This window comes from Pararobbsia silviterrae, from assembly GCF_003628125.1.
Classification (GTDB): Bacteria; Pseudomonadota; Gammaproteobacteria; order Burkholderiales; family Burkholderiaceae; genus Pararobbsia; species Pararobbsia silviterrae.
The window spans coordinates 173,015-280,970 of sequence record NZ_RBZU01000009.1 but is presented as its reverse complement, the minus strand read 5'-3'; the positions used below and the strand labels follow the sequence as shown (position 1 = coordinate 280,970).

Here is a 107,956-nt window from a genome sequence, read left to right as displayed (position 1 = left end):
GCCGCCGGTGCGGGCGCAGCGGCCGGTGCCGCCGCGGGTGCCGCGGCAGCCGGCGCCTTCGCGGCCGGCGCAGCCGCGCCGCCTGCTTCGAGCAGCAGGATGAACGACCCTTCCGAGACGGTATCGCCGACCTTGATCTTGATGTCCTTGACCGTGCCCGCGGCGGGGCTCGGCACATCCATCGTGGCCTTGTCCGACTCGAGCGTGACAAGCGACTGCTCGGCTTCGACGGTATCGCCGGGTGCGACGAGCACCTCGATGACGGGGATGTCCTTGTAGTCGCCGATGTCCGGGACCTTGACTTCGATCGTTTGACTCATTGTTGGTGTCTCCAGCGTCGCGCGCACTGACGCGCCGCGAGCCCCGTTCGGGGTCTCGCGGCGCTCATGTCCCTGCACGCAGCATTCTTCGGAAGGGGCTTAGACGGACATCGGATTCGGCTTAGCCGGATCGAGGTTGTACTTCTTGAGCGCGTCGGCAACCTTCGAGCGCTCGATCGTACCTTCGTCGGCGAGCGCCTTCAGCGCGGCGACCGTGACCCAGTAGCGATCGACTTCGAAGAAGTGACGCAGCGCTTCACGCGTATCCGAGCGGCCGAAACCGTCGGTGCCGAGCGTCACGTAGCGGCGCGGCACGTAGGTACGGATCTGATCGGCGAACGCGCGGACATAGTCGGTCGACGCGATGATCGGCCCTTGCGTGTCCTTGAGCAGCGTCTCGACGTGCGACACCTTCGGCTCGGCGAGCGGGTTCAGCAGGTTTTGACGGTCGACTTCCTGACCGTCGCGCGCGAGTTCCGTGAAGCTCGGGCAGCCCCAGAGATCCGACTCGACACCCCAGTCGTCCTTGAGCAGCTTGGCGGCCGCGATGACTTCGTTGAAGATCGTGCCCGAGCCGAGCAACTGGACACGCGGTCCCTTCGACGCCGCGCCCTTGCGGAACGCGTACATGCCCTTGACGATGTCGCCCTCCGCGCCTTCCGGCATGGCCGGATGCTCGTAGTTCTCGTTCATCACCGTCAGGTAGTAATAGACGTCTTCCTGCTCCTGGACCATGCGGCGCAGACCGTCCTGGATCACGACGGCAAGCTCATAGCCGAACGTCGGGTCGTAGCTCACGCAGTTCGGCACGAACGCCGAGAACATGTGCGAGTGACCGTCTTCGTGCTGAAGACCTTCGCCGTTGAGCGTCGTACGACCCGCCGTCCCGCCGAGCAGGAAGCCGCGCGCACGCATGTCGCCGGCCGCCCACGCGAGATCGCCGATACGCTGGAAGCCGAACATCGAGTAGTAGATGTAGAACGGCACCATGATTTCGCCGTGCGTCGAATACGACGTCGCGGCCGCGATCCAGTCGCACATGCCGCCGGCTTCGTTGATGCCTTCCTGCAGAATCTGCCCGGTCGTCGATTCCTTGTAGAACATCAGCTGGTCGGAATCCTCGGGCACATACTTCTGGCCGTCCTGATTCCAGATCCCGATCTGACGGAACAGACCTTCCATACCGAACGTACGCGACTCGTCGGGCACGATCGGCACGATGCGTTTGCCGAGCGCCTTGTCCTTGAGCAGGATGTTCAGGACCCGCACGAACGCCATCGTCGTCGAAATTTCGCGACCCTCGCCCGTGCCCTTCGTCAGCGGCTCGAATGCCGACAACGCCGGCGCCGGCAAGGACTGCGCGGCCTTCGTACGGCGCGCGGGCAGATAGCCGCCGAGCTCCATGCGGCGCGCGCGCATGTACTCGAGCTCCTTCGAGCCTTCTTCGAACGTCAGATACGGCACGTCGCCGATCTGCTCGTCGGAAATCGGCAGACGGAATTGATCGCGGAACTTCTTGAGCGTCTCGATCGGTAGCTTCTTCTGCTGGTGCGTGATGTTCATGGCCTGGCCATGCTCACCCATGCCGTAGCCCTTGATCGTCTTCGCGAGAATCAGCGTCGGCGCGCCCTTCGCGTTCTGCGCCTGGTGATATGCGGCGTAGATCTTGTGCGGATCGTGCCCGCCGCGATTCAGATTCCAGATGTCTTCGTCGGACCAGTCGGCGACGAGCGCCTTGAGTTCGGGCGTATTGAAGAAATGCTCGCGCACGAACGCGCCCGACTCGGACTTGTACGTCTGGTACTCGCCGTCGACGACTTCCATCATGCGGCGCATCAGCGCGCCCGACTTGTCGCGCGCAAACAGCGCATCCCAGCGGCTGCCCCAGACGACCTTGATGACGTTCCAGCCCGCGCCGCGGAATTCCGACTCGAGTTCCTGGATGATCTTGCCGTTGCCGCGCACCGGACCGTCGAGGCGCTGCAGATTACAGTTGATCACGAACACGAGGTTGTCGAGCCGCTCGCGGCCGGCCATGCCGATCGCGCCGAGCGATTCGGGTTCGTCCGTCTCGCCGTCGCCGAGGAATGCCCAGACCTTGCGGCCCTCGGTGTTCGCGATGCCGCGCGCCTGCACATACTTCATGAAGCGCGCCTGGTAAATCGCCATGATCGGGCCCAGGCCCATCGACACGGTCGGGAATTGCCAGAAATCCGGCATCAGCCAGGGGTGCGGATACGACGAGATGCCGTTGCCGCCGACTTCCTGACGGAAGTTGTTGAGTTGCGCCTCGCTCAAACGCCCGAGCAGGAACGCGCGCGAGTAGATCCCCGGCGACGAGTGGCCTTGCGCGAACACGAGGTCGCCGCCGTGGTTGTCCGACGGCGCATGCCAGAAGTGGTTGAAGCCGACGTCATAGAGCGTCGCGGCCGACGCGAACGATGCGATATGGCCGCCGACATTCGTGTCCTTGCCCGCGCGCAGCACCATCGCAATGGCGTTCCAGCGCGTGTACGAGCGGATCGTGTGTTCGATGTCCTGGTCGCCGGGCAGCTTGGCCTGCTGGCTGACGGGGATCGTGTTGATGTAGGGGGTGTTCGCGGAGAACGGCAGATGCTCGCCATGCACGCGCGCGAATTCGATCTGCTTTTCGATCAGGTAGTGCGCGCGGTCCGGGCCGACATTCGACAACACGCCATCCAGCGCCTCGAGCCATTCGGCGGTTTCCTGGGGATCGTCGTCCTTGGTGCTTCCGGCGACGTATTTGAGCACTTCCTCGGGTACGGCGGACATCATCGTCTCCTGGTATGAGCCCGGCGACCATCGTGTGGCACACCGGCAACTCCGTTGTTTCGGATCTATCGCGCACGCCCCCAAGCCTGCGCGACTACAGCGAACGGAAGCGATTCTAAAGAGCGGACAATTGGGAGAGCAAGCACTATTTTCAAATTGCGATATTGCATATCACAATGCGAAAAACTATTGCGGCGCAATACGAAAATCCGCAAACACGACAATGGGCAAAATGCCGGAATCCCTTTAATTGCGGGCTTGGGCGGGCCGTAAGCTACAATGGCCCTCATGTTTATCAAACGGATTCTCGCGCGGACCCGCCGGTCCGTCGCACCGCCCCGTCGCACCCCCGGTTCAAGACCCGGCGGGCTGCAATCCCGTTGGCATTACGGTCCGTGGTGGCTCAATTCTTACCTGCTGACGCCGGTCGTTTCGATCGTGGTTTTCCTGATCGTGATGAGCCTGATTCTCTGGAGCCTGAATCGCCGCGAGCAGCAACAGCAGGAAGACACGCTCTACCGGAACGTCGCGTGGGCGCAGCAGCAGATCCGCTTGTCGCTGACGAGCGCGCAGGAACACGCGGCGGCGCTCGCGCGCGACATCGGCGCCGGACGCCGCGATGCGCCGTACTTCGACCAGATGGCCAATGAAGTGCTGCAGGCGCACCCGGAGATCATCGCGCTCACCTGGCTCGATCCCGATCGTCAAATTCGTTATAGCAGCCCGGCGGCGGCCGCGCTCGGTTCTCAGCTCAATACGCTGAGCGAAGTCCAGTTATTCGACGCGCAGCGCGCCGCCTTCGCCGATGCGCGCAACGCGCGCCGGCAAGTCTATTCGCCGCTGATCTACGACGATCTCGGCGGCGGCTACGTGACGCTGCAGACGCCGATCTACCGCGATCGCGAGTTCCTCGGCACGATCGCCGCCGTGTTCTCGGTCGAGGGCATCCTCGCGCACGAACTGCCGACCGAGCTGTCGGCGAAGTACAAGATCTCGATCACCGACCCGAGCGGCCGCGAACTCGCGACGTCGTCGACACGCCCGCGCCTGCCGCGCGATTCGTTCTACGACCTGCCGCTCGAACCGCCGGGCCACGGCGTATCCGTGCGCGTCTACGCGTACCCGCAGGCGACGAATTTCACGAACAACACGCTCGTCTGGCTTGTCGCGGGACTCTCCTGCTTCGTGCTCTGGTCGCTCTGGAGCCTCTGGAAACATACGCGGCAGCGCTTCGAGGCCCAGCAGGCGCTCTATGCCGAGGCGTTCTTCCGGCGCGCGATGGAGAATTCCGTGCTGATCGGCATGCGCGTGCTCGATATGCAGGGCCGTATCACGCACGTGAACCCCGCTTTTTGCCGGATGACCGGCTGGGACGAATCGGATCTCGTCGGCAAGACCGCGCCGTTTCCGTACTGGCCGCGCGACGCGTATCCGGAAATGCAGCGCCAGCTCGACATGACGCTGCGCGGCAAGGCGCCTTCGTCGGGGTTCGAACTTCGCGTGCGGCGCAAGGACGGCTCGCTGTTCCACGCGCGCCTCTATGTGTCGCCGCTGATCGACAGCGGCGGCCGGCAGACCGGCTGGATGTCGTCGATGACCGACATCACCGAGCCCAAGCGCGCGCGCGAGGAGCTCGCGGCGGCGCACGAACGGTTCACGACCGTGCTCGAAAGCCTCGACGCGGCCGTCTCGGTCCTCGCGGCCGACGAAACCGAGCTGCTGTTCGCGAACCGCTATTACCGGCATCTGTTCGGGATCCGCTCGGACGGCCACCTCGAACTCGCGGGCGCGAGCTTCGACCGCGCGCAGGTCTCGAACGACTCGATCGACATGATCGACACGTACGCGGGCCTGCCGGCGGCCGCGCTGACCGAAAGCACGGCCGATGCGCGCGAAGTCTACGTGCCGCAGATCCAGAAATGGTTCGAAGTGCGCCGTCAGTACATCCAGTGGGTCGACGGCCATCTTGCGCAAATGCAGATTGCGACCGATATTACGCAGCGCAAGCAAGCGCAGGAACTCGCGCGCCAGCAGGACGAGAAGCTTCAGTTCACGAGCCGCCTGATGACGATGGGCGAGATGGCGTCGTCGCTCGCGCATGAGCTGAACCAGCCGCTGGCGGCGATCAACAATTATTGTTCGGGAACGACGGCGCTCGTACGCGCCGGCAAGACGACGCCTGATATTCTGCTGCCGGCGCTCGAAAAAACGTCGCAGCAAGCGATCCGCGCGGGAATGATCATCAAGCGGATCCGGGAATTCGTGAAAAGAAGCGAGCCCAAGCGTCAGCGCGCGAAGATCAACGATATCGTCGCGGACGCCGTGGGACTGGCCGAGTTGGAGACACGCAAACGGCGTATCCGGATCGTGACCGACATGCGCGCGCGCCTGCCGATCATTTATGTGGATCCGGTGCTGATCGAGCAAGTCCTGGTGAATTTGCTCAAGAACGCCGCCGAGGCGATGCATGAAAACAAGCCCGACGCGATCGATGCGGTGATTCGCGTGCTGGTCCGGATCGATGTCGACACGGTCGTGATCAGTGTCGTCGACCAGGGCCCGGGTGTCGACGAGGCGACTGCGGAGCGGCTGTTCGAGCCGTTCTACAGCACGAAATCGGACGGGATGGGCATGGGACTCAATATTTGCCGATCGATCATCGAGTCGCACCGGGGTCGGCTCTGGGTCGAAAACAACATCGCCGCCGACGGAAGCATTCTTGGTTGTACGTTTCATTTCTGCCTGCCGCTCACGGTCGACTCCGAAGCCATATCGGGCGACGGCGCGCAGGCCCCGACCCTCACCACCGCAACGGGAGAACTATGAGCAGTCCAGTGACCACCACCGCCGAAACCGTCTTCGTCGTTGACGATGACGAAGCCGTCCGTGATTCGTTACGCTGGCTCCTCGAAGCCAATGGCTACCGCGTGCAGACGTATGCGAGCGCCGAGCAGTTTCTCGACGCCTATCCGTCCGCCGCGGCCGGCGTCGGCTGCCTGATCCTCGACGTGCGCATGCAGGGGATGAGCGGCCTCGAATTGCAGGAGCGCCTCATCGCGGACAACGTCTCGCTGCCGATCATCTTCGTGACGGGTCACGGCGACGTGCCGATGGCCGTCTCGACGATGAAGAAAGGCGCGATGGACTTTATCGAGAAGCCGTTCGACGAAGCCGAGCTGCGCAAGCTCGTCGAGCGGATGCTCGACAAGGCCCGGGCCGAGAGCGGCGAGCAGCAGATCCAGAAGGCGGCGGCCGAACGCCTCGGCAAGCTGACCGCGCGCGAGCACCAGGTGCTCGAACGCATCATCGCCGGCCGTCTGAACAAGCAGATCGCCGACGATCTCGGCATCAGCATCAAGACGGTCGAGGCGCACCGCGCGAACATCATGGAAAAGCTCAACGTCAACACGGTCGCCGACCTGCTGCGACTCGCGCTGTCGAAAAAGTAAGCGCTTTCGGCCGGGCCCGCCTCGAGCGCCCGCGCGTGCGTCTCGCGGGTCCGCATCGCTATAATGTCGGACTCCGTGCCGTTGCGGCGGCACGGGAATTGCGCACTCGTCCGAGACTCCGAGCGGCGCGTCTCGCCTCGCGGGGAGCGGTCCCCGCGCCGTGCGCGGACCGCCGACGACGCACCGAGCGTCTCATCGAGACGGATCCGCGATCCGACTTCCGCCCTCTTTCCAGACTTTCCTCGCGCCCATGACAGCCAAGCTCATCGACGGCATCGCCCTTTCCAAACATATCCGAACCGAAGTCGCGCAGCGCGCGGCGGCGCTCACCGAGCGCGGCCACCAGCCCGGCCTCGCGGTCGTGCTCGTCGGCGAGAACCCCGCGAGCCAGGTCTATGTCCGCAACAAGATCAAGGCGTGCGAGGACAACGGCTTTTATTCGGTCTGCGACCGTCTGCCCGCCGATCTGTCCGAGGCCGCGCTGCTCGAACGGATCGATGCGCTCAATCGTGACCCGAGGATCCACGGCATCCTCGTCCAACTGCCGCTGCCGCCCCATATCGACGCGCACAAGATCATCGAGTCGATCGCACCCGAGAAGGACGTCGACGGGTTCCATATTTCGAATGCGGGCGCCCTGATGACCGGGCAGCCGCTGTTCCGGCCCTGCACGCCGTACGGCGTCATGAAGATGTTCGAGGCGTACGGCGTCCCGACGTCGGGCGCGCACGCGGTCGTGATCGGACGTTCGAACATCGTCGGCAAGCCGATGGCGATGCTGCTCGTCAACGCGGGCGCCACGGTCACGATCTGCAACAGCAAGACGCGCGACATGGGCGCGATCACGCGCACCGCCGACATCGTGATCGCGGCGACGGGCCAACGCGATCTCGTGAAGGCCGACATGATCAAGCCGGGCGCAACCGTGATCGACGTCGGCATGAACCGCAACGACGAAGGCAAGCTTTGCGGCGACGTCGACTTCGAGCGCGTCAAGGACGTCGCGGGCCTCATTACGCCGGTTCCCGGCGGTGTCGGGCCGATGACGATCACGATGCTGCTCGTCAACACGATCGAATCGGCCGAGCGCGCCGCCTCGACCGCTGCGTGAACCGTGTTGCGCGCGCACAATCGATCCGTTCAAAAAAATCGATTGGCCGCGCAACGATGTTTGCGCCGACGATAGGCCTGATTGACGACAGGCCCCATCATTCCGCACTGGACCGACCATGAACGCAGCCAATCCGCTTCTCGACTTTTCCGACCTGCCGCGCTTTGCTCAAGTCCGCCCCGAACACGTGACGCCCGCCATCGACACGCTGCTTGCCGACGCGCAAGTCGCGGTCGATGCGGTCTCCGCGCCCGACACGCCCGCGACGTGGGACGACGTGGTCGTCGCGCTCGAACGCACGACAGAACCGTTCGCGCGCGCCTGGGGCGTCGTCGGCCATCTGAACGGGGTCGCCGACACGCCCGAGCTGCGCGAAGTCTATGGCGAGAACCTGCCGCGCGTGACCGAGTTCTGGTCGAGCGTCGGCCAGAATCTCGCGCTCTACGAGAAGTACAAGGGCATCGCGGCGAGCCCGGCCTTCGCGACGCTGTCCGCGGCACGGCGCAAGGTCATCGACGACGCACTGCGCGATTTCCGCTTGTCGGGCGCGGAACTGCCCGAAGACCGCAAGCCGCGCTTCGCGCAGATCCAGGAACGTCAGGCCGAACTGGGCAAGGCGTTCTCCGACCACGTGCTCGATGCGACGAACGCCTACGCCTACTGGGTCACCAACGAAGCCGAACTCGTCGGATTGCCCGACGACGTGCGCGCCGCGGCGCATGAAGCGGCCGCGCGCGACGCCGATCCGAAGCGTCAGGCCGGCTGGAAGTTCACGCTGCACTTCCCGTCGTATTTTCCGGTTCAGCAGTACGCCGAACACCGGCCGCTGCGCGAGGCGATGTACCGTGCCTACGTGACGCGCGCCTCGGAACTCGGCGCGCAATACGGTGACGGCAATCCCGAGTGGGATAACACGGACATCGTGCGCGAGCAGCTCGCGCTGCGCCGCGAAGAGGCGCAGATGCTCGGCTACCGGAACTTCGCGGAAGTGTCGCTCGCGCCGAAGATGGCCGAGTCGCCCGCGCAAGTCGTGGACTTCCTCGAGGACCTCGCGCATCGCGCACGTGCGCATGCGGACAAGGACTGGCTCGAACTTCGCGCGTTCGCCGCCACCGAGATCGGCATCGCCGAACTCGAGCCGTGGGACGTCGCCTATGCGTCCGAAAAGCTGCGCCAGAAGCGATATGCGTTCTCCGAACAGGAGGTCAAGCAATACTTCCCCGAACAAGCCGTGCTCCAGGGCCTGTTCAACGTCGCGCAGTCGCTGTTCGGCGTGACGATCCGGCCTGATCAGGCCGAAACCTGGCACCCGGACGTGCGCTTTTTCCGCATCGAGAACCCTGACGGCAAGCTCGTCGCGCAGTTCTACCTCGATCTCTATGCGCGCGAAGGCAAGCGCGGCGGCGCGTGGATGGACGACGCGCGCTCGCGGCGCAAGCTGCCCGGCGGCCGCCTTCAAACGCCCGTGGCCTATCTGAACTGCAACTTCTCGGCGCCGATCGGCGGCAAGCCGGCGCTGTTCACGCATGACGAAGTGATCACGCTGTTCCACGAGTTCGGACACGGGATCCACCATATGCTGACGGCCGTCGACGAGCTTGCGGTGTCGGGCATCAACGGCGTCGAGTGGGATGCGGTCGAACTGCCGTCGCAGTTCATGGAGAACTTCTGCTGGGAATGGGACGTGCTCGAATCGATGACCGCGCACGTGGACACGCAGGCGCCGCTTCCGCGCGCGCTCTACGACAAGATGGTGGCCGCGAAGAACTATCAGAGCGGACTCCAGACGCTGCGTCAGATCGTGTTCGCGATGTTCGACATCCGCGTCCATACACAGGATCCGGAGACGGTCGCCGCGCAAGCCGATACGACCGGCGCATCGGCTAGGGCAGGCGGCGCGAGCGCGCCCGGGAAGACCATCACGGACTTCGCGCGCGAGGTCAACGAGCAGTATCACGTGATTCCGCAGTCTCCGATCTCGCGCTGGCCGAACACGTTCAGCCATATCTTCGCGGGCGGTTACGCGGCGGGCTATTACAGCTACAAGTGGGCCGAAGTCCTGTCGGCGGACGCCTATGCGGCGTTCGAGGAAGCCGCGCGCGCGACGCAGGCGAGCGTGCTCGATGCGGATACGGGTGCGCGCTATCGCGCCGAGATTCTCGAAGTCGGCGGCAGCCGTCCGGCGATGGAATCGTTCAAGGCGTTCCGCGGCCGCGAGCCGAGCATCGACGCCCTGCTTCGCCACAACGGCATGACCGAGGACGTGCACTGAACGAGGCACGGCACGGGCGATCCTCCGCACGCTGCGGGGTCGCTCGTGCCTATCGTGTGCATGCTAGCGTGCGTGCCAGTTGAGCGCGCGTCGTGTTGTGCCGGTGTGTTGTGCCGGAGTGTTGTGTTAGGCCGGCGCCGTGTTCCCGATGCGGCGCCGACCGTGTCCGATGACCCGTTCGCGGTCAGTGGCGCTTCGGCAGCCGGAAATCGACTGTCGACGGTCGGCCTTCAAGCGACAGTGTCGAACGATTCGCGGGCGCCTCGCTGATCACGCGTCCGCGGCGCATGACGAGCGTGCGCGCCGCGCGAAGTCGAATGGCCTCGATCGGATCGCGCGCGTCGAGCACGACGAGATCCGCATGACATCCGGGCGCGATGCCGTACCCTTCGAGCCCGAGGATCTTCGCGGGTGTATCCGTCACGGCGCGAAAGCACGCCTTGCTCGCTTCGACGCCCGTCATTTGCGCGACATGCAAGCCCATGTGCGCGACTTCGAGCATGTCGCCCGAGCCGAAGCTGTACCACGGATCCATTGCGCAATCCTGGCCGAACGCGACGTCGATGCCGGCCGCGAGCATCTCTGGCACGCGCGTCATGCCGCGCCGTTTCGGATACGTGTCGGAGCGGCCCTGCAGCGTGATGTTGATCAACGGATTCGCGATCGCCGCGACGCCCGCCTCGCGCATCAGCGGCAGCAGCTTGCTCACGTAGTAGTTGTCCATCGAATGCATCGAGGTGAGGTGCGAGCCGGTGACGCGGCCCTGCATGCCGAGCCGGTAAGTCTGTGCGGCGAGCGTTTCGATATGGCGCGAGAGCGGATCGTCCGATTCGTCGCAATGCATGTCGACACGCAAGCCGCGCTCGGCCGCGTACTCGCAGAGCAGACGCACGGACTCCGCGCCGTCGGCCGTCGTGCGTTCGAAATGGGGAATCCCGCCGACCACGTCGACGCCGCGCTCGATCGCGCGCTTGAGGTTGTCGAACGCCCCCGGACTGCGCAATACGCCATCTTGCGGAAACGCGACGAGCTGCAAATCGAGGTAAGGCGCGACGCGACGCTTGACCTCGAGCAGCGCGTCGACCGCAAGCAGGCGCGGGTCGCAGACATCGACATGAGACCGCACGGCCAACAGACCGCGTGCGACGGCCCAATCGCAGTACTGCAACGCGCGCGCGACGAGCGCATCCTGCGTCAGCGTCGGTTTGAGTTCGCCCCAGAGCGCGATCCCTTCGAGCAGCGTGCCCGATCGATTGACGCGCGGCAGGCCGTACGAGAGCGTCGCATCCATATGGAAGTGCGCATCGACGAACGGCGCCGTGACCAGCGCCCCCGCGACATCCACCTCTCGGCGGGCAGACGCCGCCAGACGCGGTTCGACGGCGCAAATGCGGCCGTTCTCAATGCCGATATCGATCTCTTCGCGACCGTCCGCGAGCGTCGCATGCCGTATCAGACAGTCCATTCGTGTCTCCGTATCAAGCGTCGGGTTCCGTGATTGCCACCGGGTCATCTGCATTGTACGAGGCATCGATACGCGCCAAAATCCAACCCGACCTACAGTCGAATCGATATCACAACCACTCCTATCCGACCATTCCGAATCCAATGCAGTCTCGCCTTGCAGAAAGCGGGATTCTTGATGCGCTTTGCCTGGGTACGAATACAGCGTCATACCGTTCGCAAGTCAGAGCTTTCGCAAAGCAGAGGCTGCCGACGAACGTCGGAGGTATGGGTCGGGTCCAACGCGACAACCGTCCTCACAATGTCGTCGCGATTCCATCATGCATGACATGCGAGGTTCAAGAACGACATCGGGACGTATCGGCATCCGCCCTCGTCCCCCAGCCGAACAGAACAATCGCCGATGCAGTACATGGACCCGTCCGGTCATGACGAGACACCGCCCAATCCCTGCGCGCCTGCTTTTCAATTCGAATTCCAACGTCTTCGCCTGCGTAATGTGCAAACCCGCCGCGAATGCGCACTGACGAGAAACGAGGGACTCTTGCTCGAGGCCTTGCTCGCGGGCGTCTGTTCGAAATCGGATCTGATCGACGAAGTCTGGACGCGGCACGGCACCGTCGTCACCGAAAACAGCTATTACCAACTCGTCTCGCTGCTACGTAAAAGCTTTGCCTCGATCGATCTCGCGGGAACCGTCGTCACGGTTCCACGCAAGGGCCTGGCGCTGTCGGCCCAGTCGGGGTCGATCGACGCCTATGTCGCGGGCGGCCCGCGATCCGACGCGCTCGATGCCCATCTTGAGCGTGCGTGGCAGGAACCGGTCGACGTGATTCAACCGATCGAAGTCGGCATGGCGGAAGACGCCGATTGCGCGCCTCCGCTCCGCAACGGTATCGGTGCCTCTGCGTATCGCCTGAGTCGTGCGCGCCGAACGGGTCCCTATCCGAGCTGGAAAGATGTGGTCCGCGCCTCGAATGCCATCCCGTCGCGACCGCGCGAGCCCGCGCCACGGACGGTCGTCATGTACGTATCGGCATTGATCACCGTCACCCTCGCGGCGGTCCTCGTCACCGTCGAATCGCAGCGCGCGATGTCCGCGGCATCGCTTGGGTTCACCCATGAGGGACAGACACACTACGTGACCAGCGGCGACGACCGGATTCGATACGCATCCATGCCGCCCGAGACGGCCTTGCAGGTCTGGCGCGACATTCAAGCCCGCGTGACCATTCCGCCCGAGCAGCATGCGTACGTGTTTGTGAACCAACATCGGAATCGCTACGCCGTGCTGGCGTGCAGCGGCCGTCCCGACCTTCCCTCGACACGATGCTCAACCGTTACCGAATCGCTTTAATGGTGTGCGGCGTGCTGTCGGTTCAGGCCGTCGGCATGAGTGCCCTATGGCACGTCAATCAGGATCTTCCGAAGTCGGCCTGCATGTCGCGCCTGACAGCGATCGACAACCCGAGATTCGATCGCGTCGGCTCGCACGTGCGTTTCGACGGCACCCTGCTTTTTCGTCCTCGAAGCCTGTATGTCGAGGGTGCCGTCGATGTCGCCGACAAGAGCTATCGCGTGCATCGCATGATCGAATGGGAGACACGATGGTTGTCGCCGCGCATGCGCGAACGCACCGCGACACGCATCTACTACGGCGACACATTGCCCACGGCCCTCGCGGATCAACTTCCGTTGATCGGAGAGCATGCGATCGAAATCGAATTTATTCAGATCGATTCGTGGCTGTTCGCGGTCGTCTCGAATGATGTGTTCGTCACCTATTGCCGACGACTTCCGTCGATCGTCGTCGATCCGAATGCCGTCGAGACGCTCGACAATGCGCATCCGGCATCGCGCCCGTCAGCGGCATCGCAAGCGAAATTTTAACGATATGAAACTGCGCCGATGACGTATCGGCGCATCGACGCACCGGCGCATCCTGCGCGCGATGTTCCGCGCGCCATGAAAATCGGCGCGCATCGAGCGATGTCGATGCGCGCCGCGCTTCAGAGCCCGGCCGCGAACTGTCGATTGCACTCATAAAGCGTCTGAATCATGCTGACAAGGACCTTGATGAGATTATTGGATAGCGCCATACCGTTGCGCGCGAGCTCCGAGAGCAGATTGCATTCGTTTTCGACCTGTTGCCGTTGCTCGCTGACCGAGGTACTCCACGCCTGGTGCTGCCCCATGAGCCAATCCACACGACCGTTGCTATCCTGATTGGGATCCGACGTCGCCTTGATCATGGCGTCGAGCGGCGCGGTATGAACGCGAATGATCGCCGTGCCATCGGGCATTTCGCTGAACGGCAAACGCCACTGCTTCGACAGCCGATGCACAAGCTCGTACGAAGCGGGACCAAAAGCGATCTCCTGACTCCATTTGGCCTTGAGCCGCTGAAGCTCGGCAGAGAGCTTGCCGACCGCGACCGTGATGTGTTGCGCATCCGAGCCCTTCGAGATGTTCGATCGAATCAGCGCCGTGAACTCGGCAACGTCCGAGAGGTACTTGACGTATTTCGCAAGCGCCTCCTTGATCGGTGTCACGCACTCGGCCTCGCTCGCCGTCATCGCGTCACGAATCGTATCGATGAGCTGAGGGACGAAGTAAGACACGGGCTTTGTCGCGAGATGCGTCACCGAACCGCGCTTCATATCGGGACGCAGACGGCCGACGTCGGCTTCCCCCCCGGGTTCGATCGGCGGCCTAGGCATCGCGAGTCCGTCGAGCCGACCGAAGCGCCAAGTCGAAAGATCCGAGAGCGCCGCGATGCCCTTCGCCATCTGCTCGTCCGCGGATTCGGCGAGCGATCGATCGGGCGCGGCGGCGTCACGCGAAATCGGAGCGGACGTCGGCGCCGAGCGCCCTAAGGCGTTCGCCGATCGATAGCCTGAGAACGACACACCATCCACATTCAGCATCGCGCGCCCTCAGAACTTGAACGACGCCGCATGCGCGGTCGCGTCCTCGGTCGACGACAACAGGCCATGCAGCGCACCCATCATTCGCGCGGCCCCGTCCTGCGTCACGCTGGCCTCATGGGTCAGCGCCGCTTTCGTCGATTCGGCATTCGAGGCCGCGGCGTGCAACAGATCTGTGTTGATTCGGGACTCCACGGAGACGGAGTTGGTAATCGCGCTCATCATATGTCCGGCAGTCGTCATCGAATTCAATGCCGTATTGCCGGCAAGCTTGAGGCGCTCGTTCGCGTAACGCTGCTTGGCTTGGGCCTCGAGGCGCTCTTGCAAGTCGGACGTACGCGTCGCACTCCCTGATGCCTCGGGTGCCCGTGACGCATCGGAATCCGCGTCGACGGCGCGCGCGGTCGACACGCGTTCATCGGAGGCGCGCTCGTTGCGCGGCACGGTATGCGTTCCGGGTGTCGACTCGGACGTCGACCCGGTCGCCGACTCGGTGGCCAACTCACCCTCGCCGCGTCGATCCGATGCGCGAGCCTGCCGGACATCGCCGTGGTTGCGCTGCATCGACATGCGGCGCGCCGCGGCGCCTTCGGCCTGCGCGGCCGGCGTGTGCGTCAACGGGACGATCTCGGCCGGCGAGTCCGGACACGCCTCGCGGCAAGCGTCTGCGCGACGCGATCCAAGCCTCGATTGGAGATCGCCCTCACGCGTCGCCAGCTTGAGTTCGAAACGCGTTGCCTTCAGCACCGCGCCCATCGCGCATGCAGCACCCGCGAACAAGATCAGACCTTGACCGATCGCGCCGCCCAACGCGCTCGCGGCCTCGTTGCGTTGTTGAATCGCGCGAGCGGCGTAGGCTTGCTGAGCGATGTTTGCGGTCTGCGCAAGCTGCGCATTCGCTGCCGCGCGCAATTTGACGCACAATTCGAACGCGGACGCCATGAGCACGATAAACGCAGTCAGTCGATCATCGCGCGCCTGCAGCGCCGACTCCGGCAACGCACTCGAGATCGCCGGCTCAGGCGTAAGCGTCCCGCCTTCCGTCTCGACCGGCCCCGCGACAGCGCCGATCGATTCGACGTCTCTCGCGTTGATGCCGGCTTCCGCGAAGGTCAATGCAATCGCATGCCGGAGGGGCTCGATATCGTCGTCCGAGACATCGGGCGACAAGGGTACGGACGCGCCGTCACGCGACATCGCATCCGTCTCCTGCATCCTCGCCAAGCTCGCCGTGCTCGCCCGCCCGAGACTCGCACCGTGCGCATACCGAGTCGATGCCAGGTCAAATCCCGCGCTCGGCGCGGCCGCCATGTGGATACTCGTCATTCGACACTCCTTACGTCAAAAAACAGTGCGCGCGCGTGCCGCCGTACCCATGCACGGACGCCCGCTCGTCGTCTAGCCGGCTTCGATCTAGACGGCTCGATAGAATCCCTTCGCAATGTGCAGCCCCGTGACACGCTCTTGCGTGAGCGCGTCGATCGCAATGCCCATCGTCTCGCGCTGCATCGCGAGCGCGTTCGCCGATTCCTCGAAAATCTGCGCGATCGTTTCGGACAGAATGCGACCCGACGCTTCGAGTTGATCGAACGCGGCTTGCGCCAGCAGGACATCGTTGGAAAGGACCGTCGCCGCGACATTGCCCGCACCGACGAAGGTCACCTCGGCGGCCGTCCCAACGGTCACCGCCTGTTGCACACGGACGCCCATGCGCGGCACATGACGCGTGCAGTCCGCGAGCGCCCGCGCCAGTCCTCTTCCAAGATTGCGGCATATCGGCTCCAGCAATTTCGTCGCGGCACGCGCGCCGACGACCGCCACGACGACGATGATCACGCATGCGACGATCGTCCCGATAATGTTGGCCACGAGTCGGGCCGTCTCCGGATTCACGCCGGCCGATTCGAGCATCGCGCTCAAGACCTCGGCGATCGCACCGACGAGCGGCTTGAGTACCGCATCGAGCGCGGTCGCTATCGGAGACGTACCGGTCGTCGACTGGACGATCTGGTCGACGACCGTCGCCGTGGCGAGCGTCACCGCGAGCAGCAGCGAAGCCCCGCCCGTGAACACCGCCGAAACCACGCTGACCGCCATCAAGACCCACGCGAGGATGCGACCGATCCATCCGACGACCGTCGCGGCCAGTTGCGCACGCTGCAACTGGTCGGCGACCTGTTTGGCTTCCGCCGTCGCGGCCTCGCGTCGCGCTTCGGCCACCGCGCTCAAGAACACGCGGACTTGCGCCAAATGCGTCTGCACGAATTCGTCGATCAGCACCTGCAGGCGCGAAGTCAGGACATTCAACTGAACGGCGGGACTTTCGATCGTGCCGTATGCGGGTCGCGGATCGATGTCGAAGATGCCGTTCGGATGCGAATCGACCGGCGCCGACACAGCCGGCTCTGGCGCGCGTTGCGCTTCGGCCTCGCGCGCGAGAGCGCCAAAGGCGGGTCGCGACACGATCGCAGGCAAACGCAGCGGCGTGGAGAGCGCTGTCCACTCACTCATCGATAGACTCCATGTGATCGATCCGCTCGACGTCATCGACACATCCGGCTTCATGGCGATCGAAGCAATCGGCGTCGGGGAGGCCGCCGATCGAGGCGAGATAGTTCGATGCACGCATCGCGAGCGACGCGTCGCGACTCTCGTGCGCCGCATAGGCAAAGCATTCGCGAGCGTCATCGATCTCGCCGAGTTTGAGGAAACACTGACCCGCGTGAAAAACGGCGCCGACACCGAGAATACCCAGTCGCAGCGCAACGCCGTACAAGTCGACGGCCTGGCGATGACGTCCTTGAAATTGAAACACCGCCGCCAAGCCCATCGCATAGTCGGCGTTGTGAAAATCGTAGAGACACAGAAATCGAAAGAACGCTTCCGCCTCGGCCAGTCGACCCTGTTGATAGAACGTGTGCGCGTAGGCATGAATATCGTTGACGACGCGTTCCGGAAGCGCGTCGATTGGATGGGGTGCGCCGTCGAGATCGAAGATTTGCGCCTGCGCGAGACGGCGAACGACCGCTTCGGTGGCGTCCGCATCCGGCGCATCGTATGGCACGACATCCGCGATGCGGCTCGCATGGGCGCTCATGGGGCACGCGCGATCCTCGACAGGCGTCACGGCGACCGCATTCCGGTCACATTCAGCTGAGTCTCGATATCGAACGTGTTGATCCGATCCGTGCTTTTTAAAGTCCATCGTCATCGATGACACTCCTCATGAAATCCGATTCGTGTGCGACTGCATCCGACACGCCGCCGTCAGCGCACCGCCACTCTAGGCGGTGCCCAATTCCTCATCTTGCACAAACGATGCGCCGCTTCGCGCGCACTCGACATCCTTGAGCCACGCGACGACGTGCAGAATGCGCTCGACAAAGCGGCGGTCGACGAATCCATACCGGCGCGTCGAGCCGAAAACCGCGCGAGTCAAGCGCTTGTCGCGAATGACGGGGATGCCGATCGACTCCGCGTAGGCGATCACCGCGAGCGCGCGTCGGTTCTTCTCGCGTATCGAGACGAACGGCCACTCGACGATCGTGTCGTCGACGTAGATCCCGACCGCAAGATGCGTCGGGTTCGCGAGCACGAAGTTCGAGCTTCCGATGTCGTGCTTCGATTGCGCATCGAGCATCTCGAGAAAAAGGTCGCGTCGTCGTGTCTTGACCTCGGGCCGACCTTCGTGGTCGCGCCTTTCACGCTGTACCTCGTGCTTTTCCATCAGCAAATCGTGGGTGTGCGCACTGCGCTCGCCCCACGCTTGCACGAGGCACACCGGCAGCATGCACGCCAGCATCAGCCATGCCGGCCGCGCAAGCAGATACCGCCATGCGACCGAGCCGTTCGACGGCGCGAGCCAGATCGATGCGAATCCGTCTCGCCCGCACACGTACGACGCGATCCAGACTGCCGCCGCGGCCGCGAAGCAATAGGCCAGCGCGCACACCGTGCCGACCGCCGTGCGTCTCGAGAACACGCGCTTGACACCCTCGATCGGATTCAGTCGATTGAAGTCCGGAACAAGCGCCTCGGTCGCGAGTTCGAAACGGCTTGCCGCCAGCGTCAACAATGACGGCAGCACGATCACGACGGCGCATAGCGGCACAACGACGCGCGCCGCGCGGTCGAACATGGCCCGGACGAAGACGTCGAGCGGCATGGAGAACCCCGACACGATGACATCGCGCAGCGGGACAAGCAATGAAGACAGATCGCTGCGATACGTGAGCCAGGCGATCCCGACGCACAGCGTAAGCCATGTGCAGAGGTCGCTCGGATGAAAGACCTGTCCCTTGCGCGCGGCCTCGCGCTTCTTCTGTTCGGTGGGTTTCTCGGTTTTCTCGCTCATGGCGCGATCATCGGAATATGCGCGAAACGGCCCCAGTCGTTCAACAGCGGCATCCATGCAGTGCCGAAATACAGATAGAACACGGTGAAAGCGACGAAGCTCTTGATCGAAAACGCGAGCGAGAAAACGCCCATCTGCGTTGCAAAACCCGACAGCACGCCAAGCAACACTTCGCTCGCGAACAACGCGACGACGACCGGAGCGCTCAAGCGCATGGCTTCACGCGAAACGACGTCGAGCAGACGGCCATAGGCGGCCCAGTCGATGCGCGCGAGGCCACTCGAATCGAGCTCGACATAGCTGAGCCGCAGCGCTTCGATCACCACGCGCATCCCGTCGTTACAGACAAACGCCGCGCTCGCGAACACGGACATCCACGCCGACATCGTCGACACCTCCACGCCGTGCGCAGGGTCCATCACGTCGCTGATCGTCGCACCGCGTTGATTGTCGATCCATTCGCCGACGCCCATGCAGATCCAGAACGGCATCGAGAGCATCGTGCCGAGCGCGAGACCGATCGCCGCTTCGGAACAGGCGATCCAGAACCACGACGTCGCGGCCGCATACGCGGCGCGCGCCGATGCGTCGATCGACGGCCAAAGCGAGAGCGCGATCAGCACGATCAAAGTCTGCCGCATCATCGCGCCCGCGAGCATGCGCGGGCTGAGCAAGGGCAACATCAGACACATCGGCGCGATTCGCGCATACGCGAAGACCAGCGTCCTCAGGATCGGTGCGATCGCATCCCAGAGCGCAAACCCGAACGCCGCGGCATCCGTTCCCCCCGCGAGCGCGCTCATATCGATGCCCGCGCCAGCGCATGACGCATCAACTCGACCGACCACGCCACGAGTTTCGACCCGGCCCAGCCCGATCCGATATAGAGGCACAGCCCGATCCCGATCAGCTTGACGCCGAACGGCAAGGTCTGCTCCTGAAGCTGCACGATGGTCTGAAACGCGCCCACGATGAGCCCGATCAGCGTCGCGACGGCGACAGGCCACGCCGAAAGCGCCATGACAAGCCAGATCGCCTGCTGTCCCGCCTGGACGATATCGTTCATGTCTATCCTTGCTCTCCCGCGCCCGGCTCACGGCCCGACGAGATATTGATCGATCAGTCCTCGCGACAGCAGCGTCCAGCCGTCCATTGCGATGAACAGGATCAGCTTGATCGGAATCGAGATCGACAACGGACTCATCATCATCATGCCCAGCGCAAGCAAGATGCTCGACACGACAAGATCGATCACGACGAAGGGCAAGTAGAGATAGAAACCGATTCGAAACGCATCCTCGAGTTCGGACAGCGCATAGGCCGGCAACAGCGCGAACAGCGAAACGGACTCGGGGGTGAGACGATCGTCCGCCGTTGGAATCGATGAGGCCACGGACGGCGCCTCGACATCGTCCGCGGCAGCCGTGCCATCCGCGCCGTGCGATGCACGCAGCCGTGCCCCGACGTCGCGCTCGGGCGTCCGACGAATGCCGTCGAAATACGCCACGAGCGCCGGACGCGCGTGATTGAACAAATAGGTCCGATAACTCGATAGCCCTTGCGTCGAGAACCGCTCGAGATCGTCGCGATCCGTGACGTCGATCCGGTGCTCGATCCAATACGCATGCACATCTTGCGCGATCGGCAACATGACGAACATCGACAGCAACAGCGCGACGCCGTTGAGCGTGATATTCGACGGCGAGTTCTGCAGCCCGATCGCATTGCGCACGAGCACAAGCACGACCGACATCTTGATGAAGCATGTGCCGACGGCGATGATGAACGGCGCCATCGCCGCCACGGACAACAGCGCGATCAGTTCGAATCCGTTTGGCATGCGCCGAGTTCCCCTGACACGTTGACCATGCGGGTCACCTGAACGGCAAGCGTCTCACCCAGTGCGACCAGTTCTCCCTCGCCGATGACCTGCCCATTCACGCAAAGCTGCACGCAATATCGACGTGCGTCGCATCCATGTGTATCGTCGGGCGCATCGCGCCACGACACGCCCGGCGTCAACGCAAACGTCGCGCCCGCCTCAACCGTGCGAAGGTCTCCGATCGTCATGCGCCTGCGATCGAGCACGAACTCGAACTCCACGCGAATCGCGTCCAGGCAATTCACGCCAATGCCCGCGCCGACGCTTGCTCCGATGCTTGCGCCGTCCGGCGCGCGCGAGTCACGCGCCCCGTGCGACTCGCCGAACCCGGTTTGAGCCGGACCTGCGGATTCGCGAACCTCGTCAAACGGATACATCATCCAAGTCCCCTCGTTGATTTCAAACTCGCCCCACGCGTGCCCGACGGCGACGACGCACGACTCGACCGACTGAATGAGCAGCACGTCGCCGCGCGCGATCCGAGCACAGGTCGCATAGGTCATCGCACTGCGTCCGATCCTCAACGCGACATCGACGGCGATCCCGTCGACGCGCGCATCCGAGGACACCGAACCCTGTATGCCGCACCATTCGACGACTTCGTGCGTCGGTCCCATCCACGCCAGCGCGAGGCCGTCAGACGTCTGAAGCACGACACGCGAACGCGTGCGCGGCACGGACTCGATCGCCTTCGCGCGCCACGCGCGCAAGCCGAAGCGCCCGAGCATGGTCGGTCGCGCATTCATATGCCGCTCGAACGTCGCGAGAAGATAGGACGCGTGCATCGCATCGAAGGCGAGACGTTCACCGCCTTCGAGACACCACGCGCACCAGTGCGATGCTTCGACGCCGACCTCGATCCGCAACGTATCCAGCGTGACGGTCGCGACAATCGATCGCCGTACCGCGTCGGTACGCTCTTCCACGGCATCGATACCAGCTAGACGAAGCCGCTTCACGAGATACGCGGATCGCAGCGCGAGCGGATCGCGCGCGGGCACGCACATGAGCACCCGCCGGATACCCGATACCGGGCTGTCGTCCAATGAGTCGAGCGCGCTCACGATTCAAGTCCCGTAACGAATCGAACATTCCGCAGCGAAATCGGCGGGCTCCAACGCAATCCGATGGCCGGCGGCTTGCGACGGGTTCGCCCCGACAAGCGCCGCGTAGACGTCGGGGTCGTCGGTCGTGATGCGTGCTCTCGACCTGCCGCGCTCGCGATTGAGCGAAACGACCGCGGCCGGACGGCCAGGCCAGCTCTCGAAGCGGAAGATCAGGCGCGTGGCCGCCTCGTCACGCCCCTCCTGCCGCTGCATTGAAACCCACGTATCGCGCGCGCTCGATGCGATATCCGCCGCGCAGGATTCCGCGCCGTTCCGTGTCTGGGCCGCCTCGATTCGCGAGCCCGGCATCGAAGTCGCACCGCTGTCTCGACATGCAGGGAACGCGTCAAGGTCGGTATCGCACGCGTTCCGGTCCATGCCGATTTCACGTCCGGGAACGGTCACGTCGACATCCGCGAGACGACCGGAGTCAGACTGCGAGATCGCGTCAGCGACCGATGCGCGAACCGGCTCGCTCGCGATATGCGGACCAAGCGCCGAATCGGCCGACACGTCACGGGGCACGAGCCCATCCCCGGGCATCGCCCCGGACATGCGCGGGCCCGCGTGACCCCGAACTGACGTGCGCGCGACCTCGCGGTCTCGCGACATCGACGGCGTCGTCTCGATCCTCGCCGCGTGCGGCCCGCGCGCGTGCGCCGCATGCCATCCATGCCGTGCCGAAACAAGGTCTTCGTCACGCGTCGGGTCATCGTTGTCCATACGATGCACGCCTTCGTGCGCGTCCTCGGCCGGAGGCGCGGCCATATGCGGTCCCTCGCCGTCGATGCGTTCGATCCCGGCCGCGGACGCCGCCGGCCTCGCACCCGCATCCGAGGCCGGCGTCGGGATCGTGTCGCTTTTCGAGGAACGAGACGTCTTCAGGGCCTCGCGCGCACGATGCGCGAGCGATAGCGACCGTTCGCGCGCCGCGTGCGAATGGATCGCCTGCGTCGCGGCGGAATTTACTTGAGCACTCTTTTCCATGCGTGGTCCTCGATCTCATCGTGTTCTCGACGCAGCGCACGGTTCGTCACGCTGCGACGTGTTGCCCGAAGCCGGCGTTCGAGCCCATCGATCCGTCTGCGTGCGGACGCGAAGCGCGCCGCGTGGTCTTCGGCTTCGGCCTGCGCGCGCAGAATGTCGGCGTCGAGCGACGTGGCGCGAGCCAGCGTCTCGCGCCAGACGAGACGCAGCCGCGCGGCCTCGTGCAGCACGTCGAACAGTCGCGTCCGGTCGACGACACCGCGCGCGCGATAGACGCTGTCGAGCCGCTCGCGACATCGTTGCGCGTCGTCGAGCAATCGTGCGCGCTCCATCTCGCCGGCCCGTTCGCGTGCACGCGCCGCGCGAACGGTCGCGCACAATCCCTGCGCGCGAGACTCGACGCGCTCGATCACCTGCGCGAGACGCGCCACGTCAGACCAATGCTTCATCGATCAATCTCCGCGTCTCCGCGATCGATGCATCGTGGCCCGCACCTTGTGCGAACACATGTCGCAGCCGTTGCGCGACATCCAGCGCGCGATCGTCGTCCTCGATCATCCCCGCGCGGTACTCCCCCATCTCTACAAGCGTCGCGAGCTGCGCCGCGCGCGCGAATACCCGGCGCACCGAATACGCACGCTGTACGTCGTCGGAGGATCCGACACGCGCCGCCACCCGACTCACGCTGCGCAAGACGTCGATCGCGGGGAACAGCCCCTCGCGCGCCATCGCACTCGACAGCACGACATGTCCGTCGAGAATCGAAATCACCTCGTGTGCGATCGGATCGAGCTCGTCCTCGTGATCGACGAGCACCGAAAAGAACGCCGTGATCGCCCCCTCGCCCGTATTCCCCGCGCGTTCGAGCAGACGCGGCAACCGTTCGAAGACCGAGGCGGGGAAGCCGTGGCGTGCCGGAAGTTCGCCCGCGGCGAGCGCGATTTCGCGCAGCGCACGCGCATAACGCGTCAACGAATCGAAGACCAACAGCACATGCAAACCGCAATCGCGGAAATACTCGGCGATCGTCATCGCACTCGCGGCGGCCGCGGCGCGCTCGACGGCCGGCGCATCCGATGTCGCGCGCACGACCACGCAGCGCCGCCCGGCATCGACCTCCCGAAGTCGTTCGATCGTCTCGGCGACTTCTCGGCCGCGTTCACCGATCAATCCGATGACGACGACGTCCGCGCGGCTCTGCGCGGCGATCATGTGCAGCAGCGTCGTCTTGCCGGCGCCGGCCTGCGCGAGCACGGCGACACGCTGCCCGACACCGACCCCGAGCACACCATCGATCACGCGCACGCCTGTTTCGAGCGGCTGCGTGACCGCGCACGGGGCGCGTACGCGCGGCGCATCGACTTCGCGTACCTCGTCGAAGCACGCGCCCTGCGCGGATGCGCCGCGAGGTATCGCACGCTCGCCGTCGGCGTGCGGCGACGTCAGCGTTTCATGGATCCCCCCGTCTGCATCGATCGCGCACCCGAGCAAGCGCATCGACACCGCAATCTTCAGCGGACCGCCGGTCGGTTCGACGACCGCGTGCCGCGACAAGCCGTGCGCCGGCCCAAGCAACGCGAGCACGGCCACCGATTCCGAAAATCCGATGACCTGCGCACGCCCGACGATCGTCGATCGTCCGACGGCCTCGCGAATCAGGCACAGCTCGCCGATGCGGACATCCGGCAACGACGCTTCGAGAACGGAGCCGTTGAGCCGGCGGATCGGCGCCGCGCGCACGATCGACCGGGGCCATCCCGCACCGGCCTGCGCGCCCGCACTCACGCGATGACCTCGAAAAGTTGATGAACGCGCGCTTGAAAGCCTTCGAGCGCGGACAGAAACGCTTCCGCGTCGCCGAGAAAGTTCTCGCTCACGAGCGCATACAAATCGACGAGACCCGGCCGCTTGAAAATCGAAGGGGCGCGACTCGCGATGTATTCGGATTGCTCGCTCACGCATTCGAGAATCGCGAGCGCGGCCGATTCCCAGCGCTCGTCGGTGATCTCGAGTGTCGCGCTGAACCAGATATCGCCGTCGATCTGGTCAATCATGATCGACGCCGAATCATTGAAGTCGAGCGCGATCGTCGAATGCGCTTCGAGCCCCGGTGAAATGAGGGACTCCCGCCCGACCATGCGCAGCCCTTCTTCGAGCAAGGCCACCACGTCTACATGCATGCAACAACCTCCTGAACGTTAAACACTGCCTGCGATGTCGACATGCACGCAGTCGGACACTTCGGCAAAGGACATGACGTCGAGATCGGGAAAGCGACGTTCGACGAGCTTCTTGACGAAACGACGAATATCCACGGCGCACATCAGCACGGCGCTCGAGGCTCGACCGACACGCAGCGCATCGAGACGCTGCGCAACGGCCTCGACGAACGCATCGCTCTCTTCGGGCGCCATGTGCAGGAAGGCACCGGCCGCGACCTGCCGAATGCCCGCTCGGACGCGCTCCTCGCTCTCGGGAGCGACGAGAATCACGCGTCGCGCGAGCGCGGTGGCGGATACGTTGGCGGGCACATTGACGGATGCATGCATCGGCGTATTGAGGAACCGTTCGCTGATCGACCGTGCGAGCGCGGCGCGCACGTGTTCGGTCAGCACGAGCACATCCTTTTCACGCGGCGCCCAGAGCGCGATCGCCTCGAGCACGAGCCGCGCGTTGCGAATCGATACGCGCTCGGCAATCAGCCGCTGGAAGATCTCGGTGAGCCGGATCAGCGGCACATGGCGATAGGTTTCCTTGAGCAACTCGGGATGCGTGCGTTCGACCTCGTCGAGCACGTGCTTGGTCTCCTGAACGCCGAACAGTTCCTGCACGCTTCTCGCGACGAGCCGCACGAAGCGATCTTCGAGCACCGCGATCGCTTCGAGGGTCGAATAACCGAGATGCTGCATGCGCTCGCGATCGGCCAGCGCCACCCACCAGTCGGGCGCCGCATCCGACACGCCGCTCGGATCGAGGTCGTGCAACGCAACGCAGTCGAGTTCGAGCCCGTGAGGGTCGTCGTCGAAGTCCGGCACCCACGCACGATCGAATGCGATACCGAACGTCGCCGCCGGCGTCTCGTGAAAACGCACCGCAACGTGGTGTGGCCGTGACGACGCGACGGTGTCGACGCGCATACGCGGCAGCCGGATGCCGAGCTCCAGTCGAACGGCGCGCGTCAGCCGCGCTTCGAAATCGGACGCGTGCGGCATGGCGCCGGCATCGGCCGGCAACTCGACGATGATCGGCACGAGATCGCCCACCTGCGAGGTATCGACCGCGGCGCCCGATGACGTCGCGCGATCATGCGCCGGTTTGGCCGCCGTCGAAGCCGCGCCGCCCTCGCCCCGGATAACGCGTCGATAGGTGTACAGCCCGGCAAGCACGGCGCCGAGCAGCGCGAATGCGACAAACGGAAAGCCGGGCAACAGCCCGATCGCGAACGACAAGCCCGCGCAAATGAGCAACACAGGCGGCTGGGAAACGAGCTCGGTCATCATTTGCTGACCCAGGTTCCGTTCGTCGCCCGCCACACGCGTGACGATAAAGCCGGCCCCGACCGAGATCAGCAGCGCCGGAATCTGTGCAACGAGGCCGTCTCCGATACTCAGCAACGAATAGGTCGCCACCGCATCCGACAGCGTCATGCCGTGCGCCAGCGTGCCCGCCGCGATGCCGCCGATCAGATTCACGCAGATGATGATCATGCCCGCGATGGCGTCGCCCTTGACGAACTTGAGCGCGCCGTCGAACGCGCCGTGAAGCTGACTTTCCTTTTCGATGCGACGGCGTGCCGATTCGACCTGTTCGGTACTCAAGGTCCCCGCGCGCGCATCGCCGTCGATGCTCATTTGCTTGCCCGGCATCGCGTCGAGCGAAAATCTCGCGACGACTTCCGCAATGCGTTCGGCACCCTTCGTGATCACGATGAACTGGACGATCGTCACGATCGCGAAGATCACGAGCCCGACGACGAGGCTGTCGCCGACGACGAATTCGCCGAAGGTCGTGATGATCTGTCCCGCGTCGCCCTGCAGCAAAATCAGACGCGTCGTGCTGATCGACAGCGACAGTCGGAACAAGGTCGTCACGAGCAATATCGCGGGAAACGACGAGAATTCGAGCACCGACTTCACATATAACGTGCTGATGAAAATCAGCAGCGCGAGCACGATATTGGCCGCGATCAGACTGTCGACGAGCACCGTTGGCAGCGGCACGATCAACATTGCGATGATCGCGACGATCAACGCGACCATGAAGAGATCCTGACGTGCGCCGATACGTGCGCTGATACGTTCGGCAATACGTGCATCAATACGTGCACCAACCCGTTCGATCCACGGTGTCATACGAACCCCGTATGCATGAGATCGCGGCGTTCGATGCGTTCGGCGGCACTCAGCGGGCCCGAGAGCGATTCGAAACGCTGCAGCAGATGGCCGCGAAACACCGGATTCGACACGACCGCGTCCGCGAGGCGGCGAACGCCGCGGTGCAGCGCCGTCGCCATCAGCGCGCGCTGCATCGCGCAATCGATGCCCAGTGAACCCAGCCATCCGAGCATCGCGTCGGCGCCGATCTCGCCTTCGAGGATCCCGGCGAACAGCAATGCGTACGGCGCATCCGGATCGATGTCCTCGGGCACGCGCAGCGCCGGCGCGTGCGACGCAGCTTCACGCAACACCTCGACGAAATCGCATTCGGCGCCGCGCAGGAGTCGGAGCTCGCGCAGCAGGCCCGCAAGCCGGCTCGCTTCATCGCTCACGCATCGCGGGTCATGCATATCGATTTCGCACGCGAGCGCCTCGCAGACGAAGTCGAGCACAATCGCGCGCCGAGCGCACGCATGGGACCGAACCCAGCGCGCGAACATCGCGATCGGAGACTCGTCGCTCAGAACGAACGCGCGATAGTGATCGCGCAGCGCCTGCGCGCCGATCGCCGATCCGCTCGCATACTTGAGCGCGTGCAAGGACGCATCGAGACCCGCGTACACCCAGTCCGATGTTTCGAATTCGAGCAGTTGCGCCTGCGCCTGTCTGAAGACATCGGCATAGGGCTCGAATTCCGCGCGCTGGCTCAGATCGTCGAGCGCGGCGAATACATCGGAAGCGTCGTCGAACAGACCGGTCGCGAGATCGAGCAGCTCGGCGGGCTCGGTCGGAAGGACGCGCGCGCCGGCATCCGCGAACTGCTGAAGCAGGCGATCCGCGTCGTGGGCAAGGATATGGGCGCCCGAATAGCGCCGTGAGCGAAAAACCCCGCCGCGAATCTGCAGCGCTTCGGCGCCGTCGATCGCGTCAGTCGCGCCACCTAGATCGGCATCGCGTTCGGCGCGACGCTCGCGCGCAGCCGACACGCGCGCCGATCGCTCCGATGTGCTGCGGGTCAGCCGCGCCGAGGCTCCGGTGACGGTCGTCATGGGGCGCTCCGGTTCACTGCGTCCGTCGCCGGCGCATCGCCCGACACCGCTGCCGAGTCGCGCTCGGGCGGACGACGCCCCGCCTCGTCCGAATACGTGATGTCGCGCAGCGTCGATGCCGCGGCATCGACACTCAACCCCGGGGACAACAGCGCGTCCCTCCCGAGCGTCTGCGGCTGCCAGATTTCGCGGCCCGTCAGCACGCGAGGCTGAATCAGGAACACACGCGTCAGGTCCGACGTACTCGAATGACGAACCCGGAACAGCCCGCCGAGCCACGGAATGTCCCCGAGCAGCGGCACCTTCGATTCGCTGCGATTGACCTCGTGGCGCGTATAGCCGCCGATCAGCAGGCTCATGGCGCGCGGCACGCGCGCAATCGTGCTGATATGCGTGCGGCCGACGACCGGCAGGCCGTCGATCAGGTCGCCGTCGTTGCCTGCGTCGACCGTCTTGCCGTCCTCGATCTCGAGGATCATCTCGATATCGGCATGGTCGACCGACAGACGTGGAATCACGCTCACGAGCGTGCCATAGGTAATCGACTGAAGGTCGCTCGTGCGTTCGCCGACGAGCTTCGCGTAGAACGTACGATTGTTGTCGAACAAGGCCGGCACGTTCTCCTGCGTCAAAATCAACGGACGCGAGACAATCTGCGCTTCGCCTCTTCGACTCAACGCAAAGACGGAGGCGAGAAAACGCGCACCATCGAGCGTGCTGAAGCCGCCCCCGCCGTTGAAGCTCACCCCGAGACCTCCGCCGCCGAAGCTCGCCTGCCATTGAATGCCGAGGGCCTCGAGCGTCGCGCGGTCGATATCGATGATCCAGAGCGAGAGTTCGATCTGCGTCTTCTCGACGTCGAGTTCCTCGATCAATCGGCTCAGATAGGCGACGTCGTCTTCGCTGCCCTTGATCAGCAAGCTGTTCGTATCGGGATACGCGAGCACCGACGGTCGCGCCGAAACGCGTATCGCGCGCGGGCGCGAGACCGCTGCAAATCCCATCGGCAACGGCGGCAAGGTCGTATCGCTGCCCTCAGGATCCGCGCGCCCGTCGAGCGCGGCGACGTCGCGCGCCGAGGAAGCCAGGCGCTCGACGTCCGATCGACGCGCCGCGCCGCGTCGATCGGCGCCCTGCGCGTCGTCGGCCGTGCCGATTGGATCGGTCGGCCGTCGGATCGACTCGGACATCTGCGTGGCGCCCGTCGCGTCACGGTCGCCCGCTGCAACGCTCGACGCATCGACGCGTTCCGGACGCTCGCCGAGCATCTCGGCCAGCACGGTCGCGACGCCAGGCACCGTCACGGTCTGTCCGCGCAGCTTGAACACGCGATCACGCACGAAACTGTGCTTGAGCGGAACGACCTTGACCGCGTTTTCAGGGCGGCCGGTCTGGATTTCGCCATGGTCGAGATGCTGGGCGGCGGCGAGCACCGACTCGACGTAGGCCGGCGGACCGGCGACGTAGAACGTGCGTGAAGCCGACTCGCCGCGTATCGGAAACGCCGTCGACGCCATCCCCGTATCGAGCAGAAAAGCGCGGAGCCGGCCGACGTCGATCCATTTGAGCGAGCCGACCGCGCGCCTCAATTCCGACATGTCATAAACGTAGATGATGTGGCCGTCGAAATACGATACGAGCCCGAGATCCGCGCAGAGTCTGTCGAGCACGCGTTCGGGATGCGTCAGATCGAATCGGCCGCTCACGCGCTTGCGCTGCGCCAGGGTGCTGGCGACAAGCGGTCGCCGCATCGATGCGGCGAGGGCATCGAACACATGCGTCACGTCCGCGTCGCGCGCGAGATAGTCGGCCGGCGACACGTCGTCCGCAGGGGTTGGATCCGAACTTCGGTCCGAACGCGCGTGCCGCGCATCGGACGGATCGGCGTATTCGATCGCAAACGACGGATGGACCCATGCGCACAGCGCAACGGCCACGGCGATGCCGTGCCGCAACGCACGTCCCGGTCTCGCGTATCGCCGGCCTCTCCCCGTCATCGCGCGCCTCCGCTGCACAAATGACGCGTATACCGCGCGGTCTCGCGCCCGTTCGCGTCACGGCGCTCTTTCTCCGATGAAGCGCGCGTGCTCCGCGCGCACGTCCATCGCCGGCCGACGCCGAATCCCCAGATCTGGCTCGGCGGAACACCGAGCAATCCCTTGATTTCGCGAGACAGATGCGATGAAGACGCGAATCCCGCATCCAAAGCGATATCGGTCAACGTCCGTTCGCTCTCGATGATCCGGAGCACGGCGGATGCGGCCCGCCAACGTTTGAGTTCGGCCTTGAGCGATCCGCCCAGCGCGTGTTTGCACAAGCGGCGGAAATGCGCATTCGACAGCCCGTACTGCGCACCCAGATCGCCGACGCGACGATTCTCCGAAAACTGCTGCAACAGAAAGCTGACGACCCAATAGGCCTCAGTCGCGCGAAGAAAGCTGAATAGCGGCACGTCACGCGAATCGCCGCATACGAGCCGCGCGATGAACTCACGCTGAATCAGCGTGGTCTCGACACCCGAAAAACCCGCCACGCAAAACGTCGCGGCAGTTCGCGGGATCGGCGGCGGAAACGCAGGCGCGCTCAGGCTCAGACTGTAGTCGACGAAGGCAATGAGCTTGACCAGCATCGAGACGCTGACCTCATACATATACCAGCGATCATTCTCGACCAGCACCCTCGCATTTCGAGACACGGCGACCAGATGTTGCGCGGGGGCAGGAGCGAGCTCGACGCGGCCCGCGGGCGTCTCGATCACGACAGGCGTTCGTTCATCCGGCGCGCGAAGCAGCCAGAGCGACCGCCCCCTGGCCTGTAGTGTCCCTGCGCCGCACAGCGTCCAACCCTCCTGATTGCTCGATGACGATGCGACCACGACCCCTCCGTTGCCTGTCGAATTGAATGTTCGGATTCTAGGAATGAGAGGCTCGCAACGCTCATCATTGAGGCTGAATTCTCGACATGCCTAAACCTGATTCAGATCTGGCGGATCGAGAAGCGCGCGGGGTCGGCGGCGCGACTTGAATCAGGTGTTGTTGAGGTTCATTCAGATGCGCCACGTCGGTGTTCGCGTCGACACTCGATGCACTTCCGCTTTCGCGACAGTCGCTCAGCATGACACTCGGCACGCGCCCCGATTCCGAACCACAGATCTATCAGCTCAAAGTGCTCTATGGCCCGCTCTGCGGTCTCGAGCTCTCACTCGAACCCGGCCGGCATTTTTTTGTGACGGCGCCGGGCGGACAAACCGATCCGGTGCTCGACACCTCTGCGCTGGCTCAGACATCCGGGTGCTATGTCATCCCCGGGGCGCGGTCCGATCCGTCTGCGTATCCCAATTTCGCGATCGCGTTCGACGATGCGCCGCAAGCGCACGACAGGTCCGTCCGCACGTCGCCAAAAGCGCGTGGAAATCAATCGTCGTCCGCCCCGATCGACTCACGCGGGTCCCGCCACGATGCGCGGCCCGGCGAATGCGCGGTCATCGAGATTTTTTTGACGGACCGCGCAGCGCATTCGCATTCGAGCGGCGCCGGGCCGCGATCGGACACCCATGCGTCGATCACCACGCATCGCATATTGGCCGGCGACATTTTTTCGTTTGCGGGACTGCGACTCGCGTGGCGACGCATCGGCGAACCCTGGCCGGACCCTGTGCTTCACGAGGACGCGGACGAGATCAAACCCGCGTCTCCCGAGATGCAAACCCCGTGCGTCGCGCACGCCGCCGCGCCGACGCTCGACACCATCGACGATGCTGCGCCAGGCATCCGCGCTACCGCCGCTGCCGCCCCATACCCGCACCCGCGCAACCTGCCGAACGACCTGCAATATCCCCGCCGTCATTGGCCGCTGCGGGCGCTCATCGGACTCAGCGTCGCCGCGGGCATCGCGGCCCTCGGCATCGCGCTGCAATCGACACGCGCGCAACCGAATACGAATGCGATCGACTTCGCGCTGCGCGGCGCGCCGCATCCGGGCATCGTGCTTACGGGACGCGATGGTCGTATCCACGTGATCGTGCGATCCGCGCACGACGCCGCATGGACACGACAAGCGCTGCGGCACGTCGCGCGCACCGTACCGTTCGATGTGCATCTCGAATCCGACGAGTCGCAAACGATCGCAACACGTCTCGAACGGCAGGGCATCGCACTCCATACCGTGCGCTTCGACAGACGCACGCCAGGCGATCTCGTCGTGGTGACGGACGCGGAGCCGCTTCAGGCATCCGAGCTCGCCACGGCGCGCAAGGTCGTGCTCGACGCCCTGCCCTATATCGGCGACGTCCGCATCGAACAACAATCCCGTGCCGACGTGATCGCCCGTGCGCGTGCGGGACTCGACGCCTTGAACGTCCGGTACCGACAAACCCAACACCATGCGCAAACGACCTTCGAACTCGACGGCGCGATCGACGACGCGCGCTTGTCGGCGATCGGCGATTTCGCGCGCGCATTTACAGACGATTGGGGACGGCGCCACGTGCGGTTCCTGCTCGATCCGCCGCCCGATGCTGCACAGCTCGACACCTATCGGATTCGCGCCGCACGCTTTCTCTCGACGGGACGCGACACGATCGAGTTCACGGAACCGGTCTCATAAGCGAACACATCCGCGCGGAACCGCTATCGGGTTCGTCGCATCCGCACGTCCGACACTTTCTCTCAGTCTTGTTCAAGGAGCCACGCCATGTCCACGCCCACCTCGCTTGTCGAGACCCTCGCACTCGAGAACGCGAGCTTTATCGGACAGACCGCGAGCACGTTCTCGAGCGGTATCGTGCCGATACGTGAAGCCATGCTCGCGGCAATTGAGCAACTGAAGACCAATCCGAGCGACCCGCATTTGCTCGCGCAGGTCCAACGCTATTCAGCCGACTTCGCGATCATCAACTCGACCATGTCGGGCTTGATGAATGCGTTCAAACAAACCGCGCTCGGTATCGCGAACCATATGAGTTGAGCGCGTCGATCGATTCCCCCATTGCTCGCCTTTCCCGAACAGGATATCCATGACGCTTCCCATCGCTACTCTGGCGGCGTATGCCGTCGACGTGCCGGCCCCGGACACGCTTCGCCTGGACGGCATGTCCGGTCTTGCCTCGGCGACGCCGATCCCCATTGAAACGCGGTGGCAGGCCGCACTCGAACGCGATGCCTCGACGCTTGGCGGAGCCCGCGGCATCGCATCCGCAAGCCCCGGCATGGTCGGCGAAAGCGGCGCGCGCACCTTCGATGCGTCGACGCTCGGCGAAACGGCGTTCGGTCAGGCGCTCGCACTCGCGCATCGCGCGCAAACGCCTGCTTCGATCGACGGCGCCAGCGACGACGAGACACCGAGCATCGATCTACTCGGGCTTCAGGAATGGGTTTCCGCGTATTCGATCACGATGAACGTCGCGAGCGTGCTTGCCAAGCGCGCGACAAACACGGTCGACACGCTGATTCGAACATGAGGGTCTCGATGTCGACTCGGCGTCTCGCACGCGCGATCCTCTGCACGGCGTGTCTTGCCGTCGCGGGATGCAACGACACGACGCTGCTCGAAAAGCTCGATCAATTTCAGGCCAACCAAACGCTCGCGGCGCTCCAGCGGCGCAATATCGCCGCCCGCAAGATCAGTCGCGGCAAACAGGGCTACGACATCGCCGTGCCGCCCGACGACTACACGGCGGCTGTCGACACGCTTCATGCGCTCGACCTGCCGCCGCGCGCGCGTGTCGATATCGCTCAGGCATTTCCGAGCGACGTGATGGTCGCATCGCCGTCGGCCGAGCGCGCACGCTTGCTGTCGCTGATCGAGCAACGGCTTGAACAGACGCTCACAACGATCGAGTCCGTCGATCGCGCGTCCGTCCATCTGAGCTACCCGCTCGACGACGCGAGCGGATCGGCGCGGCATTCGATCCATATCGCCGCGCTCATCGTGCACGAGGCAGGCGTCGACGAGCAGGAACTGGTCGTCAAACTCAAGCGTTTCCTCAGAAATGCGGTGGCCGATACGCGGTATGAAGATATCTCGATCACGCTGTTCGAAAGCGAACCGCCGCAGATCGCGCCGCCCGCACGCGCCGAGCCCGCGCCGCTCGATTCACGCCGCTGGCTGTCATTCGTGCTCGGCGGCGGCGCGAGTGTCGGGCTTTTGAGTGCGCTCGGATGGGCACGATGGCGGCGCATGCGCGCGCCACGCTCGCATGCGGACGAGCCCGATCGCGCACCGTTCGATGCCGTCGTCGAATCGAGCGGACGCATCGACAACGCGCGTGCAAGGGATTCGCGATGACTCGCCATGCCGAAGCCCGTTTTCACGCCGCCCGCTTTCACGCCACGTTAGCCCGGATCCTCTATGACCCGCTATCGTGGCTTCCCGTCGATGTGCTCGCGCGCGCCGAACGTTCACGCGGAGGCGGCGCATCCCCTCACCGCTCGACATCGGCTTCGATCGCATCGCGCAATCACGCGCTGCTCGACGCCTACGGACTGGACGTCGAGCTCGACCTCGCGCGCGACGATCTCGCCTCGGCGTGGGTCGAACACTGGTGGGCGCTACGCCGCATTGCCTTGTTGATCGGTTGCCGATGCCTGCGCGACGCGATCGTGGCCGCGCGCCGATGGACCGCCCTCGATCCGGGGGCGCGCGCGTTCGCAATCCTGCCGATGCTCGCGCCGCCGGCGTCGTCGCTGATGCGCGCGGCCGACATCGACGAGACCGTCTTGACCGCGCAAGGCTACGTCATCATGCAGTCGACGTTCGCACATCACCGCGTTTTCATCGCGCAGACGACCCATGACCCGCATGCGTCGCGGATTCATGTCCACGCGCCGAGCAATTCGCATGCGGCGCGGCAATCGAGCACGGATGCGGACCCACGGCACGTTCCTATGCCATCGTCGTTATCGTTGCCGTCGTTGCCGTCGCTGCCGTTGCCCCCACCCCTACCTCGCGCGCTTCGCCAGCGGCTGCGTTTGATGTTCGAACACGAACACCGCTTGCTCGACGGCATCGAAGTGCAACCGATCCTGGCACCGTTCAGAACCCTCATCGAGTCCGCCATTCGCCATGCCGAGAATCCTGCATACGCACGCGCCGCTTCCGCTCATTGACGGCGTGCTCGTCAAGCACGGCGCGTTGCGTGGCGGACAGCATCATCACGCCCTGATCGACGAAGCCCGACGCCGCGCGCGTGAAATCGTGCGGCGCGCCGAACACGAAGCCGAAGCGATCCGCCACTACGCGGCGGCACAGGGCTATCGCGCCGGACTTCGTGCCGCATGGCACGGCGTCATCCCATGGCTCGCCGCCTTCGACGATTGCTGTGCGGCCGCGCTCGATACGGCGCGCGACGAAATCCGCACGCGTCTCGAGGCATCGTTCGGGACGCGCGAGATCGCCGAGTTCGTCGTGCGACGCATCTTCGACGACATACCCGACTGGCGCGCACGGCGCATCCGGATCTGTGTGCCCGCCCACGTGCCGACGCTCGCGGCCGACCTCGGAGAATGGACTCGGGCCGCGCACCTCTGCGATGCGCGCATCGAACTCGCACAAGACGATCGGCTCAGCGTCGAATGCGGTGACGCGGTCTATCTGTTCGATATGGGCGCGCTCGCGGGCGATATCGCGGCGGGACTCGCGATGGACACACGCCGTATCGGACCCGGGACACTTCGCGAACACGACGCGCCAAGCGTGTCGCGCAATGCGGCGGCATCCGCACAAGCCGCACAAGCCGCACAAACCGCACAAACCGCACGCACGGCACGCGCCGCACTCGACGCGATCGATTTGAATCGGATTCGCGAACAGGAAGATCAGTCCCCGGCGCTCAGCCGGGACACGGCCCATCGGTATTGCCGATCTTGAGCTTGGGCTCCCAGAGGACCTGCAGTTCGTCGGCCGGCGTACCGCCGAGCAGCGCGAGCATCAGCTCGATGAGCCGCACGCCGATATCGTGCGGCTTCGCCGACTCCGTCGCGGTCACGTTGTAGCCCATCAGCGGATCGGGCGGACTGCCGTCGTTGATGATGATCGACACATCGCGGCCGACCTCGATCCCGGCGTCGACGAGCGCGCGTAACGCACCGACCCCGCAGATCTGGTTGTCGATGACGACCGCCGTCGGACGCGGATCGCACAACAGCAGCCGCGCCATGCGTTCGTATCCGCCGACCTGATTGAGCACGCCGTCCACGAGATAGCGCGGATCGACCCGCAGGCCCGCTTCGGCCATCGCGCCGAGGAATCCTTTGCGGCCTTGCTGGACGAAATAGAGATCCGTCGGCCCGCCGAGCAGCGCGATCCGGCGATGCCCGAGGCTCACGAGCCGCTCGACGGCGCGGCGCACGCCGACCGCCGTATCGAGATCGAGCCACGCATACGGATCGGGCAGATTGCTGCGGCCATAGGCCACGAACGGAATGCCCTTGCGCACGAGATAGTGCAGCCTCGGATCGTCGAGCTTCGTGCGCGCGACGACCATGCCGTCGATACGACGGCCTTCGATCATGCGCGCATAGGTTCGGACTTCGTCGGACTGCGACGCCGACGCGATCATGAGATCCATGTCCGCGCGATTGAGCGCTTCGGTCATGCCGCCGACGACTTCGAGAAAGTACGGATCGCCGAGATCGGCCGCGCCCAACGGATAAATGATGCCGATCGCGTCGGCCCGGCCCGTCGCGAGCCGACGCGCGACGGGGTTCGGACGATAGCCGGCCTCGGCCGCCGCCGCGATCACGCGTTCGCGCGTCTGCGCGCTGACTTCGGGATACCCGTTCAGCGCGCGGCTTACCGTGGTCTGCGACATACCGAGTCGCTGGGCCAGATCCTTGAGATTCATCGACGTGTGCCGGAACGGCAACGCACGCGACATCGCCGTGCGTCGTCATGCTTTATGCAGGGTCCCGCATGGTACCCCCGAAATACATCGAATTCAAAGCGCTTTGAATTCGATCCCAAACTTCAGCGCATCGACGCACTTCGCCGAGGGCCGGCATACGCGCCTCTCCTCGCGGCCGTTTCACAAAAATGGATATCGCACCCGGTGTTTTCTTTGTTGCGGCGCATTTACCCGTTTACCCTGAGGTCTTCAAAAAGTCCTTGTATTGCGCGATACGGCTGCTAAATTGCGTTCCAAAGCGCTTTGGAAAACCCGATCGATCGATCCAAAAAAGCTTGCCGAATCCGTTGTGCTCGCGGATTCGGCGTCGCGGGGATCCATGACGTATCCGCGACGTATTCACACCGGATCCGCGGTCCCCGCCTCTCGCAGTTCACTCGCTGTCCATATGGAGCGATCCAAAGGTATGCACGATGAATGACCGCCTCGCCTCTGTTCGTCACGCCAGCCTCAAGCCCACCGAGTGGTGGCGCGGCGGCGTGATCTACCAAATCTATCCGCGCAGCTTCGCCGACGCCAACTCCGACGGCACGGGCGACCTGCCCGGCATCACGTCCCGGCTCGATTACATCGCGCAGCTCGGCGTCGACGCGATCTGGCTGTCGCCGTTCTTCCGCTCGCCGATGAAGGACTTCGGTTACGACGTGTCCGACTATCGCGACGTCGATCCGATCTTCGGCACGCTCGCCGATTTCGATGCGCTCGTCGAACGCGCGCATCAGCTGGGTCTCAAGGTCCTTATCGACAAGGTGTTGAGCCACACGTCCGATGAACATCCGTGGTTCCGCGAAAGCCGCGCGGACCGCACGAATCCGAGAGCGGACTGGTACGTATGGGCCGATCCGAAACCGGACGGCACGCCGCCGAACAACTGGTTGTCGATCTTCGGCGGCTCGGCATGGCAATGGGATTCGCGACGCTGCCAGTATTACCTGCACAACTTCCTCGCGAGCCAGCCCGATCTGAACTTCCATCATCCGGACGTTCGCGCGCAGATGCTCGACGAGGTCAAATTCTGGCTCGATCGCGGCGTCGACGGCCTGCGGCTCGACACCGTCAACTTCTATTTCCACGACCGCCTGCTGCGCGACAATCCGCCGAAGGATGTCCGCAAGGTCGGCATGGACGCGATTCCGCTGTCGAATCCGTATGGGTTCCAGCGGCATGTCTACGACAAGAGTCAGCCGGAAAATCTCGCGTTTCTGAACGCGCTGCGAGCGCTGCTCGATCGCTACCCGGCCACGACGACGATCGGCGAAGTCGCCGACGACGATCCTTTCGGCACGATGGCCGAGTACACGACGGGCACCGACCGTCTGCACAAGGCCTACACGTTCAGCCTGCTCACGCACGAATTCAGCGCGACCTATATCCGGCAAACCGTCGAAGCGCTCGAATCGCGGATCGGCGGCGGCTGGCCGTGCTGGTCGATCGGCAATCACGACGTCGAGCGCGTCATGAGCCGCTGGGGCGGCGGCAGAGCGCCCGCGGCGCTCGCGAAGGTCCTCATGGCGCTGCTGCTGAGCTTGCGCGGCAGCGTCTGCATCTACCAAGGCGAGGAACTCGGACTCACCGAGGCGCAGATCCCGTTCGAGGCCTTGCGCGATCCGTACGGCATCACGTTCTGGCCTGAATTCAAGGGGCGCGACGGCTGCCGCACGCCGATGCCGTGGACCTCGAGCGCCGAGCACGCGGGCTTCTCGCGCGCGCAGCCTTGGCTGCCGGTGCCGGCCGAGCACGCGGCGCGGGCCGTCGACGTCCAGGATGCCGATCCCGACTCCGTGCTCAATGCGTATCGACGTTTCCTCGTCTGGCGCAGCGCGCACACGAGTCTCGTCAAAGGGTCGATCCGGTTCATCGACGCACCGCCCAACGCGCTTGCATGGATTCGCGAGCATGACCATCAACGCGTGCTCGCGCTGTTCAATCTGTCCGAGCGGCCCGCACGCTTCGATCTCGATGCGTCGCTCGGCGCGATCGAGCCGCTGAGCGGACATGGCTTCACGGCGCAGCTCGCGGATCGAAGCGTGACCGTGCCCGGCTACGGCGCGTTTTTTGCCGGGCTGCACCCGACATCGGCGTAAGCATCAGAGCGCATCCGCAGGACCGACCGGCGGCGCGCAAGACGCGTCGCGTCGCCGGCGCAGCACCGCTGCGTCATCACGCGTCAAATTCAAACCGACAAGGGCGCGCGGAACCGCGACGCCCGCGAGACAGGAGGCAACATGGACATGCGTAAGATGGCCGTGCTCGGCGCGAGCATGCTTGTGGGCTCACTGCTGCACATCGGCACGGCATCGGCCGTGACCGTCACGATTTCCTGCAGCGCGACAGGTCACGACCTCGAACAATGCACGCAAGGCGCGCAAGCCTGGGCGAAGAAAACCGGCAACGAGGTCAAGATCGTCTCGATGCCCGCATCGGGTCAGCTCGCGCTCTATCAACAATTGCTGAGCGCGGGTTCGTCCGATATCGACGTGCTGCAGATCGACGTGGTCTGGCCCGGCATCCTCGCGCAGGACCTCATCGATCTGACGAAGTACGCGGGCAACGGCACCGCGGGCGACTTCCCCGTCTATGTCAAGAACGACACGGTCGGCGGCCGCCTCGTCGCGATGCCGTGGTTCGCCGACGCGGGCGTCATGTACTACCGCAAGGATTTGCTCGACAAGTACCACGTCGACGTGCCGAAGACCTGGGAAGAACTCACGGCCGATGCGAAGAAGATCCAGGACGCGGAACGCGCGGCCGGCAACAGCAAGATGTGGGGCTTCGTCTGGCAAGGCAAGAATTACGAAGGCCTGACCTGCAACGCGCTCGAATGGGTCCAGAGCTATAACGGCGGCGCGATCGTCGATGCGTCGGGCAAGGTCACGATCGACAATCCCGCGGCGGTCAATGCGCTCAAGATGGCGCGCGGCTGGGTCGGCACGATCAGCCCCGAGGGCGTGCTCAATTACCAGGAAGAGGAAGCGCGCGGCGTGTTCCAGTCGGGCGACGCCGTCTTTATGCGGAACTGGCCGTACGCGTGGTCGCTCGCGAACAGCGCCGACAGTCCGATCAAGGGCAAGGTCGGCATCACGACCTTGCCGATGGGCGGCGCGAACGGACGCCACGCGGCCGTGCTCGGCGGCTGGCAGCTCGCCGTGTCGAAATACTCGAAGAACCCGGATGCCGCCGCGAGTCTCGTCATGTACCTGACGAGCGAGCCCGAGCAGAAGCGTCGTGCGATCGAAGGCGGTTATGCGTCGACGATCGAGGCGCTCTACAAGGACAAGGACGTCCGCGACGCAATCGGGCCGTTCGCCGATTCCTTGCATGACAACCTCGTCAACGCGGTCGCGCGGCCCTCGTCGATCACGAAGACGCGCTATAACCAGGTCAGCACCGAGTTCTCGGGCGCGGCGTATGCTGCGTTGTCGGGCAATACGGATCCGGCCGCGAGCCTCAAGGATCTTGACGACAAGCTTCACGGACTCAGCCACGGCGGAAAATGGTGATGAGCAAGTCAGCGAGTGCTTCGGGCGCCGCACTCGCGCCCGCTCCGGACACCGGTGCGCGACGCGGGCGCCGTGCCTCGCTCGAACATGAGCGCGTGCGCGCGGCATGGATGTTTCTGATGCCGATGCTCGTCGTGCTCGCGCTCGTCGCGGGCTGGCCGCTCGCGCGTACGATCTGGTTCGGTTTCACGAACGCGAATCTCGCCGATCTGCACCATGCGGAGTGGATCGGCGTGTCGAACTACCTGAGCCATGACGACGACGGCCGCTGGAGCGGGCTGCTCGCCGATCCCGACTGGTGGCGTGCGGTACGCAATACGATCGCGTTCACGATCGCTTCCGTCGCGCTCGAAACCGTCTTCGGCATGGTCGTCGCGCTCGTGCTCAATACGCCGTTCCGCGGACGCGGCATCGTCCGTGCCGCCGTGCTCATTCCCTGGGCGATTCCAACGATCGTCTCGGCGCGCATGTGGGGCTGGATGCTCAACGATCAGTTCGGCATTCTGAACCACGCGTTGATGGCGATCGGCGTGCTCTCGCATCCGGTCGCATGGACTGCCGATCCGCATCTCGCGCTCGTTGCGGTGGTCCTCGTCGATGTCTGGAAAACGACGCCGTTCATGGCGCTGCTGATTCTCGCGGGGCTGCAGCTGCTGCCGGCCGATTGCTTCGAGGCCGCGAAGATCGACGGCGCGAGTGCGGTCCAGGCCTTCTTCCGCATCACCTTGCCGCTGATTCGTCCGGCGCTCGTCGTCGCGGTCGTGTTCCGCGCGCTCGATGCCTTGCGCGTCTTCGACCTCATCTATGTCTTGACCTCCAATAGCACCGACACGATGTCGATGTCGGTCTATGCGCGCCAGCAGCTCGTCGATTTCCAGGAGGTCGGATACGGCTCGGCCGCCTCGACGCTGCTGTTCCTCGTCATCGCGTTCTGCGTGACGGTGATGATCTTCGTCGGCCGCTCGCGTTCGGCGTCGGAGTCCTGATATGCCCATGACACCCGGCAGGATCGTCCGGACCACCGCGTTCTATGCGCTCGTCGCAGTCATCGTGTTCTACGCCGTGTTTCCGTTCTACTACGCGGTCATTTCGTCGCTGAAGCCCGCGTCGCAGTTGTTCCGGATCGACTACTACCCCGCGTACTTCGAATGGCGCAATTATGTGCGCATCTTCGAGGGCCAGCCTTTCGCCGCGAATCTGCTGAACTCGATTCTCGTCTCGCTCGCGGTCGTCGTGCTGTCGACGCTGCTCGGCATCACTGCGGCCTATGCGCTGGGCCGCGTGACGTTCCGCGGCCGGCAGACGATCCTCGTCTCGATCCTCGGCGTCTCGATGTTTCCCCAGGTCGCGGTGTTGTCGGGCATGTTCGAGTTGATTCGCGCGCTGGGCCTCTACAACAATCTGGCTTCGCTCGCGCTCTCGTACATGATCTTCACGCTGCCGTTCACGGTCTGGGTGCTGACGACTTACGTGCAGGGCCTGCCGCAGGAACTCGAGGAAGCCGCGATCATGGACGGCGCAAGCCCGTGGTCGGTGCTCACGCGCATCTTCGTGCCGCTGATGATGCCGGCGCTCGTGACGACCGGCCTGCTCGCGTTTATCGCGGCCTGGAACGAGTTCCTGTTCGCGCTCACGTTCACGCTGACCAACGAGCAACGCACGGTGCCCGTCGCGATCTCGATGATCACGGGCGGCAGCGCGCACGAATTGCCGTGGGCGAACATCATGGCGGCCTCGGTACTCGTCACGGTGCCGGTCGTGGCGCTCGTGCTCGTGTTTCAGAAGCGAATCGTCTCGGGGCTCACGGCGGGCGCGGTCAAGGGTTGAGCCGAGCCGGCGCGCGCATGCGCGGCCGGTTTGGGCTTGGGCTTCGATTCAGGCTTGGGCTTCGAGTCGGACGGCACGCGCATCTGCGTCCTCATGCGGCATGCTCGCTTCGTCGAGCACCGCGCGCAGACGCTCGAACATCGCGTCGGATGCGCGCGTCATCGGCGCGCGAAGATCGGCGTCGATGCGCCCCGACAACGACAATGCGGCCTTGACCGGTCCGGGATTCGGTTCGGCACCGAGTGCCTGGATCAGCGGCACGATCCGGTGAAACGCATCGCGCGCGATATCGAGCCGTCCCGCACGCGCGGCCTCCCAGACCGCGACGAATGCGCGCGGATGGAGATGCGCACTGGCCGCGATCGCGCCATGGCCGCCGAGGCATATCGTGTTGAAGAACTGGAGATCGTCTCCAGCAAGCACGGCGAGCCGACCGTCGCGAATCAATGCGAGTGTCGTATCGAGCGATTGCGCGCAATCCTTGATCGCAACAATGTTCGGATGCGCGGCGAGCGACAACAGCGTGTCGAGTTCGATACGCACACCGGTCCGATACGGGATGTCATAGACCATCAACGGATGCGTGCTCGCATCGGCAAGCGCCGTGAAATGCGCATGCAGCCCCTGCTGCGAAGGACGAACGTAATACGGCGCGGGAACCAGGATGCCCGCGAGCGGCAGGCCGTTGAGTTCGCACACGCGCGCGAGCAGCGCACCGGCGTGATTGCCGGCCACCCCTGCGACGACACGCAAATCGCCCGCTGTTTCGAGGATCGTCGCGAGCACCGCGCGCTGTTCGTCATCATCGAGCGAGGCGGGTTCGCCTGTCGTGCCAAGCGCGACGAAGCCCGCGATGCCCGTCTCGACATACGAGGCGACGAGTGCGCGCAACGCGGCGAAATCGACCGCGCCTCGCGCGAACGGCGTGACAAGCGGAATCCAGATACCGGTGAACTCAGACATAAGAACGCTCCAATAGGCTATGGGTCAATCGACGAAGACCGATCGAGACCGCCAGTGGAACGGAGACAGCGCGCAAGAAGGGAGAGTGATCCGCAGCGGTTCCGTCACATCTGACGGAACAGCGCTCCGGTCAGATGAGCGGCTGTTTTTTGGCTTTGAGCACGACGCGCGTCGACATGGCGGCCGGATCGGCCGACAGAGCGAGCAAGGACGAGAAGCATGCGCGTGGGTTCATAGGGCCGTAATCTACACGAAAAAACCGCGGCGCACAGGCATCACGCCGATGCGGTAAAGACTTGCCGGCGTTCGCGGTCCGAGTTTGCGGCACGTTTCGCGCTCGTGCTGACGTTCGTTATGGGCCGCCACTCGGTGCTAAGGATGAGTCCCTAATCCTTGGTCCTTGGTCCTTGGTCCTTGGTCCTTGGTCCTTGGTCCTTGGTCCCTAGTCCTTAACCTTGGGCTTGAGCTTGAAGCCGGAACGCGACACCGCAAGGCACATTGCAGTCCCGCCCTGAGAATCAATCAGGCTTGCGCTCGAACAGCGCGAACGGATCGTTGCCTGAAGCATTGCCGTCCGACGGATCGCTTCCAAACGGATCGCTGCCCGATGGATTGCCGCTCGACGAATCACCGCCCGACGGATCGCCGCCGAACGGATCACTGCCCTCGCCGCCCTGCGCTTCATCGGCGAGGTTGTACTCTTTCCGGACGGCTTCGATCACCGTCGCGATCAGACGCTCGAAACCCGCCGCGTTGCCGAAGTGCTTCATCGACCAATTGCATCCGCTCGCATCAGGCGCCTGCTGCCGAGGCCGCGGCACGGCAATCCGAACGCCTTCATCGACGATTTCGGGCAATCGTTGCAGACGGCGGCTGACTTCGCTCTGAAGGCGCGATGCATTCAGCGTCTTGCGGATCATGGCATCCCCTCGTAATGACCGACGTATCGGCTTTCGCGACGGCACAGTCTAGCGCAGCTATCATGCGGACAATCGATTCCCGCTCGCCATGACCGATCCCCTGATGCCCGCATCCGTCGCGTTTCGCGAAGACGGCACGCCATATTCCGTCTTGCACGACGATATCTACCATAGCGCCGCGGGTGCGCTCGCGCAGGCACGGCATGTCTTTCTCGAAGGCAATGCGCTGCCGCGCCGCTGGCGCGATGCCCGCACGTTTACCGTGCTCGAAACGGGCTTCGGCATGGGGATCAATTTCTTGACGACGTGGTCAGCCTGGCGCGACGATCCGCAGCGTTGCGAGACGCTGCACTTTGTCTCGCTCGAAAAGTATCCGATGACGCGCGCCGATCTCGAGCGCGCCTTCGATGCCGTCATCGACGATCCCGCGCTCGCGCAACGCGCGCACGACCTCGCGCATGTCTGGCCCGCCTTGACGCCGGGCACGCACGCGATCGCGTTCGAACACGATCGCGTGCGGCTCACGCTGATCTTCGCCGATGCGGTCACGGCCCTTCCCGCGCTCGACATGCGCGCCGATGCGTTCTATCTCGATGGATTTTCTCCCGCGAAAAATCCCGAACTCTGGTCGCCCGCGCTGATCGCTGCGCTCACGCGGATGGCCAACGAAGGCGCAACGCTCGCGACCTATACAAGCGCGGGCGCGGTGCGGCGCGCGCTCATCGCGGCGGGCTTCGACGCGCGCAGAGCGCCCGGGTTCGGCTGGAAACGCGAGATGCTCGTCGGCCGATTCGTCGGCGCGCCGACCGTCATGCACGATCAGAACAACTGACGCTGGCCCGATACGAGCGTGTCGAAATCGCCCTGCACCATCGGCAGGATCGCATCGGCGACAGGTTGAAGCTGTCGCGTCACGTAGTGGTCGTAATCGATCGGCGAGCGCCATGTTTCAAGCGGCTCGGGTCCCGACGTCGTCATCACGTAGCGGATCCAGCCGCCGTTCTGATATTGGAGCGGACGCCCCGCGCTCCGGTTGTATTCATCGGCGATACGCGCCGCGCGGACATGCGGCGGCACATTGCGTTCGTACGAGGCGAGCGGACGACGCAGATGCTTGCGATAGACGAGATCCGCATCGAGTTCGCCGCTCAAGGTGCGCCGCACGTAGTCGCGCACATAGTCCTCGTAGGGCTCGCGCTTGAAGATCCGCGCATAGAGCGCTTGCTGGAAATTCCGCGCGAGTGCCGTCCAGTCGGTCCGCACGGTTTCAAGGCCTTTGTAGACGACCTCGTCCGATCCGTCGGACCGCACCGTCAAGCCCGCATAGCGTTTTTTGCTGCCCTCCTCGGTGCCGCGCACGGTCGGCATGAAGAAGCGCGCATAGTGGGTGTCGAACTCGAGTTCGAGTGCGCTGTCGAGCCCGTATTGCGTCGCGAGATGCGCACGCCACCAGTCGTTCACATAAGCCGTCAGTGCCTGCCCGATGGCGCGCGCATCGTCTTCGCCGCGCGCGCGCTTGAGCCAGACGAACGTCGAATCCGTATCGCCGTAGATGACTTCATAGCCGCGCGCTTCGATGAGTTCGCGCGTCGTGTGCATGATCTCGTGCCCTCGCATCGTGATCGACGATGCGAGACGCGGATCGAAGAATCGGCATCCGGTCGAACCGAGGACGCCGTAGAACGCGTTCATGATGATCTTGAGCGCTTGCGACAACGGCGCGTTCCGTTCACGCTTCGCGGCCTCGCGCTGTGCCCAGACGTCGGCGACGATCGACGGCAGACAATGCGTGTCGCGCGAAAAGCACGCGCCGACGAAACCCGGCACGCAGGCATCCGGGTCCGGATGATGCGTCCCTTCGACGAGTCCGACGGGATCGATCAGGAACGTACGGATGATCGACGGATACAGGCTCTTGTAGTCGAGCACGAGCACCGAGTCGTAGAGCCCGGGACGAGAATCCATGACGAATCCGCCGGGACTCGGCGCGCCCGCGACATCGCCGAGGTTCGGCGCGACGTAGCCTTGCCTGTGCATGCGCGGCAGATACAGATGCGTGAATGCCGCGACCGAACCGCCCGTTCGATCGGCGGGTAGGCCCGTGACGGTCGCGCGTTCGAGCAGGAAGCGCAGCAGATCGGTCTTTTCGAAGATGCGCGTGACGAGCTCGCAGTCCTTGAGGTTGTAGCGCGCGAGCGCGGGCTTGTCGTGCTCGAAACGTCGCTGGATCTCATCCATGCGCGCATACGGCGCATCGATCGCCTTGCCTTCGCCAAGCAAGGTCTGCGCGACCGCTTCCAGACTGAAGGACGGAAAGCTCCATGTCGCGGAGCGCAAGGCTTCGATGCCGTCGATGATCAGACGCCCGGGCGCCGATGCAAAAAAATGGCCCGCGCGTACGCCATGTTCACGCCATTCGAGCAGGCTCGCACCGCGTCCGAGCCGCAACGGCACACGCAGACGCTGTGCATGTTCGTGCAGGATGCGTAAATCGAACTGGACGACGTTCCAGCCGATAAGCGCATCGGGGTCGTGCCGCGCGAACCACGCGTTGAGCTGTTCGAGCATCTGCGCGCGCGTATCGCAGTACATGAGGTCGAAATCGTCTGACGTCGCTTGCGATGCGCCGATCGACGCATCATTCGATATGTCATTCGACACGTCATTCGATGCGTCACTCGACGTGTCGGTCGTGGGCGTGGGCACCGGCGCGGGACCGAGCATATAGACCTGACGTTCGCCGCATCCTTCGAGCGCGATCGAATAGAGTTCGCCGTGCACGCTCGTTTCGATATCGAGCGAAACGAGCCGCAGCGTAGGCCGATAGTCTTGCGCGGGCTTCATGTCCGCGTCGACGCGCACGCCCGGTTCGCGCGCGTCCCCGTCGAACGCGACGGGCGCCGTAATGAAGCGTTCCATCAAATAGCGATCGGGCGGCGCGATATCGGCTTCATAGACGTCGACGCCGAATTCGCGCAAGCGCTTCTCGAGCTTCGTCAGCAAGCGATATTCGGTGCAATAGAGGCCGAAGACCGGCCGCTGATGAAAATCGCGCAATGCGAGATCGCGAAGTTCGAACCGCGCCGCGTCGCGCGACTCGGCGAGCACGCGTTCGACATGGGCGCGCTGTTCGACCGGAATGAACGCCACCGACGGCTGCGCGCGCAAGCGGACCTGCCGTGGGCCGCGATCGGTCGCGAGCCAGAACTCGACCTGCGTGCCGGCGTCGGTATCCCGCCAATGGCGAGTCAATAGAAATCCCTGCTCCAGCCCGCTCAAACGCCCCTCTCGATCCGCGCCGCGCGTGACCGCGCCCAGCGAGATTGTACCGTCGCGACTCGAGTGTCGCGCCCGTGAAGACGGCCGGACACGTCGAGTCGGACAAACCCGCATGCGACCGATTCGATTTCCAAGGAGTGAAAACCCATTGCGGCGCGAGGCTTGTTGAAATTTATAACGCATTATAAATTTCAACCCATCCCTGCCGGGCTGCATGCATACGCATGAAACGCGATCGATACGATCGGCCCCGCGGCCTTCAAACTCCTCGGCGCATCGCATGACCGATCGACACGTAACGACGCGAGAAACGGGCAAACACGCGCGCAGAGCGGCGATTCTGCAGGCCGCGGAAACCCTGATCCGGCGCTCGGGCAGCACCGATTTCTCGATGCAGGAACTTGCCGCCGAATCGCAGTTGAGTCTCGCGACGACGTACAACCTGATCGGCGGCAAATCGACCGTGCTCTACGCGCTGTTGAATTTGCGTGCCGACCACGCGCATATCGCGCTCGACATGCGGCCCGACACCGATCCGCGCGAACGCGTCTTCACATGTGCGCGCGAGGTCGTCCGTCAATTCACGGGCGATCCTTTGTTCTATCGCCCCTTGATGCGCTTTCTGCTCGGCGTGCCCGATCCCGTGCATCACCCGGCGTTCATGGCGCGCGGACTCGAACATTGGTGCGTCGTCATGGACGCGCTCGAACGCGCGGGCGGTCTGCCGCAAGGCACGCATGCAAGGGAAGTCGCGAATTTCGTTCATCTATTCCTCACAGGCGCCCTCGATATGTGGGTTCACGAGGAATACGACGAAGCGCGATTGCTTCACGAACTCGAACGCTATCTGACGGTGTTGCTGTTCCCCGTCACCGCGTCGAAACCGTCGACAAAAAAGGTACGACGCACCTGAGCGTCAACGATCCGAACAACGACACACCAGGAGACACATCGATATGCAGGAAACCGAAGTATTGATCGTAGGCGGCGGCGCAACGGGTTTGACCGCCTCGATGCTGCTGTCCGCAAGCGGCGTCCGGAGCTGGCTCGTCAGCAAATACAAACACACGTCGTCGTTGCCGAAAGCGCATCTGCTCTCGATCAAGACGATGGAGATCTTTCGCGAACTCGGACTCGACGCGCGGATTCGCCAAGCATCGTGTCCGCCCGAGCACATGCGGTACGTCGGATGGTATGCGGGCATGGCGGGACCCAGCGCCGATCATGGACGCGAGCTCGCGCGCATGGGCGCGCACGGACGCGGGCACGACGATCTCCATTGGCGCGCGGCCAGCGATATCGGCTACGCGAATCTGGCCCAAGCCCGACTCGAACCGATGCTGCGCGCAGAGGCCGAAGCGCGTGCGCCCGGCGGCGTGCATTTCCATCACGCATTCGTATCGTGTGTCGAGGATGCGAACGGCATCGTGGCGACGATCGTCGATCGAGAGACCGACACGCCGTATGAAGTTCGTGCCCGATATCTGCTTGTCTGCGACGGCGGCCAGACCGTGGGCGCGCAGCTCGGCGTGCACATGGAAGGCCATGCGGCAGTCGCCACGACGATCACCGTGCATTTCGATGCGGATCTCTCGCATACGCGAGGCGCGGCCGGCACCGATGACGTGCTGATCCGCAGCATCCTGAATCCGGACACGGGCGCGCCGGGAGTGCTGGTTCCGATGGGGCCGCATGCATGGGGCAGCCGCTCGCGCGAATGGGTGTTCCATATGATCGCCGCGCACGGCGATCACAAGCAGGAAGACGATGCGACCGTCGTCGACGCGCTGCGCCGCACGCTGGGCATCGGCGCGCTCGATCTGCACGTGCATCAGATCACGCGCTGGCCGCTCAACGCGGTCGTCGCGTCGCGTTTTCGCATCGGACGCGCATTCATCCTCGGCGATGCCGCGCATCGCATGCCGCCGTCCGGCGCGCATGGCCTCAATACGGCCGTGCAGGACAGCTACAACCTCTGCTGGAAGCTCGCCGCCGTGCTCCGAGGACGGGCCGGCGATGCATTGCTCGACAGCTACGAAACCGAACGCCGCCCCGTTGCGCGCGCGACCGTGGATTCGGCCTACGAGAACTGGCAGAACGCGTGGAAGATCGCCGCGTCATTCGGTTTTTCGCCCAAGCAGAGCGCCGAGGAAAACTGGCGCAATCTGCGTCTTCAATGGGCCGACGGCACGCAAGGCGACGCTGCGCGGCATCGCGCCGTGCAAGGCATCTCGACCGCGCTCTCGACCTATAACCATCTGAACGTCAATTTCGGATACCGCTACGCATCGGGCGCGCTGCTCGACGACGGCCTGCCCGCGCGCATTCCGCTCGACAAGGACGGCGACTTCGAGCCCGGCACGAAGCCCGGCCATTCGCTGCCGCATGCGTGGCTCGAAAATACGCGCCGACGTTATTCGATCAATGAACTCGTCGGCCGTGGACGTTTCGTGCTGATCGCGGGCGAGCGCGGCGACGCGTGGTGCGATGCCGCGCGCAGGCTCGCGCGCGAATGGGACCTGCCGCTCGATGCGTTGACGATCGGCGTCCACGACGGCGACCATCTCGACTTCCGCTGCGAGTGGCTCGGCCACCGGGAGATCGGTGCGACGGGCGCGGTGCTCGTGCGCCCCGATCACTTCATCGCCTGGCGCAGCACGGATGCCGTGGACGACGCCTACGACGCCCTGGCGCGCGCGTTACATCAAGTGCTTTCGCGCGCGGACGACGACGTCCGTGCGCGCGCGAGATCGAGCGCGACGTCGACGATCATGTCTTCCTGACCGCCGACCATGCGGCGCTTGCCGAGTTCGACGAGGATATCCACGGTCTTGATGCCGTACTTCTTCGCCGCGACTTCCGAGTGCCGCAGAAAGCTCGAATACACGCCCGCATAGCCGAGCGCGAGCGTCTCGCGGTCCACGCGGACCGGCCGATCCTGCAGCGGACGCACGATGTCGTCGGCCGCGTCCATCAGCGTGTAGAGATCGGTCCCGTGATCCCAGCCCATGCGCTCGGCGGCCGCGATAAACACTTCGAGCGGTGCATTGCCCGCGCCCGCGCCCATGCCCGCGAGCGACGCATCGACGCGATCGCACCCCTCCTCGACCGCCACGATCGAGTTCGCCACCCCAAGCGACAGATTGTGATGCGCATGCATGCCGGTCTCGGTGTCGGGTTTGAGCACGGCTTTCAAGGCCCGAAAACGGTCGCGCACGTCGTTCATCGTCAGCGCGCCGCCCGAGTCGACGACATAGATGCACGTCGCGCCGTAGCTTTCCATCTTCTTCGCCTCGATCGCGAGATTTGCGGGCGTCGTCATATGGCTCATCATCAGAAAGCCGACCGTATCCATGCCGAGTTCGCGCGCGTATTCGATATGCTGCTTCGAGATATCGGCCTCGGTGCAATGCGTCGCGACGCGCACGACGCGCGCGCCCGCCTGATACGCGGCCTTGAGATCGTGGATCGTGCCGATGCCGGGCAACAGCAGCGTCGCGATCTTCGCGTGCGCGATCACATCGGCCACGGCCTCGATCCATTCGAGATCGCTGTGCGCGCCGAAGCCGTAATTGAAGCTCGATCCCTGGAGCCCGTCGCCATGCGCGACCTCGATGCTGTCGACCTTCGCCTTGTCGAGCGCGCGCGCGATGTCCTGCACGTTTTGAATCGAATATTGATGACGGATCGCATGACTGCCGTCACGCAGCGTCACATCGGAGATATAGAGTGTCTTGCTCATCGCGGCGATGTCCTTAAGCGTGCTGAAGGCTCAGCACCGTCTGCGCCATGCGCTCGGCGGTGGCGAGCGCGGCCGACGTCATGATGTCGAGATTGCCCGCGTAGGCGGGCAGATAATGCGCGGCGCCTTCGACTTCGAGAAACACCGAGGTCTTGAGCCCGCTGAAGCGGCCGAGCCCGGGAATATGCAACGGCGCACTCTCGGGAATGTCGTCGAACTGCACCTGCTGCTTGAGACGATAGCCGGGCACGTAAGCATGGACCTTCGCGACGGTGTCCTCGATCGAGCGCGCCACGGCGTCGCGATCGACGCGATCGCAAAGCGTATAGACGGTATCGCGCATCATCACGGGCGGCTCGGCCGGATTGAGCACGATGATCGCCTTGCCCTTCGCCGCGCCGCCGACCGCCTCGATCGCCTTCGCGGTCGTCTCGGTGAATTCGTCGATATTCGCGCGCGTGCCCGGTCCCGCCGACTTGCTGCTGATCGACGCGACGATCTCCGCGTAATGGACCTTCGCGACGCGCGAGACCGCCGCGACGATCGGAATCGTCGCCTGACCGCCGCACGTGACCATATTCACGTTGCGTGCGTCGCGATGCGCATCGAGATTGACGACGGGCACGCAGTACGGACCGATCGCGGCCGGCGTGAGATCGATCACGCGAATCGAAGGCTTATGCGTGCGCAGCAAGGCCTCGTTGTGAACGTGCGCGCCGGCCGATGTCGCGTCGAAGACGATGTCGATGTCTTTGAACACGTCGAGTTCGAGCAAGCCTTCGACGCCCTTTGCCGTGGTCGCGACGCCAAGACGCGCCGCGCGCGCGAGACCGTCGGAGCGCGGATCGACGCCGACCATCGCGCCCATCTCGAGATGGCGGCCGTGACGCAGGATCTTGATCATCAGATCCGTGCCGATATTGCCCGGTCCGATGACCGCCGCCTTGACCTTGTCCTTCATCGGGTACTCCCTGTCATTGTGTTCGGCTCATGCCGTGTGTTCAGTGCGTACGTTCAGTGCGTTTTTTGCGCGCGCGGTCAACCGCGCGCTCGGGTCCGCGGATAAGCATCCGATGTGCCCAAGACGGATGCGTTCACGCATGGCATGCATTCATGCATTCACGCGTCCATCCGCGAGCCCGTCACATAGAAACCCGCGCGTCCGAGATGCGCGATATCGACCCGGACGTACTGTCCCGGATGCAGCCATTGCGCCGCGGTCGCGCCGCCGGCCATGACGATGTCGCCGGCTTGCAGCGGCTCGCCCGCGGCGGCGGACAGCCGTGCCGCGGCGAGCAGCGAACGCAGCGGATGGCCGAGCAACGCGGCCGTCGATCCGACCTGCGACGTGCGTCCGTCGATATCGAGCACGAGGCCGAGGTTCGAGAAATCGATATGCGGGTCGCTCCACGCGCCGACGACGAAGCTGCTCGACGACGCGTTGTCGGCCACGACTTCGGGCAGGCTGAAACGAAAGTCGCGATAGCGCGAGTCGATGATTTCGAGCGCGGGTGCGATCGCTTCGACGGCCGCGAGCGCGGCGGGTCCCGTTTCATCGCCATGGAGCGCGCGCTTGAGCACGAAGGCGATCTCCGGTTCGACGCGCGGATGGACGTACCGTCCGATATCGATCGACGTGTTCTCTTCGATTTGCATCGCGGACGTCAAACGGCCCCAAATCACGTCGGAGAGCCCCATTTGCAGCATCTTCGCGCGGCTCGTGAAGCCCATCTTGACGCCCACGCGATGTTCGCCGCGCGCGAGACGACGCGCGATCGACGCGCGCTGGATCGCATAGGCTTCGTCGAGCGGCAGCGCGCCCTGCGGATCGAATTGTTCGACTTCGCGCGCATGATGCGCCGCGTCGTCGAGTTGCGCGGCGATCTGTTCGATGCGGCTCATCGTGCGGCCTCGTTCAAAATGGGTTCAAAAACGGCGCGCACGGATCCGAGTCCATCGATACGCGCTTCGAAGACATCGCCGGGCGTGACCGGCGCCATCGGTCCGAGCGCGCCCGACAGTACGACGCTGCCCGCGCGCAGCGGCTGACCGCGCCGCGCCATCGTGCGCGCGAGCCAGACGACCGCGTTGAGCGGATGGCCGAGGCAGGCCGCGCCCGCGCCGACCGAGACCGGTTCGCCGCGGCGTTCGAGCACCATGCCGCAGAGACGCGGATCGAATGCATCGAGCTTCACGGGCCGTCCGCCGAGCACGAATGCGGACGACGACGCGTTGTCGGCGACCGTGTCGACGATGCCGATATTCCAGTTCGCGATGCGGCTGCCGACGATTTCGAGCGCGGGCAACGCGTAGTCGATCGCGCCGAGCACGTCGACGAGCCCCGCGTGGGATGCGTCGAGATCGCGGCCGAGCACGAATGCGATTTCGGCTTCGATCTTCGCTTGCGTGAGACCCGATGCGGGAATCGGCTCGCTGTCGCCATAGCCCATATCGTCGAACAACACGCCGAAATCGGGCTGATCGACACCGAGCTGGCGCTGCACGGCCACCGAGGTCAGACCGATCTTGCAACCCGTGATGCGGCGGCCTTCGGCCAGACGCGCTTGGGTGTTCTCACGCTGGACCGCATAGGCATCGTCGAGCGTCATGTCGGGGTAGGTGTCACGCAACGGCGCGATATAGGCATGCGTGGTTGCGGCGGTACGCAGCGCGCGCGCCGCGTCCTGGATCTGTTCGGGCGTCACCGTTAGCGCTCCGCGTGCGCGGGCGCCGGCCGCTGAACGGGCTCGTCCTTGGTGCGATCGCCGACGGCCCAGTGCGCGCCGGGCACCTGTGTGGCGTAGACGCGAATGCTCTCGAGGGGCGCGCCGAGGGTTTCGTGCACGGTGCGTGCAACGGCCTTGACGCAGGCCTTGACGGCTTCGTCGCTGCGGCCTTCGACGAGGGAGAGATGGACGATGGGCATGATATTTCCGGTAGTGTGAACACGGCGCGCACACGACGCGCGACGTTGAGGACCATGTTGCCGATCCCGCCCACATACCGTCCAATACTGATTTTTCGAGGCGCAATACCGATTCGGTATCGAAGTGTGCGCGGTCAATCACGCATCAAGCCGATGCCCGTCGCGTTCGCCGTCACCTGCACACCGAATAACTGCGGGTCATCCGCCTGAGACAATTTCCGGACCGCGAACTTCGCCCGGCCCGGCGTCAAGCCACGTCCCGCAGAAGCGGAACACGCTTCCCGTAACGGTCGTCGGCTTAGTTTGCTTTGTAGATCACGCCCGCACTTCGAACACATCACTTAAACAAAACATCTGACAAATAGGTACAATGCGGCAGATTTTATTCAAATAATTACAACAGGTAGCATAATAAAAATGAAAGTAATGAATGAAAGCGTTGACGCCGGGGTCACGTCGTCCGCGCGAAGCAACTCCCTGGGCGTCTTTTTCGCGCTTGCGCTGTTTTTCGTCTTTCCGAAGCCCTTTTTCGTCGGTTACACACTCACTCATGGTGGCACGGCACGTTGGTGCTACATCGTCGCGATGGATTTCGTGCCCGCCGCGCTCATCGCACTCTGGGTATATGCCCATGCATGGAAGGTACCCGATCGGCACATCGCGAGATCGTCGTCGCCAGACCCACTTTTAACAATTCGATTTGCCGCATGCGTCACTGTGATTTTCGGCCACTATTTTGGGGTCGTGTTCACGACTCCAGCGGGGCCCGGCGAACATCCGCAGTATTTTCTCTCGCGAATATTGATGTCGTCTCCGTGGGCCGGCGTGTGGATGTTCTTTACCCTTTCAGGTTACTTGATGGGAAAAGGGTTCTTTTCGGGGCGCTATGCGATCAGCGCATCGGGCGCCGCCGATTTCCTATGGAATCGCGCATTTCGGATCTATCCCGTATATCTGTTCGCGCTTCTCGTCATCGGCACGCTGTCATATCCAAAATCGTTTGAGCCCGAGAATTTGTGGATTCTTGTACAAACGATTCTCATGGACTATGACGGACGCATGCCGATCAACATCATCGGTGCGCTGTGGTCCGTCACGACCGAATTTCAATTCTACTTGCTCGCTCCTCTCTTGGCGTTCGTGATGACTCGCATAGACGAAAAATGGGGCATGCGAACGTGGATGCTTGCAGCACTCCTTGTCGTCGGAGCGACAGCAAATATCGTTCAAGCCCGCTTGACTCATTTCGACCCGGCGTATGCCCTGACACACATTTACCTGTCGATCGCATCCAATCTATATTTGTTCGTCGCGGGAATGATGCTCGCCAAACTTCGAACGCAAAAAATCCAAACACGGCAATCCCGGCACGGACTGTTATTCGGATTCATCGTTCTAGTCATCCTGTTGCTGGCGCAGACGCTTTTTGCATCATATTGGGCATTCTTCGGAAATCGCCTGCATCGTTATTTTGTTTACATACCACCTTTTGTGGCAATGCTTACCCTTCTTACGATTTCGATATTCGAATCGTCGGAGATTCGAGGTTTCGGATCCAAAATCGTGAAATGGACGCAGATCGGCGGCACGTTAACGTATTGCGCCTACGTATTTCACCCCCAAATCATGTTATCTATTCGCCCGATCGCCCCGCAAGTACTGGGGTTGATAAACCAGATCGAATTTGCCCCATTGATTTTCAGTCTGATTTTCATCGTCAGCTACGTGATGCATAGAGGCGTCGAGCATCCGGCGTCCAAATTCAGGCGCTAGCGCACCCCGGATACCCGGCAACCTATCGCGTCGAACGAATCGGGCTGGCCCCGACACGCGCCACGCGTGTAACCGGTACGCGCACAGGACGGCTCGACGACCCGCGACCCGCGTTCAGGCGCGCGTCGAGAGGAGCATGGCGCTTTGAGCGCGGTATGATTTCGACGCTTTCCCTACCGTCACCGAATCGGTTAGCCCGATGGGTCGCTAATCCAGCCCATGAATGACGAGATAGCGCCGAAACCCGCATCCATCCACGATCATGCCCAATCTATGAAGTTAGCGACCTGGAACGTCAACTCACTGAAGGTCCGCCTCGAACACGTGCTCGAATGGCTCAAGCTCCAGCCCGTCGACGTGCTCGCGCTGCAGGAACTCAAGCTGACCGACGACAAGTTTCCCGTCGAGGCCTTGCTCGGCGCCGGGTATCGCGCCGTGTTCACGGGTCAGAAGACCTATAACGGCGTCGCGCTCCTGATTCGAGACGGTCTCGCGTTCGATCAAGACGATGTCGTGCGCAATATTCCGGGCTTCGAGGACGAACAAAAGCGCGTGATCACCGCGACCGTCGAAGGCGTACGCGTGATCAGCGCGTATGTGCCGAACGGGCAAGCGCCGGGCACCGACAAGTTCGCCTACAAGCTCCAATGGCTCGAAGCGCTCCATGCGTGGCTCGCGTCGGAATTGCAGGCCTATCCGAACCTCGCGCTCGGCGGCGATTTCAATATCGCGCCCGAGGACCGCGACGTTCACGATCCGGCCGCGTGGGTCGGCCAGAATCTCGTGTCGCCCGAAGAACGCGAACAATTCGCGCGCCTCGTCGCGCTCGGTCTCGTCGATGCGTTCCGCAAGTTCGAGCAGCCCGACAAACTGTTCTCGTGGTGGGACTATCGGATGATGGCGTTTCGCCGCAACGCGGGCGTGCGCATCGATCACTGGTTGCTGTCGACGCCGCTCGCCGCGCGCTGCACGCACTGCGAGATCGACAAGGTGCCGCGCAAGTGGGAGCAGCCGTCCGATCACGCGCCCGTGATTGTCGATATCGCGGCCGCGTAGGCACGCCGAGCGCGCTATATACGCCTCCACACGCCTCACACGTATGCACCCACGACAGCCGCACGCGACATCGGTACGCCACGCGCATACAACGCGAGGCGCACTGCGTGAATACGCGCGTGCCGCAGAACGATGCTTCGCGATTGTTCCGCTCATGCAACGATTCGTCGCGCGCGACGCCGCTTGTCGGCACGGAAGACCGCCCTTACCTTAGCGGCTATCCACCCGCACCCCGAGTGCAAAGGCGACTTCGATGACGACTGCACCCTCTCTTGTTTCGCATGCCGAACGCACGATCACCGGCATCTTCCGCGGCCCGGGCTTTCATTGGGTCGGCGACGGCTTTCGCGTGTCGAACTACTTCCCGTCGGGCAACCCGTTCGGACAGCGGATCAGTCCGTTCATCCTGTTCGACTATCACGCGCCCTATACGCACCCCGCGACGAACCAGCGCGACCGCGGCGTCGGTCCGCATCCGCATCGCGGCTTCGAAACCGTCACGCTCGCGTGGGAAGGCAGCGTCGCGCATCATGACAGCGCGGGCAATGCGGGTGTCATCGGCCCCGGCGACGTGCAATGGATGACGGCCGGCGCGGGCATCCTGCACAAGGAATATCACGAGGCCGACTACGCGCGGCGCGGCGGTCCGATGCATATCGCGCAGATCTGGGTCAATCTGCCGGGCGCACACAAGATGACGACGCCCGCCTATCAGGGCATCGTCGATGCCGATATTCCGCGCGTGACGCTGCCGGACGACGGCGGATATGTGCGCGTCGTCGCGGGCGAGTATCAGGGCGTCAAGGGCGCGGCCCACACGTTCACGCGGCTCAATATGCTCGACATCTTCGTCCGCGCGAAAGGACACGCCGAATTCGCGTTTCCCGCGCATGAGAACGTCGGACTCATGGTGCTCAGCGGTGCGATCACGATCAACGGCCAGACCGCCGCGCGCGCACACGACTTCGTGCTGTTCGACAACGCGGGCGAACAGATCGTCGTCGAAGCCTCCGAGGACGCGCATCTGCTGATGCTGACCGGCGAACCGATCGACGAACCCGTCGTTCAGTACGGGCCTTTCGTGATGAACTCAGAGCAGGAAATCCGGCAGGCGATCGTCGATTTCAACGCAGGAAAGTTCGGCCGGATGGAAGACTAAGGGCGACGATAGGCGCGCAGAATGGGCGCCTATCGTCGCCGCGCACAGCGTCACAGCTAACGTCCGTATGCGATGAGGTGTGACGTCGGACGCCGCGGCGCCGCGTCACCCCCGGCACCGCCACGCTCGACACCGTGGCGTCCGACGCCGCGATGCCAAACGTCGTTGCGTCATGCGCTGCACGCCAATGCAGCGCACGCCTTCATGTTGCGCGCGCCTCGATCAACGAAGCGCGGCGTTCAGGGCTCGAGGTTGAGTTCCTGAATCTTGCGCGTGATCGTATTGCGGCCGATCCCGAGCCGTTCGGCCGCCTCGACCTTGCGGCCGCGCGTGAAGTCGAGCGCCTCGAGAATCACGGCCGCCTCGAAACGCCGCGTCAACGCATCCATGACATCGACCGATTGCTCGCGCAGCAGCTTCGCAACCTCGGTCCGCAAGCCGTTTTCCCAAGCTGAGCCCGGCCCTTCGGCGCGGCCGACCGTACGCGAGTAGATCCCGCCGCCCGCGAGCGGCGCAGCACCCGCGGGCGCCGTCGCACCGGCCGAGCCCGCGTCGATCGGCGCGCCCGTCGGGACGCCCGCATGCAACGCCGCGCCGTTGCTCGCGGTCTGCGTCGCCGGATCGTTCGACGTCGTCGGCAGCAGATCCGCCGGCAGATCCTTGATCTCGATCGTCTGCGCGGGCGCCATGACGGTCAGCCAATTGCAGAGATTTTCGAGCTGCCGGACGTTGCCGGGAAACGAGAGCGACGACAGAAACGCAAGCGCCTCGTCGGACACGCGCTTGGGTTCGACGCCGAGATCGCGCGCACTCTTCTGCAGGAAGTGACGCGTGAGCAGCGGAATATCTTCATTGCGTTCGCGCAGCGCGGGCAGACGCAGACGGATCACGTTGAGCCGGTGATACAAGTCCTCGCGGAACAAACCCTGACGCACACGCTGTTCGAGGTTCTGATGCGTCGCCGCGATCACGCGCACATTCGCGCGCAAGGGATTATGTCCGCCGACGCGATAGAACTGCCCGTCCGACAACACGCGCAGCAAACGCGTCTGCAGATCGAACGGCATATCGCCGATTTCATCGAGGAACAGCGTGCCGTTCTCGGCCTGTTCGAAGCGGCCTTGGCGCATCGCCTGCGCGCCCGTGAACGCACCGCGCTCATGGCCGAACAATTCCGATTCGAGCAGATCCTTCGGAATCGCGGCCGTATTCAGCGCGATGAAGGGACCGTTCGCGCGCGGACTATGCCGATGCAGCGCGCGCGCGACGAGCTCCTTGCCGGTGCCCGATTCACCCGTGATCAGCACCGTCGCGCTCGAATTCGACAACCGTCCGATCGCGCGGAACATGTCCTGCATCGCGCTCGCCTGTCCGAGCATTTCGGGCGTCTCGGTCAGACGCTCCTCGTAGGCGAGCTCGCCGCGCAGACTCTCTTCGACCGCGCGCTGGATCAGCTCGACCGCCTTGTCGATATCGAACGGCTTCGCGAGATACTCGAATGCGCCGCCCTGAAACGCCGCGACCGCGCTATCGAGATCCGAGAACGCCGTCATGATGATGACGGGAATATTCGGCCAGCGCTCGCGCACGGTCTCGAGCAATTCGAAGCCCGAGCCGCCCGGCATCCGGATATCGGAGACGAGCACCTGCGGCGTGTCGTGCTCGAACGCCGTCAGCGCCTCGCGCGTCGTCGAGAAACTACGGGTCGCGAAATTCTCGCGAGCAAGGGCCTTTTCAAGCACCCAACGGATCGATTGGTCGTCGTCTACTATCCAGATCGGCTTCATATATCGGTCGACGGAAGTTCTTGTGGGCGCTGCAGTTCAAACACGCTGTACACGCGCATCGCGCGGCACGGCGGCCAACTAAAGCGAAAGCGGCAACACGATCTGGAACTCCGTATGTCCAGGCCTGCTGTCGCATTCAATCAGCCCCTCGTGCTGATGCACGAAGGTCTGGGCGAGTGTGAGTCCGAGCCCGCTGCCGTCCTCGCGTCCACTCACGAGCGGATAGAAGATCCGATCGCGGATGTCCTCGGGAATCCCGGGTCCGTTGTCGATGACATGCAAGTCCAATGCCAACTTGTGCAACTGCTTCGAGATCGTCACGTTGCGCGCGATGCGCGTGCGCAGATCGATCCGCGCGTCGCCTGCCGCGATGCGCTCCTTGAGCGCTTCGGCCGCATTGCGCACGATGTTGAGGATCGTCTGGATCAGTTGTTCCTTGTCGCCGCGCAACTCTGGCACGCTCACGTCGTAGTCGCGCTCGATCGTGAGCCCGCGCGGAAACTCGGCAAGGATCAGCGCGCGCACGCGCTCGCAGACTTCGTGAATATTGACGTCGCCGACGATATGCGGATGACGGTGCGGTTCGAGCAGCCGGTCAACGAGCGTCTGCAGCCGATCCGATTCCTTGATGATCACCTGCGTGTATTCGCGCAGATCGCGTGCATCGCCGAGCTCGAATTCGAGCAGCTGCGCCGCGCCCCGGATACCGCCGAGCGGATTCTTGATTTCGTGCGCGAGATTGCGGATCAGCTGCTTGTTGACCGCGGTCAGATCGTGGATCCGTTCCTCGCGGTCGGTTCTGAGCTGCTGCTCGTTCTCGAACAGTTCGAGCAGCACATAATCGGGCACCGCTTCGAGATACCCGACGATCGCGTGCACGTGCAGCGGCTCGCGTCCCGTGCGTTCGAGCGAGGCATCGAGATGCGTCGCATTGAAGCGGTTATCGGCGATCGCCGCGATCGCATCGATCGTCGAGATCAACTGATCGGAATCCGAGAACAGATCGGGCCAGCACATCTGCGCGAGCTGCCGCCGCGACATTTCGAGCAGCGATTCGGCGACCGCATTCGCGAACGCGACACCGAGCGTACGCCGTTCGATCACGAGCACCGCGGTCGGCAACGCTTCGAGGCCCGGCAGTAGCGCAGACTGCACAAGCGCAGCCGGTACCGACGTGATTTCGGCCCGCTTCGATTTCATCAGGTCTTTCAGTCCCATCTACACCATCCTCGAGACACTGACAAAATGCAGCCGAGCGGCGCGTATCGCGCCCTGCGCCGCCGTGTCGCGCGCCTTGATCGCATGCGCGCGTGGTGCCTCTACGCCCTTTCGCACTCGATCGTGCATGGCGTACCCCGCGGATTCGGCTTTCATTTTGTCAGGCTCTCACGGACAAAAAAGGGACGGCACTGCCGTCCCTCTGTTGCGAGATCACACCGGGCGCATCAACGCGCCGGTGTGCATCGCCATCGACAGCGATTACAGCGAGTAGTACATGTCGAATTCGACCGGGTGCGTCGTCATGCGGAAGCGCGTGACTTCTTCCATCTTCAACGCGATGTACGCGTCGAGCATGCCGTCCGTGAACACACCGCCACGCGTCAGGAATTCGCGATCCTTGTCGAGGTATTCGAGCGCCTGGTCGAGGCTCGAGCACACGGTCGGGATCTTTGCGTCTTCTTCCGGCGGCAGATCGTAGAGGTTCTTGTCCGCGGCTTCGCCCGGATGGATCTTGTTCTGCACACCGTCGAGACCGGCCATCATGAGCGCCGAGAACGCGAGGTACGGGTTCGCCATCGGATCCGGGAAGCGCGTTTCGATACGGCGGCCCTTCGGGTTCGCGACGTGCGGAATACGGATCGAAGCCGAACGGTTACGTGCCGAGTACGCGAGCTTGACCGGCGCTTCGAAGCCCGGCACGAGACGCTTGTACGAGTTCGTCGTCGGGTTCGTGATCGCGTTCAGCGCGCGTGCGTGCTTGATGATCCCGCCGATGTAGAACAGCGCGAATTCCGACAGACCGGCATAGCCGTCGCCCGCGAACAGGTTCTTGCCGTCCTTCCAGATCGACTGGTGAACGTGCATGCCCGAGCCGTTGTCGCCCACGACCGGCTTCGGCATGAACGTCGCCGTCTTGCCGTACGTATGCGCGACGTTGTGCACGATGTACTTGAGCTGTTGCGTCCAGTCAGCACGTTGAATCAGCGTCGAGAACTTCGTGCCGATTTCGTTCTGGCCTTGGCCCGCGACTTCGTGGTGGTGCACTTCGACGGGGATGCCGATCTGTTCGAGCAGCAGACACATTTCCGAACGGATGTCCTGGAACTGGTCGACCGGCGCGACCGGGAAGTAGCCGCCCTTGACGCCCGGACGGTGACCCGTGTTGCCATGTTCGAACGTCTTGCCCGACGACCACGGCGCTTCTTCCGAATTGATCTTCACGAAGCTGCCCGACATGTCGGCGTCCCACTCGACCGAGTCGAAAATGAAGAATTCGGGTTCCGGACCGAAGAACGCCGTGTCGCCCAGACCCGTGCTCTTCAGATAGGCTTCCGCGCGGCGTGCGAGCGAACGCGGATCGCGCTCATAGCCCTTGCCGTCCGACGGCTCGATGACGTCGCAGGTCAGCACGAGCGTCGATTCTTCGTAGAACGGGTCGATGTAAGCCGTGTTCGGGTCCGGCAGCAGCAACATGTCCGATGCTTCGATGCCCTTCCAGCCGGCGATCGACGAACCGTCAAAAGCATGGCCGCTTTCGAACTTGTCTTCATCGAAGGCCGACACCGGTACCGAGACGTGCTGTTCCTTGCCTTTCGTATCCGTAAAACGGAAATCGACGAACTTGACGTCCTCGTCCTTCACCAACTGAACGACGTCGGCCACGGATTTGCTCATACCTTTCTCCTGTTCCTTTTCACTTTCACTAGAAAGACGACCTGCGCCGTCCGAATCCATACGCTTTGGCTAAACACAAACCGGATGCATCGAAAAAGCACATATCGTGCCAACAACGAATACCCCGGTGCGCGACAACAACTTAAGGTGCATTTTCACCAGCTTGCGTGAGGCGCCGAAGCCCTCGCGCGATCGGGATCGCGGGGGGGCGCGCCGCATCGCGGTGCCGCCGGGGCACTATTATGATGCGTTCGGGTGAACTCAGGTTGGAATACGCACCATTAAAGACCATTTGCACCAACACGCATCCCCCACATGCATGCCCCACGATCCGCAATCGTTTGAATGCGGTGAAAGCCGCACCGAGACCGCGTCGGCAAGCCGCCGCGCCCGGTGCGAGGCGCGCCCGCCCCGTGCGACACGATCTTGGATCGTCGGCCGCGCGGCGCGAACAGGCCCTAGAATCATTATTTTCCGCTCCGGAGACAATCCGATGACTTCGCTGGACCCGTTATACGCCAAGGCCGATCAACGTCGCACCGAAGGCGGTCTTGCCTACGCGGGCGCGCTCTCGCCGGCCGAATCGCTCGAATTCCTCACGCTCGAGCCCAACGCGCGCCTCGTCGACGTGCGCACGCGCGCCGAGCTCGACTGGGTCGGCCGGCCCCAGGTGCCCGCCGAGCAGTACGTGCATATCGAATGGATCCGCTATCCGGGCAGCATCCCCAATGCCGAGTTCATCGAGCAACTGCGCGCGGCCGCGCAACCGGACACGCCGCTGCTGTTCCTGTGCCGCAGCGCCGCCCGCTCGAAGCTCGCCGCCGTCGCCGCGTCGAATGCGGGCTTCACGAAGGCCTACGACCTGCTCGAAGGATTCGAGGGCGACAAGGACGCCACGGGCCACCGCAAGACGGTCAGCGGCTGGTGTTTCCGCGGCCTGCCGTGGATCGGGGCCTAGTCGGCCAAACCGCGCGGACGCTCCGACGGAGCGCCGCGCTATAGTGAGGGGCCTGCCCATTCGTTCGACGCACGAGCCCATCCGATGACGCGCACGCCGACCCCGCCGCCCTCGATGCCGAAGCCGCCGCCCCAACGCGGCCGCGGCATTCATGTCCGTTTCGTCTCGATCTCGTGGCATGACTTCGCGGTGCTGGTGCTGCCGGTCGTGCTGCTCTGCGCGCTGGCGATCGGCCTCATGGTCTATTGGGTCGATCCGGCGCCGCCGCGGCACATCACGATGAGCGTCGGTCCGCGCGACAGCACGTTCTGGCCGTTCGCCGTCCAGTACCGAGACATCCTCGCGCGCGACGGCATCACGCTGAACCTCGAACCGTCGGACGGCTCGGTCCAGAATCTCGAACGTCTGGCCGATCCGAAGCAGAACGTCCAGCTCGGCTTCGTGCAAGGCGGCGTATCCGAGGGCATCGCGACGCAATCGCTCGTCTCGCTCGGCAGCATGTTCTATGCGCCCGTGGTCGTGTTCTATCGCGGCGCGAACCTCACCCAGCTCTCGCAATTGGCCGGCATGCGCATCGCGGTCGGCCGCATCGGCAGCGGCACGCGCTCGCTCGCGATCAATCTGCTCAATGCGAACGACATGGGGCCCGGCAGTTCGACGCAATTGCTGCCGCTCGACGGCGAAGACGCGGTTCAGGAACTCATTCAAGGCCGCGTCGATGCGGCCATCCTCAACGGCGACTCGGCGAGCCGCGCGAACATGCTGCGCCTGCAGCGCATGCCCGGCGTGTCCGTGATGGACTTCAGCCAGGCGGATGCGTACACACGCCGCTTCTACTACCTGTCCGAACTCGACCTGCCGCCCGGCGTGCTCGACCTCGGACAGAATCTGCCGCCGCAGACCGTGCATCTGATCAGTCCGACCGTCGAACTCGTCGCGCGCAACACCCTGCATCCCGCCCTGTCGGATCTGCTGATCGCCGCGGCGCAGGAAGTCCACGGACGCTCGAACGTGCTCCAGCGCGCGGGCGAATTCCCCTCGCCGATCGCGCACGATGTGTTCCCGATCAGCGACGACGCGCAGCGGTATTACAAGTCGGGCAAGAGCTTTCTCTACCGGACGCTGCCGTTCTGGCTCGCGAGCCTCGCCGACCGGATGCTCGTCGTGCTCGTGCCGCTGATCGTCGTGCTGATTCCGGGCCTGCGCATCGTGCCGGGTCTCTATGCATGGCGCGTCAAATCGCGGATCTATCGCTGGTATGGATCGCTGATCGCGATCGAGCGCGCCGCGATGTCCGAATCGACGGCCGAAGAGCGTGAAGAACTCATGCACCGGCTCGATCACATCGAGGATTCGGTCAACCGGCTCAAGATGCCGCTCGCGTATGCCGATGCGTTCTACGTGCTGCGCGAGCATATCGGCTTCGTCCGGTCGCGCCTGACCGGCGCGCCGCTGCATCCGGTCTCGCAGGACTAAGCCACGGCGGCGGCGGCGCTTCGAAGTCCGCGCCGCCGACGCATCAAGAACCCCAATGCCCCCTCTGCATTCGGAACGCTTGGGATCCCGAGGTTTCGAGGCTTCGAGGCTTCAGGGCGCCTCGCCGTCGATCTCGATCATCGTCCCGCCAAGCGCGTAGACGCCCTGACGCAAGGCGTCGAACGCCGGCTCGACGAGCGCCGGATCGCCCTTGACGCCGAGATCGATATGCCGCTGCGCATAGACGCCCCCGCGCGCGGCGTCGCCGACGCTCGGCAAGCTGAACACGCGCACACCCGCATAGTCCTGCTCGATCTGCACCATCAGCGGCGTCAGTTCCGATTCCGCGAGTTCGAACACGAGCACCGAGCGCTCTTCATGCGGCGTCGCGTGATGCAGATGCGCGTAATACGTGTCGAGCACCCACGCCATCATCGGCCAGGCCATGACCGGAAAGCCCGGCATGAAATGATGATCGCCGACCGAGAATCCCGGAATCTTGTTGTAGCTGTTAGGGATGATCCGCGCGCCCGCCGGATAGGTACCCATATTGAGCCGATGCAGGTTTTGCGCCGAATTCAGATCGACGGGCTCGCCGGCCGGCGCCATCTCGAGCGTGCGCTCGATGATGAGGCGCTTCGCTTCGGGATGGAGTTCAAGCTCGACGCCGAGCGCCTTCGCCGCGCATTGCCGCGTGTGATCGTCGGGCGTCGCGCCGATGCCGCCGGTCGAGAACACGATGTCGTCCGACGCGAACGTGCGGCGCAGCGTCGCGACGATCCGATCGGGATCGTCGCCGACGTATTCGGCCCAAGCGAGCGAAAGACCGCGCGCGCTCAGCAGTTCGATGAGTTTCGCGAGATGCTTGTCCTGCCTGCGGCCCGAAAGAATCTCGTCGCCGATGATGAGCGCACCGATTGCCATCCTGTTGTCCCCATCTGAAAGTGGCGCTTGCGCGTCGGATCAGGCACGCAGCCGCGGCGGCGAAGCGTCGCCCGGCGAAGCGTCGCCCGGCAAAACGTCGCCCGACGAGGTGCCGCCCGCCGCGCCGTCACCGGCGCCGCCCTGCGCGTGTCTGAACTGCTGAAGCGCGTGCAGGCAGTAGTGCCCGAACCAGAGCGCCGAAAAAACGAAGATGAAAATATAGAGCCAGACCGCGCCGACCGCGATAACGGGAAACAGCACGATCACGACCATCGAGCTGGCCCAGATAAAGGTCGGCACCGAGCCCAGCAGTCCCGTGCAGACGCCGATCGTCAGCAGCGGCCATCGATGACGCCGCACGATCGCACGACGCTCGTCGGCCGACGCGTGTTCGGCGAGCGCGTCGTAGCTCATCACGCGATAGCTGAGCCAGCCCCAGAGCAGCGGCGGCAGGATCGCGAACAAGGGCGGAATGATCCAGAGCGGGATCGTCGCGGCCGTCAGCACGAGGCAGATGAACGTCACGAAGATCGAATGCGCGAGGCTGCCGAACCAGCTTCCGCCGCGACGCTTGTCGAGCGCCGCGAAGCGCCCGCGGCCGAGATGGCGAAGCACGGCGGGCATCGTCAGCGCCGCGATCAGCACGAGCACCGATGCGACGATCAGCGGAATCGCGAGCACGACGACCACGAACGGCGCCACGACCGCGTGCGCGCCCGCGAGCCCGATCGAACCGAACAGCGAATACAGATGCGAGGTCAGCGACGTGCGATCGAGCAGCGACGCGACGCCGCCGACCGCGAACTCCCAGCCGAACCAGAAGATCGCGAGCCACGCGAGCGCCGCGACCGCGAACGGCACGAGCGTGAGCCACAGCATGCGCGGATGAAACGCCGCGCCGACCGCTCGGACGAACGAGTCGAACAACTGCGTCATTGCGCGGCGTGCGCGCGGCGTCCACGAAGTCGCGCAGCGATGCGCACGAGCGCGTACCAGTGCTGCGAGAAGAGTCCTCGACCATAGTCGCGGGCCGTGCCGTCAGCCGCGGGCAACTGGTCGCGGATCCCGGTCGGTTCGAGCGTCTCGACCCACGACGCGGTTCCGAACAGCATGTCCCACCACGGAAACAGCACGCCGAAATTGCATCCGTACTTCGTGCCTTCGTGACCATAGCCGATCGCGTGATGGCGGCGATGAAACGTCGGACTCACGATGATACGTTCGAGCACCGGGCCGAACGGCAGACGCGCGTTCACGTGCTGAATGCTCTGCATGAGGTTCGTCACGGCGACGAGCACGACGAACTGCGACGGCGCGACGCCGAGGACCAGCGCGATCGCCGCGAAGAACGCGGCCTGGATCAGATCGTCGAGGAGATGATTGCGGTCGTCGGCCCACAGCGACATCTGCTGCTGACTGTGATGGACGGCGTGAAGCTCCCACCAGATCCCGAACTTGTGTTGCCAGCGGTGATACCAGTAGCCCGCGAAATCGAGCACGATCAGATAGACCAGAAACGAGACGAGCGGCTGATCGGTGACGCCCGGCCAGATGCCGTCGAGCTCGATCGTCGGAATATTGTGAATCGTGAGCCAGCTCTGCACGCTGAAGAACGCCGGCTGGAACAGGAAAAAGAACAACAGATTGATCAGGCCGAGCTTCGCGATCCACGTGTAGGCCACGTCGGCGCGCACGGCCTTGCGATCGGCCCAGTGTTCGGCGGGCCGCAGCGCCTCGAGCGGACGCAGGATCGCGTACATGACCGCGATCTCGAGCACGCCGACGATGACCCAATACAGCATGTCGTACGTGTCTTCGTCGTAGCCCATCCATCCGGCCTTGAACATGACGGGCTGGACCACGTCGACATAGAGCAGCGTCTGCAGCGCCGACACGAGATTGTCGAGCTGACTGACGATTTCATGAATCATGCTTGCCTCGATTCCCTCGGCGCCGTGTTCAGGCGCCGTTTGCGGCCGTTACCGGCGCGCGGTCGTGAAAGTAAATACCGTGCGGCGAGCGGCCGACCGGAATGGTCTTGACCAGTTGCCGCGTGTTCATGTCGATGATGCCGACGTGCTTCGCGAAGCGGAACGTCACCCACAGATACCGCCGATCGGCCGAAAGTTCCATATCGTCGGGTCCGGGCAGCAAGCCCGTGATGTCGCCCGCGTTCGTCAGCGCGAGTTCATCGATGATGCTGATCGTATTCGCGACGCGGTTCGAGACCGCGACATGCCGTCCGTCGTCGAGCGAGCGGAAATTATGCGCGCCCTTGCCCGTGTGTATCGTCTTGACGACCGTACGCGTGCGCCAATCGACGACCGCGACGTAATCGGCGCCGGTCATGCCGACGAGCAGATACCGGTCGTCGGGCGTCATCCAGAGTCCGGCGGGCACGGGGCCGACCTTCATCTTCCAAAGCACGGTCTGCGTCGCGAGATCGATCGCCGCGAGTTCGCCCGAGACCTGCAACGTCACGAACGCGGTCGTGCTGTCGCGCGTAAAGGCCATATGGCTGGGCATCGTCGCGAGCGGCACGCGCTTGGCGAGTTCGATCGTGTCGCCGACCGCGCGGTAAACATCGACGCGATCGAGCCGCAGGCCCGTCGTCACGAACCAGCGGTGGTCGGGCGAATAGCCGATCTGATAGGGATCTTCGATATGCTCGACCCAGTGCTGAATCCGGCCGCTTTTCGGATCGAGAAAGACGAGGTTGTTCGACACGGAATTCGCGACGATCAGCGACGCGTTGTCGGGCGTCGCCATCAGGTGGTGCGGTTCCTTGCCGACGGGAAACGTATCGATGACGGTCTGGGACGCCGGGTCGATCAGCGAAATGCTCGCATCGGCCGAATTGAGGACGACGACATTGCCATCCGCCCACGCCGCCGACGACACCCCGATCGCCGCGGCCAGCGCCGCGCCGAATACCTTCAAAAATCCAAAATTACGCATAAAAATCAATCGTCCGCAGTAGCCGACATTGTAGTGCGATAACGCGCGCCGCCCTATCGGCCGTTCGGACAATTTAAAGATTATTTGCGCCTGAGCAAATCAACGTTCGAGCGCGTCCCAGACCTTGTGCAGCCGCTTGACCGACACGGGCATCGGCGTCCTGAGTTCCTGCGCGAACAGCGATATCCGGAGCTCCTCGAGCAGCCAGCGGAACTCGACGAGCCGCGGGTCGGCGACCGACTTGCGCTGCGCGACCGCGCGCTGATACGGCTGCAGCAGCGGCGCCATCTCGGCTGCCAGACGCGTATCGCGCGCCGCGTCGGCCTTGAGCTTGTCGATGCGCATCGACACGGCTTTCAGATAGCGCGGAAAATGCGCGAGTTGCGCATACGGCGTCTCGATCAGAAAACGCTTGCCGGTCAGCGCCTGCAGTTGCTGCGTCATGTCCGCATGAGCGGACGCGAAACTCTTGGCCTGCACGAGTTTTTTCGTCGCCGCCGCGTATTCGCCGAGGATCGACGCGGCAAGCCGCGCGATCTCCTGCGCGAGCAGCGTCAGACGGCTGCGGCCTTCGTCGCGGCGCGCCGCGAACGCCTGCGCGTCGCCGGGCAGCGGGTCCTGCAGACACGCGCGGTCGAGCGCGCATTCGACAAGCTGGTCGCGAAGCTCCTCCTGCGAGCCGAACGGCATGAACTGCATCGCCATCTGCTGGAGCCCCGGAATGTTCTTCTCGACGTATTTGATCGGCTCGCGCAACTGGAGCGCGAACAGCCGCCGCAAGCCCGCGCGATGGATCCGCGCGGCCTCCTCGGGCGAATCGAACACCTCGACGTCGCAATGCGTGCCGCGGTCGACCAGGGCCGGATAGCCGAACAGCGTCTGACCGCCGCGCCGGATTTCGAGCAGTTCGGGCAGCGTGCCGAAGCTCCAGGTCGTCAGCCGTTCGTAAAGCGCGGTCGATTCGGTCGCGGCGCTGGCGGACGGCGAGCCGTCCTTCGCCGCCAGGCCCTTCGCGTGCGTCCCCTTCGCGCCCGCCCCCTGCACGGCCGAGCCACCCGCGCTCGCGCGCGTCGCGGGTTTCTCGGCGACCCCGCCGCGCGCACCGGCACCGGCTTCCATAGTGCGCGCCGATGCGGCTCCCGCACCCCGTGCCGATGTCGCCGCGTCCGATGCCTCCGGCTGCGCGACATGCGCCGCCGCGAGCTTCTGAAACTCCTGCTGGGCCTGCGCGCCTAGCTCGGCGCGCAGTTGCGCGAGATTACGCGCCATCGCGAGCTGACGCCCATGCTCGTCGATGACCTTGAAGTTCATGAACAAATGCGCGGGCAGCGATTCGAGCTTGAAATCGGACGCCTTCGCCTGAACCTGGACTTGCTCGCGCAGATCGGCGATCAGCGCGTCGACGACGGCGCCGACGCCGAACGTCGCGCGGCCCGCAAACCCCGCCGCGTAGGTCGGCAGCGGCACGCAGTGACGGCGCAGTTTCTGCGGCAGCGACTTGAGCAGCAACTGCGTCTTTTCCTTGAGCATGCCGGGCACGAGCCATTCGCAACGGCGCGCATCGACCTGATTGAGCGCGTAGAGCGGCACCGTCAACGTGACGCCGTCGCGCGGCGAACCCGGCTCGAAGTGATACGACAGCCCCATCTCGACGCCCGCGATCGACGTCTTCTTCGGGAACATATCGGTCGTCACGCCGGCCGCCTCGTGCCGCATGAGGTCGTCGCGCTGCAGGAACAGCAGCTTGGGCTGCGCGCGCGACGCCTCGCGATACCACTTCTCGAAGTCCACGCCCGTGTAGAGCCCGTCGGGCAGCGCCTCGTCGTAGTAGCCGAAAATCAGTTCGTCGTCGACGAGCACGTCCTGCCTGCGCGATTTGTGCTCGAGTTGCTCGATGTCCGCGAGCAGCTTGCGGTTGTGCGCGAAGAACGGCAGGCGCGTGTCGAATTCGCCCTCGACGAGCGCGCCGCGGATGAACATGGCGCGCGCGCGGGCCGGATCCTGCCGGCCGAACGCGACACGGCGCCGGTTGTAGACCGTCAGTCCATAGAGCGTGCCGCGCTCGTACGCGACGACCTGCGCGGCCTTCTTCTCCCAGTGCGGCTCGGACTGCGACGTCTTGATCAGATGGCCGCCGACCTTTTCGAGCCATTCGGGCTCGATGCGCGCGATTCCGCGCGCGAACAAGCGGCTCGTTTCGACGAGTTCGGCCGCGACGACCCAGCGCCCCGCCTTCTTCGCGAGCGCCGAACCCGGCCACAGATGGAACTTGATGCCGCGCGCGCCGAGGTAATGCGGTTCGTCGTCGGCCTTGACGCCGATATTGCCAAGCAAGCCTGTGAGCAGCGACCAGTGGATCTGCTCGAACGTCGCTTCGGACTCGTTGAGCCGCCAACCCATCTCGCGCACGACCGTCAGCAACTGGCTGTGCACGTCGCGCCATTCGCGCAGCCGCAGATGCGACAGGAAATTGGCGCGGCAGGCGTCGACGAGCTGACGATTCGATTTCTTGTGCGCGACGGCTTCCTCGAACCATTTCCAGATCCGCAGCCAGCCGAGAAACTCCGAGCGTTCGTCGACGAACTTCTTGTGCGCCTGATCGGCCGCCTCCTGCGCCTCGACAGGCCGATCGCGCGGGTCCTGGACCGACAGCGCGCTCGCGATGATCAGCAGCTCGCTGAGCGCCTGCTGATCGCGCGCCGCCAGAATCATGCGCGCGATCCGCGGGTCGAGCGGCAGCCGCGCGAGTTCGCGGCCGATCGCCGTCAAGGCGTTCTCGTCGTCGGTCGCACCGAGTTCGTTGAGCAGTTGGTAACCGTCGGCGATCGCGCGGCCGGGCGGCGCTTCGAGAAACGGAAAACGCTCGATGTCGCTCAGATGCAGCGACTTCATGCGCAGAATGACCGCGGCGAGCGACGCGCGCAGGATCTCGGGATCGGTGAAACGCGCGCGCGCCTCGAAGTCGGCCTCGTCGTACAAGCGGATGCAGACGCCATCCGCCACGCGGCCGCAGCGGCCCGCGCGCTGATTGGCCGCCGCCTGCGAGACGGGCTCGATCTGCAGTTGCTCGACCTTGTTCCGATACGAATAGCGTTTGACGCGCGCGGTCCCCGCGTCGACGACATACCGCACGCCGGGCACCGTCAGCGACGTCTCGGCGACGTTCGTCGCGAGCACGATCCGCCGCGCATTCGACGGCTTGAACACGCGTTCCTGCTCGGCGGCCGAGAGGCGCGCGAACAGCGGCAGAATTTCCGTATGCGGCGGATGGTGCTTGCGAAGCGCCTCGGCGGCGTCGCGGATCTCGCGCTCGCCCGGCAGAAACACGAGCACGTCGCCGCTGCCTTCGCGGCACAGTTCGTCGACCGCGTCGACGATCGCCTCGTGAAGGTCGCGCTCCTGGTCGCGCGCGCTTTTCTCGGGCGCGCGCGCGGCTGGCGTTCCGGACGTTCCCGGCTGGCCCGCGCGCGGCCCGCGATCGTCGGCGATCGGCCGGTAGCGGATCTCGACGGGATACAGACGTCCGCTGACCTCGATGACCGGCGCGGGCTGCGTTTCCGAGCCGAAATGCCGCGCGAACCGCTCGGCGTCGATCGTCGCCGACGTGATGATCAGCTTGAGATCGGGGCGTTTCGGCAGAATCTGCTTCAGATAACCGAGCAGAAAGTCGATATTGAGACTGCGCTCGTGCGCCTCGTCGATGATCAGCGTGTCGTAGGCTCGCAACAGCGGATCGGTCTGCGTTTCGGCGAGCAAAATGCCGTCTGTCATCAATTTGACCGAGGCACCGGGTGCAAGATTGTCGTTGAACCGCACCTTGTAGCCGACGACCTCGCCGAACGGCGTCTTGAGTTCTTCCGCGATACGCCTCGCGGTCGCGCTCGCGGCGATCCGTCGCGGCTGGGTGTGGCCGACGAGGCCTGCGCCGCCCGCGCCGCGTCCGCGGCCGAGCGACAGGCAGATCTTCGGGAGCTGGGTCGTCTTGCCCGAGCCCGTCTGACCGGACACGATGACGACTTGATGGTTCGCAATCGCGTGCGCGATATCCTCCCGGCGGCCGGTCACCGGCAGCTCGGGGGGAAACTCGATCGGCGGCACGGGGTTCGCGACGATCTCGCGGGCGGGCCGCGGGGCGTTTTTCGGCCTGGGGCCGGGCGCCTTTCGAGGCGCGCTTTCACCGACATTCGACATGGGCGCGCATTATAATCCCGCCATGAATTCGCAAACCGATCTCGTTACTCTGCCCGACACCACCGACCACGCACAGTTCGTCGAATGGTTGCGATCGGTCGCACCGTATATCCACGCGTTTCGCAACAAGACCTTCGTCGTCGCGTTCGGCGGCGAACTCGTCAAGGAAGGCGGACTCAACGCGCTCGTCCAGGATCTTGCGCTGCTCCACGCGATGGGCATGCATATCGTGCTCGTGCACGGGTCGCGCCCGCAGGTCGAAGAGCAATTGCAACTCCATCAGGTCGAATCGCAGTTTGCGCTCGGCATGCGCATCACCGACCTGCGCGCGCTCGAAGCCGCGAAGGAAGCGGCCGGCGAAGTCCGCCTCGACATCGAGGCGGCGATCAGCCAGGGCTTGCCGAACACGCCGATGGCGCACGCGCGCATCAGCGTCATTTCGGGCAACTTCGTGACGGCGCGCCCCGTGGGCATCGTCGAAGGCTTCGATTTCCAGCACACGGGCGTCGTGCGCAAGATCGACGCGGACTCGCTGCGTCAATCGCTGTCGAGCCCGGGCCGCAAGATCGTGCTGCTGTCGCCGCTCGGTTTTTCGCCGACCGGCGAGGCGTTCAATCTGTCGATGGAAGACGTCGCGTCGTCGGTCGCGATCGCACTGCGCGCCGACAAGCTGATCTTCCTGACCGAATTGCCCGGCATCCCGGACGAGCACGGCGAACTGATGCGCGAGATGTCGCTCGAGGAAGCCCAGCAAACCCAGGAAACCCTCGATCCTGAAGGCGAGGCCGCGAGCTACCTCAAGCACGCGATCCGCGCGTGCCGCGGCGGCGTGCCGCGCGCGCACATGGTGCCTTACACGCTCGACGGCAGCGTGCTGCTCGAACTGTTCCTGCACGACGGCGTCGGCACGATGATCTCGTACGAGAACCTCGAAAGCCTGCGCGAAGCGGCCTCCGACGACGTCGGCGGCATTCTGCAGCTCATCGAGCCGCTCGAAAACGACGGCACGCTCGTGCGGCGCGGACGCCACCAGATCGAGCGCGACATCGATCATTTCTCGGTCATCGAGCACGATGGCGTCCTGTTCGGGTGCGCGGCGCTCTATCCGTATCCGCACGAGCGCATCGGCGAGATGGCCTGCCTGACGGTCGCGCCCGAAGCCCAAGGCTCGGGCGACGGCGAGCGCCTGCTCAAGCGCATCGAGCAGCGCGCGCGCGCGCGCGGCCTGAACCGGCTGTTCGTGCTGACCACGCGGACCGAGCACTGGTTTCTCAAGCGCGGCTTCGTCAAGGCCAGCGTCGAGGATCTGCCCGAGGACCGTCGCAAGTTTTATAACTTTCAGCGAAGATCGCTGGTGTTGATCAAGCAGCTCTGAGGCGCACGTCGCGCAGCCGCATCCGGCGCGCTCAGACGCGCCACCCGATTCGATAAGACGTCCGGCTCCCGGACGCGCATTCCCCACCGAACGCGGCGACGCGTTCACCCCGAGATTGGAGAAGCATCACGATGGCACGCACTGTTCATTGCGCAAAACTGGACAAGGACGCAGAAGGTCTGGATTTCCCGCCCGTACCCGGCGAGCTGGGCAAGCGCATTTACGAAAGCATTTCGAAGGAAGCGTGGCAGAGCTGGCTCAAGCAGCAGACGATGCTGATCAATGAAAACCGGCTCAATATGGCCGATTCGCGCGCGCGTCAGTATCTGCTCAAGCAAACGGAGAAATTCCTGTTCGGCGAAGGCGCCGATACCGCGTCCGGCTACGTGCCGCCCGAAAGCGCCTGAGCGCGCTCGTTCGTTCATGTCCGTGCCCGGCGCGCGCTCGCCGCGCGCACGGGACCTGAACGTCAGCTGAGCGACACCTAAGCGACACCTAAGCGACGCCTGAACGACACCTGAAGACGTCCGAGCGCCGCCCGATCGAGGCGCGATCCCCTTCCGATCGCGCCTTTTAGCGACGCCCGACGGCGTCCACGCATCGAGTCCCGCCATGTACCTGCCCGAAGCCTTCGCCGAGCATCGCCCCGAAACACTGCACGCGCTGATTCGGGCAAATCCGCTCGGCGCGGTCGTCATTCGCACGGACGACGGATTCGACGCGAACCATCTGCCGTTCGAGCTCGATATCGGCGCCGAAGGCAAGGCCGTGCTGCGCGGCCACGTGGCGCGCAGCAACGCGTTTGCGACGCTGACCGCGGGCACGGACGCGCTCGTCATCTTCGAAGGTCCGTCGGCCTATATCTCGCCGAACTGGTATCCGAGCAAGCAGACGACGCACGAAGTCGTGCCGACCTATAACTACGCCGTGGTTCACGTGCATGGCCGCATGCGCGCGATCGACGATCCGCGCTGGGTCCGGGGGCTGGTCGCGCGGCTCACGCACCGGATGGAGGCATCGCAGCCCAAGCCCTGGAAGATGGGCGATGCGCCGCCCGCGTATCTCGACGAGCTGATCACGAAGATCGTCGGCATCGAGATTCCGGTCGATCGGATGATCGGCAAATGGAAAATGAGTCAGAACAAGACTCACGCGGATCGCACGGGCGTGGCTGACGGCCTCGCCGCGAGCGGATCGGCGACGGCCGCCGAGGTCGCGCGGCTCGTGCGGCCCTGACGAGGCATCGGCACGCCGCCGATGCGTCACACGCCGCCTACTTCGCGTCAATAATCGATGCGATGCACGCCTTCCTTCGTCCCGAGCAAGCTGATGTTCGCGCCGCGCCGCGCGAACAGTCCGACGGTCACGACGCCGGGCCAGTTATTGACCTCCGCTTCGAGTCCGACCGGATCCGGGATGCGCAGTCCATGGACGTCGAGCACCCAATTGCCGTTGTCCGTCACGAACGTGCTGCCGTCCTTCGCGACGCGTAGCGTCGGCTGACCGTCGAGATCGACGAAGCGGCGCGCGATCGCGGCGCTCGCCATCGGAATCACTTCGACGGGCAGCGGGAATGCGCCCAACAGGTCGACGCGCTTGCTCTCGTCGACGATGCAGACGAAGGTTTGCGCGACCATTGCGACGATCTTCTCGCGCGTCAGCGCGCCGCCGCCGCCCTTGATCATGTGTCCGGCCGCATCGATTTCGTCGGCGCCGTCGACATAGACGGGCAAGGTCTCGATGTCGTTGAGTTCGAGCACTTCGAAGCCGTGTGCGCGCAGGCGCGCCGTGCTCGCGTTCGAACTCGAGACCGCGCCGCGGAAGCGGTCCTTGAACGCGGCGACTTCGTCGATGAAGAAGTTGACCGTCGAGCCCGTGCCGACACCCAGCACCGCGCCGTGCGCGACGTTCGACAGAACATAGTTGGCGGCCGCGCGGCCTACCTGCTGCTTGAGTTCATCTTGAGTCATGATCGGAGCCGCGAAAGAACAGAGGCCGGTAGTGTATCGGAGTCCGCGCGGATCAGGCGGTCGCGCGCACCGCTCAATGCGCGGGGCCCGCATCGGCGAGCAGGATCGGCAGGCATTCGGCCGCCTTCTGATAGAGCACGATATCGGCATCGTGATCGAGATCGCTGCGCTGCGGATTGACGACGATCACGCGCGCGCCGCGCTCGGCCGCGATCGACGGCAAACCCGCGGCCGGATAGACAAGGCCCGACGTCCCCACGACCAGACAGACGTCCGAATCGGCGGCCGCCGCATAGGCGGCGTCGAGCGCCGCAGCGGGCAGCGCTTCGCCGAACCAGACCACGCCCGGCCGCAACAGCGCGCCGCAGCGCGCGCAGGCCGGCGGACGATCCGGCTGTGTCGTCCGCGCGACGTCGATCGGGCAACGGCCGCAACCGTTGAACCATTGATTCGCGAACAGATTGCCGTGCAGTTCGATGACGTCGCGGCTACCCGCGCGCGCATGCAGACCGTCGACGTTTTGCGTGACGAGCGACATGCGCCGATGCGACTGCCATCGCGCGAGCGCCTGATGAGCCGCGTTGGGCGCGGCGCGGGCGACGATCTCGCGACGATGGGCGTACCACTGCCAGACGAGGACAGGATCCCGCGCAAACGCCTCGGGCGTCGCAAGATCGAGCGGATCGTAACGGGCCCAGAGACCCGTCTGCGCATCGCGAAAGGTCGGGATGCCGCTTTCGGCCGACACCCCGGCGCCCGTCAGCACGAACAGATGCCGCGCGTTGACGAGCCATTCATGTGCGCGCGTCATCGGATGTCCGGTGTTGAACGCGCGCAGGGGCATGACCGCTCCTAGGCCTTCGCTGGGCGCGCCACCGCGCGCTGACGTACGGCTTCGAACAAACAGACGCCGCTCGCGACCGATACGTTGAGACTTTCGACGCTGCCCGCCATCGGGATATGCATGAGCACGTCGCAGGTTTCGCGCGTGAGGCGGCGCATGCCCTCGCCTTCGGCGCCCATCACGAGCGCGATCGGTCCGTCGAGCTTCGTGTCGTAGACCGAGTCGGTCGCCTGGTCGTCCGTGCCGATGACCCAGACGCCGGCTTCCTGCAATTCGCGCAGCGCGCGCGCGAGATTCGTCACCGTGATGTACGGAACGGTCTCGGCCGCGCCGCTCGCGACTTTCGCGGCGGTCGCGTTGAGGCCGACCGCGCGGTCGCGCGGCGCGATGACCGCGTGCGCGCCCGCAGCATCCGCGACGCGCAGGCAGGCGCCGAGGTTATGCGGATCGGTGACGCCGTCGAGCACGAGCAGCAGCGCCGGGCCCGACACGCCGTCGAGGAGTTCGGCGAGATTCTGCGCGAGCGGAACGTCCTCCGCGCGCGCCACCACGCCCTGGTGGCGATCGCTGCCCGTCAGGCCGTGCAGACGTTGCGCGTCGGCCGCGATCGTGCGCACGCCTGCCGCTTCGGCCTGCGCGAGAAAATCCGTCATCCGGCGATCACGCCGGGTCGGGTCGTACAGGATCTCTTCGATCGTCGACGCGTCGTGCCGCATGCGTGCCGTCACCGCGTGAAAACCATAGAGAACTTTGAGACGAGCCATCGAAATCCAACCTCAAGAAGAAATAAACACGCGCCGCGCATAGTGTGCGCGGCGCCGTGACACGGTGTCTGCGGGGTAGCGCGCGGACCGCGTGCCCGTTCGTCCCCGATGCGCCCGCCTCACCGCGGGCTTCGGAGCGATCTCGTCAATACTTGCTGCGCGTGCGCTTCTTGGCCGCGGGCGTCGCCGAGCGTTTTTTGGCGGCCGGTTTCGCGGCGCGCGAAGCGTCGCTCGCGCGCGTGCCTTTCGCGCCCGACTTGCGCGGTTCGCCGCGTCCCGCGCCGTTGAGCGAACGAATCGACGGTCCGCCGTTCGACGCGGGCGCGCCCTTCTTCGCCGCGCGCTCGGTCTCGAAGCCGCGCTCGGCCTTGTCCGCGGCGCCGCGCGCGACCTGGGGCGCCTTCGCGGGCGTATCGCGCACGAGCCGGAAATCGATCTTGCGCGCATCGAGGTCGACGCGGCTCACCTGGACCCGCACGCGATCCGACAAGCGATAGCGAATCCCCGTGCGCTCGCCGCGTAGCTCGTTCTTGACCTCGTCGTACTGGAAATAGTCCGAACCGAGTTCGGTCACGTGGACGAGACCTTCGATGAACAGCGAATCGAGCTGGACGAAGATGCCGAACGACGTGACGCCGTTGACCATGCCTCCGTATTCCTCGCCGAGCTTGTCGCGCATGAAATAGCACTTGAGCCAGGCCTCGACGTCGCGCGAGGCCTCGTCGGCGCGCCGCTCGTTGGCCGAGCAGTGCATGCCGAGTTCTTCCCAGATCGCGACGTTCGAGCGGCCGCGGCCGCGCGCCTGATCGTCCTCGCGCTGCATCGCGCGCGCCGCCGGCGAGAGCGACGTGTTGAGCACGGTGTCGTGCGTGAGCTCGGGCTGATACTTGCGGCGCGAGAGAATCGAGCGGATCACGCGGTGCGTCAGCAGGTCCGGATAGCGTCGAATCGGGCTCGTGAAGTGCGCATAGGCATCGTAGGCGAGACCGAAGTGGCCGATATTGTCGGGGCTATAGACGGCCTGCTGCATCGATCGCAAGAGCATCGACTGGAGCATCTGCGCGTCGGGGCGCGTGCGGATCTGCGCCATGAGCGCCGCGTAATCGCTCGCGTGCGGCTTGTCGTTGCCGCCGAGCGTCAGGCCGACGCCGCGCAGGAAACTGCGCAGGTTCGCGAGCTTCTCCTCGGTCGGTCCCGCGTGGATCCGATAAAGGCCTGGATGCTTGTGACGCTTCATGAAGTCCGCCGCGCAGACGTTCGCGGCGAGCATGCATTCTTCGATGAGCTTGTGCGCGTCGTTGCGCGTGCGCGGCACGATCTGTTCGATCTTGCCCTGCGCGTTGCAGACGATATAGGTCTCGGTCGTATCGAAGTCGATCGCGCCGCGCTTCTGACGCGCATGCAGCAGCGCCTTGTAGACGCTATAGAGATTCTGCAGATGCGGCAGCAGCTCGGCGCGCTTCGCGGCCTCGGGCCCCTTGGTATTGCCGAGCACCGCCGCGACTTCCGTGTAGGTCAGACGCGCGGCCGAGTGCATGACGGCCGGGTAGAACTGGTAGGCCTTGATCTCGCCCTTGCCCGTCACGACCATGTCGCAGACGAGCACGCAGCGATCGACGTCGGGGTTCAGCGAACAGAGCCCGTTCGAGAGCTTCTCGGGCAGCATCGGAATCACGCGGCGCGGGAAATAGACCGAGGTGCTGCGTTCGAGCGCATCGACGTCGAGCGCGTCGTTGGGCGTGACGTAGTGCGAGACGTCGGCGATCGCGACGAGCACGCGGAAGCCGTCGCCGCGGCCGACCTTGATCGGCTCGCAATAGACGGCGTCATCGAAGTCGCGCGCGTCTTCGCCGTCGATCGTGACGAGCGGGACATCGCGGAGATCGACGCGATGATTGAGATCGGTGCCCTTGACCTCGTCGGGCAGCTGAGCGGCCTTGGCGAGCGCGGCCTGGCTGAATTCGTAGGGCACGCCGTACTTGCGCACGGCGATTTCGATTTCCATGCCCGGATCGTCGATTTCGCCGAGCACTTCGATGACGCGGCCCAGCGGTTGCGAGTGCCGGCTCGGGAAGTCCGTGATCTCGACGCTGACGACCTGACCGACGCGCGCTTTGCCTTGCGTGCGCGAGGTAATCAGGATGTCGTGGCCGATGCGCTTGTCTTCGGGCGCGACGAGCAGGACGCCGTTTTCGTTGAGCAGGCGTCCGATGACCTGGCGGTTCGCGCGGTCGGTCACTTCGACGATATGGCCTTCGGGGCGTCCGCGACGGTCGTAGCCGACGATGCGCGCGAGCACGCGATCGTTGTGCATGACCTTCTGCATTTCGGCGTTGGCGAGAAACAGGTCGTCCTGGCCGTCGTCTCGAATCAGGAAGCCGTAGCCGTCGCGGTGGCCTTGCACGCGGCCGGCGACGAAATTGGACGGATGCGTGAGTTGATAGTAGCCGCGCTTGTCGAGCCTGAGCTGACCGTCGCGCTCCATCGCCGCGAGGCGTTTGAGGAAGCCTTCGCGCTCCTGCCGTTTGATCGCGAGAGATTCCGCGATATCGTTGGCCGCAAGCGGCGCGTCCGTTGTGCGCAATACGCCGAGGATTTCTTCGCGGCTCGGAATCGGGTATGGATATTTGCTCAAGGGCGGGTCGGCGCGTAGGTGAGTCTGTTCTGCGATCGTGAAAAAGACTGCGATCGATTCTATCACCAGCATGGGGCCGAAACGCCTACTGCGCGAGGCCTTGGCGGTACCCATCGGGTGTTGGCATGGCTATCGAAGCGTATATCGATGTCAGACGGAATGGGGGCGACTCCATGCTCACGAAGAAATGCGCGCGCGGTATTGACAGCCCCTCAAAAAGCCGGAATAATCGCTGCTTCGCTGTTCGAAAGGCAGCGCGAGTCAAGCAGTACGATGTGCCCAGATGGCGGAATTGGTAGACGCACTAGGTTCAGGTCCTAGCGGTGGCAACACTGTGGAGGTTCGAGTCCTCTTCTGGGCACCAAGGTTTAAAAAAAAGCTGATGATCGCAAGATCGTCGGCTTTTTTCATGCATGCCCGGAAAGGAAAGCCCTGAGGGCTTTCCGCGAGGACGAGAAAGGCCTCGCCTGCAGGCGAGGCCGGGGTCGCGCGCGTGTGACCGAGTCCTCTTCTGGGCACCAAGGTTTAAAAAAAGCCGATGATCGCGAGATCGTCGGCTTTTTTCATGCATGCCCGGAAAGGAAAGCCCTGAGGGCTTTCTCGTCCCCACGCGAAGTGCGCCGTCGCCGCGTCAGTAGTCGGCGTGTTGCTCGATCCAGATCGGCGCGGACCAAAGGCGTGTCTTGTCGTCCTGCACGACGACCGCATAGTAGAAGTGACGGCCGCTCGTCGGCGTGAAGGTCAAGTGCAACTGCTTGCCCACGACCCTGAGTTTTCCCGGCTTTACGGGCCGCCCCGGCTTGGCCGCGATGTCGGGCTCGCCTTCATAGATCGTCACTTTGTCGACGGCTCGATTCCGACGACTTCGATGCTCAACCGATAGCGTCAATGCCCCCCGATTCGAAAAACGCTCGCCCATCATATGGCCGTTCGCGCGTAATACGACGAGCGCGTGCTTGTCCTCCGTCGCAAACACGCGGCGAGCGCGAATCGCGTCGAATACCGTCGCTTGATTGAGCGGTTGACCGGCGGGGATCAGCAGCCCCGTACGATTGGGCGCGCTGCTCCCCCAGTTTGCACAGTGGTTGTCCTGATTCGACGTCGGTGCGACGTGAAATCCGCGCATCAATAGGGTGTCGAAACGGCCACCGTAGTCGACGCGCTTGCTTTCGCCCTCGGTCACATTGCTCGACCACGCGTCACTGTTGATGACCTCGGCGAGCGCCATGACCTCGTCGCCATCCGGTGTGTACCCGTAGCTGACGCCATTGACCTTGAACTGCTTGCGGTCGGGGTGATTGAATTGCCCGAGCCAACCCTTCTCGCGCATGAGCGAATAGAGCGACGCATAGTCGCCCACGTCGACCGGATAGGTGCCCAAGAGTGCGTTCGCGCGGTTTCGCTCCCAGGTGACGATGCCGTCGGCGCCCAGGATATTCAGATGTCCGCCGGCGCTTCTCCCCCATTCCTGGGCATAGATCGCCACGAATCCCGGATGATCGCTGTTAAAGGCTTGTGCCTGTCGAAGACCTTCAGCAAAGCGATCCTTCGCGTCACGCGCGGGGACATCGGCCAAGGCCGACGAGCCGTCGAACATATGGTTGTGCTCGGACGTGACGAGTACGTCGAGTCCTTGCGCAAGCGCATATCGATACGCCTCGGCAGGCCCGCTGTCGCCTCGCTGCGCGATCTCTTGCAAGCGGCCGTCGGGGCCGAGGCTGGGTCGCCGGCAACGCTCGATCGCGAGTCCGCCGTCGCTGTGATTCGTGTGACTGTGCAAATTGGCGTAGTAGACGAGGTAGTCGTATCCGTCGACGCTGTGCGACGCCGCGCCTGCGGCGGCTTCGGCGGCGGCACGTTGCAGCGTCGGTTGCGTTGCTGAACCTGCGGGTTCGGCGTCGCCGGCACCGGATACGACAAGCAGGGTCAAGCCCAACAGGGTGTTGTTTCGAGACATGATGTCGTCCATCGATCCGTGAACACGGGCACCATTTCCGCACCGGTCGTGCGTCTGTGTTTTCACGTCTCACACACGGTTACGCGTCGATGCGCGCCTATGCGGATCGCGTGAACGCGGCGCTGATTGGGGGGCGTGTGAAGCGAAGATCGCTGTTGACAGGCTGAAGCGAATCGGTACAATTCGCGCTTCGCTTGAAAAGCAGTGCCCAGATGGCGGAATTGGTAGACGCACTAGGTTCAGGTCCTAGCGGTGGCAACACTGTGGAGGTTCGAGTCCTCTTCTGGGCACCAAGTTTAAAAAAAGCCGATGATCGCAAGATCGTCGGCTTTTTTCATGCATGCCCAGAAAGGAAAGCCCTGAGGGCTTTCCGCGAGGACGAGAAAGGCCTCGCCTGCAGGCGAGGCCGGGGTCGCGCTTGGGTGACCGAGTCCTCTTCTGGGCATGCCTATCCCCCCGGCTTCCGTTCAGCGTGCCGCCTCGCTCGACGACGCTTCTGTCTTCACATCGTCGTCACGCGTCGGCGCACCACGCGCGAGCACGGGGCGCAAGGCCGCGCCCGTATGACTCCCCGCATGCTCCGCAAGCAATTCGGGTGTGGTCGCGGCCACGATCGCCCCGCCTTCGACGCCCCCTTCCGGACCGAGATCGATGATCCAGTCCGCTTCGGCGATCACGTCGAGATCGTGCTCGATCACCAGCACGCTGTGACCACCGTCGACAAGACGATGGAGCACCTTGATCAAGCGCGCGACATCGGCCATATGCAAACCCACGGTCGGCTCGTCGAGCACATAAAACGTGTGCGGCGCCTTCTGTCCGCGACGCGTGATGTCGTCACGCACTTTCGAAAGCTCGGACACGAGCTTGATCCGTTGTGCCTCGCCGCCAGAAAGCGTCGGCGAAGGCTGACCCAGCGTCAGATAGCCGAGCCCCACGTCTTTCATCAACTGCAAGGGATGCGCAATCTGCGTGACGGCCGCAAAGAACTCGACCGCTTCGTCGATCTCCATCGTCAACACTTCGCCGATATTCTTGCCGCGCCACGTGACCGCCAGCGTCTCGGGATTGAAGCGCTGCCCATGACAGACGTCGCAGGGCACTTTGACGTCGGGCAGGAAACTCATCCCGATCGTACGCACGCCCTGCCCCTCGCACGCCGGACAGCGACCCACGCCCGTATTGAATGAGAATCGCGAGGCCGTATAGCCCCGTGCGCGCGCTTCGAGCGTTTCCGAAAACATTTTGCGGATCGTGTCCCAGACGCCGATATAAGTCGCCGGACATGAACGCGGGGTCTTGCCGATCGGCGTCTGATCGACCTCGAGCACGCGATCGATCGTCTCGAAACCCGAGAGCGATGCACACCCCGCCCACGCGTACCGGACGTCGAGCTTCGGACGCGCCACCGCACGCGAGGCCGTCGACGCACGGCGCGCGCTCTTGGCCTCGTCGCCCTGCGCGGCCCGCGCGCGACGCACCGCGGGTGAGGACAGCACCGAACGCCCCACCGCGTCGAGCAGATTCGTCATCAGCACATCGCGCGCGAGCGTCGACTTGCCCGACCCGCTGACACCCGTGATCGCCACCAGCCGCGAGAGCGGCACGCTGACCGACACATGGCGAAGGTTATGCAGCGTCGCATCGTGCACCGTCAGCCATTGCGCGGGCTCGGCCGCACCGTTGCGCGTCGCCGGCGTGACGCCGCGTCGAGCCTGGAGCGGATGTCGCTGAGGCTCGGCCAGATAGCGCCCGGTCAACGAATCCGGATGCGCGGCAAGATCGCCGACGCGCCCCTCGGCGACCAGATGTCCTCCGCGTTTGCCCGCGCCCGGTCCGATATCGATGATATGGTCGGCGCGCCGGATCGTATCCTCGTCGTGCTCGACGACGACGAGCGTATTGCCCTTGTCGCCGAGCTTGCGCAAGGCATTGAGCAGAATCTGGTTATCGCGCGGATGCAATCCGATCGTCGGCTCGTCGAGCACATAGCAGACGCCTTGCAGATTGCTGCCGAGCTGCGCCGCCAGCCGAATGCGCTGCGCCTCCCCGCCCGACAAGGTCGGCGCCGCGCGATCGAGCGTCAGATACCCGAGCCCGACTTCCTCGAGAAACTCGAGCCGACCCCGAATCTCGCTGACGACATCGCGCGCGATCCCGGCTTCACGCCCCTGCAACGCAAGTCCCTCGATCCAGACGCGCGTATCGCGAACCGTCCATTGCGCGACCGTCGCGATCGAGCGGTCATCGAACGTCACCGCGCGCGCGACCGGATTCAGACGCGTCCCGCCGCAGTCCGGACACGGCTCGCTGCCCACGCCTTCAGGCTCCTGCTCTTCCGACGGGATCGTTTGTTCGCGCCCCCGGTCATCGCCGCCCAGCACCGTATCGTCGAACACCGCGCGCTGCTCGCGCGTGAGCTTGAGCCCCGTCCCGACGCACGACGTGCACCAGCCGTGCTTGCTGTTGTACGAGAACATGCGCGGATCGAGTTCGGGATAGCTCGTGCCGCACACTGCACAGGCGCGCTTCGTCGAAAACACGCGCGTTTCGCCGATCCCCGCCGTACGCTGCCGATCGTTGATCGCATCGCCGAGCGCATCGAGCGGCGCGAGCACATGCATGACGCCCTTCCCGACCTCGAGCGTCTTCGCGAGCATCTCGCGCAGCACCTGCTCGCGATCGGCCGTCACGACGAGATCGCCGACCGGCAGTTCGATCGTATGCTCCTTGAACCGATCGAGTCTCGGCCAGGGATCGACGGACAGGAACTCGCCGTCGACGCGCAGATGCGTATTGCCGCGCGCCTTCGCCCATTTCGCGAGATCCGTGTAAACGCCCTTGCGATTCACGACGAGCGGCGCAAGCAGCCCGATATGCTGGCCCTTGTAGTCGCGCAGCAATTGCGCGGCGATCGATTCGAGACTCTGCGACGACACCGGTGTGTTGTCGTGCATGCAATGCTGAATGCCGAGCTTGACGTACAGCAAACGCAGGAAATGCCAGACCTCGGTCGTCGTCGCCACGGTACTCTTGCGCCCGCCGCGCGAGAGCCGTTGCTCGATCGCGACCGTCGGCGGAATGCCGAACACCGCGTCGACCTCGGGGCGCCCGGCCGGCTGAACGATCGATCGCGCATACGCATTGAGCGACTCGAGATACCGGCGTTGGCCCTCGTGAAACAGGATGTCGAACGCGAGCGTCGATTTGCCCGATCCCGACACGCCCGTCACGACATTGAACTTGCCGTGCGGAATATCGACGTGAAGCGCCTTCAGATTGTGCTCGCGCGCGTTGACGATCCGCACGACATCCTCGCCTTCGAGCGCGCGCCGCGCGTGCGACGCCTTGAGCGCGCTTTGCAAGGGCACACCGTCGGCCACGCCCGACAACACGGCGCGATCGTAGTCGAGCAAGGCGCGGCCCGTATGCGATTCGGCGCATGCGCGAACCGCATCGGGCGAACCGACGCACAGGATCTCGCCGCCGCCTTCGCCGCCTTCGGGGCCCAAATCGATGAGCCAGTCGGCCGAGCGAATCACGTCGAGATTGTGCTCGATGACGATCAAGGAATGGCCGCCGTCGAGGAGCTTGCGAAACGCGCGCATGAGCTTCGCGATATCGTCGAAATGCAAGCCCGTCGTCGGTTCGTCGAACATGAACAAGCGCCCCTTGCGGGCACCGCGACGCGTCGATGCGCCGCCGCTTTCGGCCGCGGTCTCGGCGAGAAATCCCGCGAGCTTGAGCCGCTGCGCCTCCCCGCCCGACAACGTCGGCACGGGTTGGCCGAGCTTCACGTATTCGAGGCCCACATCGACGATCGGTTCGAGCACGCGAACGACATCGGCATCGCCGGCAAACGCGGCCGTCGCCTCGGAGACGGTCAACTCGAGCACATCGGCGACCGTCAACGCGCGGACCGTGCCATCGGGCATCGCGCGCTCGATTCGGATCTCGAGGATTTCGGAGCGGTAACGCGTGCCGTCGCAATCGGGACAGCGCAGGTAGACGTCGCTCAGGAACTGCATCTCGACGTGTTCGAACCCCGAGCCGCCACATGTCGGACAGCGTCCGTCCCCCGCGTTGAAGCTGAACATGCCGGGGCCGTAGCCGCGCTGGAGCGCAAGCGGCGCCTTCGCAAACAGCTTGCGAATCTCGTCGAACGCCCCGACGTAGCTCGCCGGGTTCGATCGCGCGGTCTTGCCGATCGGCGACTGATCGACGAACACGACGTCCGCGATCGCCTCGGCTCCGCTCAACGCATCGAACGCACCCGGCGCCTCGGTCGGCTTGCCGAAGTGCCGCGCAAGCGCCGGATACAGCACGTCCTGCAGCAAGGTCGACTTGCCCGAGCCCGACACGCCCGTCACGCAGACCAGTCGTTCGAGCGGAATCTCGACATCGATATGACGAAGATTGTGTTCGCGCGCGCCACTGAGCGTGAGCCGCGGCGTCGTCGCATCGACAGGCCGCGCCCGCCAGTTCGACGCGTCTGCGACATGCTTGCGCGCCCCGAGATAGGCGCCCGTCAACGTATCGGCTTCGCGTATCGACGCGGGCGTGCCGTCGAACACGATCGTGCCGCCTTTCTCGCCCGGCCCCGGTCCCATGTCGATAAGCCGGTCGGCCGCCAGCATGACGGCTGGGTCGTGCTCGACGACGACGAGCGTATTGCCCGCGTCGCGCAGACGATGCATCGCCTCGACGATCCGGTTCATGTCGCGCGGGTGCAGACCGATGCTCGGCTCGTCGAGCACGAACAGGGTCTTGACGAGCGACGTGCCGAGCGCCGTCGTCAAATTGATCCGCTGAACCTCGCCGCCCGACAGCGTCCGGCTTTGCCGGTCGAGCGTCAGATACCCGAGGCCGACGTCGCACAGATACTTGAGCCGCGTGCGCACCTCGCCGAGCAGCAGTTTGAGCGCATCGTCGAGCAGCGTGCTCGACAAGTTCAGCCGTTCGAAGAACGCGCGAATGCGCTCGATCGGCATCAGCATCAGATCGTGGACCGTCAAGCCGGGCAAGGCTTCGAGCTGCGCGCGCGTCCACTCGGCGCCGCGCGGCATAAAGCGCTCGGCCGCGGGCAGCACGGCCGCCGCGTCGTCGCGCGTGCCGAGCCGCCAGAGCAAGGGCTCGGTCTTGAGCCGCGCGCCGCCGCACGTCTCGCATGTCGTGTAGCTCCGGTACTTCGACAGCAGCACCCGGATATGCATCTTGTACGCCTTCGACTCGAGATAGTCGAAGAAACGTCGGATCCCGTACCACTTGCGATGCCAGTCGCCGTTCCAGTCGGGTGCCCCTTGGATGACCCAGTCGCGCTGGGCCTGCGACATCTCGGCCCACGGCGTGTCGCGCGGAATGCCCGCGCCGACCGCGTACTTCATGAGATCGTCCTGCTGCTCCTTCCAGGCCGGCGTCTGAATCGTCTTGATCGCGCCCTGGCGCAAGGTCTTGCGCGCATCGGGAATCACCAGGCCGAGATCGATGCCGATCACGCGGCCGAAACCCCGGCACGCCTCGCACGCGCCGTAGGCCGAATTGAACGAGAACAGCGCGGGCTGCGGATCGGCATAGCGGATATCGCTGTCGGGGTGATGGAGTCCCGTCGAAAAGCGCCAGATCGCGGGCTCGCCCTCGTCGGCCAGCACATAGACATTGACGCGCCCCGAGCCCCGCCGAAGCGCGGCCTCGATCGCCTCGATCACGCGAACCTTCTCGACGTTCTGGATCCGGAACCGGTCGGCGACGACGTCGAGCAGCTTGCGCTTGCCCTCGGGCGTCGCGATCTCGCGTTGCGCCTGCACGCGCGTATAGCCGCTCGCCGACAACCATTGCTGGACTTCGTCGTCGGTCGCCGTATCGGGCAACTCGACCGGAAACGTGACGACCAGCCGCGCGTCATCGGCGCGCGTGCGTTCGACAAGCTCGGCGTAGATCGTCTCGGGCGTGTCGTGCCGGACCGGCTGCGCGTTCTGTCGATCGAACAGTTGCGCGGCGCGCGCGAACAGCAGCTTCAGATGGTCGTTGAGCTCGGTCATCGTGCCGACCGTCGATCGCGAGCTGCGCACGGGATTCGTCTGGTCGATCGCGATCGCGGGCGGCACGCCATCGACGCGATCGACCTGCGGTCGATCCATCCGGTCGAGAAATTGCCGCGCATAGGCGCTGAACGTTTCGACATAACGACGCTGCCCCTCGGCATAAAGCGTGTCGAAAACGAGGCTCGACTTGCCCGAGCCCGACGGGCCCGTGACCACGGTCAGCTCGCCCGTGCGCAGATCGATGTCGAGATTCTTGAGGTTGTGCTGACGGGCACCACGGATACGAATGTCGTTGTTCGAAGGCAATTTAACCAACCGTGTCTGTAAGGAAGCGAACGGACGAGGGGCTGCGCGGGCGCGGCGCACCGACGCGCGTCGCGCCGATCCGCTGTCACCCTGTCGCCGAATGCGCGAACCGGAGTCGACGCTCGACGAAGCAGCGCCATTGTACTGTGCATTTATACAGTACGTACGTCGACCGTTCGGCCAACAGCGTACCCCGGCTTGCCGAGTGCCGCTGCGGACCGCGCCGCGCGCCGCGGCCGATTCGAAACGCATGGCGGAAGCCGTCGATCGAAGCGAAGCGCTGCGCAACGCCTTCGACCCGATCCGCGGCCCTCGGCAGACCCGATCCGCCGGCGCCGCGCGCATGCCCGGCCTGCGCCGCCAGGGCAAAAACAGGCCTCGATCGTCTATAATTCTCGTTTTTTCCCGGAATAGTTAGCGACATGGAAGCCGAACGCCTGAATACGCTCGAAGCGTCGATCACCGACCTGCGCAAACGCGCGGTCGAACTTCGGGGGTATCTTTGACTACGATGTCAAAGAAGCACGCCTGAACGAGGTCAACAAGGAACTCGAAGACCCGAAGATCTGGGACGACGCGCAACGCGCGCAGGCGCTCGGTAAGGAAAAGAAGCTGCTCGACGGCGTCGTCGTCTCGCTGCGCTCGCTCGACGAAGATCTGCGCAACGCAGCCGATCTGTTCGAACTCGCGCGCGACGAGGATGACGAGGACACGCTCGTTGCAGTCGAAGGCGACGTCCACTCGATCGAAGCGCGCGCGGCCGATATGGAATTCCGCCGCATGTTCTCGAATCCGGCCGATCCGAACAACGCGTTCATCGACATCCAGGCCGGCGCGGGCGGTACCGAAGCACAAGACTGGGCCTCGATGCTGCTGCGCCAGTATCTGCGCTACTGCGAACGCAAAGGCTTCAAGTCCGAAATCCTCGAACAGTCCGACGGCGAAGTCGCGGGCATCAAGAGCGCGACGATCAAGATCGAAGGCGAATACGCGTACGGCTTCCTGCGCAGCGAAACGGGCGTGCACCGGCTCGTGCGCAAATCGCCGTTCGATTCGTCGGGCGGACGGCATACCTCGTTCTCGTCGGTGTTCGTCTATCCCGAGATCGACGACTCGATCGAGGTCGACATCAATCCGGCCGATCTGCGTATCGACACGTACCGCGCGTCGGGCGCCGGCGGACAGCACATCAACAAGACCGATTCGGCCGTCCGGATCACGCACATGCCGACGGGCATCGTCGTGCAATGCCAGAACGATCGCTCGCAGCACCGCAACCGCGCCGAAGCGATGGCCATGCTCAAATCGCGTCTCTACGAAGCCGAGATGCGCAAGCGCCAGGCCGAGCAGGACCGCCTCGAATCGACGAAGACCGACGTCGGCTGGGGCCATCAGATTCGTTCGTACGTACTCGACCAAAGCCGCATCAAGGATTTGCGGACCAACGTCGAAATCAGCAATACGCGTTCGGTACTCGACGGCGATCTCGACGAGTTCATCAGCGCGAGCCTTAAACAGGGCGTCTGATCGTGGCGGGCGGCGTGCGCGCCGCCCGTTTCCCGGTTGGCCCGCCCACGCGGCGCGCCCCTGTTTGCAAGACCCCAACCGATTCCAGACTGCGTCCCCGAACGCGACACTGTGACCATGACCGACCAGAACACCTCCCCGGCCACCGAAGCCCCGCGCGACGACAATCAGATCATTGCCGAGCGCCGCGAGAAACTTCAGGCGATCCGCGAGCGCGGCGTCGCGTTCCCGAACGATTTCCGCCCGACGCATCATGCAGCGGACCTGCAGCAGACCTACGCCGAGACCGACAAGGAAGCGCTCGAAGCCGCGCCGCTCGACGTTGCGCTTGCCGGGCGCATGATGCTCAAGCGCGTGATGGGCAAGGCGAGCTTCGCGACCGTCAAGGACGGCTCGGGTCAGATCCAATTCTTCATCACGCCCGCCGACGTCGGTGAAGCGACGTACGACGCTTTCAAGAAGTGGGATCTCGGCGATATCGTCGCGGCGCGCGGCGTGTTGTTCCGCACGAACAAGGGCGAACTGTCGGTCCGATGCACCGAGTTGCGCTTGCTGTCGAAATCCCTGCGTCCGCTGCCCGACAAATTCCATGGCCTCGCGGATCAGGAAACGCGCTACCGTCAGCGCTATGTCGATCTGATCGTGACGCCCGAAGCGCGCGATACGTTCATCGCGCGCACGAAGGCGATCTCATCGATCCGCCGCTTCATGGCCGATGCGAACTTCCTCGAAGTCGAAACGCCGATGCTGCACCCGATTCCGGGCGGCGCCGCGGCCAAGCCCTTCGTCACGCATCACAACGCGCTCGATATGCAGATGTTCATGCGTATCGCGCCCGAGCTCTATTTGAAGCGGCTCGTCGTCGGCGGCTTCGAACGCGTGTTTGAAATCAATCGCAACTTCCGCAACGAGGGCGTGTCGCCGCGACACAATCCCGAGTTCACGATGATGGAGTTCTATGCGGCCTACACCGACTACCGGTGGCTCATGGACTTCACCGAAAACCTGATCCGCCAGGCCGCGACCGATGCGCGCGGCAACGCGACGATCACGTATCAGGGCCGCGAACTCGACCTCGCCAAGCCGTTCCATCGGCTCACGATCTGCGAAGCGATCAAGAAGTACGCGCCCGACTATACCGACGCTCAGCTCGCGGACATCGCGTTCGTGAAGGCCGAGCTCAAGAAGTTCGGCGTCAACACGAACGATGCGGCCTTCCTCAACGCGGGCATCGGTGCGCTGCAACTCGCGCTGTTCGAAGAGACAGCCGAGTCCCAATTGTGGGAGCCGACATTCATCATCGACTATCCGATCGAAGTGTCGCCGCTCGCGCGCGCATCCGATACACAAGCAGGTATTACTGAACGGTTTGAATTGTTTATCACGGGTCGCGAGATCGCGAATGGATTTTCGGAGCTTAACGATCCCGAAGATCAAGCCGCGCGATTCCGCAAACAAGTCGAACAAAAAGACGCGGGCGACGAAGAAGCGATGTATTTCGACGCCGACTATATTCGCGCGCTCGAATACGGCATGCCTCCGACGGGCGGATGCGGAATCGGCATCGACCGCCTCGTCATGCTGCTGACCGACAGCGCCAGCATCCGCGACGTGATTCTTTTCCCCCATTTGAGAAAAGAAGATTGACGACGCAATTAATTAGGTGATTAAACGTTCGCCTAATTATTAAAAAGATAAAAAACGCCGCGCGAAAAGCGCGGCGTTTTTGCATCGGCAACGATTTTCTAAGCAAGTCTGTTCGCTTTGCGAATGCAAATACGTTTATGACATGCAAGCTTCAGGGTTTTTGCTAGATGTCGCACTGCGGCACATCCATATAATGGGCCACATGAAAAAACGCCATGAACACCGCTTCGGGTTTCTCGTGACTGAGGTCGGCCGACTCGTCGGCAAACTCTTCGACCAACGCGCGAAGCACGTACTCAGCCTGACCTGTGCTCAATGCCGGGTGCTCTCCTATCTCGCCTATAACGACGGCATCAATCAAGCGACCCTCGCGGATCTGCTCGACGTGACGCCGATCGCGATCGCGCGCCTGCTCGACCGGATGGCCGAAGGCGGATGGATCGAGCGGACCGATCACCCGACCGATCGCCGTGCGCATCAGCTGCGCCTGACGCCGAAGGCTCACGCCACGCTCGACGCCGCGCATCATGTGGGCGACGGCGTGCGCGACGAGGCGCTGGCCGGGCTCACGGAAGCCGAAACCGCCGAACTCATGCGACTGCTCCAGAAAGTTCGCGGCAACCTCAGCGATCGCCTCGACGCGCTCGACGACACTCCGGTTCAAAACCAAGCTGCCTGATTTTCATCGGCGCTCGGCGTCGGCGACTCGCCGCCCGCCTTGCCTCCGTGCCCATCGTTGCGTTGGGCCGCCCCAAAGAGCAATCGTTTGCCTTCGCGCGCAGCGCGTAGCGCGCTCCGCCGTCTTCCCGTCTGATCCGCGCTGCGGCCCTTCTGATTCCCGCGTATTGTCAAGCGTCGCCCTCGTTACAAAAAGACAAGGATTTGTGCGCGAGCGATCGTCAAAATAGGGCCGAACACGCTATTCACGCGGCCCTCGCGGCCTTCGACCATGAACTCACCGACTCAAACGCCCCCGCCTCCTCGCGCGAACCGCGCACGCTTGCATCCGCTTATCGCCATCGCCGCGGTCGCCGTCACGATTGCCAGCCTCGTCGCCGTGGCCGCGATCACCGGCGTGCTGCCCGGCGCGTCGAGTGCGCCGTCGAATGCCTCGGCGAACGCGATCGCCACGCCATCCGAACAATCCGCCGACGGATCGAACGACGCACCGCGCCACGGCGACGCGTCGGCGCCCGCGGAACCGGCACCGGCCGCCGATGCGGCGACACAATCGCCCACGCCCGAGACCACGCCCGCGATCACCCCCGCCCCGCAAGGCGCGGATGCCGCGCCCGCACAGCAAGCGGCTCAGCCCGCACCCGCACCGGCGGCACAAGCCGCGCCGCAACCGGCTCCGGCAGCGCCTGTGCCCCAGCCGCCGGCCGCCGCGCAGCGGTTCACCTCGGCCCAGCCGACGACACCTCAGCCTGCGGCGCCCGCCTACTGCGCGGCATGCGGCACCGTCACATCGATTCAGGCGGTTGAGGTCGAAGGCCAAGGCACCGGAATCGGCGCAGTCGGCGGCGCGGTCGCGGGAGGGCTGGTCGGAAATCAGTTCGGCCGCGGCAGCGGCCGTACGGCGATGACGGTGCTCGGCGTCGTCGGCGGCGCGCTCGGCGGCAATGCGATCGAGAAGAAGGTCCGGAGCTCGACGAACTATCGCGTCTATGTGCGTACCGAAGACGGTCACACGCACTACTTCACGTACGAGCAGGCACCCCCGTTCCGCAACGGCGACCGCGTCCGGATCGAGAACGGCGCACTGGTTCAAGGCTGATCGACGCGCCCGCCAAAAACAAAGGCGGCACACGCGATGCGTGTGCCGCCTTGTGTTCGCCCTGCCGCGCGCTTCGACGCCTTAGCGCTTCAGCGCCTCGACTTCGACGTGCTACGCGTGACTACCGCGCAGGCGCGGCTCAATAGTCGGAGTCTTCGATCCACGCGGCCTGGATCGCCTCGAGAATCTTCTCATTCGAGCGATCTGCCGCATCGTCGAAGCCCGGCAATTCGGTGATCCACCGATGCAGATCGGTAAACCGGACGTACTGGGGATCGATGTCCGGATGGGAGTCCGTCAACGCCATCGCAATCTCCTGCACATCAGTCCATTTCATGGCTCACCCCTCAATGGTTTTCTTTTGCGTGGTTGATCGTGTACTTCGGAATCTCGATCACATATTCGCCCTCGGCCGGCACGATCGCCTGGCACGAGAGCCGCGAGGTTGGTTCAAGCCCCCACGCCTTGTCGAGCAGGTCTTCTTCGTCGTCGGTCGCGTCGGCGAGTTGTTCGAAGCCTTCGCGCACGATCACGTGACACGTCGTGCACGCGCAGGACTTCTCGCATGCATGCTCGATTTCAATTCCGTTTTCGAGCAGCACGTCGCAGACGCTCTTGCCGGCGGGCGCATCGATGACCGCGCCGTCGGGGCACAGCTCACCATGGGGTAACACTACGAGTTGAGGCATAGTCGAGTCAATCGGTTTCAGACTGGGTTTCTCGCTTGCGCGAGCTTCGGTCGATCAGAGTTCGCTGAGCTTGCGGCCCGTCAACGCCTTGCGGATTCCCTTGTTCATCCGGCGCGCGGCAAACTCGTCGGTCGCCGCGGCGAGGGTTTCGACAGCGCGTCGCACCACGTCGGCTTCCGTCGACGATGCACGGGTTTCGCCGAGATTCGCGAGGATTGTATCGATCGCTTGACGCTCGGTCTCATCGAGCAGTTCGCCATCCTCGGCGAGCGCGGCCTGCGTCGCTTCGAGAATACGATCCGCCTCGACTTGTTCTTCGCGCAGCGCGCGGGCCTGCATATCGCTCGATGCCGATGCAAAACCCGCTTCGAGCATCTTCGCGACTTCATCGTCGGCGAGACCATACGAGGGCTTCACGACAATCGACGCCTCGACGCCCGAATGCATTTCGCGCGCGGCCACCGACAGCAAACCGTCGGCGTCGACCTGATAGGTCACGCGAATCCGCGCAGCCCCGGCGACCATCGGCGGGATGCCCCGCAATTCGAAACGCGCGAGCGAACGGCAATCGCTCGCGAGTTCGCGTTCGCCCTGCAGGACATGGATCGCCATCGCGGTCTGGCCGTCGCGGAACGTCGTGAACTCCTGCGCGCGCGCGACGGGAATCGTCGAGTTCCGCGGGATGATCTTCTCGACGAGACCGCCCATCGTTTCGACGCCGAGCGACAACGGGATCACGTCGAGCAACAGCCAGTCGTCGCCGTCGCCGCCACGCCGGTTGCCGGCGAGCAGATCCGCCTGAATCGCCGCGCCCAGCGCGACGACCTGATCGGGATCGATGTCGAGATACGGCGGCCGGCCGAAGAAGGTCTCGACCGCGCGTCGCACGCTGCGCATGCGCGTCGCGCCGCCCACGAGCACGACGCCGTTGACCTCGTCCGCGCCGAGCTTCGCGTCGCGAAGCGCCTTGCGCGTCTGCGTCAGCGTGCGCTGCACGAGCATATCGGTCAGCGTCGAGAAGTGCGCCTCGGTCACGGTCCACTGCAGACGTTCGCCGTTCGCAAGCGTGACGTCGAGCGCCGCTGCATCCTGCGTCGAGAGTGATTCCTTGAGCACGCGCACGTGGTCGAGCACGCGTCGGACATCCTCGGGAATCAGGCCGCATGCGCCCGTCTCCGACAAGACGCCGGTGTAGAGCGCCTGGTCGAAATCGTCGCCGCCGAGCGCCGAGTCGCCGCCCGTCGCGAGCACTTCGAACACGCCGCGCGTGAGACGCAGGATCGACACGTCGAATGTGCCGCCGCCGAGGTCGTAAACGACATAGATGCCTTCGGCCCCGCTATCGAGCCCGTACGCGATGGCCGCGGCGGTCGGTTCGTTGAGCAGGCGCAAGACGTTGATGCCGGCCAGCGTGGCCGCATCCTTCGTGGCCTGCCGCTGGGCGTCGTCGAAATACGCGGGCACCGTGATCACCGCGCCGACGAGATCGTCGCCGAGCGTGTCTTCGGCGCGTTGCCGCAGCGTCGCGAGAATCTCGGCCGACACCTCGACGGGACTCTTGACGCCGTCGACCGTCGAGATCTGGACCATGCCCGGCGCATCGACGAAATCGTACGGCGCATTGGCGGCGCCCTCGACTTCCGACTTGCCGCGGCCCATGAAACGCTTGACCGAGACGATCGTGTTCTTCGGATCGCCGGCCGCGTCGTCCTTCGCCTTTGCGCCGATGCGGCGACCGCCCTTGGGCAGATAACGCACGACTGACGGCAACAACACGGTACCGTCCTCATCGGGCAACGCTTCCGGAATGCTGTTGCGTACCGCCGCGACGAGCGAGTTCGTCGTGCCGAGATCGATGCCGACTGCGAGTCGCCGTTGATGCGGCGCCGGCGCCATGCCGGGTTCGGAAATTTGGAGTAAAGCCATAGTGATCGGTCTATTGATCGAGACGCTCGATTTGCGTGCCGACTTCGTCTGTGACGCGCTCGATGAACATCAGTTGCCGCACGGCCTCCGCGGCCGCCTGGTCGGATCGGCTGTCGAGCAAGGACGCGAGCTTCTCGAACCGCACGCGCGCATCGTCGCGCAGCTCGCGTCCTAAAGCGTCGAGTTCACCGACATTGCGCGATGCCGCCGCATCCTCGATGCGTTCGCGCCATTCCATCTGCTGCATGAGAAACGCGGGCTCCATCGCGGTGTTGTTTTCGGCCTGGACTTCGACGCCGCGCAGATGGAGCAGATAGATCGCGCGCTTGAGCGGTTGCCGCAGCGTCTGATACGCATCGTTGGTCTGGCTCGCCCACTGCATCGCGACGCGCTTTTGCGCCTCGCCGGCCGCCGCGAAACGATCGGGGTGAACGTGCGCCTGGACCGCGCGATACGCGTCGTCGAGCGCGCGCGCGTCGAGCGCGAACTGCTGGGGCAAATCGAACAATGCAAAGTGATCGGCAGGCAACATGATCGCGCTTGTCAAACGACGCGGCGTCGAGGCTTCGACGCCGCGTCCAAATAAATCAGACGCCCAAACAAAAAGGCGGCAGCAGCCGCCTTCGCTGGCGTCCGCGCCGCGACATCAGACGCGGAACGACTCACCGCAACCGCACTCGTCCTTGACGTTCGGGTTGTTGAACTTGAAGCCTTCGTTGAGCCCTTCGCGCGCGAAGTCGAGCTCCGTGCCGTCGATATAGGCGAGGCTCTTCGGATCGACGATGACCTTGACGCCGAAGCTCTCGAATACCTCGTCGTGCGGCTCGAGTTCGTCGACGTATTCGAGCTTGTACGCGAGCCCCGAACACCCCGTCGTGCGCACGCCGAGCCTCAGACCGACGCCCTTGCCGCGCCGGTCGAGGAACTTCTGCACATGCTTCGCCGCTTTTTCAGTCAATGTGATCGACATAATCCAACCCGATACCTGTTGCGATGCGTCCGTCCAATTAAGCCGCGTCGGCCTTGGCTTCCGTCTGATGACGTTGCTTGTAATCGGCCACCGCCGCCTTGATCGCGTCTTCGGCCAGAATCGAACAGTGAATCTTGACCGGCGGCAAGGCGAGCTCTTCGGCGATTTGCGTGTTCTTGATCGAGAGCGCTTCGTCGAGCGTCTTGCCCTTGACCCACTCGGTCACGAGCGAACTCGAGGCGATCGCCGAGCCGCAGCCGTATGTCTTGAACTTGGCGTCTTCGATGACGCCGTCCGCGCCGACGCGAATCTGCAGCTTCATGACGTCGCCGCAGGCGGGCGCGCCGACCATGCCCGTGCCGACCGCGTCGTCATCCTTCGCGAAAGCACCGACATTGCGCGGGTTTTCGTAGTGGTCGAGAACCTTTTCGCTGTATGCCATTTCGATACTCCTGAATTGTGGGGGATTTCGTTTTAATTGGATCGCGTGGCGCGCATCGTCAATGCGCGGCCCATTGGATCGAATTGAGATCGACCCCGTCCTTGTACATTTCCCAGAGCGGCGACAAATCGCGCAGCTTCTGGATCTTGCTCTTCATCAGATTGATCACGTACTCGACATCCTCCTCGGTCGTGAAACGGCCGACCGTGAAGCGAATCGAGCTGTGCGCGAGTTCGTCGTTGCGGCCCAGCGCGCGCAACACGTACGACGGTTCGAGCGATGCCGACGTACACGCCGAACCCGACGAAACCGCGACATCCTTGACCGCCATGATCAGCGACTCGCCTTCGACGAAGTTGAAGCTGATATTGAGGTTGTGCGGCACACGATGCTCCATGTCGCCGTTCACATACGTTTCCTCGATCTCGCTGAGACCCGCGAGCAAGCGATCGCGCAGCATGCGCACACGCTCGTTCTCGGTCGCCATCTCTTCACGCGCGATCCGGAACGCCTCGCCCATGCCGACGATCTGGTGCGTCGCGAGCGTGCCCGAACGCATGCCGCGCTCGTGACCGCCGCCGTGCATCTGCGCCTCGATACGCACGCGAGGCTTGCGGCGCACGTACAGCGCGCCGATGCCCTTCGGGCCATAGGTCTTGTGCGCCGAGAACGACATCAGATCGACTTTGAGCGTTTCGAGGTCGATGACGACCTTGCCCGTCGCCTGCGCCGCGTCGACGTGGAACACGATGCCCTTCGCGCGCGTGATCTCGCCGATCTTCGCGATGTCCTGAACGACGCCGATCTCGTTGTTGACGTACATGATCGACACGAGAATCGTATCCGGGCGGATCGCCGCTTCGAATGCCGCGAGGTCGATCAAGCCGTTGTCGAGCACGTCGAGATACGTGACTTCGAAGCCTTCGCGTTCGAGTTCGCGCGTCGTATCGAGCACGGCCTTGTGCTCGGTCTTCACGGTGATGATGTGCTTGCCCTTGCCCTTATAGAAGTGCGCGGCGCCCTTGATCGCGAGGTTGTTCGACTCGGTCGCGCCCGACGTCCAGATGATTTCGCGCGGATCCGCATGCACGAGCGCCGCAACTTGTTCGCGCGCTTCCTCGACCGCACGCTCCGCGTCCCAGCCGTAGCTGTGGCTGCGCGACGCGGGATTGCCGAACTGCTCGCGCAGATACGGGATCATCTTGTCGACGACACGCGGATCGACCGGGGTCGTCGCGCTGTAGTCCATGTAAATGGGCAAATGGGGAAGAGCCTTGTTCATCAATTACTCCGAATCTGCGTTCGATCTGTCGTCGAATGTGTGGGGAGGTGTCGCACGTTGAGGACCGCGCCGCGCGGGCTCAGGACCGCGCCATGTTGAACACCGAATTGGGTCCGAGCGGCACGGCATGGGGCGTCGCCGTCACGGTCTCGCTCGCGCCGGCGCCGGCCGTCGTGCGACGGTCGCGCAGCACGGACGCCTGTCCTTCGCGCTGCCGCTGCTGATCGACGAGATCCTTGAGCGACACCGAGTCGAGGTACTCGACCATCTTCTGGTTGAGCGTCGACCACAATTCGTGGGTCATGCAGTGCCCGTGCAGGTCCTTGGTCCCATCGCACGTGCCCTTGCCGCCGCACTGCGTCGCGTCGATCGGTTCATCGACGGCGATGATGATGTCGGCAACCGTCACTTCCTCGGCGCGGCGCGCCAGGTTGTATCCGCCGCCGGGACCGCGCACGCTTTCGACGATCTCGTGTCGGCGCAGCTTGCCGAACAACTGTTCGAGATACGAGAGCGAAATCCGCTGACGCTGGCTAATACCCGCGAGCGTCACAGGACCATGCTCCTGGCGAAGCGCGAGATCGATCATCGCAGTGACGGCAAAACGGCCTTTCGTGGTGAGTCTCATGATAGTGGTCGACCCGTATTCTCGACAATTTCCCTCAAGTATAAATACCCTAGGCTTTTAGTCAACCTTAACGGCGGTAAGGTCTACTTGATCGCGCCATTTCTGACGTGGCAGATATGAGCCTGATGGCATTTCCCGACTGATATTGTCCACTTTTAGGTAGACGCCTGCAGGACATGTGTCGGGGCGTGCGCCGGGCCTCAAGCCGGACCGGTTCGTGTCCGGCCGCTGCGCGGGACTGACCGTTCAGCGGTAATGCCGGCGCCAGGCGGGACTGACCGCTGGACGGTGCTTACGGCGCCAGGCGGCAATGCCCGCCGCGGCGGGCGTCTGCGCACAAAACCCACGGTGCGTTCAGGCGCGCGATCGTGTGCCGGCGGGATCGGCGTTCACTCACGCGTGCGCAACGCGTCGAGCAAACCGGCGCATGCGGTCTCGCAGTCGTCGAGCACGCGCTCGAAACCCTCCGCGCCGCCGAAGTACGGATCGGCGATCTCGCTGCCCGACTCGCCGGGCGCGAAATCCATCAGCAACTGCACCTTGCCTTGCAGCGCGACCGGGCACTGCCGCCGCAATTCGCGAAGATTCGCGGCATCCATGGCCAGAATGTGGTCGAAGCGCTCGAAATCCGACGCGGCGACCTGACGCGCACGCAACGGTTCGAGATCGTAGCCGCGGCGCGCGCCATACGCCCGTGCGCGCGAATCAGGCGCCTCGCCGATGTGCCAGTCGCCCGTGCCCGCCGAATCGACGACGATCCGGTCCTGAAGGCCGGCCTGTTCGACCAGATGGAGCATGACGGCCTCGGCGGTCGGCGAACGGCAGATGTTTCCAAGGCAGACAAACAATACGCTTTGCATGGACGTCTAGAACGTGGGATCGGGAGTCTCGAGTCGGGCACGGATGTCCCGTCCCGAAGGCGCGATATTCTACGATGTTTGCGCAATGAAGATGGCCCGCGTAGGCCGCGGATCACGGCTCGATCCGGTGCAATCGATTCACGGGGTCATGTGCGGAAAAATGCCGTTACATCATTGCCGCGCTTTACTGCGCCTTTCGGAGTCCAATACCGATATGCAACCTGCGCACGCACGCTGCCGCAGCCCCGCCGAAGCGCGCCTGAAACCCGGCTCGCCGACGCCCTGCCTGGCGGCACGTGCCTTTTCATCATGAAGATCCCGACCGTGCGGCCGCCACGTCTTGCGGCATCTCTTGCGTTGATCGGCGCAATGCTGCTGGCGCTCGGCGGCTGCGTCGCCTACCCCTATGGTCCCTATGCGGCCGGCCCGGCCTATCCGTACAGCCCTTACGCCTATCCGTACGGCTATGGCTATCCGTATGGCTATGGGTATGGTTACGGCGGCTACGCCTTATATGGGACGGCCTATTACGGCGGACCCTGGTGGTGGTTCGGCGGCGGCGGCCGATGCTGTTATCCGGGCTGGCACGGCGGCTACTACGGCCATTGGGGCGGTCATTCAGGCGGCGGCAGCCACTGGAGCGGCGGCGGATCGGGCGGCGGAGGTCACGGCGGCGGTAGTCACTGACTGCGCGTGTTCGCGCAGACGCCGCTCTCGTCGACAGACCGTTGCGACGCATCCACCATCACACCGCATGCTGAGCCGCGCCGCATGCTCAGACACGCATGCGCGCGGCAACCGACCCGGCGCTCATTCGGCGCGTCGCAAACCAAGCGCGGCGCGGCTTCGGTCAATGACGTCGATCATCTGGCGCGAGACCGCGTGCGAGATCACGGGACTTTGCGTGCGCCCCTGCCTGAGCAACTCACAGAAGTGCGCAACCTCGTAGTTCAGGCCGCCGCCCTCAAACGGCACGTCGAGCTCGACAGTCCGCCCATCCTTGTACGTCACGGTCGCCGTACGCGGATTCCACCAGGGTCCGTCGATCGTCACATGCCCGCCCGGCGCACCGATCAGTGCATCGCCGCGCCCATGGAGATCGAGACCGCAATACCACTGGGCGATCCCGCGCTCGTGCACGCTATTGACGCTCGCGAACACATCGACGCCGCAGCCGAGTCGTCCGAACGCCTGGACATCGCGCGGCGCGCCGAGCCAGTCGATCGCGAGAAACGATTCATAGATGCCGATATCGAGCAGACTCCCGCCGACGCGTTCGAGATCGACATCGGTCATGCCGGGGCCGTAGTTCGACACGCCGCATCCGGCGCGCACGAAGTTCGGTTCGCCGATCGGATCGATTTCGAGATGCGCGCGCAAGGCACGATAAAGCGGATAGAACGGAGGTTTCATCGCCTCCATGAACAGCACGCGTTCGGCCTGCGCGACCGCGAGCATCGTGTCGAGTTCGGCCAGTTCGATCGCGGCCGGCTTTTCGCAGAGCACCGCCTTGCCCCTGCGCATCGCGGCGATGCTGAACGCCGCATGCGACGGATGGGCGGTCGCAATGTAGACCGCGTCGACGTCCGCGTCGAGCAGCGCCTCGAAGTGCTCGCATGCGACCGCCCCGTGTTGCGCCGCAAAGGCCGCCGTCGGTTCGCTGCGGCGAGACCAGACGTGCGTCAAGACGGCGTCGTCCACGAATTTCAGGCCTTGCGCGAATCGTCGCGCGATATTGCCCACGCCTACCGCTGCCCATCGAATCAAGGAATCGCTCCTGTCGCGCCGTTCATCGGCTCAAACGAGCGATGGTCGGCGAACGATTGCAGCGACGTCAAGCGGCGATCGGCGGTAAACAGGGGCAGATCCCGAGCGGATCAAGTCGATCAAGCGAATCAGGCGGGCGATGACACGGCAATCGGCGTAGCCACGCGTGACCGTCGAAGCCCCATGGCAAATGCCCAAGCGAGTCACGTCAATCGCAACGACACGCCGGACGCAACGTCCTGTTCGGTTGGCTCGGTTTGAGCTTCAAGCGGAATTCGCGGCGCACATGCGGGCGAGTCGCATCAGCCCTCACCGCGCGGGAATGCAACTCAGCTCGACAGGCTCAGCTTGCTCATCGAGCGGAATTCATCGCGCGTGCACAGGTGTGTCACTTTGATCCTCGCCATGCGCTGGGCTCGCCGCTCAGCTCGGCAGGCTCAGTTTGACTTTCTGGCGGACTTCATAGAGCGCAGCCAACGCGATCAGACGCGCACGTTCTTCGTCAGCTTCCTGCTCCGACACGCCGCCACACGCGCACCCGCCCATCAGAATCCCGAGACAGAACGCATAGTTGCCCGCAAACGCCGCCGGCGACACGTCGGCCCCCTGAATTTTAGACAGTGCCTCATCGAGCACTCGCCTCACCCGCACATCCATCTGTTGTACCTTTCGTCGACTACGCGTCCGAGACGGGACGCCCAAGCCATTTCTTCGCCTTCGACACGGCCCGGTCCGCGTGAAGGCTCGTCGAACGAGGTTGAAACCGGGCGGCGTATTCTACGCAGTTTTGTTCAAAATCAAAGGGCTGAACTGCTGAGCGTGCGTTCTAAGGCAACACCGTGCCCGAAGCGGCTCATTTCAAGCGTGATCGGCCGCCCTCCGCCGTCGCCTGTCGTCAAACGGTCGTTTCAGGCCTGGCGCAAGCGTTGCGGCCTGCTTTCCTGCCTCGTATCGCCTGCCGCCCGTTGCCCATCGCCTGTCGCCTGTCGCCTGTCGCCTGTCGCCCATCACCCATCGCCCATCGCCCATCGCCCATCGCCCGTTGCCCGTTGCCCGTTGCCCCGGAGCCCGGAGCGCACTGCGCGGCGCCGAGTATCGACGACCCACCACCATTATTCTCGTTCCAAGAATAATCATTTGACCCAGGGCGCTATTCATTCTCGATTCCCACGTGCCTAGACTGCAGTCAGACGATCCCCACCGGATCGACCATGAGGAATCCGCCATGAAGCTCTACCACCACCCGCTGTCCGGCCATTCGCACCGTGCGCACCTGTTCTTGTCCCTGCTCGGCATCGACCATGAACTCATCGAAGTGAACCTCGCCGCGCGCGAGCACAAGTCGCCCGAGTTTCTGAAGATGAATCCGTTCGGACAGATTCCCGTGCTCGTCGACGGCGCGACGACGATCGCGGACTCGACGGCGATCCTGGTCTACCTCGCGAAGAAGTCCGGCCGCGCCGACTGGCTGCCCGACACGCCCGAAGGCGCGGCGCGCGTCCAACGATGGTTGTCGGTCGCATCGGGCGAGATCGCGTTCGGGCCGGCGGCGGCGCGCATGATCGCGTTGTTCGGCGACCCGCGCAATCCGGTCGAGGTCAAGGCGCGCTCGGAACATGTGCTGAGCCTCGTCGATACCGAACTCGCGCACCGTATGTGGCTCGTCGGCGACCACCCGACGATTGCCGACGTCGCGCTCTTCAGCTATATCGCCCGCGCCAACGAAGGCCATCTCGATCTCTCGCGGTACGCGAACGTCGCGGCATGGATCGGCCGCGTCGAAACATTACCGGGCTACGTCGAGTTCGTGAAGACCGGCGCGCCGGCCGTTCACGCCGCGTAGGCGTACCCCGCTCACGCCGCGTAGGCCTGCCCGATCGCGTTCGCACCATGTGCCCAGGAGTACTCGATGAACACGGCGACCGAATCCCGTCCCGCATCCCCCTGGCATGCGGGCGAGCTTGAACTTCAACGACACGCGGGCGTCGTCGAACGCATGGACGCGGTCGGACGCCGCAGCGTACGCGATCAGATGCCCGATCAGCATCGCGAATTCTTCGCACAGTTGCCGTTTGTCGTCGCGGGGTCGGTGGCCCCGGACGGCACGGCTTGGGCGACGCTGATCGCTGGCCGGCCCGGCTTTCTCCACACGCCGACGCCGCGCGCCCTCGAAGCCGCGGCGATGCCCGCGCTCGACGATCCCGCTCGCGCGGGATGGACGGCGGACGCATCGATCGCGCTGCTCGGGATCGAACTCCATACGCGCAGACGCAACCGCCTGAACGGCGTGCTCGAACAGATCGATGCAGGCGGATTCCGCGTCGGCGTACGCGAAAGCTTCGGCAATTGCCCGCAGTACATTCAACTGCGCGACCTTCGCTATGTACGCGATCCGGGCACGCCCGCCGCGGACGCGATCGTCGAGACCGATCGTTTGACCGGACGCGCCGAGGAGATCGTCCGGCACGCCGACACGTTCTTCGTCGCGTCGTATGTCGATCTCGCGAACAGCGAGCGCAAGGTCGATGTGTCGCACCGCGGCGGCAAACCCGGATTCGTGCGCATCGGAGACGACGGCGTGCTGACGGTGCCGGATTTCGCGGGCAATCAGTTTTTCTCGACGCTCGGCAACTTCCGCGCGAACCCGCGTGCGGGACTCGTGTTCGCCGACTTCGAGACCGGCGATCTCGTCCAACTCACAGGCACGCCCGAGGTCGTTCTCGACTCGCCCGAGATCGCGGCATTTCAAGGCGCCGAGCGCCTATGGCGTTTTGCGCCCGAACGTGTGGTCTACCGTCGCGCGGCGCTGCCGTTTCGATTGGCGTCGCGTCGTGACGGGGCGTCGCCGAATGCATCGATGACCGGCGACTGGGCATCGGTCGAGGCGCGGCTGCGCGCCGCGGCGAAGGCGGATGCGTGGCGGCCGTTTCGCGTCGCGCGCATCGTCGACGAAAGCACGGTGATCCGGTCGCTCCATCTCGAGCCGCTCGACGGCGCGGGCTTGGCCGTTCACGCGGCCGGCCAGCATCTGCCGATCCGCGTGATGATGCCGGGCGCGACGCGACGCGCGATTCGCACGTACACCTTGTCGACCGCGCCATCGGATGGCACGTATCGGATCAGCGTCAAACGCGAAGGTGTCGTCTCGCGTTTTCTGCACGAAGCCGTGCGCATCGGCGACACGATCGACGCGCGCGCACCCGCGGGTACGTTCACCATCGACGCGTTCGAGAAGCGTCCGGCCGTGTTGCTTGCGGCCGGCGTCGGCATCACGCCGATGATCGCGATGCTGCGCCACGTCGTGTACGAAGGCCTGCGCAAGCGCCGGATTCGGCCCACGTGGTTGTTCCAGTCCGCGCACAGCCTATCGGAGCGTGCGTTCAGCGAGGAAATCGCCGAACTGGTGACGCGTGCGCAAGGGCAGGTGCAAGTCGTCCGCTTGCTCTCGGATCCCGAAGACGCCGAAGCGGATCTCGATTACGACATCGAAGGACGCCTCGACATCACGGCATTGCAAGCGACGCTGCCCTTCGACGATTTCGACTTCTATCTGTGTGGACCGGGCGGGTTCATGCAGTCGGTCTACGACGGACTCCGTGCGCTCAATATCTCGGACGCGCGGCTTCACGCCGAAGCCTTCGGGCCATCGGGCCTCGTGCGCGACGATGACCGGGCGGCAAACGCCAAGGCCGCGCGTTCGGCCGTTCGTGCGCGCATCGAGCGGCCGGCGAACGAAACCGCGAATACGTCGGGGCACGGAGCGGGCCGTGAAACGGTGCATGAAACGGGGGATGAAGCGGGTCACGAAGCGGACCATGAGGCGGACCATGAAGCAGGTCGGGAAGCCACGCTCGAAGCGGGCCATGGATTGCCGCATGAAACCGGCCATGAAGCAGTTCATGAAGCAGTTCATGAAGCAACTCGTGAAGCAACTCATGCAGCGGCGCCTCGACCCGCGACCCAAGCCGTGACGGTATCGTTCGCGAAAACGAAGCACGACGCACAATGGGCGCCCGCCTCGGGCACGTTGCTCGATCTAGCCGAAACAAGCGGCCTCGCGCCCGAATTCGGTTGCCGCAGCGGAACGTGCGGCACCTGCCGCACGCGCATCGTCAAGGGCGCGGTCGCCTATCCGATACGGCCCACGTATGCCGTCGACGACGGGGAAGCCTTGATCTGCTGCGCCGTGCCCGCGCAACAGGACGGCGACACAGACGACGGCGACACGCGCGACGCGCTGGTCCTGGATCTTTGAAGCGGGGAAGCGTCGGAAGCCGGCACTGCGCGGCGCGCATGCGGCGTTTTGAATGGTGCCCGAGACCGGAATCGAACCGGTACGACCGCGAAGTCGAGGGATTTTCTTACCACTTCGACTTTCGCCGCCGGCACATGGATGCCGTTCGTGGTCTGGAGCACGCCTTCACCCTAGCCTTGCGGCCTTAGGTGCCCGCCGTCTGCTCTCTACACCTTCCATCCGATTCGAAAACCGGAAGGCTTGGCTCGGCGTTGGCTCGGACATCCGTCCAGGGCGTTCACCGAATTTGACGGGCTTCACCTGCCGGGTTTCCCCCGCAGGGCTCAATTGAATTCAAGTCCCTTGTGTCTACCTATTTCACCACTCGGGCGGAGCGGACCCGGATTCTAACATCGTCGACGACTCGCGCTAACATGCAATCCGCATCACCCCCACCCATCAAGACTCCGCCCCTCGCGAGAACCATCGCCATGCGTCTTGCACAGATCAGCGACCTGCATATCAAGCCCGTCGGCGAACTCGCCTACGACTCGATCGACACCGCCGACTTTCTCGCGCGCGCCGTCGACGGCCTCAACGCGCTCGGCGACCAGATCGACGCCGTCATCGCCACCGGCGACCTCGTCGATGCAGGCCGCCCCGATGAATACGCGCACCTGCGCACGCATCTCGATCGACTCGCGAAACCCTGCTATCTGATGGTCGGCAATCACGACGCGCGCGCGCCGCTGCGCGACGCTTTCCACGACCACCTCTATCTGCGCGACGGCGGCGCGTTCGTCCAGTACGCGTTCGACGTCGGCCCGCTTCACGTGATCGCACTCGATTCGCTCAACGACGGCGAAAGCAGCGGCACGCTCTGCGCCGCGCGTCTCGACTGGCTACGCACACATCTCGAACACTGCCGCGAGCGCCCCGTCGTCATCGCGCTGCATCATCCGCCGTTCGAGACGGGCATCGCCGAAATG

86 protein-coding genes, 2 tRNA genes and 3 pseudogenes (1 of these 91 only partly in view) are annotated in these 107,956 nt (G+C 64.2%); 37 read left to right on the top strand and 54 right to left on the bottom strand.

The genetic code is table 11. The features are described from left to right. Together D7S86_RS19835 and aceE are read right to left on the bottom strand one after the other, a co-directional pair. On the bottom strand, positions 1-320 hold a 320-nt coding region (locus D7S86_RS19835), incomplete at its 3' end, for a biotin/lipoyl-containing protein (protein ID WP_338069190.1). Between the two features lie 99 nt (positions 321-419). Further along, positions 420-3,113, bottom strand: coding sequence for a pyruvate dehydrogenase (acetyl-transferring), homodimeric type (gene aceE, locus D7S86_RS19830; protein WP_121088609.1), 2,694 nt, complete (start codon positions 3,111-3,113; stop codon positions 420-422). A gap of 288 nt (positions 3,114-3,401) precedes the next feature. Between aceE and fixL the strand changes: the two genes are divergently transcribed. The 4 genes from fixL to D7S86_RS19810 all read left to right on the top strand — a co-directional run bounded on the left by fixL (position 3,402) and on the right by D7S86_RS19810 (position 9,945). Continuing rightward, the gene (fixL, locus tag D7S86_RS19825; RefSeq protein WP_121088608.1) at positions 3,402-5,939 is read left to right on the top strand and encodes an oxygen sensor histidine kinase FixL; all 2,538 of its coding nucleotides are present in this window, start codon (positions 3,402-3,404) and stop codon (positions 5,937-5,939) included. Then, positions 5,936-6,562, top strand: a complete 627-nt coding sequence (fixJ, locus tag D7S86_RS19820; RefSeq protein ID WP_121088572.1) for an oxygen response regulator transcription factor FixJ — start codon at positions 5,936-5,938, stop codon at positions 6,560-6,562. The genes fixL and fixJ overlap by 4 nt, the downstream gene beginning before the upstream one ends. Before the next feature lie 250 nt (positions 6,563-6,812). Continuing rightward, positions 6,813-7,673, top strand: coding sequence for a bifunctional methylenetetrahydrofolate dehydrogenase/methenyltetrahydrofolate cyclohydrolase FolD (folD, locus tag D7S86_RS19815; RefSeq protein WP_121088571.1), 861 nt, complete (start codon positions 6,813-6,815; stop codon positions 7,671-7,673). Positions 7,674-7,791: 118 nt separating this feature from the next. Next, positions 7,792-9,945 carry a M3 family metallopeptidase gene (locus D7S86_RS19810; RefSeq protein ID WP_121088570.1) on the top strand — a complete coding sequence of 718 codons (2,154 nt, stop codon included), beginning with the start codon at positions 7,792-7,794 and terminating at the stop codon, positions 9,943-9,945. Between the two features lie 184 nt (positions 9,946-10,129). Here the strand turns inward: D7S86_RS19810 and D7S86_RS19805 are convergent, their stop codons facing one another. Continuing rightward, on the bottom strand, positions 10,130-11,410 hold the full coding sequence (locus D7S86_RS19805; RefSeq protein WP_121088569.1) for an amidohydrolase family protein: 1,281 nt from the start codon (positions 11,408-11,410) through the stop codon (positions 10,130-10,132). Positions 11,411-11,953: 543 nt separating this feature from the next. On the opposite strand from D7S86_RS19805, the gene D7S86_RS19800 reads away from it, so the two are divergent. Both D7S86_RS19800 and D7S86_RS19795 read left to right on the top strand, forming a co-directional pair. Then, on the top strand, positions 11,954-12,766 hold the full coding sequence (locus D7S86_RS19800; RefSeq protein WP_147432400.1) for a winged helix-turn-helix domain-containing protein: 813 nt from the start codon (positions 11,954-11,956) through the stop codon (positions 12,764-12,766). Positions 12,767-12,801: 35 nt separating this feature from the next. Continuing rightward, the gene (locus D7S86_RS19795) at positions 12,802-13,299 is read left to right on the top strand and encodes a hypothetical protein (RefSeq protein WP_147432399.1); all 498 of its coding nucleotides are present in this window, start codon (positions 12,802-12,804) and stop codon (positions 13,297-13,299) included. Positions 13,300-13,418: 119 nt separating this feature from the next. On the opposite strand, the gene D7S86_RS19790 is transcribed toward D7S86_RS19795, so the two are convergent. The 17 genes from D7S86_RS19790 to D7S86_RS19710 all read right to left on the bottom strand — a co-directional run bounded on the left by D7S86_RS19790 (position 13,419) and on the right by D7S86_RS19710 (position 30,767). Next, positions 13,419-14,336, bottom strand: coding sequence for an IpaD/SipD/SspD family type III secretion system needle tip protein (locus D7S86_RS19790; protein ID WP_121088566.1), 918 nt, complete (start codon positions 14,334-14,336; stop codon positions 13,419-13,421). A 9-nt stretch (positions 14,337-14,345) separates the two neighbouring features. Then, positions 14,346-15,662 (bottom strand): hypothetical protein, encoded by a 1,317-nt coding sequence (locus D7S86_RS19785; protein ID WP_147432398.1) that lies wholly within the window; start codon positions 15,660-15,662, stop codon positions 14,346-14,348. A gap of 87 nt (positions 15,663-15,749) precedes the next feature. Continuing rightward, the gene (gene sctE / locus D7S86_RS19780) at positions 15,750-16,847 is read right to left on the bottom strand and encodes a type III secretion system translocon subunit SseC family protein (protein ID WP_158602036.1); all 1,098 of its coding nucleotides are present in this window, start codon (positions 16,845-16,847) and stop codon (positions 15,750-15,752) included. Further along, positions 16,840-17,433 carry a tetratricopeptide repeat protein gene (locus D7S86_RS30700; protein ID WP_158602035.1) on the bottom strand — a complete coding sequence of 198 codons (594 nt, stop codon included), beginning with the start codon at positions 17,431-17,433 and terminating at the stop codon, positions 16,840-16,842. The genes sctE and D7S86_RS30700 overlap by 8 nt, the downstream gene beginning before the upstream one ends. Before the next feature lie 186 nt (positions 17,434-17,619). Further along, positions 17,620-18,690 (bottom strand): EscU/YscU/HrcU family type III secretion system export apparatus switch protein, encoded by a 1,071-nt coding sequence (locus tag D7S86_RS19770; RefSeq protein WP_158602034.1) that lies wholly within the window; start codon positions 18,688-18,690, stop codon positions 17,620-17,622. Then, positions 18,687-19,493 carry a type III secretion system export apparatus subunit SctT gene (gene sctT / locus D7S86_RS19765; protein WP_121088563.1) on the bottom strand — a complete coding sequence of 269 codons (807 nt, stop codon included), beginning with the start codon at positions 19,491-19,493 and terminating at the stop codon, positions 18,687-18,689. Before sctT ends, D7S86_RS19770 begins: the two co-directional genes overlap by 4 nt. After that, positions 19,490-19,756 carry an EscS/YscS/HrcS family type III secretion system export apparatus protein gene (locus D7S86_RS19760; RefSeq protein WP_121088562.1) on the bottom strand — a complete coding sequence of 89 codons (267 nt, stop codon included), beginning with the start codon at positions 19,754-19,756 and terminating at the stop codon, positions 19,490-19,492. The genes sctT and D7S86_RS19760 overlap by 4 nt, the downstream gene beginning before the upstream one ends. Positions 19,757-19,783: 27 nt before the next feature. After that, positions 19,784-20,530 (bottom strand): EscR/YscR/HrcR family type III secretion system export apparatus protein, encoded by a 747-nt coding sequence (locus D7S86_RS19755; RefSeq protein WP_121088561.1) that lies wholly within the window; start codon positions 20,528-20,530, stop codon positions 19,784-19,786. Further along, positions 20,509-21,636 (bottom strand): hypothetical protein, encoded by a 1,128-nt coding sequence (locus D7S86_RS19750; protein ID WP_121088560.1) that lies wholly within the window; start codon positions 21,634-21,636, stop codon positions 20,509-20,511. Before D7S86_RS19750 ends, D7S86_RS19755 begins: the two co-directional genes overlap by 22 nt. Positions 21,637-21,639: 3 nt before the next feature. Next, the gene (locus D7S86_RS19745) at positions 21,640-22,665 is read right to left on the bottom strand and encodes a hypothetical protein (RefSeq protein WP_121088559.1); all 1,026 of its coding nucleotides are present in this window, start codon (positions 22,663-22,665) and stop codon (positions 21,640-21,642) included. Further along, positions 22,644-23,114: a hypothetical protein gene (locus tag D7S86_RS19740; RefSeq protein ID WP_147432396.1), complete on the bottom strand. Its 471-nt coding sequence runs from the start codon at positions 23,112-23,114 to the stop codon at positions 22,644-22,646. The genes D7S86_RS19745 and D7S86_RS19740 overlap by 22 nt, the downstream gene beginning before the upstream one ends. Then, a complete protein-coding gene (locus D7S86_RS19735; protein WP_205962854.1) occupies positions 23,098-24,450 on the bottom strand; it encodes a FliI/YscN family ATPase in 1,353 nt (450 codons plus the stop codon). The genes D7S86_RS19740 and D7S86_RS19735 overlap by 17 nt, the downstream gene beginning before the upstream one ends. Then, the gene (locus D7S86_RS29990; RefSeq protein WP_121088557.1) at positions 24,447-24,845 is read right to left on the bottom strand and encodes an InvB/SpaK family type III secretion system chaperone; all 399 of its coding nucleotides are present in this window, start codon (positions 24,843-24,845) and stop codon (positions 24,447-24,449) included. The genes D7S86_RS19735 and D7S86_RS29990 overlap by 4 nt, the downstream gene beginning before the upstream one ends. A gap of 18 nt (positions 24,846-24,863) precedes the next feature. Next, positions 24,864-26,948, bottom strand: coding sequence for an EscV/YscV/HrcV family type III secretion system export apparatus protein (locus D7S86_RS19725; RefSeq protein ID WP_420813266.1), 2,085 nt, complete (start codon positions 26,946-26,948; stop codon positions 24,864-24,866). A gap of 65 nt (positions 26,949-27,013) precedes the next feature. Further along, on the bottom strand, positions 27,014-28,090 hold the full coding sequence (locus tag D7S86_RS19720; protein ID WP_121088555.1) for an HrpJ domain-containing protein: 1,077 nt from the start codon (positions 28,088-28,090) through the stop codon (positions 27,014-27,016). After that, a complete protein-coding gene (gene sctC / locus D7S86_RS19715) occupies positions 28,087-30,027 on the bottom strand; it encodes a type III secretion system outer membrane ring subunit SctC (protein ID WP_205962852.1) in 1,941 nt (646 codons plus the stop codon). The genes D7S86_RS19720 and sctC overlap by 4 nt, the downstream gene beginning before the upstream one ends. Positions 30,028-30,083: 56 nt before the next feature. Then, a complete protein-coding gene (locus D7S86_RS19710; RefSeq protein ID WP_147432395.1) occupies positions 30,084-30,767 on the bottom strand; it encodes a helix-turn-helix domain-containing protein in 684 nt (227 codons plus the stop codon). A gap of 437 nt (positions 30,768-31,204) precedes the next feature. Between D7S86_RS19710 and D7S86_RS19705 the strand changes: the two genes are divergently transcribed. From D7S86_RS19705 to D7S86_RS19680, 6 genes are all read left to right on the top strand, one after another. Then, positions 31,205-32,695 (top strand): PrgH/EprH family type III secretion apparatus protein, encoded by a 1,491-nt coding sequence (locus tag D7S86_RS19705; RefSeq protein WP_147432394.1) that lies wholly within the window; start codon positions 31,205-31,207, stop codon positions 32,693-32,695. Between the two features lie 87 nt (positions 32,696-32,782). Beyond that, a complete protein-coding gene (locus D7S86_RS19700) occupies positions 32,783-33,055 on the top strand; it encodes a hypothetical protein (RefSeq protein ID WP_121088551.1) in 273 nt (90 codons plus the stop codon). 49 nt (positions 33,056-33,104) lie between these two features. Next, a complete protein-coding gene (locus D7S86_RS19695) occupies positions 33,105-33,548 on the top strand; it encodes a hypothetical protein (protein WP_121088550.1) in 444 nt (147 codons plus the stop codon). Between the two features lie 8 nt (positions 33,549-33,556). Next, positions 33,557-34,375 (top strand): type III secretion system inner membrane ring lipoprotein SctJ, encoded by an 819-nt coding sequence (gene sctJ, locus D7S86_RS19690; RefSeq protein ID WP_158602033.1) that lies wholly within the window; start codon positions 33,557-33,559, stop codon positions 34,373-34,375. Continuing rightward, the gene (locus D7S86_RS19685; protein ID WP_158602032.1) at positions 34,372-35,196 is read left to right on the top strand and encodes a hypothetical protein; all 825 of its coding nucleotides are present in this window, start codon (positions 34,372-34,374) and stop codon (positions 35,194-35,196) included. Before sctJ ends, D7S86_RS19685 begins: the two co-directional genes overlap by 4 nt. After that, positions 35,153-35,956, top strand: a complete 804-nt coding sequence (locus D7S86_RS19680; protein WP_121088547.1) for a hypothetical protein — start codon at positions 35,153-35,155, stop codon at positions 35,954-35,956. Before D7S86_RS19685 ends, D7S86_RS19680 begins: the two co-directional genes overlap by 44 nt. Here the strand turns inward: D7S86_RS19680 and D7S86_RS19675 are convergent. Next, positions 35,919-36,965, bottom strand: a complete 1,047-nt coding sequence (locus tag D7S86_RS19675) for a substrate-binding domain-containing protein (protein ID WP_338069188.1) — start codon at positions 36,963-36,965, stop codon at positions 35,919-35,921. The genes D7S86_RS19680 and D7S86_RS19675 overlap by 38 nt on opposite strands. A gap of 440 nt (positions 36,966-37,405) precedes the next feature. On the opposite strand from D7S86_RS19675, the gene D7S86_RS19670 reads away from it, so the two are divergent. The 4 genes from D7S86_RS19670 (at position 37,406) to D7S86_RS19655 (ending at position 42,319) form a co-directional block, all read left to right on the top strand. Then, positions 37,406-39,076, top strand: a complete 1,671-nt coding sequence (locus D7S86_RS19670) for an alpha-glucosidase family protein (protein ID WP_121088546.1) — start codon at positions 37,406-37,408, stop codon at positions 39,074-39,076. Between the two features lie 141 nt (positions 39,077-39,217). Beyond that, positions 39,218-40,492: an ABC transporter substrate-binding protein gene (locus D7S86_RS19665; RefSeq protein ID WP_240648292.1), complete on the top strand. Its 1,275-nt coding sequence runs from the start codon at positions 39,218-39,220 to the stop codon at positions 40,490-40,492. Beyond that, complete coding sequence (locus tag D7S86_RS19660; protein ID WP_121088603.1) at positions 40,492-41,478, top strand: carbohydrate ABC transporter permease; 987 nt, start codon at positions 40,492-40,494, stop codon at positions 41,476-41,478. The genes D7S86_RS19665 and D7S86_RS19660 overlap by 1 nt, the downstream gene beginning before the upstream one ends. Position 41,479: 1 nt before the next feature. After that, complete coding sequence (locus tag D7S86_RS19655; RefSeq protein ID WP_240648291.1) at positions 41,480-42,319, top strand: carbohydrate ABC transporter permease; 840 nt, start codon at positions 41,480-41,482, stop codon at positions 42,317-42,319. A 48-nt stretch (positions 42,320-42,367) separates the two neighbouring features. On the opposite strand, the gene dapA is transcribed toward D7S86_RS19655, so the two are convergent. Further along, positions 42,368-43,282, bottom strand: a complete 915-nt coding sequence (gene dapA, locus D7S86_RS19650; RefSeq protein WP_121088545.1) for a 4-hydroxy-tetrahydrodipicolinate synthase — start codon at positions 43,280-43,282, stop codon at positions 42,368-42,370. A gap of 647 nt (positions 43,283-43,929) precedes the next feature. After that, positions 43,930-44,202: pseudogene (locus D7S86_RS19640) on the bottom strand (hypothetical protein); the annotation flags it as partial. A gap of 88 nt (positions 44,203-44,290) precedes the next feature. Between D7S86_RS19640 and mnmC2 the strand changes: the two are divergent. Next, positions 44,291-44,995 (top strand): annotated as a pseudogene (gene mnmC2 / locus D7S86_RS19635) (tRNA (5-methylaminomethyl-2-thiouridine)(34)-methyltransferase MnmC2); the annotation flags it as partial. 26 nt (positions 44,996-45,021) lie between these two features. Here the strand turns inward: mnmC2 and D7S86_RS19630 are convergent. After that, complete coding sequence (locus D7S86_RS19630; RefSeq protein ID WP_121088543.1) at positions 45,022-47,481, bottom strand: DNA polymerase II; 2,460 nt, start codon at positions 47,479-47,481, stop codon at positions 45,022-45,024. Between the two features lie 280 nt (positions 47,482-47,761). Between D7S86_RS19630 and D7S86_RS19625 the strand changes: the two genes are divergently transcribed. Together D7S86_RS19625 and D7S86_RS19620 are read left to right on the top strand one after the other, a co-directional pair. Continuing rightward, entirely contained in the window at positions 47,762-48,394 is a 633-nt protein-coding gene (locus D7S86_RS19625) for a TetR/AcrR family transcriptional regulator (RefSeq protein WP_121088542.1), read from the top strand. 43 nt (positions 48,395-48,437) lie between these two features. Continuing rightward, positions 48,438-50,264 (top strand): FAD-dependent monooxygenase, encoded by a 1,827-nt coding sequence (locus D7S86_RS19620; protein ID WP_121088541.1) that lies wholly within the window; start codon positions 48,438-48,440, stop codon positions 50,262-50,264. On the opposite strand, the gene dmpG is transcribed toward D7S86_RS19620, so the two are convergent. The 5 genes from dmpG to D7S86_RS19595 form a co-directional block, all read right to left on the bottom strand. Next, positions 50,186-51,223: a 4-hydroxy-2-oxovalerate aldolase gene (gene dmpG, locus D7S86_RS19615; protein ID WP_121088540.1), complete on the bottom strand. Its 1,038-nt coding sequence runs from the start codon at positions 51,221-51,223 to the stop codon at positions 50,186-50,188. The genes D7S86_RS19620 and dmpG overlap by 79 nt on opposite strands. A gap of 13 nt (positions 51,224-51,236) precedes the next feature. Then, positions 51,237-52,184 (bottom strand): acetaldehyde dehydrogenase (acetylating), encoded by a 948-nt coding sequence (locus D7S86_RS19610; RefSeq protein WP_121088539.1) that lies wholly within the window; start codon positions 52,182-52,184, stop codon positions 51,237-51,239. A gap of 158 nt (positions 52,185-52,342) precedes the next feature. Continuing rightward, the gene (locus D7S86_RS19605; RefSeq protein ID WP_121088538.1) at positions 52,343-53,125 is read right to left on the bottom strand and encodes a 2-keto-4-pentenoate hydratase; all 783 of its coding nucleotides are present in this window, start codon (positions 53,123-53,125) and stop codon (positions 52,343-52,345) included. Continuing rightward, positions 53,122-53,928, bottom strand: a complete 807-nt coding sequence (locus tag D7S86_RS19600; protein ID WP_121088537.1) for a 2-keto-4-pentenoate hydratase — start codon at positions 53,926-53,928, stop codon at positions 53,122-53,124. Before D7S86_RS19600 ends, D7S86_RS19605 begins: the two co-directional genes overlap by 4 nt. 2 nt (positions 53,929-53,930) lie before the next feature. Next, positions 53,931-54,149: a tautomerase family protein gene (locus D7S86_RS19595; RefSeq protein ID WP_121088536.1), complete on the bottom strand. Its 219-nt coding sequence runs from the start codon at positions 54,147-54,149 to the stop codon at positions 53,931-53,933. Positions 54,150-54,575: 426 nt separating this feature from the next. On the opposite strand from D7S86_RS19595, the gene D7S86_RS19590 reads away from it, so the two are divergent. The 3 genes from D7S86_RS19590 to D7S86_RS19580 all read left to right on the top strand — a co-directional run bounded on the left by D7S86_RS19590 (position 54,576) and on the right by D7S86_RS19580 (position 58,137). Further along, positions 54,576-55,922 carry an acyltransferase family protein gene (locus D7S86_RS19590; protein WP_158602031.1) on the top strand — a complete coding sequence of 449 codons (1,347 nt, stop codon included), beginning with the start codon at positions 54,576-54,578 and terminating at the stop codon, positions 55,920-55,922. A 273-nt stretch (positions 55,923-56,195) separates the two neighbouring features. Then, entirely contained in the window at positions 56,196-56,978 is a 783-nt protein-coding gene (gene xth / locus D7S86_RS19585; RefSeq protein WP_121088534.1) for an exodeoxyribonuclease III, read from the top strand. 253 nt (positions 56,979-57,231) lie between these two features. Then, positions 57,232-58,137 (top strand): pirin family protein, encoded by a 906-nt coding sequence (locus D7S86_RS19580; RefSeq protein ID WP_121088533.1) that lies wholly within the window; start codon positions 57,232-57,234, stop codon positions 58,135-58,137. 239 nt (positions 58,138-58,376) lie between these two features. On the opposite strand, the gene ntrC is transcribed toward D7S86_RS19580, so the two are convergent. The 3 genes from ntrC to glnA all read right to left on the bottom strand — a co-directional run bounded on the left by ntrC (position 58,377) and on the right by glnA (position 62,819). After that, positions 58,377-59,924 (bottom strand): nitrogen regulation protein NR(I), encoded by a 1,548-nt coding sequence (gene ntrC, locus D7S86_RS19575; RefSeq protein ID WP_121088532.1) that lies wholly within the window; start codon positions 59,922-59,924, stop codon positions 58,377-58,379. 78 nt (positions 59,925-60,002) lie between these two features. Then, positions 60,003-61,142 (bottom strand): nitrogen regulation protein NR(II), encoded by a 1,140-nt coding sequence (gene glnL / locus D7S86_RS19570; protein ID WP_121088531.1) that lies wholly within the window; start codon positions 61,140-61,142, stop codon positions 60,003-60,005. Positions 61,143-61,403: 261 nt separating this feature from the next. After that, positions 61,404-62,819 carry a type I glutamate--ammonia ligase gene (glnA, locus tag D7S86_RS19565; RefSeq protein ID WP_121088530.1) on the bottom strand — a complete coding sequence of 472 codons (1,416 nt, stop codon included), beginning with the start codon at positions 62,817-62,819 and terminating at the stop codon, positions 61,404-61,406. A 493-nt stretch (positions 62,820-63,312) separates the two neighbouring features. Here glnA and D7S86_RS19560 point away from each other — a divergent pair, with 493 nt between their 5' ends. Continuing rightward, the gene (locus D7S86_RS19560) at positions 63,313-63,777 is read left to right on the top strand and encodes a rhodanese-like domain-containing protein (RefSeq protein WP_121088529.1); all 465 of its coding nucleotides are present in this window, start codon (positions 63,313-63,315) and stop codon (positions 63,775-63,777) included. Between the two features lie 114 nt (positions 63,778-63,891). Then, the gene (locus D7S86_RS19555) at positions 63,892-65,253 is read left to right on the top strand and encodes a TAXI family TRAP transporter solute-binding subunit (protein WP_121088601.1); all 1,362 of its coding nucleotides are present in this window, start codon (positions 63,892-63,894) and stop codon (positions 65,251-65,253) included. Between the two features lie 111 nt (positions 65,254-65,364). Here D7S86_RS19555 and D7S86_RS19550 read toward each other — a convergent pair whose 3' ends face one another. The 5 genes and pseudogenes from D7S86_RS19550 to hrpA all read right to left on the bottom strand — a co-directional run. Beyond that, a complete protein-coding gene (locus D7S86_RS19550; RefSeq protein WP_121088528.1) occupies positions 65,365-66,177 on the bottom strand; it encodes a competence/damage-inducible protein A in 813 nt (270 codons plus the stop codon). Positions 66,178-66,216: 39 nt separating this feature from the next. Beyond that, complete coding sequence (locus D7S86_RS19545; RefSeq protein ID WP_121088527.1) at positions 66,217-67,113, bottom strand: EI24 domain-containing protein; 897 nt, start codon at positions 67,111-67,113, stop codon at positions 66,217-66,219. Next, complete coding sequence (locus D7S86_RS19540; protein WP_121088526.1) at positions 67,110-68,108, bottom strand: sterol desaturase family protein; 999 nt, start codon at positions 68,106-68,108, stop codon at positions 67,110-67,112. Before D7S86_RS19540 ends, D7S86_RS19545 begins: the two co-directional genes overlap by 4 nt. Before the next feature lie 28 nt (positions 68,109-68,136). Beyond that, positions 68,137-69,135: a YVTN family beta-propeller repeat protein gene (locus tag D7S86_RS19535; RefSeq protein ID WP_121088525.1), complete on the bottom strand. Its 999-nt coding sequence runs from the start codon at positions 69,133-69,135 to the stop codon at positions 68,137-68,139. A 99-nt stretch (positions 69,136-69,234) separates the two neighbouring features. After that, a pseudogene (gene hrpA, locus D7S86_RS19530) lies at positions 69,235-73,305 on the bottom strand (ATP-dependent RNA helicase HrpA); the annotation flags it as partial. 43 nt (positions 73,306-73,348) lie between these two features. On the opposite strand from hrpA, the gene argA reads away from it, so the two are divergent. The 3 genes from argA (at position 73,349) to D7S86_RS19515 (ending at position 75,937) form a co-directional block, all read left to right on the top strand. After that, positions 73,349-74,701: an amino-acid N-acetyltransferase gene (argA, locus tag D7S86_RS19525; protein ID WP_166444141.1), complete on the top strand. Its 1,353-nt coding sequence runs from the start codon at positions 73,349-73,351 to the stop codon at positions 74,699-74,701. A 131-nt stretch (positions 74,702-74,832) separates the two neighbouring features. Then, positions 74,833-75,108, top strand: a complete 276-nt coding sequence (locus D7S86_RS19520; RefSeq protein WP_121088523.1) for an oxidative damage protection protein — start codon at positions 74,833-74,835, stop codon at positions 75,106-75,108. 205 nt (positions 75,109-75,313) lie between these two features. Then, positions 75,314-75,937 carry an FMN-binding negative transcriptional regulator gene (locus D7S86_RS19515; protein WP_121088522.1) on the top strand — a complete coding sequence of 208 codons (624 nt, stop codon included), beginning with the start codon at positions 75,314-75,316 and terminating at the stop codon, positions 75,935-75,937. 47 nt (positions 75,938-75,984) lie between these two features. Here the strand turns inward: D7S86_RS19515 and rpiA are convergent, their stop codons facing one another. The 4 genes from rpiA to rnr form a co-directional block, all read right to left on the bottom strand. After that, positions 75,985-76,671 (bottom strand): ribose-5-phosphate isomerase RpiA, encoded by a 687-nt coding sequence (gene rpiA / locus D7S86_RS19510; protein WP_121088521.1) that lies wholly within the window; start codon positions 76,669-76,671, stop codon positions 75,985-75,987. Between the two features lie 73 nt (positions 76,672-76,744). Then, the gene (locus D7S86_RS19505; RefSeq protein ID WP_420813262.1) at positions 76,745-77,515 is read right to left on the bottom strand and encodes an SIR2 family NAD-dependent protein deacylase; all 771 of its coding nucleotides are present in this window, start codon (positions 77,513-77,515) and stop codon (positions 76,745-76,747) included. A gap of 8 nt (positions 77,516-77,523) precedes the next feature. Next, a complete protein-coding gene (gene rlmB, locus D7S86_RS19500) occupies positions 77,524-78,279 on the bottom strand; it encodes a 23S rRNA (guanosine(2251)-2'-O)-methyltransferase RlmB (protein WP_121088520.1) in 756 nt (251 codons plus the stop codon). 145 nt (positions 78,280-78,424) lie between these two features. Further along, positions 78,425-80,914 (bottom strand): ribonuclease R, encoded by a 2,490-nt coding sequence (gene rnr / locus D7S86_RS19495; RefSeq protein ID WP_121088519.1) that lies wholly within the window; start codon positions 80,912-80,914, stop codon positions 78,425-78,427. A 277-nt stretch (positions 80,915-81,191) separates the two neighbouring features. Between rnr and D7S86_RS19490 the strand changes: the two genes are divergently transcribed. Further along, positions 81,192-81,278, top strand: a tRNA-Leu gene (locus D7S86_RS19490). A gap of 267 nt (positions 81,279-81,545) precedes the next feature. On the opposite strand, the gene D7S86_RS19485 is transcribed toward D7S86_RS19490, so the two are convergent. Continuing rightward, the gene (locus D7S86_RS19485) at positions 81,546-82,871 is read right to left on the bottom strand and encodes a CehA/McbA family metallohydrolase (protein ID WP_147432393.1); all 1,326 of its coding nucleotides are present in this window, start codon (positions 82,869-82,871) and stop codon (positions 81,546-81,548) included. 206 nt (positions 82,872-83,077) lie between these two features. Here D7S86_RS19485 and D7S86_RS19480 point away from each other — a divergent pair. Further along, positions 83,078-83,164, top strand: a tRNA-Leu gene (locus D7S86_RS19480). Positions 83,165-83,338: 174 nt separating this feature from the next. On the opposite strand, the gene uvrA is transcribed toward D7S86_RS19480, so the two are convergent. Next, positions 83,339-89,218: an excinuclease ABC subunit UvrA gene (gene uvrA, locus D7S86_RS19475; RefSeq protein ID WP_121088517.1), complete on the bottom strand. Its 5,880-nt coding sequence runs from the start codon at positions 89,216-89,218 to the stop codon at positions 83,339-83,341. A gap of 422 nt (positions 89,219-89,640) precedes the next feature. On the opposite strand from uvrA, the gene prfB reads away from it, so the two are divergent. The 4 genes from prfB (at position 89,641) to D7S86_RS19455 (ending at position 94,169) form a co-directional block, all read left to right on the top strand. Continuing rightward, a protein-coding gene (gene prfB, locus D7S86_RS19470; protein WP_121088516.1) for a peptide chain release factor 2 occupies positions 89,641-90,745 on the top strand; the annotation gives its coding sequence in 2 pieces (ribosomal slippage) (positions 89,641-89,721 and positions 89,723-90,745; 1,104 coding nt in all). A 117-nt stretch (positions 90,746-90,862) separates the two neighbouring features. Then, on the top strand, positions 90,863-92,392 hold the full coding sequence (gene lysS / locus D7S86_RS19465; protein ID WP_121088515.1) for a lysine--tRNA ligase: 1,530 nt from the start codon (positions 90,863-90,865) through the stop codon (positions 92,390-92,392). A 202-nt stretch (positions 92,393-92,594) separates the two neighbouring features. Continuing rightward, complete coding sequence (locus tag D7S86_RS19460) at positions 92,595-93,071, top strand: MarR family winged helix-turn-helix transcriptional regulator (RefSeq protein ID WP_121088599.1); 477 nt, start codon at positions 92,595-92,597, stop codon at positions 93,069-93,071. A gap of 321 nt (positions 93,072-93,392) precedes the next feature. Next, positions 93,393-94,169, top strand: coding sequence for a glycine zipper 2TM domain-containing protein (locus tag D7S86_RS19455; protein ID WP_338069187.1), 777 nt, complete (start codon positions 93,393-93,395; stop codon positions 94,167-94,169). A gap of 139 nt (positions 94,170-94,308) precedes the next feature. Here the strand turns inward: D7S86_RS19455 and iscX are convergent, their stop codons facing one another. From iscX to D7S86_RS19410, 9 genes are all read right to left on the bottom strand, one after another. Next, positions 94,309-94,506 (bottom strand): Fe-S cluster assembly protein IscX, encoded by a 198-nt coding sequence (iscX, locus tag D7S86_RS19450; protein WP_121088513.1) that lies wholly within the window; start codon positions 94,504-94,506, stop codon positions 94,309-94,311. Positions 94,507-94,516: 10 nt separating this feature from the next. Beyond that, positions 94,517-94,858: an ISC system 2Fe-2S type ferredoxin gene (gene fdx / locus D7S86_RS19445; protein ID WP_121088512.1), complete on the bottom strand. Its 342-nt coding sequence runs from the start codon at positions 94,856-94,858 to the stop codon at positions 94,517-94,519. Between the two features lie 54 nt (positions 94,859-94,912). Further along, entirely contained in the window at positions 94,913-96,784 is a 1,872-nt protein-coding gene (gene hscA / locus D7S86_RS19440) for a Fe-S protein assembly chaperone HscA (RefSeq protein WP_121088511.1), read from the bottom strand. A gap of 10 nt (positions 96,785-96,794) precedes the next feature. After that, a complete protein-coding gene (hscB, locus tag D7S86_RS19435) occupies positions 96,795-97,316 on the bottom strand; it encodes a Fe-S protein assembly co-chaperone HscB (RefSeq protein WP_121088598.1) in 522 nt (173 codons plus the stop codon). 114 nt (positions 97,317-97,430) lie between these two features. Then, complete coding sequence (gene iscA / locus D7S86_RS19430; RefSeq protein ID WP_121088510.1) at positions 97,431-97,754, bottom strand: iron-sulfur cluster assembly protein IscA; 324 nt, start codon at positions 97,752-97,754, stop codon at positions 97,431-97,433. 37 nt (positions 97,755-97,791) lie between these two features. Then, positions 97,792-98,196 (bottom strand): Fe-S cluster assembly scaffold IscU, encoded by a 405-nt coding sequence (gene iscU, locus D7S86_RS19425; protein WP_121088509.1) that lies wholly within the window; start codon positions 98,194-98,196, stop codon positions 97,792-97,794. A 58-nt stretch (positions 98,197-98,254) separates the two neighbouring features. Continuing rightward, positions 98,255-99,478, bottom strand: coding sequence for an IscS subfamily cysteine desulfurase (locus D7S86_RS19420; RefSeq protein ID WP_121088508.1), 1,224 nt, complete (start codon positions 99,476-99,478; stop codon positions 98,255-98,257). Between the two features lie 79 nt (positions 99,479-99,557). After that, positions 99,558-100,106: a Fe-S cluster assembly transcriptional regulator IscR gene (gene iscR, locus D7S86_RS19415; RefSeq protein WP_121088507.1), complete on the bottom strand. Its 549-nt coding sequence runs from the start codon at positions 100,104-100,106 to the stop codon at positions 99,558-99,560. 389 nt (positions 100,107-100,495) lie between these two features. Next, positions 100,496-100,966 (bottom strand): low molecular weight protein-tyrosine-phosphatase, encoded by a 471-nt coding sequence (locus D7S86_RS19410; RefSeq protein ID WP_121088506.1) that lies wholly within the window; start codon positions 100,964-100,966, stop codon positions 100,496-100,498. 309 nt (positions 100,967-101,275) lie between these two features. On the opposite strand from D7S86_RS19410, the gene D7S86_RS19405 reads away from it, so the two are divergent. After that, positions 101,276-101,653, top strand: coding sequence for a hypothetical protein (locus D7S86_RS19405; protein ID WP_121088505.1), 378 nt, complete (start codon positions 101,276-101,278; stop codon positions 101,651-101,653). Positions 101,654-101,776: 123 nt separating this feature from the next. Here D7S86_RS19405 and D7S86_RS19400 read toward each other — a convergent pair whose 3' ends face one another. Both D7S86_RS19400 and D7S86_RS29220 read right to left on the bottom strand, forming a co-directional pair. Next, on the bottom strand, positions 101,777-102,733 hold the full coding sequence (locus D7S86_RS19400; protein WP_121088504.1) for a Gfo/Idh/MocA family protein: 957 nt from the start codon (positions 102,731-102,733) through the stop codon (positions 101,777-101,779). A 423-nt stretch (positions 102,734-103,156) separates the two neighbouring features. Then, positions 103,157-103,378, bottom strand: a complete 222-nt coding sequence (locus tag D7S86_RS29220) for a hypothetical protein (protein ID WP_147432392.1) — start codon at positions 103,376-103,378, stop codon at positions 103,157-103,159. 580 nt (positions 103,379-103,958) lie between these two features. On the opposite strand from D7S86_RS29220, the gene D7S86_RS19390 reads away from it, so the two are divergent. The 3 genes from D7S86_RS19390 to D7S86_RS19380 form a co-directional block, all read left to right on the top strand. Further along, complete coding sequence (locus tag D7S86_RS19390) at positions 103,959-104,576, top strand: glutathione S-transferase family protein (protein ID WP_121088502.1); 618 nt, start codon at positions 103,959-103,961, stop codon at positions 104,574-104,576. A 66-nt stretch (positions 104,577-104,642) separates the two neighbouring features. Continuing rightward, positions 104,643-106,988, top strand: a complete 2,346-nt coding sequence (locus D7S86_RS19385; protein ID WP_240648289.1) for a 2Fe-2S iron-sulfur cluster-binding protein — start codon at positions 104,643-104,645, stop codon at positions 106,986-106,988. A 470-nt stretch (positions 106,989-107,458) separates the two neighbouring features. Beyond that, positions 107,459-107,956: the 5' portion of a phosphodiesterase gene (locus tag D7S86_RS19380; RefSeq protein WP_121088501.1), read on the top strand. It continues 303 nt past the right edge of the window; 498 of the gene's 801 nt are visible here — the first part of the coding sequence; it begins with the start codon at positions 107,459-107,461; its stop codon lies beyond the right edge, outside the window.

What these genes read in the sequence shown, in the direction of transcription:
- aceE (WP_121088609.1), bottom strand. Translation starts at nt 3,113, where the DNA reads ATGTCCGCCGTACCCGAGGAAGTGCTCAAATACGTCGCCGGAAGCACC.
- fixL (WP_121088608.1), top strand. Translation starts at nt 3,402, where the DNA reads ATGTTTATCAAACGGATTCTCGCGCGGACCCGCCGGTCCGTCGCACCG.
- fixJ (WP_121088572.1), top strand. Translation starts at nt 5,936, where the DNA reads ATGAGCAGTCCAGTGACCACCACCGCCGAAACCGTCTTCGTCGTTGAC.
- folD (WP_121088571.1), top strand. Translation starts at nt 6,813, where the DNA reads ATGACAGCCAAGCTCATCGACGGCATCGCCCTTTCCAAACATATCCGA.
- D7S86_RS19810 (WP_121088570.1), top strand. Translation starts at nt 7,792, where the DNA reads ATGAACGCAGCCAATCCGCTTCTCGACTTTTCCGACCTGCCGCGCTTT.
- D7S86_RS19805 (WP_121088569.1), bottom strand. Translation starts at nt 11,410, where the DNA reads ATGGACTGTCTGATACGGCATGCGACGCTCGCGGACGGTCGCGAAGAG.
- D7S86_RS19795 (WP_147432399.1), top strand. Translation starts at nt 12,802, where the DNA reads ATGAGTGCCCTATGGCACGTCAATCAGGATCTTCCGAAGTCGGCCTGC.
- D7S86_RS19790 (WP_121088566.1), bottom strand. Translation starts at nt 14,336, where the DNA reads ATGCTGAATGTGGATGGTGTGTCGTTCTCAGGCTATCGATCGGCGAAC.
- D7S86_RS19785 (WP_147432398.1), bottom strand. Translation starts at nt 15,662, where the DNA reads ATGACGAGTATCCACATGGCGGCCGCGCCGAGCGCGGGATTTGACCTG.
- sctE (WP_158602036.1), bottom strand. Translation starts at nt 16,847, where the DNA reads ATGAGTGAGTGGACAGCGCTCTCCACGCCGCTGCGTTTGCCTGCGATC.
- D7S86_RS30700 (WP_158602035.1), bottom strand. Translation starts at nt 17,433, where the DNA reads ATGAGCGCCCATGCGAGCCGCATCGCGGATGTCGTGCCATACGATGCG.
- D7S86_RS19770 (WP_158602034.1), bottom strand. Translation starts at nt 18,690, where the DNA reads ATGAGCGAGAAAACCGAGAAACCCACCGAACAGAAGAAGCGCGAGGCC.
- sctT (WP_121088563.1), bottom strand. Translation starts at nt 19,493, where the DNA reads ATGAGCGCGCTCGCGGGGGGAACGGATGCCGCGGCGTTCGGGTTTGCG.
- D7S86_RS19760 (WP_121088562.1), bottom strand. Translation starts at nt 19,756, where the DNA reads ATGAACGATATCGTCCAGGCGGGACAGCAGGCGATCTGGCTTGTCATG.
- D7S86_RS19755 (WP_121088561.1), bottom strand. Translation starts at nt 20,530, where the DNA reads ATGCCAAACGGATTCGAACTGATCGCGCTGTTGTCCGTGGCGGCGATG.
- D7S86_RS19745 (WP_121088559.1), bottom strand. Translation starts at nt 22,665, where the DNA reads ATGGAAAAGAGTGCTCAAGTAAATTCCGCCGCGACGCAGGCGATCCAT.
- D7S86_RS19740 (WP_147432396.1), bottom strand. Translation starts at nt 23,114, where the DNA reads ATGAAGCATTGGTCTGACGTGGCGCGTCTCGCGCAGGTGATCGAGCGC.
- D7S86_RS29990 (WP_121088557.1), bottom strand. Translation starts at nt 24,845, where the DNA reads ATGCATGTAGACGTGGTGGCCTTGCTCGAAGAAGGGCTGCGCATGGTC.
- D7S86_RS19720 (WP_121088555.1), bottom strand. Translation starts at nt 28,090, where the DNA reads ATGACGACCGTCACCGGAGCCTCGGCGCGGCTGACCCGCAGCACATCG.
- D7S86_RS19705 (WP_147432394.1), top strand. Translation starts at nt 31,205, where the DNA reads ATGACACTCGGCACGCGCCCCGATTCCGAACCACAGATCTATCAGCTC.
- D7S86_RS19700 (WP_121088551.1), top strand. Translation starts at nt 32,783, where the DNA reads ATGTCCACGCCCACCTCGCTTGTCGAGACCCTCGCACTCGAGAACGCG.
- D7S86_RS19695 (WP_121088550.1), top strand. Translation starts at nt 33,105, where the DNA reads ATGACGCTTCCCATCGCTACTCTGGCGGCGTATGCCGTCGACGTGCCG.
- sctJ (WP_158602033.1), top strand. Translation starts at nt 33,557, where the DNA reads ATGTCGACTCGGCGTCTCGCACGCGCGATCCTCTGCACGGCGTGTCTT.
- D7S86_RS19685 (WP_158602032.1), top strand. Translation starts at nt 34,372, where the DNA reads ATGACTCGCCATGCCGAAGCCCGTTTTCACGCCGCCCGCTTTCACGCC.
- D7S86_RS19680 (WP_121088547.1), top strand. Translation starts at nt 35,153, where the DNA reads ATGCCGAGAATCCTGCATACGCACGCGCCGCTTCCGCTCATTGACGGC.
- D7S86_RS19675 (WP_338069188.1), bottom strand. Translation starts at nt 36,965, where the DNA reads ATGTCGCGTGCGTTGCCGTTCCGGCACACGTCGATGAATCTCAAGGAT.
- D7S86_RS19670 (WP_121088546.1), top strand. Translation starts at nt 37,406, where the DNA reads ATGAATGACCGCCTCGCCTCTGTTCGTCACGCCAGCCTCAAGCCCACC.
- D7S86_RS19665 (WP_240648292.1), top strand. Translation starts at nt 39,218, where the DNA reads ATGGACATGCGTAAGATGGCCGTGCTCGGCGCGAGCATGCTTGTGGGC.
- D7S86_RS19660 (WP_121088603.1), top strand. Translation starts at nt 40,492, where the DNA reads ATGAGCAAGTCAGCGAGTGCTTCGGGCGCCGCACTCGCGCCCGCTCCG.
- D7S86_RS19655 (WP_240648291.1), top strand. Translation starts at nt 41,480, where the DNA reads ATGCCCATGACACCCGGCAGGATCGTCCGGACCACCGCGTTCTATGCG.
- dapA (WP_121088545.1), bottom strand. Translation starts at nt 43,282, where the DNA reads ATGTCTGAGTTCACCGGTATCTGGATTCCGCTTGTCACGCCGTTCGCG.
- D7S86_RS19625 (WP_121088542.1), top strand. Translation starts at nt 47,762, where the DNA reads ATGACCGATCGACACGTAACGACGCGAGAAACGGGCAAACACGCGCGC.
- D7S86_RS19620 (WP_121088541.1), top strand. Translation starts at nt 48,438, where the DNA reads ATGCAGGAAACCGAAGTATTGATCGTAGGCGGCGGCGCAACGGGTTTG.
- dmpG (WP_121088540.1), bottom strand. Translation starts at nt 51,223, where the DNA reads ATGAGCAAGACACTCTATATCTCCGATGTGACGCTGCGTGACGGCAGT.
- D7S86_RS19610 (WP_121088539.1), bottom strand. Translation starts at nt 52,184, where the DNA reads ATGAAGGACAAGGTCAAGGCGGCGGTCATCGGACCGGGCAATATCGGC.
- D7S86_RS19605 (WP_121088538.1), bottom strand. Translation starts at nt 53,125, where the DNA reads ATGAGCCGCATCGAACAGATCGCCGCGCAACTCGACGACGCGGCGCAT.
- D7S86_RS19595 (WP_121088536.1), bottom strand. Translation starts at nt 54,149, where the DNA reads ATGCCCATCGTCCATCTCTCCCTCGTCGAAGGCCGCAGCGACGAAGCC.
- D7S86_RS19590 (WP_158602031.1), top strand. Translation starts at nt 54,576, where the DNA reads ATGAATGAAAGCGTTGACGCCGGGGTCACGTCGTCCGCGCGAAGCAAC.
- xth (WP_121088534.1), top strand. Translation starts at nt 56,196, where the DNA reads ATGAAGTTAGCGACCTGGAACGTCAACTCACTGAAGGTCCGCCTCGAA.
- D7S86_RS19580 (WP_121088533.1), top strand. Translation starts at nt 57,232, where the DNA reads ATGACGACTGCACCCTCTCTTGTTTCGCATGCCGAACGCACGATCACC.
- ntrC (WP_121088532.1), bottom strand. Translation starts at nt 59,924, where the DNA reads ATGAAGCCGATCTGGATAGTAGACGACGACCAATCGATCCGTTGGGTG.
- glnL (WP_121088531.1), bottom strand. Translation starts at nt 61,142, where the DNA reads ATGGGACTGAAAGACCTGATGAAATCGAAGCGGGCCGAAATCACGTCG.
- glnA (WP_121088530.1), bottom strand. Translation starts at nt 62,819, where the DNA reads ATGAGCAAATCCGTGGCCGACGTCGTTCAGTTGGTGAAGGACGAGGAC.
- D7S86_RS19560 (WP_121088529.1), top strand. Translation starts at nt 63,313, where the DNA reads ATGACTTCGCTGGACCCGTTATACGCCAAGGCCGATCAACGTCGCACC.
- D7S86_RS19555 (WP_121088601.1), top strand. Translation starts at nt 63,892, where the DNA reads ATGCCGAAGCCGCCGCCCCAACGCGGCCGCGGCATTCATGTCCGTTTC.
- D7S86_RS19550 (WP_121088528.1), bottom strand. Translation starts at nt 66,177, where the DNA reads ATGGCAATCGGTGCGCTCATCATCGGCGACGAGATTCTTTCGGGCCGC.
- D7S86_RS19545 (WP_121088527.1), bottom strand. Translation starts at nt 67,113, where the DNA reads ATGACGCAGTTGTTCGACTCGTTCGTCCGAGCGGTCGGCGCGGCGTTT.
- D7S86_RS19540 (WP_121088526.1), bottom strand. Translation starts at nt 68,108, where the DNA reads ATGATTCATGAAATCGTCAGTCAGCTCGACAATCTCGTGTCGGCGCTG.
- D7S86_RS19535 (WP_121088525.1), bottom strand. Translation starts at nt 69,135, where the DNA reads ATGCGTAATTTTGGATTTTTGAAGGTATTCGGCGCGGCGCTGGCCGCG.
- argA (WP_166444141.1), top strand. Translation starts at nt 73,349, where the DNA reads ATGAATTCGCAAACCGATCTCGTTACTCTGCCCGACACCACCGACCAC.
- D7S86_RS19520 (WP_121088523.1), top strand. Translation starts at nt 74,833, where the DNA reads ATGGCACGCACTGTTCATTGCGCAAAACTGGACAAGGACGCAGAAGGT.
- D7S86_RS19515 (WP_121088522.1), top strand. Translation starts at nt 75,314, where the DNA reads ATGTACCTGCCCGAAGCCTTCGCCGAGCATCGCCCCGAAACACTGCAC.
- rpiA (WP_121088521.1), bottom strand. Translation starts at nt 76,671, where the DNA reads ATGACTCAAGATGAACTCAAGCAGCAGGTAGGCCGCGCGGCCGCCAAC.
- D7S86_RS19505 (WP_420813262.1), bottom strand. Translation starts at nt 77,515, where the DNA reads ATGCCCCTGCGCGCGTTCAACACCGGACATCCGATGACGCGCGCACAT.
- rlmB (WP_121088520.1), bottom strand. Translation starts at nt 78,279, where the DNA reads ATGGCTCGTCTCAAAGTTCTCTATGGTTTTCACGCGGTGACGGCACGC.
- D7S86_RS19485 (WP_147432393.1), bottom strand. Translation starts at nt 82,871, where the DNA reads ATGTCTCGAAACAACACCCTGTTGGGCTTGACCCTGCTTGTCGTATCC.
- lysS (WP_121088515.1), top strand. Translation starts at nt 90,863, where the DNA reads ATGACCGACCAGAACACCTCCCCGGCCACCGAAGCCCCGCGCGACGAC.
- D7S86_RS19460 (WP_121088599.1), top strand. Translation starts at nt 92,595, where the DNA reads ATGAAAAAACGCCATGAACACCGCTTCGGGTTTCTCGTGACTGAGGTC.
- iscX (WP_121088513.1), bottom strand. Translation starts at nt 94,506, where the DNA reads ATGAAATGGACTGATGTGCAGGAGATTGCGATGGCGTTGACGGACTCC.
- fdx (WP_121088512.1), bottom strand. Translation starts at nt 94,858, where the DNA reads ATGCCTCAACTCGTAGTGTTACCCCATGGTGAGCTGTGCCCCGACGGC.
- hscA (WP_121088511.1), bottom strand. Translation starts at nt 96,784, where the DNA reads ATGGCTTTACTCCAAATTTCCGAACCCGGCATGGCGCCGGCGCCGCAT.
- hscB (WP_121088598.1), bottom strand. Translation starts at nt 97,316, where the DNA reads ATGTTGCCTGCCGATCACTTTGCATTGTTCGATTTGCCCCAGCAGTTC.
- iscA (WP_121088510.1), bottom strand. Translation starts at nt 97,754, where the DNA reads ATGTCGATCACATTGACTGAAAAAGCGGCGAAGCATGTGCAGAAGTTC.
- iscU (WP_121088509.1), bottom strand. Translation starts at nt 98,196, where the DNA reads ATGGCATACAGCGAAAAGGTTCTCGACCACTACGAAAACCCGCGCAAT.
- D7S86_RS19420 (WP_121088508.1), bottom strand. Translation starts at nt 99,478, where the DNA reads ATGAACAAGGCTCTTCCCCATTTGCCCATTTACATGGACTACAGCGCG.
- iscR (WP_121088507.1), bottom strand. Translation starts at nt 100,106, where the DNA reads ATGAGACTCACCACGAAAGGCCGTTTTGCCGTCACTGCGATGATCGAT.
- D7S86_RS19410 (WP_121088506.1), bottom strand. Translation starts at nt 100,966, where the DNA reads ATGCAAAGCGTATTGTTTGTCTGCCTTGGAAACATCTGCCGTTCGCCG.
- D7S86_RS19405 (WP_121088505.1), top strand. Translation starts at nt 101,276, where the DNA reads ATGAAGATCCCGACCGTGCGGCCGCCACGTCTTGCGGCATCTCTTGCG.
- D7S86_RS19390 (WP_121088502.1), top strand. Translation starts at nt 103,959, where the DNA reads ATGAAGCTCTACCACCACCCGCTGTCCGGCCATTCGCACCGTGCGCAC.
- D7S86_RS19385 (WP_240648289.1), top strand. Translation starts at nt 104,643, where the DNA reads ATGAACACGGCGACCGAATCCCGTCCCGCATCCCCCTGGCATGCGGGC.